Source organism: Streptomyces sp. NPDC002776 (assembly GCF_053592195.1).
The window spans coordinates 1-112,496 of record NZ_JBSFVG010000018.1 but is presented as its reverse complement, the minus strand read 5'-3'; the positions used below and the strand labels follow the sequence as shown (position 1 = coordinate 112,496).

Below are 112,496 nucleotides of genomic sequence, written 5' to 3'. Positions count from 1 at the left end.
GTCACGAAGCCGGTGCCGCTGTGCTTGACGTTCCAGTCCCGGGCGATCTTCACCGCGTAGTCCTCGTTGAGCACCGGGTAGAAGATCGGCTGCTCCGGCAGGCGCGGCGGCCAGGCCCGCCACTGCAGCTCTCGGACCAGGGCCAGCTCCTCCGGCCCGGTGGGGCGCCAGAGGGTCGTCGTCGCGGGCGGGCGGCTGTTCATCGGATCGGTCGCTTTCCTCGTGGCCGGAGATCATGACCGTAGCGGCGGAGGACGACGGGGCACCATCGAGTTTGCCGTAGGTACTTGCGAGCGATCAATAATTGCGCACGATGGCAATTTCACGGATGGCATATCCTGGGGACCAGTCACACCGGGACGGAGGAGCCAGGCCCCATGACCGCCACAGACCCCGCACTCACCGCCCTCGCCCAGGGCTGGTGCGCGCTCTCCCTGCTGCACGGGCGGATCGAGGCCCACATCGAGCGCGCCCTGCAGTCCGGGCACGACCTCAGCGTGCGGGAGTACTCGCTGCTCGACGTCCTGAGCCGGCAGCACTCCGGCGAGGGCGGCCACCTCCAGATGAAGCAGGTCGCCGACGCCGTCGTCCTCAGCCAGAGCGCCACCACCCGACTGGTGACCCGCCTGGAGGACCGCGGCCTGCTCTCCCGCTACCTCTGCCCCACCGACCGCCGCGGCATCTACACCGACGTCACGGAAGCGGGCCTGAAGCTGCTGGAGGAGGCCCGCCCCACGAACGAGTCCGCCCTGCGCGAGGCCCTCGACGAGGCGGCCCGGAACCCCGAACTCGCCCCCCTGGTCAAGGCCGTGGAGACCTTGCGCGTCCCCGCCTGACCACGTCAGCGCGTGAGCACCGACCGCGCCGCCGCCAGCGCCTGTTCCGCGTAGCCCCGGCCGAAGAGCACCGCGTGGACCAGCAGCGGGAAGAGCTGGTGCAGGGCGATCCGGGCGGGCCAGCCGTCGCTGAGCGGTGCGGCCTTTTGGTAGCCGTCCAGGATCCGGTCCAGGTGGGGGCAGCCGAAGAGATGGAGCATCGCCAGGTCCGTCTCGCGGTGACCTCCGTGGGCGGCCGGGTCGATCAGCCAGGCGTGCCCGTCGGCGCCCCACAGGACGTTGCCGTTCCACAGGTCGCCGTGCAGCCGGGCCGGAGGTTCGGCGGGGCCCGCCAGATCGGGCAGGCGGGCGCAGACCCGCTCGAACTCCACCGCCTCGCGGGCGTCCAGCGTGCCCCCGTCGACCGCCCGGCGCACATACGGCAGCACCCGGTGCTCGGCGTACCAGCGCGGCCAGTTCGTGCCGTCGACGTTCCCCATCGGGGCCAGGCCGATGTACGCGTCCCTCGGGCCGCCGGGCGGCGGCGCCCCGAACTCCGGGGCGCCCGCGGCGTGCAACGCGGCCAGCTCGCGGCCCAGTTGCTCCGCCGCCTCGGGGTTCGGGCGGCCCGCCGGGACGCGGTCCGTCACCAGCCACTCCTCGTCGTGCCCGTGCACGGTCGGCACCCGGACCGTACCGGACTCCCCCAGCCAGCGCAGCCCCGCCGCCTCGGCCCGGGTCGCGCCGGGCCCGCCGTCGCCGCGCTTGACCATCACCACCCGCCCGCCGTCGAGTGTGACTTCGGCCAGCGTGCCGGACAGGCGCCGTGCGCCGACCACGGCACCGCCGGTGAAGCGGGCCGCCACGGCAGCCGCTTGCTCCTGTGCATCCCTCATGACGGCAGCGTAAGCCGCTGCCCCGCTGGGCACGGGGCTCACCGAGCGGTCAGAGGGCGGCGAGCAGGTCGTCGAGCGGGGCGGGAACGCGGTCGGGGTCCAGGGCCTCGACGAGGACCCGGCCGTAGTGGATCTTGCGTCCCTTCTTCGTTCCGAAGAAGCGCCTCAACTGCTGCTGCGGGGCGCGGCCCTGCTGGGCGGGCTGGCGCAGGAAGGTCCGCAGGGGGCGCGCGTCGCCCTCCTCGTGGACGAGCTCCTCGATCCGGGGCACGCCCAGCGCGCGGATGAGCTCGTCCTCCAGGTCCGCCGCACAGACGAAGAAGTCCCGCTCCGCCGCGCCGGCCCGGGTGAAACCGCGGGCATAGTAGGGGCGTTCCGCCTCGTCGCACAGGCCCGTGAGGCGCAGGCCCAGGCCGGGTGGGCCGAGGAGTTGGGCGTAGCGCCCGACACTCATCGCGCCGCCGATCGACAGGACGCAGACGCCGTCGTCCGCCAGATCCCGGCCACGGCTCTCCGCCAGGGCGTCGACCGCCGCGACGTCGCTGAGCCCTTCGAGCAGGACGACCGTCCGGACGGTGTGCCGCGCGGCCAGCTCATGGGCGGGGCCGGCGGGGCCGCCCGCCGCCCACGCGGTGACCGCGTCCCGGAACGCCCCCATGTCCACCATGAGCCGAGTCTCGGCCAGTTCCGCCCCCGACGCGAGGGATTTACGGCCGTCCCGCCGAAGACGCGTCGAGCTACGGCAGTTTCACGAACGGCGACAGGAAGGACCGTGCTCCCGGGGTGTCCAGACGGTACGTCACATTCGTCGCGTAGCACGGGGTGTCACCCGTGATCGTGGTGGCCGCCAGGATCCTCTTCCCGCCCAGCGTCACGAAGTTGGGGCCGCCGGAGTCGCCGTAGCAGGCACCGCCGTTGCCCTGCGGTGCGGTCATGCCCAGGCGGACCCAGGAGGGGTTGAGGGCGTTGAAGGTGACGGGCGCCTTCATGCGCACGCCGCCGCCCGGGTGGGTGTGGCCGCCCGGTCCGCGCACGGCCTCCTGGGTGCCGTACCCGGCGACGAGCCAGTCGGCGGAATTGAGGTCCTGGGTGCCGAGCTGGTTCGCGGTGGGCAGGGTGGCGGGCGTGAAGCTCCAGCGGGCCGCCATCCTCGCCGCGGGCACCTCGACCACGGAGATGTCACGGGTGTCGGAGGCGGGGCCCGGGTAGCCGGGGTGATTGTGGGCGGTGCCCGCGACGGCGACGGCGTTCGCCTGCGCGGCCGGGTCGCCCGGGTACTTCGCCGCGGCCGCGTCGAGCCCGGACTGCACGTCCTGGTCCAGGGACACGTGGAAGCGCACGTTGTCCGGCCAGTCGGTGGTGCAGTGCGCCGCCGTCAGGAAGGTGTTCGCGTCGATCATGGTTCCGGAGCAGACCCAGTCGACCCGGTCGGGGGTGGTGGGGTCGTCGTCGTGGTCCCACGTCGCGACGAGCGCGCCGACCTCGGTGCGCTCGGGTGCGGGCGTCGCGTTGTAGGAGTTGATGGCCGAGGACGGCAGTGCGGTGGTGAGCACGGCCGCACAGGCCGCCGCGGTGACGGCGGTGGCACGGATCGCTGACAAAAGAACTACCCCTTCTGCAAGGTGGGCTCGGGTGTTCTCCTGTGGGAGGTGCGCCAAGTGAAGCGCCTGCGTGAGGCGGTGGCAAGGGGTGCACGGTGATCGCCGACCGGACCGAGACCCTGGCCGGCGCGGCGTCTAGGCGCAGCAGCCGCCCGTGTCGAGCCGGCAGAAGCAGGACGACTCGATCGGTACGTCCGCCAACGCGGCGGCGATCTTCAGCTGTTGGGCGACGATGCGGGCCTCGCCCTCCTTGCCCTGGCGGGTGAGGCATTCGTGGAGGCCGTGCAGCGCCCATACGTTGCCGGGGTGCTGGCACGCCCTCGGCAGGGTGCCGTCCAGGCCGAGGTCGGCCCGGTAGACCGCCTCCGCCTCGGCGATCCGGCCCTGTTCCAGGAGGAGGGCGCCGTAGGCGTGCCGGGTGGGCTGCATCCAGCCCCACGGTTCGTCGTAGGGGAGGTGGTCGTCGAGGTCGATCGAGCGTTCCAGGGCGGCGAAGGCGGCCTCGAACCGGCCCTTGCGGTACTCCAGTTCGCCTTCCAGCATGGCCGCGGCGATGGCGAGGATGTCGGCGCAGGTGTTGTTGAACAGCATGCGGGTCTCGGGCACCCTGGCCGCCGCCTCCTGGAACAGGCGCTGTTCCGTCTCGGCCTCGGGGATCCGGCCGGTGGCGGAGAGGGCGACGCCGCGGGCGTAGTGGAGCATGGCGGTCGTCATGCAGTACAGCCCGGGGTCGGCGGGCCTCGGCAGCCGGAGGATGTCGGACCAACGGCCGAAGCGGATCAGTACGTGGACCCGCATGGCGAGGAAGGCCTCCAGCCAGTCCGCCATGGGCGGGCTCTGCACCCGCAGCAGATCCTCCGGTACGGCGGCCTCCAACTGGTCGGCGGTCTCCAGCGCGACCCGGGACTGGCCGAGGAACATGGCTCCGTAGATCCGGAAGTGGTAGTTGTGCGCGCGGTACAGGGTGTAGAAGTTCATCGCCCCGGAGCGCCTGAGGACCTTCTCGTCGGCGAGGATCGCCGTGGTGTTGTCCGAGACGACCCGCCGGTAGTCCCCGCACAGCACCTCCAGGTGGGAGGGCATGTGGTGGAGGTGTCCGGCGTCGGGGACGAGTCCGCGCAGCCGGTCGGCGGCGGTCAGCGCGGCCTCGGGCGTCGGGGACATCTCCATGAGGTGGATGTACAGGTGCAGCACGCCCGGGTGCAGTCGGCCCTGGGGTGACTCCACGACCCGCTCCAGCACCTCCCTGGCCTCGGTGGTGCGGGCGCCTTCCGCGGGCTGTCCGGTGCGCAGGTCCCACAGGTGCCACGGCGTGAGGTTCATCAGCGCGTCGGCGTACAGAGCGGCGATGTCCGGGTCGTCCGGGGCGAGCTCGTGGACGGCGCGCATGGCGTCGGCGTAGGGGGCGTTCCACACCGAGCAGTCCTCGACCGCCTCGGCCTGGGGGTAGCGGGCGCGCAGGGCGCCGATCAGGGCCTGTTCGACGGGGGTGCAGCCGGCCGCCTTGGCGTGCGCCGACTCCACGGCGTGGTGGGTGCGTTCGACGGTGCGCAGCAGGTCCCGTTCGTCGAAGAACTCCCAGGGCTTGTTGTAGTTCGGGCCGAGGGCGTAGGCGATGCCCCAGTGGGCCATGGCGCAGTCGGGGTCGGCCTCGGCGGCCCTCCGGAAGCACTCGGCGGCTTCCTCGTGGTGGAAGGCGTACGTCCAGGTCAGCCCGCGGTCGAACCAGAGCTGCGCCGCGGGCGACGCGGTGGTGACGGTCCGGCCGTGCGGGCCGAGGTCGTAGTAGTCCACGAGTGTCTCCTGACGCCGACTCGGAATCAGGATTCTTGCGGAGTTCCCGGAACCCGCCCGGGAACTAACGCTTTTGTCTCACTCGTACGAGGGGCTCGGCGCCCCGCGCGAGGAGGGCGGCCCCGACCAGCGCGCCGACGGCGACGAGCGTGGTGCCCCGCATGCCGATGGCGTCCAGCAGCGGCCCGGCGAGGGCGGTGCCGAGGGCGCCGACGGCGAAGTACAGCACCAGGTAGGCGCCGCTGAGGCTGCCGGAGTTGGCGGGGTCGATGCCGATGACGAGGCTCTGGTTGGCGGCCTGCGCGACGAAGCAGCCCGCGTCGAACACCGCGAGGCCGACGGCGATGGCCGCGAGGTGGTCCGGGGCGAGGGCGATCAGCAGGGTGCCGCACGCCGCGACGGCCACGGCGCCGGTCATCACGGTGTGCGGGCCGTGACGGTCGACGAGGCGCCCGGTGAACGGCAGGACGGCGAACCCGAGCAGTCCGGCCAGGCCGAACAGGCCGATGGCGGTGGGGTCGAGGGAGTGCGGGGGCCGGGCCAGGGAGAGCGCGAGGCCGACCCACAGCAGGGTGAAGGCGAGGTACCACAGCCCTCCGGTGGCGACCGCCCGCCGCAGCCGCGCCTCGCGCAGCGGAAGCCGGGGCAGCATGGCCAGCGCGGAACGGTAGGAGTCACGGGCCCGGGGCCGTTCGCGGGGCAGGAGTGCCGCGGCCGTGGCCGCGCCGAGCAGGGCGAGGGCGGCGCAGGCCAGGAGCATCGCGCGCCAGCCGAGCAGATCGGTGAGGGCGCCGCCGACGAGTCGGCTGAGCAGGATGCCGGCGGACAGGCCGGTCGCCACGAGCGCGACGGCGGCGCCGCGGCGGCCGGGTGCGGCCAGGCGTCCCGCGATGACACTCGCCTGGGCGGCGACCGAGGCGGCGGCGCCGATGATCAGGTGGGCGGCCACCAGCACGGCCGCGTCGGCGGCGGTGGCGGCCAGGACGAGGCCGGCGGTCAGGGCGGTGAAGTGGGCGGCGACCAGGCGGTTCGGGGCGATGCGGTCGGCGAGGGGCAGCAGCAGGGCGAAGCCGGTCATCGAGCCGGCGAGGGCGGCGGACGGGACGAGGCTGATCGCGGAGAGCGGGACGTCCAGGTCGGCGGCGACGACGGTGAGGGCGGGCTGGAGGGTGTAGTTGTCGGCTATCGCCGTACCGGCCATGGCGGCGAGCAGGGCGGTGCCGCCCCGGCGAGGACTACGGTTCACGGCCGGGCGGTCCGGCTGAGGACTACGGCGTAACGGCAGGCGTCCGTGCCGGTGTTGGCGAAGACGCGGGGGGCGGGGTCGCCGAGTTCGATGATGTCCCCGGCGCCGAGTTCGTGGACGGTGTCGCCGTCCTGGAAGGTGAGCCGGCCCTCCAGAACCCACACGAGCTGCTGGAGGAAGGCGAAGGCGGCGGCCGGGTAGGGGACGCGGGCCCCCGGCGGCAGGTGGATCTCCGCGATCTCGGCGGGGAAGCGCGGGGAGGTGATCTGGCGGCGCCGGTAGCCGGTCTCCGGGTCGGTCCACTCGGCATCGTCGGCCCGCCGCCGTACGCCCATCGCCTGCGTCTCGGCCGGGGGCTCCTCGGCCTGCGCGAGCAGGGATGCGACGCTGATCCGGAACGCCGCCGACAGCTTGCCCAGGACGACGGCCGTGGGGTTGCTCTCGCCGCGCTCGATCCGGTTGATCATCGCCCGGGAGACCCCGGAGGCGTCCGCGAGCTGCGCCAGCGTCCACCGGCGGCGCTCGCGCTCCGCACGGATGCGGGTGGCGATGCGCTCCACCAGAGGATCTATCATATTGGACATGATTCCAGTATATGAGAAGCGAGGGGGTGTCACGGTCCGCGCGGCACGGCCCGAGGACACCGAGGCCGTCGTCGCGATCCGCAACCACGCCGTCGAGCACTCGACGGCCCTGTGGACGCAGGTCCCGCACTCCCCCGCCGAGGGCCGGGCCTGGTTCGCCGACCATCTCGACCGCGGCTCGGCCCTGGTGGCGGAGGTGGCCGGGGAGATCGCCGGATACGCCTCCTACGCCCCCTGGCGGGCCCTGGAGGGCTACCGCCACACGGTGGAGGACTCGGTCTACGTCCGCGACGGCCACCAGGGTCTGGGCATCGGCGGCTCCCTGCTCACCGCGCTCATCGCCACGGCGCGCGCGACGGGCCAGCACAGCATGATCGCCGCGATCGAGTCGGGCAACGGCACCTCCATCCGGCTGCACGAGCACCGCGGGTTCGTCCATGTCGGCACCCTGAAGGAGGCCGGGACGAAGTTCGGCCGCTGGTTCGACCTGACGCTGATGCAGCTGCGGCTCGGCGAGTAGTGGCCGGTCGTTCCGAGGGCGGCGCATGAGCCCGGGCGGGGCGGGAACACGGTGATCACCGCAGTCCGTACGCCACGAATCCGGAGAGTGCCATGAGTCTGCTGCGTGTAGCCGGACGTCCGATGCTTGCCTCGATGTTCGTCACCGGAGGTCTGGACTCCCTGCGCAACCCCAAGGACGTGGCCCCGGCCGCGGAGCCCGTCGTCCAGCCGATCACCGAACGGGTGGAGGTCCTGCCGGACCGCACGGAGCAGCTGGTGCGGCTCAACGGCGCCGTCCAGGTCGCCGCGGGCGTCATGCTCGGCATCGGCCGGATGCCCCGGATCGCCGCGCTCGCGATCGCGGCGACGCTCGTGCCGACCACGCTGGCCGGGCACCGCTTCTGGGAGGAGGACGACCCGGAGCGGCGGTCCCAGCAGCGCATCCATTTCCTGAAGAACATGTCGATGCTCGGCGGCCTGCTGATCGCCGCCGACGACACCGGCGGTTCCCCGTCCCTGGCCTGGCGCAGCCGCCACACCGCCAAGGGCCTGCGCCGCGACGCGCGCCTGGTCAGCCGCTCCATGCGCGCGACGGCCCGCCCGGCGGCGAGGGCGGCCAGCACCCGAGCCAAGCTCTCCCGCTGACGCCGCCCGGCGCTATGCAGGGCCAAGGTTCGGTCGGGCCGTACGACGGCCAAGGCTGACCGCCGCAGACCACGGCGGTGACCGGGCGTCGCCACCGCCAGTTCCGGCCTGCGGTCTTGCTGACCGCGGTCCCCACCTGACCGGCGCCGGCCGCCGCGGTCACCGCACGTCCGCCCGGGTTCGGGCACCCCGGTTCTTATCCGCCCGGCGCGCACCGCACAGGCGGGAGCGGCGCAGCGGGCCTCGTCCCCGAATGCCCGCTGTGCCGTGGAGTGTTGGGCCCGCGTCAGCCGCCCAGCGCCGCCAGCACCACCGACCTGGCCTCCTCCTGGACCTGGCGCAGGTGGTCCGCTCCGCGGAAGGACTCGCCGTAGATCTTGTAGACGTCCTCCGTGCCCGAAGGCCGCGCCGCGAACCAGGCGTTGGCGGTGCACACCTTGATGCCGCCGAGGGCGGCGCCGTTGCCCGGGGCCTCGGTCAGGACCGTCGTGACCGGGTCCCCGGCGAGGGTGTCGGCGGTGACCTGCTGCGGTGACAGCTTCGCGAGGAGCGCCTTCTCCTCGCGGGACGCGGGGGCGTCCACGCGCGCGTAGGCGGGCGAGCCGAAGCGTTCGGTGAGTTCGGCGTAGTGCCGCGACGGTGACTTGCCCGTGACCGCGGTGATCTCGGAGGCGAGCAGCGCCAGGATGATGCCGTCCTTGTCGGTGGTCCACACCGAGCCGTCCCGGCGCAGGAAGGACGCGCCCGCCGACTCCTCGCCGCCGAAGCCGAGGCCGCCGTCGGCCAGGCCGTCCACGAACCACTTGAATCCGACGGGGACTTCGACGAGCGGGCGGCCGACCTCCGCCGCGACCCGGTCGATCATGCTGGACGACACCAGCGTCTTGCCGATCCCGGCACCCGCCGGCCACCGCTCGCGGTGCGAGAAGAGGTAGGAGATCGCCACGGCCAGATAGTGGTTGGGGTTCATCAGACCGCCGTCGGGTGTGACGATGCCGTGCCGGTCGGCGTCGGCGTCGTTGCCGGTGGCGATGTCGTACCGGTCGCGCTGTTCGATGAGCGAGGCCATGGCGTACGGGGAGGAGCAGTCCATGCGGATCTTGCCGTCCCAGTCCAGCGTCATGAAGCGCCAGGTGGGGTCGGTGAGCGGATTGACCACCGTGAGGTCGAGCCGGTGCTGCTCGGCGATCCGGCCCCAGTAGGCCACCGAGGCGCCGCCCAGCGGGTCCGCGCCGATGCGTACGCCCGCGGTCCGGATCGCGTCCAGGTCCAGCACGTTCGGCAGGTCGGCCACGTAGGTGCCGAGGAAGTCGTAGCGGCCGGTGCCGGGCGCGGCCAGGGCGCGGGCGTACGGGATGCGCCGTACGTCCTTCAGGCCGCCGGTGATGATCTCGTTGGCACGGTCCTGGATCCAGGAGGTCGCGTCGGAGCCGGCCGGGCCGCCGCTCGGCGGGTTGTACTTGAAGCCGCCGTCGGCGGGCGGGTTGTGCGAGGGGGTGACCACCACGCCGTCGGCGAGGCCGGAGGTGCGGCCGCGGTTGTGGGCGAGGATGGCGTGCGAGACCGCCGGGGTGGGCGTGTAGCCGTCGGTCTGGTCGATGAGGACGGTGACGTCGTTGGCGGCGAACACCTCCAGCGCCGTGATCCGGGCGGGCTCGGACAGGGCGTGGGTGTCGGCGCCGAGGAAGAGGGGCCCGTCGGTGCCCTTCGCCGTGCGGTATTCGCAGATGGCCTGGCTGGTGGCGGCGATGTGGTCCTCGTTGAACGCCGCCGCGAGGGACGAGCCGCGGTGTCCCGAGGTGCCGAACGCCACCCGCTGGCCCGGCTCGGCCGGGTCGGGGTGCAGCGCGTAGTACGCCGTGACCAGGCGGGCCACATCGATGAGGTCCTCGGGCCCGGCGACCTGCCCTGCTCGCTCGTCCTGCATCTCCGGCTCCTCAGCACGCTTCGACCGTCGGTTACGGACCCCATTCTTCCCTGCTGGGCGCGGGGACGCGCACCGGGCCGCCGTTGTGGCGCGAGTCCGCAGGGTGCGACGATACGGGCCGCCGAGCGAAGGGATGCGCGACGTGCCGTACGAGGAGCAACGCCCGCCCGCCGCAGCGCTGTTCGACGCGCTGGGTGCCGACTACGAGAAGGCGTTCGCCCACGCCCCCGCCCATCTGTCCGCCCTGGAGTGGCTGCTCGAACGGCTGCCGCCCGCCGCCCGGACGCTGGACGTGGGCAGCGGCACCGGACGGCCGACCGCGGCCGCGCTCACCGCGGCGGGCCACTCGGTGCTGGGCGTCGACGTCTCCCCCGTCATGGTCGAACTCGCCGCCCGGCAGGTCCCCGGGGCCGAGTTCCGCTGCGCCGACATCCGTGAACTCCCCTTGGAGGAGGGCTCGTTCGACGGGGTGTGCGTGTTCTTCTCGCTGCTGCAGATGACCCGCGCGGAGCAGACGGCGGTGGTGGACCGGCTGGCCCGGGCTCTCAGGCCCGGTGGCCATCTGGTGCTGGCGACCGTGCCCGCGGACGTGGCGGACGTCGAGGTGGTCTTCATGGGCCGTCCGGTGCGCGCGACGAGCTTCGCGGAGGCGGACCTCGTCGCCGTGGTGGAGGCGGCGGGGCTGACGGTGCTGTCGCGGAACAGCACCGTCTTCACCCCGGACCACCCCGGAGCGGGGCCCGAGCCCCACCTGTTCCTGTACTGCCGTCGCTGACCTCAGCCGATCTCGGCCAGCAGGTCACCGCCCTCGACCTGCTGGATCCGGTTGACCGCGAGCCGGGAGACCGTGCCGTCCTTGGCGGCGGTGATCGACGCCTCCATCTTCATCGCCTCGATGGTCGCCACCGTCGCCCCGGCCGCCACCTGGTCGCCCTCGGCGACCGCGAGGGTCACCACGCCCGCGAACGGCGCCGCGACATGGCCGGGATTCGAGCGGTCGGCCTTCTCGGTGGCCGGGATGTCCGAGGCCACCGCCCGGTCGCGGACCTGGATGGGCCGCAACTGGCCGTTCAGGGAGGACATCACCGTCCGCATGCCGCGCTCGTCGGCGTCACCGACGGCCTGCAGCTCGATCAGCAGCCGCACCCCGGGTTCGAGGTCGATGGCGTACTCCTTGGCCTGGCGCAGGCCGTAGAAGAAGTCCTTGCTGTCCAGCACGCTGGTGTCGCCGTAGGACTGGCGGTGGGTCTCGAACTCCCGGGTCGGGCCGGGGAACAGCAGCCGGTTGAGGGTGGCGCGCCGGTCCTTGACCAGGCCCGCGCGGTCGTCGGCGGTGAGGCCCGCGGGCGGCTTGGCCTCGGCGCGGCCGCGCAGGGCCTTGCTGCGGAACGGCTCGGGCCAGCCGCCGGGCGGGGTGCCCAGCTCGCCGCGGAGGAAGCCGATGACGGAGTCGGGGATGTCGAACCGGTCGGGCTCCGCCTCGAAGTCTGCCGGGGAGACGCCCGCGCCCACCAGGTGCAGGGCCAGGTCGCCGACCACCTTCGAGGACGGGGTGACCTTCACCAGCCTGCCCAGCATCCGGTCGGCGGCGGCGTACATGGCCTCGATGTCCTCGAAGCGGTCGCCGAGGCCGAGCGCGATGGCCTGGGTGCGCAGGTTGGACAGCTGACCGCCGGGGATCTCGTGGTGGTAGACCCGGCCGGTCGGCGCGGGCAGGCCCGACTCGAAGGGGGCGTAGACCTTGCGGACGCTCTCCCAGTACGGCTCCAGGTCGCCGACGGCCTGGATGTCGAGGCCGGTCGGGCGGGCGGTGTGGTCGGTGGCGGCCACGATCGCCGACAGGGACGGCTGGGAGGTGCTGCCCGCCATGGACGCGACCGCCCCGTCCACGGCGTCCGCCCCGGCCTGGACCGCGGCGAGGTAGGTGGCGAGCTGGCCGCCGGCGGTGTCGTGGGTGTGCAGGTGCACCGGCAGGTCGAACTCCCGGCGCAGCGCGGTCACGAGGGTGGCGGCGGCCGGGGCCCGCAGCAGTCCGGCCATGTCCTTGACGGCCAGGATGTGGGCGCCCGCGTCGACGATCCGCTCGGCGAGGCGCAGGTAGTAGTCGAGGGTGTAGAGCCGCTCGTCCGGGTCGGACAGGTCGGCGGTGTAGCACAGGGCCACCTCCGCGACGGCGGTCCCGGTCTGGCGTACGGCGTCGATGGCGGGGCGCATCTGGTCGACGTCGTTGAGGGCGTCGAAGATGCGGAAGATGTCGATGCCGGTGGCGGCGGCCTCCTGCACGAAGGCGTCGGTGACCTCGGTCGGGTAGGGGGTGTAGCCCACGGTGTTGCGGCCGCGCAGCAGCATCTGCAGGCAGATGTTCGGGACGGCCTCGCGCAGGGCGGCCAGCCGCTCCCAGGGGTCCTCGGCGAGGAACCGCAGGGCGACGTCGTAGGTGGCGCCGCCCCAGCACTCCAGGGAGAGCAGCTCGGGCAGGGTGCGGGCGACGACCGGGGCGACGGCGAGCATGTCCTTCGTACGGACCCGGGTGGCGAGCAGGGACTGGTGGGCGTCGCGGAAGGTGGTGTCGGTGACGCCGAGGGTGGGCGCCTCACGCAGGTTCCGGGCGAAGCCCTCGGGGCCGAGTTCGACGAGCCGCTGCCGGGAGCCCGCGGGCGGCAGTCCCTCGGGTACGGGGGGCAGCTTGGCCATCGGGTCGGCGAGGTCGGGCCGCTCGCCGTGCGGCCGGTTCACGGTGACGTCGGCCAGGTAGGTCAGCAGCTTGGTGCCGCGGTCGGCGGAGTGGCGGGCGGTGAGCAGATGCGGGCGCTGCTCGATGAACGAGGTGGTGACCCGGCCGGCCTGGAAGTCCGGATCGTCCAGCACCGCCTGGAGGAACGGGATGTTGGTGGACACCCCGCGGATGCGGAACTCGGCGACGGCACGCCGGGCGCGGCCCACCGCGGCGGCGAAGTCCCGGCCCCGGCAGGTGAGCTTCACCAGCATGGAGTCGAAATGGGCGCTGATGTCCGTACCGGCGTGGGTGGTACCGCCGTCGAGGCGGATGCCGGAGCCGCCGGGTGAGCGGTAGGCGCTGATCCGGCCGGTGTCGGGGCGGAAGCCGTTGGCGGGGTCCTCGGTGGTGATGCGGCACTGCAGGGCGGCGCCGCGCAGGGTGACGGTCTCCTGGGAGAGCCCGAGGTCGGCGAGGCTCTCGCCGGCGGCGATGCGCAGCTGGGACTGGACCAGGTCGACGTCGGTGACCTCCTCGGTGACCGTGTGCTCGACCTGGATGCGCGGGTTCATCTCGATGAAGACGTGGTTGCCGTCGCGGTCGAGGAGGAACTCCACGGTGCCCGCGTTGCGGTAGCCGATCTGCCGGGCGAACCGGACGGCGTCGGCGCAGATCCGGTCGCGCAGGGCCGGGTCGAGGTTGGGGGCGGGCGCGAGTTCGATGACCTTCTGGTGGCGGCGCTGCACCGAGCAGTCCCGCTCGAAGAGGTGGATGACGTTGCCGTGGCCGTCGGCGAGGATCTGCACCTCGATGTGGCGGGGTTCGACGACGGCCTTCTCCAGGAACACCGTCGGGTCACCGAAGGCGGACGCCGCCTCGCGCGAGGCGGCCTCGATGGACTCCCTGAGCTGGGCGGGGTCCTCGACGCGGCGCATCCCGCGCCCGCCGCCGCCCGCGACGGCCTTGACGAACACCGGGAAGCCGACGTCCTCGGCGGCGCGGACGAGTTCGTCGATGTCGTTGGAGGGCGCGGAGGAGCGCAGCACGGGTACGCCGGCCTCGCGGGCGGCGGCCACCGCGCGGGCCTTGTTGCCGGTCAGCTCCAGGATGTCCGCGTCCGGTCCGACGAACGTGATGCCCGCCGCCGCGCAGGCCCGGGCCAGCTCGGGGTTCTCGGAGAGGAAGCCGTAGCCGGGGTAGACGGCGTCCGCGCCGGCGCGCCGGGCCGCGCCGACGATCTCGTCGACGGAGAGATAGGCGCGCACCGGATGTCCCGGTTCGCCGATCTCGTAGGCCTCGTCGGCCTTCAGCCGGTGCAGCGAGTTGCGGTCCTCGTGCGGGAAGACGGCGACGGTCCGCGCGCCCAGCTCGTAGCCCGCACGAAAGGCCCGAATCGCGATCTCGCCTCGGTTGGCGACCAGCACCTTGCGGAACATTCGTGATCCCTTCGCCTGCGGGTGAGGTGCACCATGGTGTCGGCCCCGTCGCGCCGACGCCATGTGAACCTGGCCACGGCGAGCCCTGACACCCCTAGTAGCCGAACACCTGGGTCCAGGTCCAGTCGTCCTCCACGAGGCCGATGCCCATGGTGGTGAGGGAACAGTTGAGGATGTTCTCGCGGTGGCCCTGCGAGTTCATCCACGCCGCCATCACGGCTGCCGGGGTGGTCTGGCCGCGGGCGATGTTCTCGGCTCCGGGCGACGGATGTCCCTGGGCGGCGGCCCGGTCGGCGAAGGTGCGGCCGTCGAGGCTGGTGTGGTCGAAGTACTGGTTCTGCGACATGTCCTCGCTGTGCAGCTGAGCGGCCCGGGCGAGGCGGCCGTCGTGCGTCACAGGCCCACAACCGGCTTTCGCACGCTCGTTGTTGACGAGGGCGAGGACCTGCGCGGAGGGTGTGCCCGCGGGTGCGGTGGCGGGGGTCGCCGACGGACGGGGCGGGGGCGTCGTCGCCTTCTGCGGCTGCGGCTGCGGCTTCGTGCGTGAGGCTGTCGGCGTGGGCTTCGGGGACTTGGTGCTGGGCTCGGGTGAGGGGGACTTGCTCGGCGACTGGGACGGGGAGGGGGAGGGGGCCGCCGAGGTGGTGGGGGGAGCCGAGGAGGGGGCCGGGGGTGTGTCGGCAGCGGACTGCACCTTGTCGCCCTCGCCGTCCGGCTGCAGGCTCAGGGTCGCGACGGTGCCTCCGGTGATCAGTACGGCGACCGCGGCGGCCACGCCGGTGATGCGGCGGCGCTGGGATATTCGTCTGCGTCGGCCGTGGCCGTGGCGCCCTCGGGAGGGGGCGGTGCGCACCGGCGCGAGTACGGCCGTGGGGTCACCCTCTGCGGCTGCGGTGCCGGACTCCGGGTGGGTGTGAGCGGAGGCGTGCTCTGCCGGGGCCCCGGTGTGGCCGCGATCCGGATACCCCGGCACACCCGGGACCGCGCCGTGCCCGAACTCCGGATACCCCGGCCCCCCGGAGGCCGCACCGTGACCGGCGTCCGGATACCCCGGCACACCCGAAGCAACACCGTGACCGACGTCCCCATGCCCCGCCACACCGGAGGCCGCGCCATGACCGGCGTCCGGATACCCCGGCACACCCGAAGCAACACCGTGACCGACGTCCCCATACCCCGCCACACCGGAGGCCGCACCGTGACCGAAGTCCCCATGCCCCGCCGCACCCGAAGCCGCACCATGACCGAAGTCCCCATACCCCGCCGCACCCGAAGCCGCAGCCGCGGTTTCGGTGGTCGCGAAGGCGGTCAGTGCGGCGAGGCCGGTGAGCGCGGCGGCGACGGGCACCAGTCCCAGGCCGACCAGCAACCCCTCGGCCGGGACCAGCCCGCTCTGGTGGCCCGAGCACGGCACGCAGTCCCGGGCGTGCCGGGCGATGCGCTTGCGCCACAGCGGTGACGGGCGGCCGTCCCAGTTGCCGATCACCTGGCCGAGGTGACCGCACGGCGGCGTCGCGGCGAGCGCCCGTACCACCAGGCGGGCGGTCTCCAGCTGAGCCTTCATCCGCTGCACCCGCACCGCCGTGTGCTGCTGGGACAGCTCGAGCGCCGCGGAGACCTCCGCCCGGCTCAGCTCGCCGACGGCCTCCAGCCACCACAGCGACAGCAGCATCCGGTCGTCGCCGTCCAGCCAGCGCGTGGCCTGCGCCACCTCGCGCCGCTGGCCGTCCAGACCGAGGCGCAGGATCGTCAGGTCCACGAAGTCCGCGCCGGGGTCGGCCACGTCGTAGGCGTCCTCCAGTTCCGAGCCCGCCAGTGCCGTCTGCTGCCGGTACTGGTAGGTGCGGATCTGGTTCATCGTGATGGCCACGAGCCAGGACCGGAAGCTGGCGGGGTGGTGCAGCGAGCCGAGCGCGCGCAGGGCGCGGAGCATGGTCTCCTGCACGACGTCGTCGACGTCGGCATGTCCGTTCAGCGCCCGGCCCACGATGTTGTAGACCAACGGCAGATACGCGCCGACCAGCTCGTCCTGCGCCCGGAGGTCACCCCGCCGAGCCGCCTCGACCACGGCGCACTCGTGCTCTCCCATCGCTGCCATGCCTGACCACCACATCCGTTTCGGTTGCCGCATTCTTTCGCCCGGTACAAGGGGAGACCTCCGGCAGGGGGGTGCCATAACAGAAACCCCAGCGGGAACAGAAACCCCGCCGCTGACCTGCGGCCGCCGAATCGGCTGCCCCTGCGTGGTTCGTAGCGATGCGCTCCGCGGTACGCGACCATACGGACGCCGACCCGACACGAAACGGACACGGTGACAGGAAGAAGGACAATCATGCCCGGCAGTGAGAGCGAGAACCCGGTAATCCCCTCCCCGAGTCCCACCTCGACTCGGCCCAGGACGAACCGGGACTGGTGGCCCAATCAGCTGGACCTCCAAGTTCTGCACCAGCACTCGTCCCGCTCCAATCCGATGGAGGAGGACTTCGACTACGCGAAGGAGTTCGCGACCCTCGACGTGGAGGCGCTGAAGCGGGACGTCCTCGAGGTGATGACGACGTCCCAGGACTGGTGGCCCGCCGACTACGGTCACTACGGGCCGCTCTTCATCCGGATGAGCTGGCACGCCGCGGGCACGTACCGGATCGCGGACGGCCGGGGCGGCGGCGGCAGCGGTGCGCAGCGCTTCGCCCCGCTCAACAGCTGGCCGGACAACGCGAGCCTGGACAAGGCGCGCCGCCTGCTGTGGCCGGTGAAGCAGAAGTACGGCCGGAAGATCTCCTGGGCCGATCTCCTCGTGTTCACCGGCAACTGCGCCATGGAATCGATGGGGTTCAAGACGTTCGGATTCGGTTTCGGACGCGAGGACATCTGGGAGCCGGAGGAGATCTTCTGGGGGCCCGAGGACACCTGGCTCGGCGATGAGCGCTACAGCGGCGACCGGGAACTCACCGGTCCTTTCGGTGCCGTGCAGATGGGCCTGATCTACGTCAATCCCGAGGGGCCCAGCGGCAACCCGGATCCGATGGCCGCCGCCCGGGACATCCGCGAGACGTTCGGGCGTATGGCGATGAACGACGAGGAGACGGTCGCGCTCATCGTCGGCGGCCACACCTTCGGCAAGTGCCATGGCGCGGTCGACGTCAGTTACATCGGCCCGGAGCCCGAGGCAGCCCCCATCGAGCAGCAGGGGCTCGGCTGGCGGAACACCTACGGCCGCGGCGTCGGCCCGCACGCGCTCACCAGCGGGCTGGAGGGCGCGTGGACCTCCGAGCCGACCAGGTGGGACAACGGATACCTCAACAACCTGTTCGGGTACGAGTGGGAGCTGACGACGAGCCCGGCCGGTGCGAAGCAGTGGACTCCCACGGATGCCGCGGCCAAGGACACCGTGCCCGACGCCCACGATCCGTCGAAGCGGCACGCGCCCATGATGCTGACGACGGACCTCGCGCTGAAGGTGGACCCGGTCTACGGGCCGATCGCGAAGAGCTTCCACGAGAACCCGGACAAGCTCGCGGAGGCGTTCGCCAAGGCGTGGTACAAGCTGCTGCACCGTGACATGGGTCCCCTGTCGCGTTACCTCGGCCCGTGGGTTCCCGAACCGCAGCTGTGGCAGGACCCGGTGCCCGAGGTCGACCACGAGCTGGTCGGGGACGAGGACATCGCCGCCCTCAAGGCCACGATCCTCGACTCGGGGCTGTCCGTGTCCCAGCTGGCCACCACCGCGTGGGCGGCGGCGGCGAGCTTCCGCGGCACCGACAAGCGCGGCGGGGCCAACGGCGCCCGGATCCGGCTGGCACCGCAGAAGGACTGGGAGGTCAACGACCTGCCCGAGGTCACCGATACGGTGGCGGCCCTGGAGCGGATCCAGCGGGACTTCAACGCCTCGCAGACCGGCGGTACGAAGGTGTCGCTCGCCGACCTGATCGTCCTGGGCGGCTGCGCGGCCGTCGAGCAAGCGGCGAGGAACGCCGGGCACCCGGTCACGGTCCCGTTCGCCCCCGGCCGCACGGACGCCTCCCAGGAGCAGACCGACGCGGAGACGTTCGCCATGCTGGAGCCCCAGGCGGACGGGTTCCGCAACTACCTGCGGGCGGGCGAGAAGCTGTCGCCGGAGACCCTCCTGCTGGACCGCGCCAACATGCTCACCCTGACCGCGCCCGAGATGACGGTGCTGATCGGCGGCATGCGGGCCCTGAACACCGGCTTCAAGCAGTCCCGGCACGGGGTCCTCACCAACCGGCCGGAGACCCTGACCAACGACTTCTTCATCAACCTGCTCGACATGAGCACGGAGTGGAAGGCGTCGGCCGCGGACGAGAACGTCTTCGAGGGCCGGGAGCGCGCCACGGGCGAGGTCAGGTGGACCGCCACGGCCGTCGACCTCGTCTTCGGTTCGCACTCCCAGCTCCGGGCCCTGTCGGAGGTGTACGGCTCCAGGGACGCGGAGGAGAAGTTCGTGCGTGACTTCGTGACGGCGTGGGACAAGGTGATGAACCTGGACCGGTTCGACCTGTCCTGAGCGGAGCGGGCCGCCGTACGACTCAACCCCAGGCCGCTACCGGCACGAAGGAGCTGTCCTGCCGGAACAGGTCCGTCCCGTCGGACCGTTCCACCCGCAGCTGATAGCCGTAGTGCCGCAGGTAGCGGCCCGGGTAGTTGTACGACTCGAAGCGCAGCGCGCCCGTCGCCGTGCCGGTGCGGGCGATGAACGTGGCGTCCCGGGCGAACGCCGCGGTGCCGTTGTCCGGGTCGAAGCGGGCGCGGAAGTCGTAGTGGCGCAGGTAGGCGCCGGAGGCGTCGCGGAAGGAGTAGCCGCCCGCGTCGGCGAGGCCCGCGGTGACCGTGAAGGTGGCCGCCTGCTTCTCGGCGGTGGTGCTGGAGGCGCTCACCACGGGGAGGTTGAGCAGGGCCGACTGCTGCTGCCAGTGGCGGGTGGGGTAGTTGGCGGACCGGAAGGAGCGGGTGGTGCCGCGGGCCAGGCTCGGACCGCCCGGCACGGTCTCCTTGACCACCGTGAAGTGCCGGGCCGTGCCGGAGATCGCGGGCAGTGCGGCCGGTGCCGACCAGGTGGCGAAGGTGTCGTGGCTGTCGCTGTAGTAGTACCTGCCGTCGCCGTAGCCGTCGAAGAACATGCGCCAGGCGCCGTTGTCGAGCTGGACCAGCGCCGGGCCCTCGCGGTAGCTGCCCCAGCCGGCCCAGTCGCCCGTGCGGGAGATCGTGTAGGGCCCGGCGAGGGAGGTCGCGGTGCCGTACTCGATGTACTTCGTGGTCTCGTTCTTGGTGAAGGCGTGGTAGGTCGAGCCGGTCCGCACCAGGAAGGTGTCGATGTGGTTGGCGCCGATGCCGGTCAGGGCGACCGGTGAACTCCACGCGGTCAGCGCGGAGTTGGTGGCCCTGAGCCGGTACGGCGTGAAGATCCACTCGTCGTTGGTCGTGGAGCAGGACACGATGACGTGCACGCTGCCGTCGCCGTCGACGAAGAACTCCGGTGCCCAGGCGCGGGAGAGGTTCGCGATCGGGACCGGATGGTCGTAGAGGAAGGTCCAGTTGACCCGGTCCGTGCTGCGCGCGAAGCCGATGGTGGTGCTGGTGTCCTGCCAGGTGCGGGTCGTGTAGGTGACGTAGTAGTAGCCGTCGGTGTGCCGGATGACGCTGGCGTCGCGGATGCGGCCGGCGGGCGGGGTGTAGGCGGCGGAGCGCAGCAGCCGGAAGTCGGTGGCGTCGTCGGACTGGTAGACGTTGACCGTGCCGTCGTTGCTGTTGAGGAACGGCACGATGGTGTAGCGGGTGGCGGAACCGCTCGGCGGCGCGGCGGCGGCGGCCGTGCCGAGCAGTCCGGGCGCCTCGGACAGCAGCAGGGCCGAGGCGGGCAGGGCGGTCATCGCCCGGAGCAGGGTGCGGCGGGACGGGGTGGGGCGTTGCGGGGTCATGGGCGGCTCTCCCTCTGACGCGTGGGGCACACACCGAGTTGTTCGACTTACCGAACTCGGTTCGGAAGATCGGTCAGAAGGTAGGGGTGGGACGAGAGTGCGTCAATGGTCCGCGCACCGCTCGACACAAGCCGAGGCAAAGGCCGCCCCAGAGGCTACTGTTCAGTAGACAAGGCCGTCACCGGAGGTGCCCCGTATGACGTTCGACCGTTCCGCAGGGCTCACCGAGTCCGCCCGTGCGCTGGCCGACGGGGAGGTGAACTCCCAAACCCTGGTCGAGCGGGCGCTCGCGCGCATCGAGGCGACACGGGGCTCCCTCAACGCCTTCCGGATCGTCCGCGCCGAGGCGGCGCTCGCCGAGGCGGACGCGGCGGACCGGGAACTCGCCTCGGGCGGACGGCGGCCGCTGCTCGGCGTGCCGGTCGCCGTCAAGGACGACATGGACGTCGCCGGGGAGCCCACCGCGTTCGGCTGCCAGGGGGAGTTCCCGCCGGTCGCCGAGGACGGCGAGGCGGTACGGCGGCTGCGCGCGGCCGGGGCCGTGATCGTCGGCAAGACCAACACCTGCGAACTGGGGCAGTGGCCGTTCACCGAGGGCCCGGCCTTCGGCGAGACCCGCAACCCGTGGAACACCGAGTACACGCCGGGCGGTTCCTCGGGCGGTTCGGCCGCCGCCGTCGCCGCCGGGCTGGTCCCCGCCGCGCTCGGCTCGGACGGCGCCGGATCGGTGCGGATCCCGGCGTCCTGGACCAACCTGGTCGGCATCAAGCCGCAGCGCGGCCGGATCTCGACCTGGCCGCGCGGCGAGTCCTTCCAGGGCATCACGGTCAACGGCACGCTGGCCCGTACGGTCGCCGACGCGGCCCTGCTGCTGGACGCGGCGAGCGGCAACCACGCCGGGGACCCCTGCCGTCCCCCGGCCATCGACGCCTCGGCGGCCGTGGGCCGCGACCCCGGACGACTGCGCATCGCCCTGGCCCTGAAGCCCCCGTTCACCGCGGTACCCGCCCGGCTCCGGCCCGAGGTGCGCGACAAGGTCGTCGAACTCGCCGAGAAACTGGCCGCGCTGGGACACATCGTCGAGGAGGCCGATCCGCCGTACGGACAGATCGGGCTGGCCTTCGTGCCGCGGGCCACCATGGGGATCGCCGAGTTCGTGAGCGAGTCGCCCTTTCCCGCGCTGCTGGACCGGCGCACCCTGGGCGCCGCCCGGCTGGGCCGGCTGCTCGGTGGGGCACCGCTGCGGGCGGCCCGGCGCGCCGAGGCGGTGCTGCACCGCCGTATCGGCACGTTCTTCGAGGCCTACGACGTGATGCTCGCGCCGACGACGGCCGCTCCCCCGCCGCGGATCGGCGCGCTGCTGGGGCTCGGCGGGCTCGCCACCGACCGCGCGATGATCGCCGCCTGTCCCTTCGCCTGGCCGTGGAACGTGCTGGGCTGGCCCGGCGTGAACGTCCCCGCGGGCTTCGTGGAAGGCGGTCTGCCGGTCGGCGCCCAACTGCTGGGACCGGCCCACAGCGAGCCCCTTCTGCTGTCGCTCGCCGCCCAGTTGGAGGCGGAACTGCGCTGGCACGAGGCATGGCCGCCGGGGCAGCTCGCCTCGGACATCCCGGCCGGATAGACCGGCGGGGTGCCCGGCGCCCGTTCGCCTCCGCGCAAGCCCTACCGTGATCCCCGTGACTGCGTCCACCGAAGAGAACATCCCCGGCCGCCAAGGCCCCTTCGCCACCGTCGAGGCCGACCCCCGCGAGGTGGGCCGGGTGCACACCGAGTACTCGCCCGCGCACGACGGCGACCCGGATCCCGGGGAGATCGTCTGGACCTGGGTGCCGTACGAGGAGAACGACGGCCGCGGCAAGGACCGGCCCGTGCTGGTGGTGGCCCGGGAGCCGGGCGGCACCGTCCTGGCCGTGCAGTTGTCCAGCAAGCGGCATGACGCGCACCGGGACTGGGTGGCGATCGGGCGCGGGCCCTGGGACCGGTCCGGGCGGGACTCCTGGGTCGCCGTGGACCGGGTGCTGCGGCTGCACGAGCGGGGCATGCGGCGCGAGGCGTGCGCATTGGACCGGATGCGGTTCAACGCGGTCCGCCACCGGCTGCGGGAACGCTACGGCTGGAGCTGAGGCTCCGGACACGGGAACGGGAACGGGAACGCTACGGCTGAAGCTGCGGCGCCGGGAACGCCCGTTCGAAGGCCGCTCGGGTCGTCGTCCGCGGGGTCCGGTCGAGGATGCCGAACACGACCCGCTCGAAGCGGCCCGCGAACCGTCCGCCCGGGCCCAGCAGCGCCCGGAACGCACCCGCCACCTGCCCCGGTTCGTTCTGGAACACTCCGCAGCCCCAGGCGCCGAGCACCAGCCGCCGGTAGCCGTGGACGGCGGCCACCTCCAGCACCCGCTCGGCGCGCACCGCGAGGGCCCCGGGGAGGTCAGCGGCGCGCTCCGGTGCCGTACGCCTGACGACTCCCGCGTTCGGCGCCGCGGAGGTGAGGAATCCGGCCGTGTACGGCGCGTCCAGCAGGCGTCCTCGGTCGTCGCGGAAGACGGGCACGCCGGGTGAGTGGATGACCCGGTCGGTGTAGAAGGGGTCGCGGTGGGCCCGGTGGTGGTCGTAGAACTCGCGGACCTCGATCAGGCAGGCGTAGAGCGCGGAGGCCCGGCACAGGGCCTCCTCCTGGGCCTGGGCGCCGTTGAGATAGCCGCCGCCGGGGTTGCGCGCCGAGGAGAAGTTCAGGACGGCCGTCCCGGGGCCGAGGCGGCGCGCCGCCTCCAGGCTGCTCTCACCCGTGACCTCGATGTGCGTGTCCACCGGGGAGGCCGGGGGCACCGGCACAGGGCCGGGCCCGTACCTGCGCGTGCCCTGCCTGGCGGCTTCCACCGCCGCGGCGATCGACACCTCACGGCCGTCGGACGCGGGGTAGGAACCCGCGGCCACGATCCGCTCCGTCTGCTGTGCGAGCTCCCGCAGGCGCGCGCTCATGGCGCCACCCCCGTGAGCGCCTTGAGCGCGCGCCGGGCGCACTCCCCCGTCGTGCTCATGTACGCATCGTGGGCGATGGGCCACGGGTGGTGCAACGGAGTTTTTCCGGCCCGCGAACGGGCCCCGAAACCGGCGGGAACCGGATGTGTCCGATCCGGAACATCCCGGGAGGCGCCCTTGTGCGGAGCCCGCTCAGCGTCTTGGGTGGGACGAGTGTGCCGTCCCGGCCCACCCGAAATGCCGGGCCGGTGGCATGGTGGAATATCAGGAGGATTCCGATATGCCAGATTCATCCGGCGGTTCGCCGCCGAGCGGCTGTACCAAGCCCCGGACCTCGGTGTCCGAGGCGGAGGTCGAGGCCCTCGTCCGCGGCATCTGCTTCAAGACCGGCCCGCCGCGCACCCTCGGGGTCGAGGTGGAATGGCTCGTCCATGAGCTGCGCAGCCCGCAGCTTCCCGTCACACCCGAACGACTGCGCGCGGCCTACGCCGCCCTGCGGACCGTGCCCCTGAGGTCGGCGCTCACCGTCGAGCCCGGCGGCCAGCTGGAGCTCAGCTCGCCGCCCGCCGCCTCCCTGATGGAGTGCATCGGTACCGTCTCCGCCGATCTTGACGCCGTCCGCGCGGCCCTGCGCGAGCACGGTCTCGGACTGGTCGGCATCGGCCAGGACCCCTGGCACGAACCCCGCCGCTATCTGCGCGAGCCCCGCTACGACGCCATGGAGGCCTGCCTGGACCGCAGAGGTCCGGCCGGGCGCGCCATGATGTGCACCTCGGCCTCCGTCCAGGTCTGCCTCGACGCCGGCCACGAGGAGCCGGGCCCGCTGGGTCACGTACGGCGCTGGTGGCTCGCCCATCAGCTCGGCGCGGTCCTGGTGGCGGCCTTCGCCAACTCCCCCCTCGCCGGGAACGAACCCACCGGCTGGCGCTCCACCCGGCAGATGCTGTGGATGGAGATCGGCGCGGGCCGGGCGGGCGCTCCCCCGCTGGACGAAGATCCGCGCGCCGCATGGGCCCGGCATGTGCTGGACGCGCCGGTGATGTGCGTACGCCAGGACAGCGGGCCGTGGGAGATCCCGGAGGAGCTCACCTTCCGGGAGTGGACCAGGTCGGCGGTGCCCAGACCGCCCACCCGGGAGGACCTCGGCTATCACCTGACGACCCTGTTCCCACCGGTCCGGCCGCGGGGCCATCTGGAGCTGCGCATGATCGACGCGCAGCCGGGCGAGGACGGCTGGATCGTCCCGCTCGCCGTGACGGCGGCCCTGTTCGACGACCCCGCGGCCGCGGAGACCGCCTACCGCGCGGTGAAGCCGCTGGCCGAGCGGGCGGTGCCGGTGCCCGCGCCGCACAACCCGCTGTGGACCGACGCGGCCCGGCACGCGATGAGCGACCCCGAACTGCACGAGGCCGCCGTCATCTGCTTCGCCGCCGCGCTGGAGGCGCTGCCCAGGATGGGCGCCACCCCCGAGGTCACGGAAGCCGTCGCGGCCTACCGGGACCGCTACATCGCCCGGGGCCGATGTCCCGCCGACGACCTGCTCGACCGCCTGCCCGGGAAGGACATCCGCACATGACCGACCCCGCCATCGATCCCGAGACGCTCCGGGAGCGGGCCGTGACCACGCTGGTCACCGCGCGGGACCGCACCACCCTGCTCACCAGTTGCGTCGAGGACCCCGACCTCACCGCGCAGCACTCCCCGCTGATGTCGCCGCTCGTGTGGGACCTGGCGCACATCGGCAACCAGGAGGAGCAGTGGCTGCTGCGGGCCGTGGCGGGCCGGGAGGCCATGCGCCCCGAGATCGACAGCCTCTACGACGCCTTCGAGCACCCCCGCTCCGAGCGCCCCACCCTGCCGCTGCTGCCGCCCGCCGAGGCCCGCCGGTACGCCGCCGACGTGCGCGGCCGGGTCCTGGACCTGCTGGAGAGCACCGCGTTCCACGGCACCCGGCTGACCGAGGCGGGCTTCGCCTTCGGGATGATCGCCCAGCACGAACAGCAGCACGACGAAACCATGCTGATCACCCATCAGCTGCGCAAGGGGCCGCAGGCCCTCACCGCCCCGGACCCGGAACCGGCCCCGCTGTTCACCGGTCCGGCCGAAGTCCTGGTCCCCGGCGGCCCGTTCACCATGGGTACCTCCACCGAGCCGTGGGCGCTGGACAACGAACGCCCCGCGCACCGGCGCGAGGTGGCACCCTTCTTCATCGACACCACGCCCGTCTCCAACGGCGCCTACCAGGCGTTCATCGAGGACGGCGGCTACGACAACGAGCGCTGGTGGGCCCCGGTGGGGTGGGCCCACATCCGGCAGCACGCCATCCAGGCACCGCTGTTCTGGCGGCGGGACGGCAAGCAGTGGCTCCGGCGCCGGTTCGGGGTCACCGAGGTCGTACCGTCCGACGAGCCGGTGCTGCACGTGTGCTGGTACGAGGCCGACGCCTACGCCCGCTGGGCCGGCCGCCGGCTGCCCACTGAGGCCGAGTGGGAGAAGGCCGCCCGCCACGACCCGGCCGGCGACCGCTCCGCCCGCTACCCCTGGGGCGACGCCGACCCGGCCCCCGAGCACGCCAACCTCGGCCAGCGCCATCTGCGTCCGGCGCCGGTCGGCAGCTACCCCGAGGGCGAATCACCTCTCGGCGTACGGCAGTTGATCGGCGATGTGTGGGAGTGGACGGCGAGCGACTTCCTGCCCTACCCCGGGTTCGTCGCCTTTCCGTACAAGGAGTACTCGGAGGTGTTCTTCGGGCCGGACCACAAGGTGCTGCGCGGCGGTTCGTTCGCCGTGGACGCGGTCGCCTGCCGGGGCACGTTCCGCAACTGGGACTACCCGATCCGCCGGCAGATCTTCGCCGGGTTCCGCACGGCCCGCTCGGAGGCGGTCTGATGTGCCGTCATGTGGCGTATCTGGGACCCGAGAAGCCGCTCGCCGACTGCCTGGTGCACCCTCCGCACGGCCTGTACCGCCAGTCCTGGGCCCCCGGACGGCAGCGGTACGGGACGGTCAACGCCGACGGTTTCGGCGTCGGCTGGTACGCGGCCGGTGATCCGGTGCCGGCCCGGTACCGGCGGGCCGGGCCGATCTGGGCGGACCTGTCCTTCGCCGATCTCGCCCGCGTCGTCAGGACGACGTCCCTGCTGGCCGCGGTGCGGGACGCGACGCTCTCCGGGGCGGACGCGGAGGCCGCGGCGGCGCCCTTCGCCTCCGGCACCTGGCTGTTCAGCCACAACGGCGCCGTCCCGGGCTGGCCCGGCTCCCTCGCACCGCTCGCCGGGACCCTGTCCGCGACGGACCTGCTGTCGCTGGAGGCCCGCAACGACTCGGCGTTCGTGTGGGCGCTGGTCCTGGCCCGGCTGCGCGCCGGGGACGGCGAGGCCCGGGCCCTGGCCGACACCGTCCGGGAGGTCGCCGAGGCGGCCCCGGACGCCCGGCTGAACCTGCTGCTGACCAGCGGCGACAGCATTACGGCAACCGCCTGGGGCGACACGCTGTGGTACCTCACCGCACCCGGCCGCGGCACGGTCGTGGCCTCCGAACCGTACGACGACGATCCGCTCTGGCACGAGGTCCCGGACCGCACGCTCCTCGTCGCGAGCCGCACGGACGTCACTCTCTCCCCGCTGAAGGAGCCGGGCGAGTCCTCGGCCCCCGCACCGTCGAAGGAGCCCCGCACGTGAGCCCGTTCCTTCTCACCCGCCAGCTGCCCGAGGACGCCACGGAGGCCGCCCTGCGCGCCGACGTCCTGCACGGCCTGACCCGCACCCCGAAGACACTCCCGCCGAAGTGGTTCTACGACGCCCACGGCAGCGAACTGTTCGAGCAGATCACGGAGTTGCCCGAGTACTACCCCACGCGTGCCGAACGGGAGATCCTGGTCGACCGCGCCGACGAGATCGCCGCGGCCACCCGCGCCCGCACCCTGGTCGAACTCGGCTCCGGCTCCTCGGAGAAGACCCGGTACCTCATCGACGCGCTCACCGACCTGCACACGTACGTCCCGGTCGACGTCAGCGAGAGCGCCCTCACCCAGGCCGGGCACGCCCTCATCGGGGAGCGGCCCGCCCTGGACGTGCACGCGCTGATCGCCGACTTCACCGGCGGGCTCACCCTGCCCGACACCCCGGGCCCCCGGCTGATGGCGTTCCTCGGCGGCACGATCGGCAACCTGCTGCCCGCCGAGCGGGCGGCCTTCCTCGCCCGGGTCCGCGCGCTGATGGCGCCGGGGGACGCCCTGCTGCTCGGCACGGACCTGGTCAAGGACGAGCAGGTGCTGGTCAGGGCGTATGACGACGCGGCCGGGGTGACGGCCGCGTTCAACAAGAACGTCCTGACCGTCGTCAACCGGGAACTGGGCGCCGACTTCGATCCCGGCGCCTTCGCGCACGTGGCGCTGTGGGACGCCGGCAACGAGTGGATCGAGATGCGGCTGCGGTCCCTGGCCGCGCAGACGGTGAAGGTGCCCGCCCTGGACCTCGCCGTCGACTTCGCGGCCGGCGAGGAGCTGCACACCGAGGTGTCGGCGAAGTTCCGCAAGGAGGGCGTGCGCGGCGAACTGTCCGCGTCGGGGCTGGAGCTGACCCACTGGTGGACGGACCGGGACGGCCGGTTCGCGCTGTCGCTGAGCGTGGCGCGGTGACGGACGGCTCGCGCGATGTCCCACCGTGGGGCACCGTGGAATGACGCGTGTGAGAGGAGCACCCACATGTCGAACCACACCTACCGGGTCACGGATATCGTCGGCACCTCGCCCGAGGGCGTGGACCAGGCCATTCGCAACGGTATCGAGCGGGCTTCGCAGACCGTGCGCAACCTGGACTGGTTCGAGGTGACCGAGGTACGCGGCCAGCTGAACGACGGGCAGATCGCGCACTGGCAGGTGACCATGAAGGTCGGCTTCCGCCTGGAGTAGACCGGCCGGCGGGCGTGCCGCCCCGGTCCGCTCAGGTCCGCCCCTCCCGCTCCTGCGCGGTCTTCAGCGCGGCGGAAGGGGCGGTCCAGCGCGCCCGTACGACGGTGAACCCGGCCTGTTCGGCGTCCGCGCACACCAGCTCGTCGTCGTCCACCAGGACCCGGATCCGACGGGTCCTGGCCAGGCGGCGGAGGATCTCCAGCTTGGTGCGCCGGGCGGGCCTGCGGTCGGTGTCGCGCCGCATGTACACACGGCCCTCGGGCAGTTGCTGGGCCGCGAGCCACTCCAGGGTGTCCGCACGGCAGCGTTCGGGCCGCCCGGTCAGATAGACGACCTCGCACTCCTCGGCGCTGTCCAGCACCAGCGCGATGCCCTCGGGGATCGGCGGGTCCGCGGGCGCGGCCGCGAAGAAGGCGTCCCAGTCACGGGGCCGGGACTCCAGGAACCGCTGCCGGTGGGCGGTGTCGGCGAGCGTGTTGTCGAGGTCGAACACGGCGAGCGGGCGCTTGCTGCTGTCGGTCACGCCGTCCACCCTACGCAGCGGCCGCCCGGTGACCGGGGCGGCCCCGGCAGGCGCCACACTTCTGTCATGCCTTTGACGCGCCGCACCTCCCTGACCGCTTCCGCCTGCACGCTCGTCGTCTGCCGGGGCTGCTGCTGCGGCAACGCCCGCAAGCACCCGGGCACCGATCACGAGGGGCAACTGGAGGTGCTGCGCGCCGCGGCCGCGGAGCACGGCTTCCGGATCCGTACGACCGACTGCCTGGGCCCCTGCGATCAGGCCAATGTCATCGTCGTCGGCCCCTCGGCGGCGGGCCGGCGTGCCGGAGGGCGGCCGACCTGGGTGGGGTTCGCCACGGATTACGACAGCACCGAGGAGATCGTGCGCTGGCTGGCGGCCGGCGGACCCGGTGTGGCCGAGCCGCCGGTCGCGCTGGAGCTGCAGTTCATCGACCCGCCGAAGGACGCGCGGGTCCGCTCCCGCCGCTGACCACCGGCTTCAGTTGTTAATGGGATCCATTTTCATGTAGCGTCCTCGACGTTCACCCACCGAGGAGGTTCGTCATGGCCGTCCCCAAGCGGAAGATGTCCCGCAGCAACACCCGCCACCGCCGAGCGCAGTGGAAGGCCGCCACCCCGACCCTGGTGCCGGTCACCGTCGACGGCGTCCGGCACCTGGTGCCGCAGCACCTGGTCAGGGCCTACGAGCGAGGGCTGCTGCACCCCGAGGGCTGAGCGGAGAAGCGCTCGCCCGGCGGGAAGGAATCCTGACGCCGGCCCGGTGTTGTACCCGGTATGAGTTCCGTGATCGCGCAGACCCGCTTCTCCGTCCTCGACCGCTCCCGCACCCGCGAGGGCCACTCGAACGGCGAGGCGCTGCGTGACACCATCGCCCTGGCGCGGGAGCTGGAAGGGCTCGGTTACCACAGGCTGTGGGTCTCGGAACACCACGGCGTCCCCGGCGTCGCCGGTTCCGCCCCGACCGTACTGGCCGCCGCGGTCGCCTCGGCCACCCGCACGATCCGGGTGGGGACCGGCGGGGTGATGCTGCCGAACCACCAGCCCCTCGTCGTCGCGGAACAGTTCGGGGTGCTGGAGTCCCTCTTCCCGGGCCGGATCGACATGGGCCTCGGCCGTTCCGTCGGCTTCACCGACGGGGTGCGCCGGGCGCTGGGCCGGGACAAGGACGACGCCGAGGACTTCACCGGGCAACTCGACGAACTGCTCGGCTGGTTCCGGGGCACGTCGCCCACCGGGGTGCACGCGCGTCCCGCCGAGGGGCTGACCGTGCCGCCGTTCGTGCTCGCGATGGGGGAAGGCGCCGCCATCGCGGCCCGCGCCGGGCTGCCCCTGGTCATCGGTGACCTCAGGAACCGCCCGAAGATGCAGCGCGGCATCGATCACTACCGCGCGAACTTCCGCCCCTCCCCCTGGGCCGCGGAACCCTACGTCGTCGTCTCCGGCACCATCGCCGTGGCCGCCACCCCCGAGAAGGCCCGGCGCCTGCTGATCCCGGAGGCCTGGTCGATGGCGTACTCCCGCACGCACGGCACCTTCCCGCCCCTGCCGCCCGCCGAACGCGTCGAGGCACTGACCATGACCGCCAAAGAGCGCGGCTTCTACGAGCAGGGCCTCACCGGCCACATCGCCGGCACCGAGGAGCAGGTCGCCGACGAGCTGGACATCCTGCTGAAGGAGACGGGCGCCCAGGAAATCCTGGTCACCACCAGCACCTACGACCGCCCGTCCCTGCTGGACTCCTACCGCCGCCTCGCCGGGATCAGGGGAGCTTCCGGGTGACCGATGCCGCCTCGGCGTCGTGGACCCGCGGACGACTCTTCGGGCCGGTCCCGTAGAATTGCGGAGTTTGTCCCCTCGATCCACGGAGTCCCCTCCATGCCCGAGCCTCACGACCCGTACGTCCGTGTCCGGGGCGCCCGTGAGCACAACCTCAAGGGCGTGGACGTCGACATCCCGCGGGACGTGCTGGCCGTGTTCACCGGCGTCTCCGGTTCGGGGAAGTCCTCGCTCGCCTTCGGCACGATCTACGCCGAGGCGCAGCGCCGCTACTTCGAGTCGGTGGCGCCGTACGCGCGCAGGCTGATCCATCAGGTGGGGGCGCCGAAGGTCGGGGAGATCACCGGACTGCCGCCCGCGGTCTCCCTGCAGCAGCGCCGCTCGGCGCCCACCTCCCGCTCCTCGGTCGGCACGGTCACCAACCTCTCCAACTCGCTGCGCATGCTCTTCTCCCGCGCCGGCGACTACCCGCCGGGCGCCGAACGGCTCGACTCCGACGCCTTCTCCCCCAACACGGCGGCCGGGGCCTGCCCCGAGTGCCACGGCCTCGGCCAAGTCCACCGTACGACGGAGGAGTTGCTGGTCCCCGACCCCTCGCTGTCGATCCGGGACGGTGCCGTCGCCGCCTGGCCGGGCGCCTGGCAGGGCAAGAACCTGCGGGACATCCTGGACGCGCTCGGCCACGACGTGGACCTGCCCTGGCGGGAGCTGCCGGCCGAGCAGCGGGAGTGGATCCTGTTCACCGACGAGCAGCCGGTCGTCACGGTGCATCCGGTGCGGGACGCCGAACGGATCCAACGGCCGTACCAGGGCACGTACATGAGCGCCCGGCGGTACGTCATGAAGACGTTCTCCGACTCCAAGAGCGCGACTTTGCGTGCCAAGGCGGAGCGCTTCCTGGTCAGTGCGCCCTGTCCGGCCTGCGGCGGCAGCAGGCTGCGCCCGGAGGCCCTCGCGGTGACCTTCGCCGGCCGGACGATCGCCGAACTCGCGGCGCTGCCCCTGGTCGAGCTCGCCGGGATCCCGCACGGCACCTCCGAGACCGCCCGCGTCCTCACCGAGGACCTCGCCTCCCGGATCGCCCCGGTCCTGGAGCTGGGCCTCGGCTACCTCAGCCTCGACCGCGCCACCCCCACCCTCTCCGCGGGCGAGCTCCAGCGCCTGCGCCTCGCCACCCAACTGCGCTCCGGACTCTTCGGCGTCGTCTACGTCCTCGACGAGCCGTCCGCCGGACTGCACCCGGCGGACACGGAGGCGCTGCTGACGGTGCTGGCACGGCTGAAGGCCGCCGGGAACTCGGTGTTCGTGGTGGAGCACCAGCTGGACGTGATGCGCGGCGCCGACTGGCTGGTGGACGTGGGCCCGCGCGCGGGCGAGCACGGCGGGCAGGTGCTCCACAGCGGACCGCCGGAGCGGCTCGCCGCGGTCGAGGAGTCGGCGACGGCCCGTTTCCTCTTCGACCGCGCCCCTACCCCCGTACGCGAAGTGCGCACCCCCACGGGGCAGTTGAAGGTCGGCCCGGTCACCCGGCACAATCTGCGCGCGGTGACGGCCGAGTTCCCGCTCGGGGCGTTCACCGCGGTCACCGGGGTCTCCGGGTCCGGGAAGTCCACCCTGATCGGGGAGATCACGGAGGACCTCGCGGGCGTCGGGCGTCTGGTCTGCGTCGATCAGAAGCCCATCGGGCGCACCCCGCGCTCCAACCTTGCCACCTACACGGGCCTGTTCGACGTCGTGCGGAAGGCGTTCGCGGCCACGGACCAGGCGCGGCAGCGGGGTTACGGTGTCGGCCGGTTCTCCTTCAACGTCGCCGGCGGGCGCTGCGAGACCTGTCAGGGCGAGGGGTTCGTCAGCGTCGAGCTGTTGTTCCTGCCGAGCACGTACGCGGCGTGCCCCGACTGCGGGGGCGCGCGCTACCGTCCCGAGACGCTGGAAGTGACGTACCGGGGGCGGAACATCGCGCAGGTGCTGGACCTCACCGTGGAGGCGGCGGCGGACTTCTTCGCGGACACCCCGTCCGTCGCCCGCAGCCTCGGCACGCTGCTCGACGTCGGCCTCGGCTATCTGCGGCTCGGGCAGCCCGCGACCGAGCTGTCCGGCGGCGAGGCCCAGCGGATCAAGCTGGCGAGCGAACTCCAGCGCGGCCGGCGCGGGCACACCCTGTACCTCCTCGACGAGCCGACGACCGGACTCCACCCGGCCGACGTCGAGGTACTGATGCGGCAGCTGCACGGCCTGGTCGACGCCGGGCACACCGTGGTCGTCGTCGAGCACGACATGGCGGTGGTGGCGGGCGCGGACTGGGTGATCGACCTCGGCCCCGGCGGCGGTGACGCGGGCGGCCGCATCGTGGCGACGGGGCCGCCGGCGGAGGTGGCACGGACGGAGGGGAGCGCCACGGCGGGGTATCTGGCCCGCGCGATGGCCGCTTCCTAGCCGATCAGGCTCCTAGAGCAGGCTGAGGGCCCGCATCGCGTCGCGTTCGATGCGGGCGAGCTCGTGGAGGATGGTTCCGGCCTGCTCGAGGTTCTCCACGTCGCCCGATTCCCCCGCTGTCGCGACGAGCCCGGCCACCTGGGTCCAGAGGGTGGCGGCCTCGGAGTACAGACGGTGCCCGGTGCGCAGGTGGCTGTTGTCGATCAGCTGGGCGGACTCGGCGAGGAAGTCCCGGTAGAGATTGCGGAACAGGGCGCCGCCGGTGCCGGCCTTCTCCATGAGGACGGCCGCCCGGGGCAGGTCCTCCTGCGGATTCGCGCTGCGCCGCAGCCACTTCGGTACTTCTTTGGCCGCTTTCTCGATGCCCCGGTCGCCCAGGTTCGCAATCGGTGGGTTCAGGAAGGCGTGGGCGCACTTCTTGATCGCGGGGATGATCCGGTCCTGCGGTGACGGCGCGTTGCCGGGCGCCGTGATGGTGAAGGAGCGGTGCCTGGCGGTCATGGGGCCGCGCTCGGCTCTGGCCCTGGCCAGCCCGGCGAGCCCGGTCGAGACGGCTCCGCCCTGCGCGGCGGTGTCCACCAGGTAGGCGTCCTGTTCGTCGTAGCCGTACATGGCCACGACATGCCCGCCGAAGTGCACCTTGGTGCTGAAGTAGTCCAGGTGGTAGCTGTCGAGCTGCAGGCCGACCGGCCGGCCGGCGTCGAGGGGTCCCGCCACGTCCTGCCACGCCTTGCGTGCCGATGTGGTCTCCCTGACCTGCAGTTCGAGCCCGAGTTCGGCGGCCAGGTTCCTCGTGAGTTCGAACGGCTTGACGCGGCCTCCCAGGAAGGGAAAGCCCATGGCTTTGCTGTCCCAGTAGAGGAAGGACAGCCCGGAGCCGAGGCCGAACAGCGCGGGCTCGGACAAGTCGAGTCCTGCATGCCGCAGCAACACGCCCAGCGCCGTCGTCTCGCAGTGCTGCATACCGCGGACGTCGATGTCCTTCACCATCGTCATGCCGCTCATTCTTACTGTCCCTCTCATTCTTACTGTCCCGCACGCCCCCTCGGCCCCCGCGACCGCTCCGCCGCCGGCGCCGCGTGCGCCCAGGAGAGTTCTCCTCCGGCCGGTCGCGGCTGGGCCGCCCGTGCCAGGGAACGGCGGTCGGGGTGGGTGCCCGCCGGGATCTCGGGGCGGATCTCGACCTCGGCGACCAGGCGGCGGGCCATGACCACCCGCCACAGCGAGGAGAGCAGGGAGTCCTCCCCGACGAAGGCGGGCGCGGTGCTCGCCGGACCGCCGTCGAACCGGTAGCTCAGCCGCACCGGCTGCACCGCCACACCGGCGTCCAGCGCGGCCTGGAACACCGCCCGGCGGAAGGGGCCCTGCGCCCGGCCGCACCAGGTGCTGCCCTCCGGGAAGGCGACCACCGCGGCACCGGAGCGCAGGGTCCCGGCGATCCGGGCGACCGTGTCCGGCAGCGCGCGCAGCCGGTCCCGCTCGATGAACAGGGCGCCGCTGCGCGCGGTGAGCCCGCCCGCCACCGGCCAGCGCCGGATCTCCGCCTTGGCCAGCATCCGGGCCGGGCGCACCGCCGCGAGCAGCGGGATGTCCAGCCACGAGATGTGGTTGGCGACCAGCAGCAGACCTCCCTGGGGCGCCGCCGCACCGGTGATGCGCACGCGTACCCCACTGGCCCGGACCACGGCCCGGCTCCACCACCGGATCAGCGGGTCCCGGCGGGTGGCGGGGACGGCCCCGAACACCGGCAGCAGGGCGATACCCACGGCCAGCGTGACCAGCAGTGCCCCGAGCCGCAGGGTCGCGCGCGGCACGTCGGCCAGGGAGCGGGCGGAGGCGACGCAGACCTGCGGGGAGCAGGGCGCGGTCGGCAGCCAGGCGCTCGACGGCACGACCGGGCGGGGCACGGCCGCCGCCACCCGGCGCTCACTCCGCGGGGGCAGGACCCGCACCCCCACCGGCACCGTGCGCAGCATGGTCATCAGGCCGGGACGAGCGAGAGGAAGTGCTTCAGATAGCGCGCGTTGACCCGGCGCATCGACAGCAGCACGTACAGGTCGGCGACCCCGAAGTCCGGGTCGTGCGCGGGCTCCGCGCAGACCCAGGCACCGAGGCGGAGGTAGCCGCGCAGCAGCGGGGGCAGTTCGGTACGGCCCTCGGGGCGGGCCACGCCCTCGGCGTTCCAGGGCAGCAGCGGACGGACCCGGTACTCCTCGGGCGCCAGGTGCTTGTCCCGCACCCGGTCCCAGGTGCCGGCCGCGAGGGCGCCGCCGTCGGCGAGCGGGACGGAGCAGCAGCCGGCCAGCCACTCGTGGCCGTTGTCCACCATGTAGCGGGCTATCCCGGCCCAGATCAGGCCGATGACCGCGCCGTCGCGGTGGTCGGGGTGGACACAGGAGCGCCCCACCTCGACCAGGCCCGGCCGGATCGGGTCGAGGGGCGCGAGGTCGAACTCGCCCTCCGAGTAGAGCCCTCCGGCGACCGCGGCGCGGTCCGGAGGCAGCAGCCGGTAGGTGCCCACGACCTGGTCGGTGAACGTGTCCCGGACCAGCAGGTGGTCGCAGTACGCGTCGAAGGCGTCGATGTCGTGCCCCGGCTGCGGGGTGGACAGCAGGGCGCCCATCTCCCCGGCGAAGACGTTGTGCCGCAGCCGCTGGGCGGCCCGCACGTCGTCCTCGGTGCGGGCGACGCTGACGGTGTAGCGGGTGGGGGCCGCCGGCTGCGGGGGGCGGTCGAGCGTGGAAACGCCGGTCATGGCTGACTCCTGGTCACGGGCCGGGGACGGTTGAGCGGCCGAACCAGTTCTTCCGACACCGGGCGTCCGGGGCGTGACCGGCGTCAGGAGCGGGGATGTGAGGTTGTTGAACGGAACGCTCGGGCCGCCGTCACCGGGGCGGCGCGCACCCCTCCAGCCAGTACCGCGTCTCCGCGGCGTCGAGCACCCGCTCCAGGACGAGGTCGCCCTTCATGTGCGGGAAGAACCGGCCCGAGGGCCAGCTGCGCTCGTAGGGCGGCGGGTCGAGGACCAGCAGGCGTACGCCGTCGACGACCGGGATGTCGGCGGGCGTGCCCTCGTTCCACACCCACTCCCCGCCGGGCGCCACCAGGTTGAACGATCCCACGGTGTGCACCTGCCCCGGCGCGTCCCGGCAGACCGCCGCCTCCTGCGGGGAGGGGGCCCGGCCGGGCACATGGCCGCCGCCGACGAGGACGTCCGCGAGCAGGGTGTGCAGCTGGAAGTTGTCGCCGATCCCGCTCATCCGCAGCCGGTAGCCGGTGCCGGTGGGGCGGTGCAGCACGACCAGCGGCTCGTCGTCGAGGACGAGCAGGGCGTACGTCAGGCACTTGAACTCGTGGCCCGACGCCTCCGCCACGGTCCGCACCGCCCGCAGCAGCCGGGCGCGCAGCGAGCCGTCCAGCGCGGTGCGCACGGCGGGGTGGTTGAGCATGGCGAGGGACGCCATCTCCCACTGGGGCATCGACAGCCAGGCCAGGGCAGGCTCCCACCCGGCGCGTTCGAAGAGCGCCGGGTCCGCCTCGCCGGGCTCCGGATCGGGGAAGTCCCCGCCGCCGGTCTCCGCCCAGCGCTCGCAGAACTCCCCCACCGCGGCCAGCGTCTCGGCCAGCTCCACGAAGACGTACGGCGCGCAGGGCGCCGGGTCGGCGCCGCGCTCCACGCAGGCGCCGACGATGACGGCTATGGTGGCGCGCGGCCCCGGGGGCACCTCGGGCAGCAGCGCGGCCAGCCGCGGGGCGGCCTGGGCGGCCTCCTGCGGTGCCGCGTCCTGAAAGCTCCGGTACAGCTCGTGGAACGCGTCTTCCGCCCGGTCCGGTTCCTGTGCGCGCACGGCGGCCTCGAAACGGCCGACGGCCTCAACCAGCCACTCCCGCTGGTGACTTCCCATGATCATACGGGCAGCGTAGCGAGCCCGGTCAGGCGAAACGGGGCCGGGGAGCACCCTCCCGGCCCCGCTCGTCCGCACCTGTCGGCGAACGTTCACCTGGCCCGCGGCGCTACCGCTTGCCCACCTTGCGGGTGGCCCGCAGCCACTCCTTGTTCATGCTGGTGATGGAGACCAGTGGGATGCCCTTGGGGCAGGCCGTGGCGCACTCGCCGGCCAGCGTGCAGCCGCCGAACCCCTCGTCGTCCATCTGGGCCACCATGTCCAGCACCCGGGTCTCCCGCTCGGGAGCGCCCTGGGGCAGCACGTTCAGGTGGTTGACCTTGGCCGAGGTGAACAGCATCGCCGCGCCGTTCGGACAGGCGGCGACGCACGCCCCGCAGCCGATGCACTCGGCGTGCTCGAAGGCGAAGTCGGCGTCCGGCTTGGGCACCGGAGTCGCGTGCGCCTCGGGCGCCGCCCCGGTCGGCGCGGTGATGTAACCGCCGGCCTGGATGATCCGGTCGAACGCCGACCGGTCCACCACCAGGTCCTTGATCACCGGGAACGCGGATGCCCGCCACGGCTCGATGTCGATCGTGTCGCCGTCCTGGAAGGACCGCATGTGCAGCTGACACGTGGTGGTCCGCTCGGGGCCGTGCGCGTCGCCGTTGATGACCAGGGAACAGGCGCCGCAGATGCCCTCACGGCAGTCGTGGTCGAAGGCGACCGGGTCCTCGCCGCGCAGGATGAGCTCTTCGTTGAGCGTGTCGAGCATCTCCAGGAACGACATGTCCTTGGAGATCCCGTCCACCTCGTACGTGGACATGGCGCCGTCGGCGTCGGCGTTCTTCTGCCGCCAGACGCGCAGGGTGAGCTTCATGCGTAGCTCCGCTGAGTGGGGTGGACGTACTCGAAGACCAGGTCTTCCTTGTGCAGGGCCGGCGCCTCGCCGGTCCCGGTGAACTCCCAGGCGGCCGCGTAGGAGAACTCGTCGTCACGGCGCTCGGCCTCGCCGTCGGGGGTCTGGGACTCCTCACGGAAGTGGCCGCCGCAGGACTCGGCGCGGTGCAGCGCGTCGAGGCACATCAGCTCGGCGAGCTCCAGGTAGTCGACGACGCGGTTGGCCTTCTCCAGCGACTGGTTGAACTCCTCGCCGGTGCCGGGCACCTTGATCCGCCGCCAGAACTCCTCGCGGATCTGCGGGATGCGCTCCAGCGCCTTGCGCAGCCCGGAGTCGGTGCGGGCCATGCCACAGAACTCCCACATCAGTTCGCCGACTTCGCGGTGGAAGGAGTCGGGGGTGCGGTCGCCGTTCACCGAGAGCAGGAGGTTGATCCGGTCCTCGGTCTCGGCCAGCACGTCCTGGACGACGGGGTGGTCGGTGGTGACCGCTTCCTGGTGCGGGTTCCTGGCCAGGTAGTCGTTGATGGTCGCCGGCAGCACGAAGTAGCCGTCGGCCAGGCCCTGCATCAGCGCGGAGGCGCCGAGGCGGTTGGCGCCGTGGTCGGAGAAGTTGGCCTCGCCGATCGCGAACAGGCCGGGGACGGTGGTCTGCAGGTCGTAGTCGACCCACAGTCCGCCCATCGTGTAGTGCACGGCGGGGTAGATCCGCATCGGCACCTGGTACGGATCCTCGTCGGTGATCCGCTGGTACATGTCGAAGAGGTTGCCGTACTTGGCCTCGACGGCCTTGCGGCCCATGCGCTTGATGGCGTCGGCGAAGTCGAGGTAGACGCCCTGCCCGCCCGGTCCCACTCCGCGGCCCTCGTCGCAGACGTTCTTCGCGGCGCGGGAGGCGATGTCACGGGGCACGAGGTTGCCGAAGGAGGGGTAGATGCGCTCCAGGTAGTAGTCGCGCTCGTCCTCGGGGATCTTGTTCGCGGGGCGGTCGTCGCCCTTGGCCTTCGGCACCCAGATCCGGCCGTCGTTGCGCAGCGACTCGCTCATCAGCGTCAGCTTGGACTGGTGGTCGCCGGTGCGCGGGATGCAGGTCGGGTGGATCTGGGTGAAGCAGGGGTTGGCGAAGTAAGCGCCGCGCCGGTGGGCCCGCCAGATCGCGGTGGCGTTGGAGTTCATGGCGTTCGTCGACAGGTAGAAGACGTTGCCGTAACCGCCGCTGGCGAGGACGACGGCGTCGGCGAAGTACGTGTCGATCTTGCCGGTGACGAGGTCCCGGGCGACGATGCCGCGGGCCCGGCCGTCCACCACGATCAGGTCGAGCATCTCGGTGCGCGGGTGCATCTCGATGTTCCCGGCGGCGATCTGCCGGCTGAGGGCCTGGTAGGCGCCGAGGAGGAGCTGCTGGCCCGTCTGGCCGCGGGCGTAGAAGGTCCGGGAGACCTGGACGCCGCCGAAGGAGCGGGTGTCGAGGAGGCCGCCGTACTCGCGGGCGAAGGGCACGCCCTGGGCGACGCACTGGTCGATGATCTCCACCGAGATCTGCGCGAGGCGGTGGACGTTGGACTCCCGCGCCCGGAAGTCGCCGCCCTTGACGGTGTCGTAGAACAGCCGGTGGACGGAGTCGCCGTCGTTGCGGTAGTTCTTCGCGGCGTTGATGCCGCCCTGCGCGGCGATGGAGTGGGCGCGGCGCGGGGAGTCCTGGTAGCAGAACTGGACGACGTGGTAGCCCTGTTCGGCGAGCGTGGCGCCGGCCGAGCCGCCGGCCAGACCGGTGCCGACGACGATCACCGTGTGCTTGCGCCGGTTGGCGGGGTTGACCAGCTTGGCCTCGAAACGGCGCTTGTCCCAGCGCTCGTTGACCGGGCCCTTGGGCGCCTTGCTGTCGACGACCGGCTCGCCGGTCTGGTAGTCGGTGTAGGTCATCTCAGCTCACCACTCCGGTCATGACGCCCACGGGCACGGCGAGGAAGCCGCAGGTGAGCACAAGCGCGAGAACGTTTGCTACGGCCTTCAGGGCGCGGTCGCGGGTGCGGCTGCCGGCGCCCAGGGTCTGGGCGGCGCTCCAGAAGCCGTGCCGGATGTGCAGGCCGACGGCGAGCACCGCCACGATGTAGATGACGTTGCCGTACCAGGTGGAGAAGGTGTCCACGACGTTCTGGTACGGGCGCCCCTCCTCGAATCCGCCCGAGTGCACGGTGCCGGTCGTCAGGTCGAGGATGTGCCAGACGATGAACAGGGCGAGGATGATCCCGCCCCAGCGCATGGTGCGGGTGGCGTAGCTCGCCCGTGGCTTCTTGTGCACGTACTTGCTGGGCCGCGCCTTGATGTCGCGGCGGCTGAGCTGGTACGCGGAGACGCCGTGCGCGATCACGGCGACCACCAGCACGACGCGGACGAGCCAGAGCGTCCACTCGTAGTGCATGAAGGGCTCGCCGACCGTGCGCAGCCAGTGCGCGTACTCGTTGAACTCCCCGGCCCCGAAGAAGATCTTCAGGTTTCCCATCATGTGGACGACCAGATACGACAGCATGATCAGCCCGCTGACCGCCATGACGGTCTTCTTGCCGACGGAGCTGTCCCACACCGTGCGTGCCATGGACGGTCGTCGGTCCGTCCGCGTTGCCAGAGCCATGTCACCAGACGGTACGGGGCGGGTGACCGATCGGTCCAAGACATCATCCGGCTCGTTTCCATAGCCAACGGCTATCGTGGGTGCCATGCAGTTCCAGCAGCTCCAGTACTTCGTGGCGGTCGCCGAGACCCGGCACTTCACCCGGGCCGCCGACCTGGTCCACGTGGCGCAGCCGTCCCTGTCCCAGCAGATCAAGGCCCTGGAGCGGGAGCTGGGCGCGGACCTGTTCCTGCGGGCCCGGGGCAACATCACGCTCACCGACGCGGGCGAGGCCCTGCTGCCGCTGGCCCGGCGCATCCTGGCCGACGCGGATACAGCGCGGCTCGAGGTCCAGGAGCTGGTGCAGTTGCGCAGCGGTCGGGTCCGGCTCGGCGCGACCCCGAGCCTGTGCACCGGTCTGCTCCCCGACGTCCTGCGCGCCTTCCACGACCGCTACCCCGGCATCCGCCTGCTGATCGAGGAAGGCGGCTCCCACGACCTGGTACGCGAGCTCGCCCGCGGCGCGCTGGACCTGGCGTTGGTGGTCCTCCCGCTGCCGACCCCGTCACCGGCCCTGGCGACGGTGGAGCTGCTGCGCGAGGACCTGGTCGTGGTCTCCTCCCCGGACGCCCCGAAGCCCGGCCGGGGCAAGCGCGCGATCAGCGTCGCCGACCTGGAGGGCGAACGCCTGGTGATGTTCCGCCACGGCTACGACCTGCGCGAACTCACCGTCGCGGCCTGTCGCGCGGAGGGCTTCGAACCGGACTTCGCGGTGGAGGGCGGCGAGATGGACGCGGTCCTGGGCTTCGCGCGGGCGGGGCTGGGCGTGGCGGTGGTCCCGCGGATGGTGGCGGCGCGGGCGGGGCGGGGCCTACGGGTCACCCCGCTGGCCCGTCCCGGCCTGCACCGCACGATCGCGCTGGCCCACCGCAGCGATGTGGCTCCGCCTCGGGCCGCGCGGGAGTTGCAGCGGATGTTGCTGGAGCGGTGACGTCCCGGGGGGCGTCTGCTCGGTGGATCGCCGTTGCGGGATGCCGATCGTCTGTGGTTGCTCGCGCAGTTCCCCGCGCCCCTTGGGGGTTTTCCCAAGGGGCGGTCGGGAAGCTCAACCCGTCGCGTCGACCAGCGCCAGCTCGTGCAGGCGCTCCGGGGGGCCCGGGCGGGCGTAGTACCAGCCCTGGGCCGTGTCGCAGCCGAGTATGCGCAGCTGTTCGGCCTGGGCGCCGGTCTCGACGCCCTCCACCGTCACCGTGAGGTCCAGGCTGTGGGCGAGGGAAACGATCCCTTCGACGATCTTGAGGTCGACGGGGTCCGCCGGGAACTGCTGCATGCTCTGGGTGAAGGAGCGGTCCAGCTTCAGCACGCTCACCGGCAGCCGGCGCAGGTTGGCGAGGTTGGAGTAGCCGGTGCCGAAGTCGTCCAGGGCGATGTCGACGCCCATCTCGGCCAGCCGGCGCAGCGGCTTGAGCAGGTCGTCGTCTGCGCCGATCAGCGCCGACTCGGTGACCTCCAGGCACAGCGCGTCGGGGTCGACGCCCGTGCGCTCCAGGATGTCCACCGTGTCCTGCACCAGGCCGGGGTGGGTGAGCTGGCACGGGGAGAGGTTGACGTTGATGCGCAGCGGGCCCGCGTCCGAGTGCCGGTCGCGCCACTCCCGGGCCTGGCGCACCGACTGCTCCAGCACCCAGCGGCCGAGCGGAACGATCAGTCCCGTGTGCTCGGCGAGCGGGATGAACCGGTCGGGACCGAGGACGCCGTGCTGCGGGTGCAGCCAGCGCACCAGGGCCTCGGCGCCGCGGACGCTGCCGTCGCCGAGGTGCACCAACGGCTGGTACTCGATGAAGAACTCGCCCCGGTCCAGGGCGGTCGGCAGCGATGTCGTGAGTCCGTGCCGGGTGATGGCGCGGGCGTCGGCCTCGGGATCGGCCAGCTCGTAGCGGTTGCCCCCCGCCGATTTCGCCCGGTACATCGTGATGTCGGCGCTGCGCAGCACCTCCGCCGGGCTGCGCTCGCCCGCCGCTCCCTCCACGATGCCGATGCTGCCGCGCACGGTCAGCTCCCGGCCGTCGACGCTGATCGGGGCGACCAGCGCGTTCATGATCCGGGCGGCCAGCTCGTCGACCTCGCGGGCGGTGTCCGGTCCCGTGGTCAGCGCCACGAACTCGTCGCCGCCGAGCCGGGCGACCATCTCACCGGGCGCGGTCGCGCAGGCCTGGAGCCGGTCGGCGACCTCCACCAGCAGCCGGTCGCCGGCCGCGTGGCCGAGGCTGTCGTTGATGGTCTTGAAGCCGTCCAGGTCGAGGTAGCACAGCCCGAACCGCTGGCCCTCCCCCGCACCGAGGGCCTTCTCCAGGCGCTCGAAGAACAGCGTGCGGTTGGGCAGCCCGGTGAGCGCGTCGTGCGTGGCCTCGTAGCGCAGCCGGAGGTTGAGCAGCCGGCGCTCGGTGGTGTCCTCCATCAGGGCGAGCTGGTACTCGGGGTTGCCGTCGGCGTCGCGCAGCAGGGAGACGGTCAGATTGGTCCACAGGACCGTGCCGTCGGGACGGTAGAACGCCTTCTCCACGTGGTAGTGCTCGCGCTCGCCGCGCACCAGCTCCTCGTAGAGCTTCCAGACCTGCGGCGCGTCCTCGGGATGCGTCCAGTCCATGACGTTGCGGGCCCGCACCATCTGCTCGGCGCCGCCGAACATACGCACCAGGGCGCCATTGACCTGCAGTATGTTGCCCCCGAGGTCGGCGATGCCGATCCCTATGGCGGCGCCCTCGAACACCGCCCGGAAGCGGGCCTCACTGGCGTGCAGGGCCTGCGCCACCACGCCCTGCGCCTTCAGGGCGGCCACGGAGATCGCCTCCTGCTCGGCCAGCGTCCGCTCGCGCAGCGCCTGGGCGTACCCGGCGGCCATGGCGTGCTGGAGCCGCGCGGAGCGGGCCCGCAGGTCCTCCCGGGGGCCGTCGCCGCCGCAGTACAGCACCAGATAGGCCTCGACGCAGTCGAGACTGCGGCTGAGCGCCTCGGGGTCGGTACAGTGCGCGCCCACCAGGGCGGCGCCCACCGCCCGGCCCTCCTCGGCGTCGAAGGTCCTGGCCCTGAGCGCCACGCTCAACCGGCGGGCGAGCGGCAGCAGCTGCTCCTCGAACTCCGGGCGGGTCGACGACGTCGAGGTCACCGGGAACACCGCCCGGCTCCAGATGGTCGCGAACCGGCGCAGTCTGTCCTCCGGCCCGTCCGGCTCCGCGCTCACGCCGTACGCCCCACGCCCGCGAAACCGGAGAAGGCCCAGGGGTCCTCATCCTCCGGTGCGGTGTCCGGCCGCCACCGCGGCATCGACACCAGTCCGGGTTCCACCATGTCGTACCCCTCGAAGAACCGCGCGATCTCCTCGCGCGAGCGCATGATCAGCGGGTTGCGAATGTCCTTGTATACGCCCACCGTGCCCTCGGCCCGCTCCGCGGGAAGCGGGATTCCCTCGTACGAGGCATGCGTGAGGATCAGCAGGCTGCCGGGCGCGAGCGCGTCGCGCAGCTCGGCCACCGCTGAGTACGGGTCGTCCGCGTCTTCCACGAAGTGCAGTATGGCAACGAGCAGCAGGGCCACCGGACGGTTCAGGTCGATCAGCCGCTCGACCTGAGGGCTCGCCAGAATCTCCCGGGGCTTGCGCAGATCGGCCGCGACGACGTCGGTGTGCTCGTCGCCGTCCAGGACCGCCTGGCTGTGCGCGACGGCCACCGGGTCGTGGTCGACGTAGACCACGTGCGCGCCGGGGCTGGCCGCCTGGGCCACCTCGTGGACGTTGCCGAAGGTCGGGATGCCCGAGCCGATGTCGAGGAACTGGGTGATCCCCTCGCTGGCCGCGTAACGCACGGCGCGGCGCATGAACGCCCGGTTCGCCTGCATGATCTTGGGGAGGCCCGGCATGAACCCCATGGCCTTGCGCGCGGCTTCCCGGTCGACCTCGAAGTTGTGCGAACCGCCCAGGTAGTAGTCGTAGATTCGCGAGACGCTCGGCACCGAGATGTCGATGCTCCGTGGTGCCCAGGCGGGACGCTCCATCTATCTCTCCAAGGCTCAGGCGATCCGGTGTTCGAGCTGAGGCTACTGATCGCCCGCCAAAGGAGCGAGCGGAAACGGAAATTGACCATCCGTTCCCGGTCACTGCCTGCGGCACGTGCCGAATTCGCCCGCACCACGACCCACGGGTCCACCCCCTCCGTGCGGTGCGGAGGGGGTGGACCCGTGGGCGCGCGCCGGCCGTTCGTCCGCATCTCTCGCCTGCGAAGTACCCGCCTTCTACTTCTTTTCCGGCGCGCCGACCGGCTTTCCGTCGGGGGCCACGGCGTACCAGGTGCCGCCGACGCCCTGACCGTTGGTGTCACCGGGAGCCTTGTCACCGGCGAAGGTGTAGATCGGCCAGCAGTCGACCGTCTGCTGCTTGGCGCCGTCGGGCCGGGTGAAGCTCATCAGGCCCTTCTTCTCCACGCCCTTGGTGTCGTTGTTCGCCACCGGCGCCACCACCGGCCACTTCTCCAGGCAGGCGCCGGTGCAGGCGGAGACCGGCTCCGGCCAGGCCTCGTCCTTCATGAAGCGGTAGACCGTCATGCCGTTCTTGTCGACGACGATCTCGCCGAGGCCGGGGTCCTTGCGGGTGGACAGGCCGGGAGAATCGGCCAGTTGGGCCTTCTTGCCGTCGGGGGCCAGCGCGTACCACGTGCCGCCCACGCCCTGCCCCTTGGTGTCGCCCGCGTTGACGTCCTTGGCGTAGCGGTACGCCGGCCAGCCGCCGATCGTCAGCTGCTTGGTTCCGTCGGGCCGGGTGACCTCGCCGAGCTGGGACTTGTCGACACCGGCGCCGGCGCCGGCGTCGTCCGCGGGAACCGGAGGCCAGGTCGTGGCGCAGTCGCCCTCGCAGTTCGTCTTGGGCGGTTCGGCGGTGTCCTTGTCGAAGCGGTAGAGGGTGAGCCCGGCGCTGTCGGTCAGCACCTGGCCGAGCTCCTCGTCGGTGGAGACGGCCAGCTCACCGGCGGGGGTCGTCTGGGTCGCGGCACCCTGCGCACCGGCCCCGGCGGTGCCGGACTCGGCGGCGTCGCCCAGGCCGGTCCCCGCGGTTCCGTAGTCTCCGGCCGCCGCTGTCGCACCGACGTTCTGGCTGCTCGCCGGCGGGGTGGTCTCCTGACCGCACGCCGTCGTCAGCGCCAGTGCTGCCACGGCGCTCACCACGAGCGAAGCGCTCCGCCACGAGGTCTTCATCGTCAACTCCCCATATATGTACGGGTGTTGCAGCGCCCTGCTGCGCCGCCGCACGACACTGGGTACGCACGGGAACCCCGGCTGTGTTCAACCGGGGCGCGATTTTCTTTCCGGAACCTGTGACACCGGCCGCCCTCGCACGGGTGATCGGGTCGGCGGACGGGCGAGCGGGCCATCCATCAAACGGCCCGCCGCTCCCGTCCTCCCTTCGGGGCATTCCCCTGCGAAGAAAGGTTTCTGGGCGTCGGCCGGGCCGCAAGATCCTGTGTCGTGCATGCACCCGAAACGACCCAATCCGCCCTCGCCGCCCGGATATTGGCCCTGCTGGCGCTGAGCTGGCTGCTCGTGGGGGCGCCGGCCGGTCCCGCGGCGGCCGACGCCTGCGCCTACGCCTCGACCGGACCGGGCGGCACCGAGGCGGTGGCGGTCGCCGGGAGCGCCGCCTGGCCCACTCCCCCGGCGTGCCCCCCACCGCCGCCGCCTCCCCCTCCGCCCCCTCCTCCCCCGACGCCCTGCCCGACCCCCACGCCCACGTCCGCGCCGCCCAAGCCGACCCCCACCCCGGAACCCCCGCCGAAGCCCACCCCGAAGCCGCCCGAGCCCATCCCCGCACCCACCCCGCCACCAGCACCGAAGCCCCCACCGCCCCCAGCGCCCGCAGCCCTCCTCCCGCAACCGCCCCCGCCCACCAGCCCCACCCCACAGCCCGAGCCGAAGCCGACTCCGACGCCGTCGGCCACGCCCGCCCCGGGTCCCTCCGCGGCCCCGGTGCACTATCCGCGCCACCGCCCCACCGCCCAGCGGCCGCCCACCCGCAGCGCCACCGCCCCGCTCACCTTCGTCCTGCTCATCGCCGCGCCCGCGATCGTCGCCGTCGCCGCGCTGCGCCCGCGCTGATCCTGGAGGCACCCCTTGCCGGAATGGCTTGTTCTCACCCTCGCGATGCTGGCCGCCTGCGTCGTGGTGGTCGCCATCACCTTCGTCCGCCATCGCACGGCGGCGGAGGACGAGGACCCCTCCGAGACGCCGGACGTCATCGAGTACATGACGATGTGGATCGGCGTGGTCTACGCCATCGTCCTGGGCCTGGCCATCGCCGGGGTGTGGGAGGGGCGCAGCGCGGCGCAGGACCACGTCCAGTCGGAGGCGATCGCCCTGCACGAGATCTCCGAGCGGGTCCGGGTGTACCCACCGGAGGTGCGTGACCGTATTCGGGAGGATGTCAACGCCTATGTCGGACACGTCGTCACCACCGAGTGGCAGGCGATGGCCGACCACGGCGAGGTCACCGAGCGCGGCACCCAGCTCCTCCAGCGGGTCCGCGAGGACGTCACCGACTACGAGCCGCGCACCGACTTCGAGGCCCAGGCCTACCAGCCGATCGTGGACCAGGTCGCCGCCGCGGACCAGGCGCGCAACGCCCGGGCCAACTCGACCGGGGAGACCATGCCGGGGGTGGTGTGGTTCGGGCTGATCGCCGGGGCCGTCGTGACCATCGGGATGATCCTCGCCCTGCAGATCCGGCGGACCCCGCGTGAGCTGATCCTCGCCGTGCTGTTCTCGGCGCTGATCGCCTTCCTGCTCTTCCTCATCTGGGACTTCGACGCGCCCTACAGCCGTGGCATCACGGCATCCGCTGAGCCGTTCCTGAACCTCTTCCCCGACGCCAAGGGCTGAGGGGAACGCACCCGGGGGACGAAGGCGCCACGCCGCCACCGTCCCCCGGCCGCAGGAACGGCTGTCCCCCGAGCGGCCCACACGCTTGCCCCATTTGTACGACTGCGTTCGCGCGGGTGTGCGCACCTTCCTAGCGTTTCGATCATCGAGGTGCATTTCTGGCGCAAGCGGAAAAGGTCCGCAGCTGCTCCTCGGGGACCCGGAGGAACCACCATGCGCGCGATACGCGTCGCTTCGGCCGCGCTGCTGGGCGTGACCGCCCTGACCCTCACCGCGCCGGCCGCCCTGGCCGCGGACGAGGAGAACATCACGCCGTTCGGCTTCAGCGTCCTGCCCTCCACGATCGCCGCGGGCGGGCAGGTCGCACTCAGACTCGAACGGGACGGCGGCTGCAGAGGACCGGCGACGGTCACCTCGGCGGTCTTCGACACGGTCACCATCCGCCCGCATCAGTCCCAGGCGACAGCGGTCGTGGACTGGGACGCCAGGCCGGGCGCGACGTACAAGGTCACGTTCTCCTGCGACAACATCAGCGGCTCGACGGATCTGACCATCGCCGGCGGCCGCACGCCCACCCACCGCCCCTCGCCCCAGCCGCACCCGCACCCGCACCCGCACCCGCAAAAGGGCGTCCACGCGGGCGAGGGCGGCACCTTCGCCGGGTTCGACCTCCAGGAGATCGGGCTCGGTGCCGCGCTCATCGCGGGCTCCATCGGGGCGGCGTACCACCTCTCCCGCAAGCGCACCTCGGAGGACGGCGGCTGACGCCGGCAGCGCGCACAGGCCTTCGCCCCGGTTCCCCCCGCAAGGGGGGCCGGGGCGAAGGCCTTCACTGACGTGCGATCCCCGAACGGCTGCGGATCAGATCCCCTTCTCGGACCTGCGGCGCATCCAGAACAGTCCGCCACCGACCACGGCGGCGGCCACCAGACCGCCACCGATGGCGATGTCGGTCGGCGTGGCCCCGGACGAGGAGCTGCCGCCGATGCCGCCGCGCACGCCACCGATGACGGTGAACGCGGCCGGACGGGTCAGGGTCCTGCCGGAGCAGGTGACGGTGATGTCGTAGGTGCCCGGGCTCGCGTGGCTGTTGATCGTCGCGGTGCCCTTCGAGGTCTCGTTGGCGCCATGGATGGGCGACAGCCGGGTCGAGGGGAAGGCGTTGGAGGTCGCGGTGCCGCCGTCCCGGCAGCCGTCGACGGTGATGGTCATCTGGCCCCCGCGGGCGATGACACTGGGCAGGGCGACGATGTTGCTCGGCTGGTCCCAGGCGACGGCCGCGGGGGCGGCGAGCCCGAGGGCGGCGACCGCCGCCGCTGACACCGCCAGGGCACGAGAGTTGCGCATCTGATCCTCCGCGGAAGACGCCCCGGGAACCGTCCCCGGTCGATCGGCGAGAAAGCGCCTCCCAGACAGACCCTCAGATGCCGATCAGGAGGCCGCATTTCGGGAATGGTCCGTCCTGGTGAGAGGACACGCCGGGAGAAAAGCGCACAATCGGATATTGTCGCAGGTCACGGCCGGTCAGAAAATTCCTTTCGACGGCAACTCGGATGGCGCACCACCGGATGCCGAAAGGAGTCGGGGCCACCCGTTCGCAGCCGCACCCGTCGCCGGTTTCCCGCTCGGGACTTAGCGTTCTCGTATGCGCGAATGACGGGGCGACGGCCGCGTCGAGAGGGGTAACGAATGTCTGGGTCCGAGCTGGCCGAAGAGGAGGAGCAGCGGAAGAAGCGTGCTCCTTGGGGCGTGATAGCGCTTGTTCTGCTGACCGGCCTCGCGCTCATTCGGAATGGTTCGGGGGAATTCGACGTCGGCCCTCCGCAGCCCGCGTCGGCCGCCGCCGCCGACAGCCGGGTGCAGGGCGCCACCACCTTCGGGGGCGCCCCCGCCCCGCTGCCGTACGCCGTGCCCGACCGGGTCCGGATCCCCGCGATCCAGGTCGACGCGCCGATGCTGGCCGTGGGTCTGGACGCCGAGGGCTGGGTGGACGCCCCGCCGCCGGAGGACCCGAACCTGGCGGGCTGGTTCACCGGCGCCGTCTCGCCCGGCGAGAAGGGCACCGCGGTCGTCGTGGGCCATGTCGACAACAGCCAGGGGCCCGCCGTCTTCTACGGGCTCGGCGCCCTGAAGAAGGGAAATCGCGTCGAGGTGGCGCGCAAGGACGGAAAGACGGCCGTGTTCGAGATCTACGGCATCGAGGTGTTCGAGAAGAACAACTTCCCCGGCGACCGGGTCTACGGCTCCAAGGGCGCCGCGGAATTGCGGGTCATCACCTGCGGCGGCGGTTTCTCCAAGCAGAACGGCTACGACGGCAATGTGGTGGCCTTCGCCCGCCTGGTCGAGGTCCGCTGAGCGTTCCCCGGCCGGGCGGGCGGGAGCCCGTCAGGCGTACTGCCGCCGGGGGACGGTGACGTGATAGCCGGCGTCCAGCAGGTCGGGCAGATAGTCCCGCAGGGCGTGGACGCTCTGGGAGCGGTCGCCCCCGGCGTCGTGCGAGAGCACCACGACGCCGGGGGCGGCGCCGTTCTCCACCCGGCCGACGATGGTCCGGGTGCCGGGGGTGGTCCAGTCGAGGGTGTCGACCGTCCAGGCCAGCGGCTCCATGCCCAGTTCGGCGCCGAGCTGGAAGGCGGCGCGGTTCCAGGCGCCGTAGGGGGCGCGGAACCACTGGGGGCGTTCGCCCCAGGCCTCCTCGACGATGTCGCAGGTACGTTCCATCTGGGAGCGGATCTGACCGCGGGTCAGCCGGGTCAGCAGCGGGTGGGACCAGGTGTGGTTGCCCACGACATGGCCCTCCTCGGCCATCCGGGCCAGCAGATCGGGGCGGGCGGCGGCCATCTCTCCGCACACGAAGAACATCGCCCGCACCTGGTACTCCGCGAGGGTGTCCAGGATGGCGGGTGTGTAGCGCGGGTCGGGGCCGTCGTCGAAGGTCAGCACCATGGTCCGGCCGCGGCCGGAGACCCGCAGCAGCGGGGTACGGCGGACCAGGGTGCGGCGGGGCGCCGCCCGGGGCGGGCCGTAGCCGGTCAGGGGCTGGAGTCGGTAGGAGGAGGGCTTGAGGGCGCTGCGCGCCTGGGGGCCCGCGGCCGGGGCGGCGGAGGGCCTGACCGGTTCGGTGTCCCCGCCCAGGGCGAACAGCCCGGCGGTGCCGGCCGCCCCGACGGCGGTGACGCCGGCGAGCAGGGCCCGGCGGCGGGTGAGCAGCCGGGTGAGCAACGGATCCTTCTGCATGACTCATCAGTCGCCCGGCCGGGCACCGGCGCACCACGACGACACCTCAGCGGCGGCACGATTCCACCCGCCCGGCCCATGACGGACCGTCAGCGGCGGCGCATCAGGGGGAACCGGGGGGAACGGGAAGGCCTCCCGAATGGTCAGGCCGCCCCGGCGCGCGGCCGCTGCCCTGCTGGTGCGCGGCTGCCGCTCTGCCGATGCCGGACGCGGACCTGTGCGGACAGGTCCGCGTCCGGCTCGACGCGCCCGGCCTGGTCCCCTCCGGCGAGGCCGAACGCCGTCGGCGCGCGGCACCGCGGTGCACGCGGGGCGCGGGCCGTCGTTCGGGTGCCCGTTTTCGCGGAGTTTGCGCAGGGGCGTACGCGGTGGTGCGGGACGGGGTGAACGGGACGCGAGCGGCGGGGGCTTCGCCGAGGGGACGGAGCCGGGCGGCCTCCGCGGGGGCGGCGGCGTTCTCGCCGGTCGAGCCTCCCCTCGGGGGCCGGCCCGCGGGGAGGACGAACGCCGTCGGCGCGCGGCACCGCGGTGCTCGCGGGGCGCGGGCCGTCATCCTCTCCCCGGGGACCGGCCCGTGGGCTCCGATAGCCTCGGCGCGTGACGGAACAGCACACGCACCGGTTCGAGCGGGGCACGGACGGACCCAAGGTCATCCTGGTCGGGGTGGACGGCTCCGACTCCTCCCTGCGGGCGGCGGCGTACGCCGGTGGCCTCGCCCGGCGTCAGCACGCTCTGCTCGCCGTGGTGTATGTCCAGCCGGTGATGGCGGCGGGGGCGGCCCTCGGGGCGCCGGTCGCCGAGGTGACCGACGAGATCGCCGAGGATCTGGTGGCGCAGATCCGGGACGCGACGGAGCGCACGAGGGGGATATTCGATGTGCGCTGGGAGTTCCACACCTTCCGCGGCGACCCCTACAACGGCCTGGTGAAGGCGGCCGACGACCTCAAGGCGGACGCCGTGGTGGTGGGCGCCTCGGAGCAGGCGGGGCACCGGATCGTCGGCTCGGTCGCGATCCGGCTGGTGAAGGCGGGGCGCTGGCCGGTGACTGTGGTGCCGTGACCGGCCCGGCCGGGGTCTCACGGGGCGTCAGAGGGAGCGCAGGAACTCCAGCACCACGCGGTTGAAGGCGTCCGGCCGCTCCATGGAGAGGTAGTGGCCGACGCCTTCGACCGTCTCCGCCCGCCCGTGCGGGACCTCGCGGACGAGACGTTCGGCGGCGTCGATCATGTCGGCCGGTTCGAGGGTGCCGTTGAGCGCGAGCACGGGTACGTCGATCGTGGCCAGCCGGGACCAGGAGTCGGTCACCCGCACGTGCCAGTCCTTCTCCCCCGGCGTGTGCTTCATGATCGTGTGCAGGGCCATCTCCCTGAGCCGGCGCAGGATCTCCGGGTCGATGTCCGCGGCGCTACGGTGTTCGCCGGGCACGACCCGCAGGAAGGCCGCGAGCCAGCCCTCGATGTCACCGGCGCCCAGGGTGCGCGCGAACTCGGCCTGGATCTCGCGGGTCCACGGGTCCGTGTACTGGTGATCGCCGGTCGCGGCACCGCACGTGACCACGGCGCGGACCAGTTCGGGGTGTTCCAGCACCGTGTCCGTGGCGATCACCCCGCCCATCGACACGCCGACCAGGACCGCGGGCCCCGCGTCGAGGTGGCGCAGCAGTCCGGCGAGGTCGTCGGCCCAGCGGAACGGCGCGCTCGCGTTGGCCGAGAAGCCGTGGCCGCGTGCGTCCGGCGCGATCACGCGGTACTCGGCGGCGAGCGCCGGTATCTGGTCCGCCCAGTAGCGGTGGTCGACGAACCCGCAGTGCAGGAGGACCACCGGATCCCCCGCGCCGGTGTCCAGGTAGGCGAGGTCACCGTCGGCGGACGGGAAGAAGCGAAGCTCCGAGGCAGCAGTCATGACAACCAAGGTGTCATTCTCTGGATGGTTTGACAACCTGGTTGTCATGATGGGGCGGTGCATGATGTCCGGGTGAACGACAACGACGCCCCGCTTCCCCCCGACGCCCTCGGCCACCATGTCTCCGAGGTGTTCGACCTGATCGGCGCGGTCTACCGCCGCGGGCTGCGGAAGGTCGAGCAGGGCGAACAGGTCGAGGGGGTCTCCGTCGGTGTGCGATCCGTCCTGGGGCTGCTGCGCCGGCACGAGGCCATGACGGTGCCCCAGATGGGCCGACTGATGACGCTGTCCCGGCAGTTCGTGCAGCGGATGGTCAACGACGCGGTGGCCGAGGGCTGGGCGGAGGTCACGCCCAACCCGGCGCACCAGCGCTCCTCGCTGATCCGGATCACGGCCGCGGGCGAGGCGGTGATCGACGCGATCCTCGCCCGCGAGCACGCCCTGAACCGGCAGGTCGGCGGCGATCTGACCGACGCCGAACTGCGGGCGTGCAAGCGGGTGCTGAAGGAGATGCTCAAGACCTTCGACCACGTCGACATGGACTGAGTGCCGCCCCCGGCGCAGGGGCCGACCCCGAGGGCATCGGGCCTACTCCCCCATCACCAGCCCGTCCTCGGCCGCGCCCCGGCTGAACACCACGTCCCGGATCCGGTCCCGCACACCCGTGACGTCGGCGCCCTGTCCGAGCGCCTGGTTGAGGTCGACCACCCGGCCGGCGTCGACGTCGAACAGCTGGGGCACGAATTCGGCCTTGGTCACCTCCCAGCGCCCGCCGGGGCGCTTCGGCGGGGCGAAGGTGAAGCGGCCGAGCGTGGACTGGTTGCCGCGCGGGTCGGGGCTGCCCGCGTGGTTGAACATCTGGCCGGCGATCTGGTCGCCCATGCCGTAGATCACCCAGGTTCCGTTCACCTTCTCGTAGGCCTGCGGGACGTGCGCGTGGGTGCCGAGGATGAGGTCGACGGCGGGGCGGTCGCCGGTGCGGGCCGCGGTGAGCGAGCGGGCCAGGGTCAGCTGCTGCCGGTCGGGTTCGTCCTGCCATTCGGTGCCCCAGTGCAGCGATACGACGACCACGTCGGCGCCCGCCCGGCGGGCGGCCCGGGCGTCGGCGAGGATCCGGCCCTCGTCGATCAGGTTGACCGCCCAGGGCTGTCCGGGCGGGAGGGGATAGCCGTTGGTGTCGTAGGTGTAGGCGAGGTGCGCCACCTGCGCCGGGCCGGCGCGCAGCACGGTGACCGTGCGCGCCTCGGCCTCCGCGCGGGCGGATCCGGCATGCCGTACGCCGGCCCGGTCGAGGGCGTCCAGGGTGCGGCGGATGCCGTCGGCGCCGTCGTCGAGGCTGTGGTTGGAGGCGGTCGAGCAGCCGTCGTAGCCGGTGGCGGCGAGGCCCGCGGCGACTTCCGGCGGGGACTTGAAGGCGGGGTAGCCGGTGTAGTTCCCGTTCTCGCCGTAGACCGTCTCCATATGGCACAGGGCCAGGTCGGCGCGGGTCACGAGGGGTTTCACCCCGGCGAACATGGGGCGGAAGTCGTAGCCCCGGCCGCCCGCGTCGAACCGGGCGCGGTCGATGATCGAGCTGTGCGGCAGGACGTCGCCGGAGGCGACGAGAGTGAAGCCACCGGAGCCGGTGGCGGAGGGGGCGGGACGCCCCGGGGCCTCATGGCGGTCGGCCTGGCAGGCCGCGCCCGCGGCCAGGACCACGGTGAGGGCCAGGGCCACCTGTCTACTGCGTGCGATCATCTCTCACCCCGATGTAGTCGTATTTACCCATCAATAGGTAAGAATCAGCACACATCGGTACCTGGTTCCGACACGCCTCTTAGCCCGTCCGGCCCTGCGCCGGTGATGGCCGAGACCGTTCGTCGAACCGTTCGTCGACGCGATCGACCGTCCGTCGCAGACCCTTGTGCGCGGCCTGTCCTCGACGGGCGCCCTGCGATGCCATACGGCCATGACGGCCGGAACCACTCTGATGAACGGGACGACCGCCGAGCACGAGCTCGCCGCACTCCAGCGCGAGCACGGCCGGCCCCTCTTCGCGCTGCTGCTCAGGCTCTGCGACGGAGACCGGCAGCGCGCCGAGGATCTGGTGCAGGAGACCCTGGTCCGCGCCTGGCAGCATCCCGAGGCCCTGCGCGCCGACGACTTCGACTCCGTACGGCCCTGGCTGCTGACCGTCGGCCGGCGGCTCGCCATCGACGCGCGGCGGGCCCGGCAGGCGCGGCCACCCGAGGTCGGCGACGCGATCCTGGAGAACGCCCGGGTCTGCGCCGACCACGCGGAACGAGCGGCCGCCGCCCTCGATGTGCGGGAGGCTGTGAAGACACTCACTCCGGAGCACCGTGAAGTCCTGGTGCTGGTGTACTTCCAGGGGGCCAGTGTGGCGGAAGCCGCGCAGACCCTCGGCATCCCGCCCGGTACCGTGAAGTCCCGCGCGTACTACGCGCTGCGCGCCCTGCGCCGGGTGCTTCCCGGATACGCGGCCGACCTGCGGTGAAACCCAAGGCCGGGTCAAACCTCCGTAAAGCGCCTTGCCGTGGACCATGGTTGAGTAATCGGCTGTCTTCATCCGTGTTCCGGACCGGAAGCCCGGTTCGGGCGACGCGTACGCACCGGAGGAAGGCAGGAAGGGATGCAGCACAGAGGCCAAGAGAGCACCGACGGCACCGACGGCGGTGAACTGACCGTTCCCATGGCGTGGTTGTACGCCGAGTACATCGCCGACGAACTGCTGCGGACCGGCGATCTGATGCCGCCGACGTCCTTCGAGTTCCGCGCCGGCCGGGACGCGCTGGCGCTGACGATCTTCCTGTCCGACGCCGGGGGTGAGCTCTCGGGCATCCGCGTCGTCTCCCAGCTCGACACCTGGCTGTCGCTGACGGCGTACGACCAGCCGTGGCAGGACTGGGTGCGCGAGCGCATGGCGAGGAGGGCCGCCGAGGCGATCGAGTCCGGCGCGCCCGCTCCCGATCTGGACCTCGCCGAGGCGGCGTGGCGCTGGCTGGAGGAGACCGAACTGCTCGCACCGGACCTGAACGCGGTGCCGGGCGGCGGCGCCCCCGGGGGCGAGGACGAGGGCCCCAAGGTGTGGACGCCGGCCTGGCAGCTGGGGCTGCCGCTCGGGCACTTGGCGATCCACCTGTTCTAGGCGCGGCCGAGCGGCCGAAGCCCCGTGGAAAATTTTCCGGGACGGGACCAATCCGCCGCCCCGGCCGCTCCGAAACCCTTGGTCGGGATTCTGTGCGGTGCTTGAGTGATTCGGCTGTCCGGTGCGTACGGGTGGGAGCAAGGAGTAACCCACCCCGCACCCAACGGCACGAGGATTCCGCATGAGGTCCCTGGAGAGGCATCGCGACGTCGCCGCGTACGCGCTCGGCGTGCTGGACGAGGCGGACGCCTTCCGCTTCGAGGATCACCTCATGGAGTGCCCCAGCTGCGCGGCACACGTGACGGAATTCGGCCCCGCGACACGGCAGTTGATGCTGTACCGCAGGGCGACTCCGCGCTCCGTGCACCCGATGGCCGGCCCGGGCCCCCGGCTGCTGGACCGGCTGCTGGGCGAGGTGGCGGGACGCCACCGCACCGGCCGCAGGCGCCTGCTGTCCGGCCTGGCCGCGTCGGCGGCGGTGGCGCTGGCCGCGCCGGGGGTCGCGATGACGGCGGCGGACGGGGGCTCGACGGCACGACGGGTCTCGGCCACCGACGAACGCTCCGGGGTGTGGGCACAGGTGACGGCCGAGAGCGAGCCCTGGGGCACCCAGGTCGAGCTGAAGGTCAAGGACGGGGCGGGCCCCCGCGCCTGCCGGCTGATCGCCGTCGGCCGCGACGGCTCGGCGCAGGTGATCACCAGCTGGAGCGTGGCCCGCCACGACGCCCGCGAGAACACGATGATGGGCGCCGCCGCCTTCCGGACGCACGAGATCGCCCACTACGAGGTCCGCACCTCGGACGGGGAGCATCTGGTGACCCTGCCCTCCCGGTGACCCCGTTGCCTCCGTCGGCGGGCGGGCCCGGCACCCCGGTGTGACACTGCTGGGGACACACCCGAGAGCCCAGGTCCCGACGAGGGGAGCGCAGGTGGGGACGCCCGACGCCGACGACGGTCCGCTGGAGGAGTTCCTCGCCGACCCGGCCAACGCCGCGCTCGAACTGGCCACCGCCGTGGCCCGCTGCTCCAAGGCCCTGGGCCTGCAGCAGTCCGTGGTCTACCTCGCCGACCTCCAGCAGCATCAGCTCGTCCCGCTCACCGACGTGGCCGAGGCACTGGAGATCGACACCACCCTCGCCGGCTGGACGTACCGCACGCAGTCCCTGCGCGTGGAGGAGTCCGAGAACCGCGGCCTGACGGCCTGGTTCCCCCTGCTGGACGGCGCCGAGCGGCTCGGCGTCCTCGCGGTGCACGCCCCGTCCCTCACCTCGCGGACCCTGCGCCGCGGCCGGGCCCTGGCCGCCCTGCTGGCCATGATGATCACGTCCAAGCGGTTGTACAAGGACTCCTTCGTACGGCGCACCCGCTCCGAGCCGATGCAGCTGCCCGCGGAGATGCTCCGCGCCTTCCTGCCGCCGCGCACGATCGGCACCGCGCACGTCGTGTCCACCGGGGTGCTGGAACCGGCCTACGAGATCGGCGGCGACGCCTTCGACCACTCGCTGACCGAGACGACCCTGCACATCGCGGTGCTGGACGCCATGGGGCACAACCTCGCCTCCGGGCTCACCACCGCGGTGTCGCTCGCCGCCTTCCGCAACGCGCGGCGCACCGGCGCGGATCTGCCGGACCTGGTGTCGTGCGTGGACGACGCGCTGGCGGAGTGGCTGCCGGACCAGTTCTGCACCGGCATCCTCGCCCAGCTCGACCTGGAGAGCGGGATGCTGCGATGGAGCAACTGCGGCCACCCCATGCCCCTGTTGATCCGCGATCGGCGGCTGATCGTGGACGCCATGGAGCGCGACCCCGAGCCGCCGATGGGCCTGCCGGGCCGGTTCTCGACGCGGCCGCGGCAGACCCATGAGCTCGCCCTGGAACCCGGCGACCGGGTGCTCATGTACACCGACGGGGTCATCGAGGCACGGACCGAGGACGGCGGCGAGTTCGGCCTGGAGCGGTTCGCCGACTACGTCATCCGGGCCACCTCGGCCGGCGAGCTGGCGCCGGAGACGCTGCGCCGTCTCATCCACTCGATCACCGACACCCCCAGCAACCGGCTGCGGGACGACGCGACCATCGTGATGTTCGAGTGGTGGCCCCGCACCAAGTGACGGCCAGCGCGGACTACTTGAGGAGCCGGGACAGCCGCCGGTCGGCGAGGACGTGCCCGCCGGTCTGGCAGGTCGGGCAGTACTGGAGCGAGGAGTCGCTGAAGGACACCTCGCGGACGGTGTCGCCGCAGACCGGGCAGGGCTCGCCGGTGCGGCCGTGGACGCGCAGCCCGCTCTTCTTCTCCGCCTTCAGCCGGCCCGCCGCCAGGCCCCGGGAACGCTCCACCGCCTCGGTCAGCGTGGTGCGCAGGGCCCGGTAGAGGGTGCCCGTCTCCGCCGGGGTCAGCTTCGCGGCCAGTTTGAAGGGGGACATCCTCGCCGCGTGCAGGATCTCGTCGCTGTAGGCGTTGCCGACGCCGGCGATCAGGCTCTGGTCCCGCAGGGCGCCCTTGAGCTGACGGCGCTCGTCCTTCAGGAGGGCCGCCAGGCGGGGCTCGTCGAAGTCGTCGGCCAGCGGGTCCGGGCCGAGGCGGGCGATGCCCGGGACGTCCTGCGGGTCCTGGACGACGTAGACCGCCAGGCGTTTCTGGGTGCCCGCCTCGGTCAGGTCGAAGCCCTCGCCGGTCTCCAGCGCGACCCTGAGGGCCAGCGGGCCCTTGCCGGGCCGGGGCGGGCCGTCGGGGAGGCGGTCCTTCCAGTGGAGCCAGCCGGCGCGGGCGAGATGGGTGATCAGGTGGGGGCCGTCCGCCGTCTCGAGGTCCAGGAACTTGCCGTACCGGCGCACCGCGCAGACCTCGTGCCCCTCGACGGCGGCCAGGGGTGGGTCGTACGTCTTCAGCACGCTGATCGCCACGGGCAGCACCCGGACGATCTCGTGGCCGACCAGGCGCTCGGTGAGGAAGTCCTTGAGCGCTTCCACCTCGGGGAGTTCCGGCATACGTCCAGAGTGCCACCGGGGACGGCTCAGTTCCGCCCGGGCACCACGAACTCGCACCACACGCACTTGCCGCCGCCGCGGGCCTCCACTCCCCAGACGTCCGTGAGCAGCTCCACCAGGAGCAGGCCGCGGCCGGACACCCCGTCGTCGCCCGCCTCCCGGCGCCGGGGCAGGGCGCTGGAGGAGTCCTCGACCTCCACCCGCAGCCGGCGGTCGGCGCCGGTGAGCACCCGCAACGTGACGATCGCGGCCCCCTCGGTGTGCATGAGGGCGTTGGTGATCAGCTCGTCTGCGACCAGCTCGATCTCGTCGTCCCGCTCGCCGGAGCCCCAGGCCCGCACGGCGGCGCGGATCATGTGGCGGGCCTGGGTGAGCGCCTCGGGGTCGCCCGGCGCCACGTGCTGCTGCAGCCGCCCGCCGGTCTGCGGGGCGTCCAGGCCACGGCGCCGCAGCAGAAGCAGGGCGACATCGTCGTCGCCGCCGCGCTCCTCGGCCACCTCGATCAGCCGGTCGGCGAGTTTGCGCACGTCGTCCGGGCCGTCGGCGACCAGGGCGGTGAGCGTCTGCATGCCTTCGTCGAGGTCCAGGCCGGGCTGTTCCACCAGACCGTCGGTGCACAGCAGCAGGGTGTGCCCGGGGTCGAGTTCCAGGGTGCGCACCGGGTACTCCAGGCTCCCGAACTCGGCCGACAGACCGAGCGGCAGGCCGCCGTCCACGGCCACCCGCCGGCAGGTGCCGTCGGGCTGCCGGACGAGCGGGTCGATATGGCCGGCCCGCACCACCTGCACCACCCCGGTGGACAGGTCGGCCTCGGCGTACAAGCAGGTCGCGAACCGGTCGGTGTCCAGTTCGTGCAGGAAGACCGAGGCGCGGGCCATCACGGTCGCGGGGGTGTGCCCCTCGGCCGCGTAGGCCCGCAGCACGATGCGGAGCTGGCCCATGACGGCGGCGGCATGGGTGTCATGGCCCTGGACGTCGCCGATGACCGCGCCGACCCGGCCGCCCGGCAGCGGGATCAGGTCGTACCAGTCGCCGCCGATGTCCCGGCCGAGGGTGCCCGCCGCGGTGCCGGCCCGGTAGCGGACGGCGACATCGGCGCCGGGGACGCTCGGGATGGTGCGCGGCAGCATGGCCTGCTGGAGGCCGGTGGCCAGGTCCTTCTCCTGCTCGTAGAACATGGCCCGCTGCAGGCTCTGCGCGATGCTGCTGCCGAGGGCGACCAGGACGTTGCGGTCCTCGGGCGAGAAGCCGCGCCGGTCGCTGTAGAGCAGGCCCATGGCGCCGATCGGCCGGGCCTGGGCGATCAGCGGCAGATAGGCGGCCGAGGTGATGTCCAGGCCGGTGATGTGCTGCCACAGCCGGGGATAGCCGTCCGCGAACTCCTGCGGTGACTCGATGAACCGCGGGGTGAGGGTCCGCACCACCTCGCTCATCGGGTACGGCTCGTCGAGGCGGGTGACGCTGGTGCCGGGGACGAAGCTGCCCGCCGGGCCCTCGGCGATCAGCCGGATCCGGCCTGCCTCGACCAGGCCCATGACCAGGCTGGTGGCGCCCAGATGGGTGAGGCCGTGGGTGTCCTTCAGTACGTCGATGACGTCCTGGACCGTGCGGGCGTGCGCCAGCGCGGCGGTGGTCAGCTCGACGACGTTGGTCTGCTGCCGGCGCGCCTCGTCCGCCTCGGCCCGGTCCCGGCGTGCGGCACTCTCGGCCAGTTCGTCGGTGGCGTCCCGGACGATGCCGATGATGCGGCGCGGGCGGCCGGTCCCGTCGCGCCGGATGTAGCCCTGGGTGTGGGTCCAGCGCAGGCTGCCGTCGCGGCGGCGCAGGCGGAAGTAGGCGCCGTAGTTCTCGCTGCCGTCCTTGATGGCCTGGGCGACCATGGTGTCGAGGCGGTGCCCCTCGGCCGGAGGGACCCGGACGCCGAGGCTCTCGGGGCGGCCGTCGTACTCGTCGGGGCGCAGGTCGAAGACCTCGTGGGCCTGGGCGTCCATGTGGAACAGACCGCTGTCCAGGTCCCAGTCGAAGCTGCCCATGCGGTTGAGCGCCAGGATCGGATCCGGGTGGGCGGGCCAGTCGTCCGGGAGTGACAGGGCGCTCGCTCCCCGATCAACCATGCGCCCACCTTGCCAGGAATTGTCCGATTCTTCGACCGGGAAGGGCGGACTCGGGGAGCGAGCCGTCAACTGGTGAAGACATCCGTCGGGCTGCCGAAGATGCTGCCGGAGGCGGACCGCTCCCCGGGCGCGTCGGGGATCAGCCCGCCGGCGTCGGGCACGTCGGGCGTGTCCGGCACGGTTCCCGGGCCGATCTCGTCCGAGGCGTCGAGGGAGAGCTCCGGCTCGTCGGGCATCGAGGGCTCGGTCCCGGTGTCCTCGTCCGAGGGCGCCGGCGGGCGCTGCGGCTCGGTCGGCGGCGGGGTGGCCGTGACGGTGACACTGGGGCAGTCCGTCGGAGTCGGCGGTTCCGCGGGGGCGTCCTCGGTGGCGCCGGGGGTGACGGTGACGGTGGGGGTCGCGCAGTCGGCCGGTGTGCTCTCCAGCGGTCCCTCGGGCGCTCCGTCGGGGACTCCCTCAGGCGTTGCCTCGGGCGTGGTGGAGCCGGTGCGCTCGTCGAACGGCTCGGCGCTCTCGTCGTCCGGGGCGAGGCTGTCGTCGGGGCTCGGGGTGCCGGGCGTCGAGGTGCCGGGCGTCAGCGGTTGCGGCCGCGGTACGGGGCGGTCGTGCCGCACGTCGTGGCCGACCCGGCGTTCGATCCAGGTGTTGCTGACGACGTCGATGATCGTGATGTCGGCGATCACCTGGGGTGCCGGAGTCACCACGACGACCTGGGCCGGACGGAAACCCGCCCACGCGGGGCCGCTGACGGCGGGGCTGCCCTGGGTCGCCGCGGGCGGCTTCAGCGGGTTGCCGCAGGCGCAGCGCACCCTGGGCACGCCCCGGTCGTCGACGAGGACGGCGGTGCCGGCCTGGAGGACGGATTGGTAGGTGGTCGTCCGTCCGGCGCGGTACCCGTGGTTGGTGACCCGAGTGTCGGCGCGCAGCACGACGGGGGCGAGGCCGCGCAGGTACTGCGGAATCCCGGCTTCGGAGATGCCGGCAGCCCCGGCGAAGGCGCGCGCCTTGCCCTGGTCGGCGGTGAGATAGCCGATCTGCCGGTTCACATCACAGCTGCCGACGCGCTCGGTGCCGCTGTACAGGCCGGGTGTGGACCCGGAGTAGGAGCGCACGCCGTCGGAGGTCGGGGTGGACTGCGGCGTTCGGGTGACGGGCGGCGGGGTAGCCGTCGAGGTGGCCGTGGAGTCCGTGAAGGGATCGGGTCCCGGTGCCGCCACCGGCTGGAGGAAGACCTCCCCGCTCGCCGCCGTGCCCTTGTCGCTCTCCGAGCCACAGCCGGTGACCAGCAGCGCCGCGGCGAGCGCGCCGGCCGTGACCAGGGTTCCTGTGGGGGTTCGCACCGCACTCTCCCGCCTCTTATCGGGCAGTTCGCCACTCATTGTCTGCTTCACCCGCATGGGTTACGCAACCGGAGGGGTGATGCACGCAGAGTGACCGAACGGCGGAGGCTGGCAGCACAACGGATCGAAGGAGCGCAGGCCGTGGAGTGGTTCACCGCACCCGAGTACTGGCTGAGCCGGCTGGTCTTCCAGCGGGCGCTGGCCGGCGTGTACCTCGTCGCGTTCCTGACGGCGGCGCTCCAGTTCCGCGCGCTGATCGGCGAGCGCGGCCTACTGCCGGTGCCCGCTCACGTGGCGCGGGTGCCGTTCCGGGCGGCACCGAGCCTGTTCCACTTCCGCTACACCGACCGGCTGTTCGCGGTGTGCGCCTGGTCGGGCTGCGCGGTGTCGGCGGCGCTGCTCGCCGGAGTGGACGGGCTGCTGCCGCTGTGGGGCGCCATGCTGCTGTGGCTGGTGCCCTGGGTGCTGTACCTGTCGATCGTCAACGTGGGGCAGACCTGGTACTCCTTCGGCTGGGAGTCCCTGCTGCTGGAGGTGGGTTTCCTCGCCGTCCTCCTCGGCAACGACGAGGTGGCCCCGCCGATCGTGGTGCTGTTCCTGCTGCGCTGGGTCCTGTTCCGCGTCGAGTTCGGGGCGGGTCTGATCAAGATGCGGGGCGACGAGTGCTGGCGGAAGCTGACCTGTCTCGACCACCACCACGAGACCCAGCCGATGCCCGGCCCGCTGAGCTGGTTCTTCCACCGTCTCCCGCGACCGCTGCACCGCGTGGAGGTGGCCGCCAACCACGTCACCCAACTCGTGGTGCCGTTCCTGCTGTTCACCCCCCAGCCGGTCGCCACGGCCGCCGCGGCCCTGATGATCCTCACCCAGCTGTGGCTGGTGCTGTCGGGGAACTTCTCCTGGCTGAACTGGATCACCATCGTGCTGGCGCTGTCCGCGCTCGCGCTTCCCGACACCTCCCCATCGGCGGTGCCGGACGCCCCCGCCTGGTACCAGGTCGTGGTCCTCGCCGTCTCCGCCCTGCTCCTCGCCCTCAGCTACCGCCCGGTCCGCAACATGCTCTCCCGCCGCCAGGTCATGAACCGCTCCTTCGACCCCCTCCACCTGGTCAACACCTACGGCGCGTTCGGCAGCGTCAGCCGGGTCCGCTACGAGGTCGTGATCGAGGGTACGGACGAGGACGTACCGCGCGAGGACTCCGACTGGCGGGAGTACGAGTTCAAGGGCAAGCCCGGCGATCCCCGGCACTGGCCGCGGCAGTTCGCGCCGTACCACCTCCGGCTGGACTGGATGATGTGGTTCGCCGCGCTCTCCCCCGCCTACGCGGGCGCCTGGTTCGGCACCCTGGTGGAGCGCCTCCTGGAGAACGACCCGGCCACCCTGAAACTGCTGCGCCGCTCCCCCTTCCCGCCCGACGCGCCGCCCCGCTACATCCGCGCCCGCCTGTTCCGCTACCGCTTCACGACGTGGCGCGAGCTGCGGGAGACGGGCGCGTGCTGGGACCGGACGTATGTGCGGGAGTATCTGCCGCCGACCCGGCTGGCGGGGGTGTCTCACAGGTCGTAGACGCGGCGGGCGGTGCCGCCGAAGATATCGTCCCCTTCGGCCAAGTTCCGGGTGAGGGCGAGCACTTCACCGTAGGGGGCGAGTGGGGTGCACACCGGCCAGTCCGAGCCGAACATCAGCCGGTGCGGCCCGAAGGCATCGAGCACGGTGTGGGCGTACGGGCGCAGGTCGTCCACCGTCCAGGAGGCGGGGTCGGCCTCGGTGAGCAGGCCGGAGAGCTTGCAGACCGTGTTGGGCAGCGCGGCCAGGGCGCGCAGGTCGGTGGCCCAGGGTTCGAGGGCGCCGGAGGCGACGGGCGGCTTGCCCGCGTGGTCCAGGACGAAGGTGAGTCCGGGCAGGGCGGCGGCCGCCTCGGCGCAGGCGGGGAGCTGAGAGGGCAGCACCACGAGGTCGTACACCAGCCCGGCCTCGGCGACGGCGGCCAGGCCGCGGCGTACGTCCGCCCGCAGCAGCCACCGCGGGTCCGGCTCGCCCTGCACCTGGTGGCGGATGCCCTTGAGGTACCGGCCGCCGGGGAGTGCGCGCAGACGGGCGAGTTCCTCGGCCACGCCGGGGCCGGTCAGGTCGGTCCAGCCGACCACCCCGGTGACGAGGTCGTGCCCGGCGGCCAGGGCCAGCAGCTCCGGGGTCTCCTCCGGCACGGTGACGGTCTGGACGAGGACCACTTGCTCCACGCCTGCCGCGCGGGCCCGAGGCGCCAGCTCCGTGACGGTGAAGTCACGTCGGAGCAGGCTGCCCGGCGCGATCCAGCCCTGGTCGCGGACGGACAGCTCCCAGACATGGACATGCGCGTCCACGACCGTCACGGCAGCTCCCCCACCCCGCCCAGCAGGCCCATGTCCCGCAGTTCCTGCCAGAAGGAGGCGGGCACCTCGGTAGCGAAGTGGTCGGCGCAGTCGTGCACTTCGGCTGCCGAACGGGCGCCGACGAGCACGCTGGTGACCGCCGGGTGGGCCGCGCAGAAGGCCAGGGCCGCGGCGCGCAGGGTGATGCCGTGGCGCTCGGCCGTCTCCTTCATGCGCAGGGCGCGGTCCACCAACTCCTGCGGCGCGCGGGCGTAGTTGTACGTCGCTCCCGGCCGCGGATCCGCCAGCAGACCGGAGTTGAAGGGCCCGCCGATCACCACCGACGTGCCCCGTGCTGCGGCGGCGGGCAGGAGGTCGGCGAGGGCGCTCTGGTCGAGCAGGGTGTAGCGGCCGGCGCAGAGGACCACGTCCACGTCGGTGTCGCGGACGAAGCGGGTGAGCATCTCCGCCTGGTTCATCCCTACGCCGATCGCGCCGACCACGCCCTCGGAGCGCAGCTTCTCCAGCGCCGGATATCCCTCGCGGAAGGCCTCTTCGGCGTGGTCGTCGGGGTCGTGGAGGTAGACCAGGTCCACCCGGTCCAGGCCCAGCCGTTCCAGGCTGGAGTCCAGGGTGCGGCGGATGCCGTCGGCGGTGAAGTCCCACACCCTGCGGTGGGCGGCGGGGACGGCGAAGCCGTGGGCCAGGTCGTCGCCGTCCCCGTCCGACGGTTGCAGGCGGCGGCCCACCTTCGTCGAGATCGTGTACTCCTCGCGCGGCCGCTCGCGCAGGGCGGCGCCCAGGCGGCGCTCGGACAGGCCGAGGCCGTAGTGCGGGGCGGTGTCGAAGTAGCGGATGCCGCGGTCCCAGGCGGCGCCGACCGCCTCGTACGCCTGCTCGTCGCTGATCGGGGTGTAGAGGTTGCCGAGGGCTCCGGCGCCGAAGCCGAGCCGGGTCACGGGGTCACCGGCCGCAGGCGCAGGCCCTGCATGCCGCCGTCCACGGCGAGGGCGGTGCCGGTGGTGGCGCCGGACAGCGGGCTGGCCAAGTAGGCGATGGCGCCCGCCACTTCCTCGGCCGTCACCAGGCGTCCGGTGGGCTGGCGGGCCTCCAGTGCGGCGCGCTCGGAAGCGGGGTCGGGGGCCTGGGAGAGCAGCCGGCCGATCCAGGGGGTGTCCGCCGTACCGGGGTTGACGCAGTTGACGCGGATGCCCTCGCGGACGTGGTCGGCGGCCATGGCGAGGGTGAGGGCGTGCACGGCGCCCTTGGTGGCGCTGTACAGCGCGCGCTGGGGCAGGCCCGCCGTGGCGGCGATCGAGCAGGTGTTGACGATCGCCGCGTGCCGCGACTCGCGCAGCCGCGGCAGGGCGGCGCGGGCCGTGCGGACCATGCCGACGACGTTGACGTCCAGGACGCGGTGCCACTCGGCGTCGTCGTTGTCCTCGACGGTCCCCTGGGCGCCGATGCCCGCGTTGTTGACCAGCACGTCGAGGCCGCCGAGGTCGGCCACGGCGGCGGCGACAGCGGCCCGCACCTCGGCGTCGTCGGTGACGTCGGCGCGGTACGCGAGCAGCGGCTCCTCCACCGGGGCCGGGTCCAGGTCGAGGACGGCGACCCGGGCGCCGCGCGCGGCGAACAGGTGCGCCGTGGCCCGTCCGATGCCGGAGGCGCCCCCGGTCACCAGCGCCTTGAGTCCCGCGAAGTCGTTCATGCGGCGTGCCCCTTCTCCTCGTCGAGGGCGGTGGTCCAGTAGAAGCCGTCCGGGAAGGTGTACCGGGCGAGGGACTCGGGGCGCATGGCCGCCGAGAAGCCCGGAGCGGTGGGTGCCGCGTAGTGGCCCTCGCGGATCACCACGGGGTCGAGGAAGTGGTCGTGCAGATGGTCGACGTACTCGATGACCCGGTTCTCGGTGGTCCCGGTGACCGCGACGTAGTCGAACATCGACAGGTGCTGGACGAGTTCGCACAGTCCGACCCCGCCGGCGTGCGGGCAGACCGGCACGCCGAACTTGGCGGCCAGCAGCAGGATGGCGAGGTTCTCGTTGACACCGCCGACGCGGGCCGCGTCGAGCTGGACGATGTCGACGGCGCCGGCCTGGAGCAGCTGCTTGAACACGACCCGGTTGTGGGCGTGTTCGCCGGTGGCGACCTTCACCGGGGCGACCGCCTCGCGGATCGCCGCGTGGCCGAGGATGTCGTCGGGGCTGGTGGGCTCCTCGATCCAGTACGGGCCGAACTCGGTGAGGGCACGGGTCCAGCGGATCGCCTCGGCCACGTCCCAGCGCTGGTTGGCGTCGAGCGCCAGGCGGATCCCGGGGCCGATGGCCGAGCGGGCGACGCGGCAGCGCCGGATGTCGTCGGCCAGGTCGGCGCCGACCTTGAGCTTGATCTGGCGGAACCCGTCGGCGACGGCCTCGGTGGCGAGCCGGGTCAGCTTCGCGTCGTCGTAGCCGAGCCAGCCGGGGGAGGTGGTGTAGGCGGGGTAGCCCGTGCTCCGGAGTTCCGCCGAGCGCTCGTCGGCGCCGTCCCGGCCCCGGCGCAGAAGTTCCAGGGCCTCCTCGGGCGTGAGGGCGTCGGTGAGGTACCGGAAGTCGATCTGGCGGACGATCCACTCGGGTTCGGCGTCGGCCAGGAGCCGCCACAGCGGCTTGGCGGCGCGCTTGGCGGCCAGGTCCCACACGGCGTTGACGACCGCCCCGATCGCCATGTGCATCACGCCCTTCTCGGGTCCCAGCCACCGCAGTTGGCTGTCGCCGGTCAGGTCGCGGCTCAACGTCCCCGGATCCGCGCACAGTTCCTCGACGGACCGTCCGGTCACCTGACCGCGCAGGGCGTCGATCGCGGCGACCTGGACCTCGTTGCCCCGCCCGATGGTGAAGGCGAAGCCGTGCCCCTCGTGCCCGTCGGCGGCGTCGGTGCGCAGGACGACGTAGGCCGCCGAGTAGTCGGGGTCCGGGTTCATCGCGTCGGAGCCGTCGAGCTCCCGGGAGGTGGGGAAACGGATGTCGTAGGTGTCCACCGCGGTGATGCGATTCATACGACCATTCTCCGCCCACAGGCCCCCGAGGGGGCGGATTTCGCGGAATTCTGTCTCAGAGGTCCGATCAATCGGCGGGGAGGACGCGCACCTGGGCGGCCGGGAGCTTCTTCCACCAGTGGCCGTAGCGGCTGTAGACGCGCGGCTCGCGTGCCGCCAGCAGCGCCGGCAAGGACGCGGCCTCCCGGGCCAGTTCCTCCCACACCCCGGGCGGCAGCTCGTGGAAGGCCGTGGCCTCGATGCCGCCCTCCACCGGGCGCCAGACGCCCGCCACCTGGCCGTCGACCAGGAGCGTCGGCAGCACATCGCCGTTGACGCGGATCACCAGCGGGCGACAGGCGGGCGGGATCACCCGGGCGCGATCGGCGTACGCGAGCAGCACGCTGTCCCACATCGCCATCAGCCGGGGCGGCGCCGGGGTGTCCCCGGGCGGGCGCGGGGCGCCCGGGACGTCGTGGAGGACCGTGCCGTCGGGGCCTTCCAGCTCCTCCAGGGATCCGGCGAGCGCGCGCAGGGCGGTGCGGACGCGGGCCCGCTGCACCGTGGCGAACTGGGCCAGGTCGGCGATCGAGGCGGGCCCGAAGGAGGCGAGGTAGCGCAGGGCGAGGGCCTGCAACGCCTCCTCGGGCCCGCCCTCGGCCCGGCCCTCCGGCCCCGCGACGTACGCCGGCGACGTACCGAAGGACCACGGTCCCCCGGTCACCGCGTGCACGAGCGGGGTGAAGGACCGCAGCCCCCACCACGCCCCCTCCTTCCGCTCCTCGCCGACCCGTTCCCCGAGCCACGCCGTCATCTCGCCGTTCGACCGCGGCTCGGCCGCGAACTCCATCAGCCCCGGCTCCAGTTCGGCGGCGTCGGCCGGGGTGAGCCCGGCGGCGGCGAAGCGGTACCCGAGCCGGGAGGCGTGCAGCGTCGGCCGCATCGCCTCCCGGAGCATCCGGTAGTCCTCGTGGTGGACGGCGTGCAGGGTGATCCGCAGCAGGGTCGCCTTCAGGAGGGTGCGGTCGGCGAAGGCTGCGTCCAGATCGGCCGGCGCGAAGCCGGCGAGCCGGTTCCACAGCGCGAGATACGGCGACGCCGGCTGCTGCGCCTGCACCGCCAGGATCCGCCGTACGGCCTCGGCCACCCCCAGCGGCTCGCGGCGCAGCAGCAGTTGGCGGCCGAGGGTGGCCCGGTTCAGTTCCCGCGCGCTGATCTTCACAGCACGGATTCTGCCCTCCGGAACCGCAACGTCACCAGCTCGAACGGCCGCAGCCGTACGGCGACACGGTTGCCGTCCCGCTCGACGGCACCGTCCGCGAGCGGGCGCTCCAGCAGGTCCGTGGCGGTGACGTCCGCGACCTCGAAACCGGCGGTGAGGGTCGCGCGGGAGCGGCCTCCGTGCGCTTCGTGGAAGCGGACGACCACATCGCCGCTGCCGTCGTCGGCAAGCTTGACCGCGGTGACGACGACGGCGTCCCGGTCGACGCCGACCAGTGGGACGACCTCCCCGGCGCCGGTGCGGCGCCGCTCGGGCAGGTTGATCCGCCAGCCCTCGCGGACGGCGTCCCCGATGGCCGCGCCCGGCACCAGGGCGTGCCGGAAGCGGTGGACGCCCTGGTCGGTCTCGGGGTCGGGGAAGCGCGGGGCGCGCAGCAGGGAGACGCGCACCGTGGTGGTCGTCCCGCGGTCGCCGCCGGTACGGACCGTGCGGGTCACGTCATGCCCGTACGTCGAGTCGTTGACGATCGCCACGCCCCAGCCCGGCTCCTCCAGGTGCACGAACCGGTGGTTGCACGCCTCGAACTTCGCCGCCTCCCAGGAGGTGTTGGTGTGGGTGGGCCGGTGGACGTGCCCGAACTGGGTCTCGGCGGCGTACCGTTCGGCGTGCACGTCGAGCGGGAAGGCGAGCTTCAGGAACTTCTCCGTCTCGTGCCAGTCGACCTCCGTGTCCACGAGCAGCCGCCGCTCCCCCGGCGCGAGGGAGAGCACCTGCGTGACGCGGGAGCCGCCGAAGGACCGTACGATCCGCACCGCGTGCCCGTCGGGGACGATCTTGTCCACCTCGGTGAGATCGGTGACCGTGTTCCGGTAGAACTCGTCGACGTCCCAGGCGTCCCACATGTTGGGGAAGTCCGGGTGGAGCTGGAGGAGGTTCGCGGCGCTGCCCGGTGCGATCGTCTCGCGGTCGGCGTCGAGGTCGTAGGCGGAGACGACCAGCCCGCGCGCGTCGATCCCGACGCGCAGCAGGCCGTTGTCGAGGACGTGCCCGCCGCCGGGCCCCGAGGTGAGCCGGGTCCGGCCCTCGTCGGCCGGGGTTCCCGCGCCGCCCGCCGGGACGCCGTCGCGGGGGTGCGGGGCGGCGTTGAAGGCGAGCGGGGTCGAGCCCTCCCCGGCCAGGGCGCCCTGGGCGGCGTCGATGATCCCGTTCAGCTCCGCGGCGAGGCGCTCGTAGGTCGCCCGTGCCTCCCGGTGCACCCACGCGATGGACGAACCGGGCAGGATGTCGTGGAACTGGTGGAGCAGCACCGTCTTCCAGATACGGTCCAACTCCTCGTACGGATAAGGTAATCCGGTGCGTACCGCGGCCGTCGCGGCCCACAGTTCGGCCTCGCGCAGGAGGTGTTCGCTGCGCCGGTTGCCCTGCTTGGTCCGCGCCTGGCTGGTGAGGGTGGCGCGGTGGAGTTCCAGGTAGAGCTCGCCGACCCAGACCGGCGGGTTCGGGTACTCGGCCTGCGCCTTGGTGAAGAACTCCGCCGGGGTCTCCCACACCACCGTCGCCGAGCCTTCGAGGTCGCGCAGGCGGGCCGCCTTGGCGATCATCTCGCGGGTGGTGCCGCCGCCTCCGTCGCCCCAGCCGGTGGGCGCGAGGGAGTGCCGGGCGACGCCCTTCTCCCGGAAGTTACGGGCGGCGTGGGCGATCTCGGCGCCGTTCATGGAGCAGTTGTAGGTGTCGACGGGCGGGAAGTGCGTGAAGATCCGGGTGCCGTCGATGCCCTCCCAGCTGAAGGTGTGGTGCGGGAAGGGGTTCGTCCGCGACCAGGAGATCTTCTGCGTCAGCAGCCACTTGGAGCCCGCCGCCCTGATGATCTGCGGCAGGCCCGCGGCGAAGCCGAAGGTGTCGGGCAGCCACGCCTCGTCGTTCTCGATGCCGAACTCGTCGAGGAAGAAGCGCTTGCCGTGCACGAACTGCCGGGCCATCGCCTCCGAGCCCGGCATGTTCGTGTCCGACTCCACCCACATCCCACCGGCCGGCACGAACCGCCCGTCCGCCACCGCCTTCTTCACCCGCGCCCACACCTCGGGCCGGTGCTCCTTCACCCATGCCCACTGCTGTGCCTGGGACATGGCGAACACGAACTCCGGCTCGTCCTCCAGCAGCGCGGTCATGTTGGCGGTGGTGCGGGCCACTTTGCGGACCGTCTCGCGCAGCGGCCACAGCCACGCCGAGTCGATGTGCGCGTGGCCGACGGCGCTGATGCGGTGGGCGGAGGGCACGGCCGGTTCGGACAGCACCGTCTCCAGACGTGCCCGCGCCTGCGCCGCCGTGCCGTTGACGTCCTGGAGGTCGATCGCGTCCAGCGCCCGGTCCACCGCCCGCAGGATCTCCCAGCGCCGCGGGGAGTCCACGGGCAGCGCGGCCATCAGCTCACCGAGCACCTCCAGATCGAGCACCAGCTCCCACACCGTCTCGTCGAGGACCGCGAGATCCATCCGGGCGAGCGTGTACTGGGGTGCGCTGCCCGCGGTGTGCTGGTCGCCCAACGGCGTGGGCACGAAGGGGTGGTAGCCGAGGACGACCGGGTTGGAGGCGGCCTCGACGTGCAGCCGCACCTCCTCACCGCCCTCGACGGGCGCGCCGATCCGTACCCACTGATTGCGCGGGTTGAGTCCTTTCACCGGGCTGCCGTCGGGCCGGTAGACCAGGCCCTCGCACTGGAAGCCGGGCATGTTCTCGTCGAAGCCCAGGTCGAGCAGGGCCTCGACGGTCCGCCCGGCCCACGCCTCGGGGACGGTGCCGGTGACCCGGAACCAGCTGGTGCCCCACGGAGCACCCCAGCTCGCGCCCACCTCGATCGGCTCGGGCTCGGCCGCGAGTCCCTCGGCGACCGGCACGGGCTCACCGGGCGCGTGCCACACCGCCACCTGGAGGGGTACGGACTCGGGGTACACGGCGGGACGGATGCGCTCGTCGAGGACGCGCTTGAGGCGGCCTTCGACCAGGCTGCGGTCGTCATGCATACGGGGTCTCCGTAGGTCGTCCGGGCGGGGTTCCGAGCGGGAGACGGCCACCGGGAGCGGGTGACCGTCTCAGGGGCTGACCTGGTGTACAGCTCCCCTGCCGCACCCGCTTCGAACCGGCCCCGGGGAAACCGCTCCCCGCCGGCGCCCCGCAGGGGGACAATGGCGGCATGCGGCTGCGGGGACTGGCCTGTGCCGCCGCCGGGCTGTCGCTGCTGCTGGCGGCGGGCTGCACCGGCGGCGCGGACGAGGACGCGCGCCCGACGGCGTCCGCGAGCGCAAGCCCGCGTACGACCTCCGCCGCCCCGGCACCCTCCCCCTCCCCCGTGGACCCCGTCTCCCTCCAGGCCCTGATCCAGCGCGAGCACCGCGGCTCCGGCCTGCGCCTGGGGACCGTCCTGGCGCGCACCGCCGCCTACACCTCGTACGCCGTGACGTACGAGAGCGACGGTCTGACGATCTCGGGGCTGATGAACATCCCGGCGGGCAAGGGCCCCTTCCCGGCGCTGGTGCTCGCGCACGGCTACATCGACCCGGCCGTCTACACCACCGGCCGGGGCCTGGCCCGCGAACAGGACCTGCTCGCCCGCGAGGGGTACGTCGTCCTGCACACCGACTACCGCAATCACGCCCGCTCCGACGACGACCCCGACAACGACGTGAACCTGCGCCTCGGTTACACCTCGGACGTCATCGGCGCGGTACTGGCACTGCGCGGCTCCGGCCGGCCGGAGATCGACGGGGACCGGATCGGGCTGCTCGGGCGCTCGATGGGCGGCGGGGTTGTGTACAACACGCTCGTGGTGACGCCCGGTCTGGTCGACGCGGCGGTGGTCTTCGCGCCGGTGAGCGGCCGGCCGCAGGACAACCTGGAGCGGTTCCAGCGCGGCGAGGGCGACCCGATCGCCGCCGAGATCGACGCGGCGCACGGCACGCCCGAGGAGAACCCGCGGTTCTGGCGGAACGTCTCGCCGCTGACCTTCGCACACCGGGCGACGGAGCCGCTGCTGATCCACCACGGCACCGCCGACGACACCTGCCCGCTCGCCTGGTCGAAGCGGACGGTGGCGGCGTTCGAGGCGGCCGGGAAGGACGTGGAGCTGCGCCGGTACCGGGGCGAGGGGCACACCTTCGGACCGCGGTGGCCGGACTCGATGGAGGCGACGACGGCGTTCTTCGAGCGGCACCTGCGCTGAGCGGCGCCGGGCCGCGCTCTCGACGCCGGGGCGCTCGGCGGGCAGAGTTCTCTCCGACGTACCCGCGAGTAATCCTCCTGCGCAGCACCCGAAGGAGCCCCCTGTGAGCAGCTGGGTCGGCCGGACCGCCGTCGAGATCGCCGCCGCCGTACGGGAGAAGCGGACCACGCCCCGGGAGGTGGTCGCCGAGCACCTCGACCGGATCGCGCGCCTGGACGGCCGGATCGGCGCCTTCCGCACGGTGCGCGCGGAGGCGGCGCTCGCCGAGGCCGACGCCGTGGGCGCCCGCGGTGACCTGGCCGAACTGCCGCTGGCGGGCGTGCCCGTGGCGGTCAAGGACAACCTCGCGGTCTGCGGCGAGTCACTGCGCGTCGGCTCCGCGGCGACATCGCGGGCACCGGCCGCCGACGACCATGTCACGGTGGCCCGGCTGCGGGCGGCGGGGGCGGTGGTCGTCGGGCTGACGAACGTGCCGGAGCTGTGCGTCTTCGGCACCACGGACGGGGTGCACGGCATCTCCCGCAATCCGTGGGACACCTCGCGCTCGGCGGGCGGTTCGTCGGGCGGCAGCGCGGCCGCGGTCGCCGCGGGCCTGGTGCCGGTCGCCCTCGGCAACGACGGCATGGGCTCCCTGCGCATCCCGGCGGCCAACTGCGGCCTGGTGACCCTGAAGCCCGGCCGCGGAGTGGTGCCGGCGGGCATCGGTGAGGGCGACTGGTTCGGCATGTCGGAGAACGGGCCCCTCGCGACGACGGTCGAGGACGCGCGCCTGCTGCTGGCGGTGATGGCCGACGGGGAGCTCCCGCCCGCCTCGACGCGGGGCGGACGGCGCGTCGCGGTGTCGCTGCGCAGCCCGATCGCGGGAGTCGCGGTGAGCGCCCCGTACCGGGCGGCGGCGCGCGAGGCGGCGGGCGTGCTGATGAAGGCGGGCCACCAGGTGCGCCGGGCGGATCCCCCGTACCCGATGACGCTCGGGCTCACCGCGCTCGCCCACTGGACGGCGGGCACGTCGGTCGACGCCCGGGGCCTGGACCCGCGGTCGCTGACCCGCCGCACGAAGGTGCACGCGGCGATCGGCAGGCGCTTCGCGGGTCAGGCCCGCAAGGGCACGGCCCGGGAGGAGTTGCGCCGGGTCCTCGACCCGTTCTTCGAGCGCTACGACATCCTGCTCACCCCCGCCCTGGCCCGCCGCTCTCCCGAGGCCGCGCCCTGGCACGAGCGGGGCTGGCTGCGCAACATCGTGGCGAACACCGCCTGCTCCCCCTTCACCCCGCCCTGGAACCTCACCGCCTGGCCGGCCATGAGCATCCCCGTCGGCGCCCTGCCCTCGGGCGCCCCGTGCGCCGTACAGCTGGTGGGCCGCCCGGGCGCGGAGACCGATCTGCTGGAACTGGCGGCCCAGTTGGAGCGCCTGCGGCCGTGGCGGCGGACCGCGCCGCTGGACCGAGCCGGGTCTTCTACAGGGCTCGGTACATGATGTGCAGGCCCACCAGCCCGTGCCGCGGATGCTCGAACGCGTCCGGGACCGTGCCGAGGATCGTGAAGCCGAGGGACAGCCACAGCGCGACGGCGGGGTTGGTCTCGACGACGGCGTTGAAGACCATGCCCCGGTAGCCGTGCGCCTTGGCGGCGGTCAGGACGTGCTCGGCGAGGAGGCGGCCGATGCCGCGGCCCGTGTGCGCGGGGTCCACCATGAAGCCCGCGTTGGCGATCCGGGCGGCGGGGCCACCGTAGTTGGGGGTGAGGTACGCGGAGGCGACGATGGCGCCGGTCTCGTCCTCGACGACGTACACCTGTTTCGCCGGGTTCGTCCACAGGACCCGGGCCGCCTCCTCGGAGGTGCCCGGGTCCCAGGCGTAGGTCTCGCCGGCGGAGACGATGCGATGCCAGAAAGGCCAGATCCGCGGCCAGTCCTCGGCCGCGGCTTCTCTGATCAGCATGGGCGCCAGTCTCGCACGCCCATGCGATCGTCGATCGCGAAGGCTTCTCGGGCCTTCAGTCCACGCTCGGCAGGATGTGGGGCTCGGCGAGGTCGTCCTCGTAACCCGCGAGGCGGATCGGGGCCGACCGGGCCCACACGTCCAGGCTGCCGAGTTCGCCGGGCCGACGGCCCGCGCGTTCGGGGCGATCCTTGGGGCGTTGTTCGCGCTTCGTCTTCTCCGGTGTCACCGCGCACTCCTTATGTGTCGGGTCACCCTCGGGACCACTGCGCCGGGCCGATCCGCCCGTCGCCGGTAGCCCGCTCGGGTGTGAGTCGAAAGACCGTTCGGACGCGGTGGCGCCGGTTCTTCGTACGGAGCAGACCGTTGTGAACCGGCTGTCCCGGGACGGACCGTGGGTGTGGGTGGGACCCATTTCTGCTGTCCGTCCGCTACAGAGTAACCAAATGAGCGGGTACCCGCTCGATGGGGCTGAAAACTCGGGGTTACTGTCTGAAGACGTCCTGTTTCCTCCCCTGTTGGTTCACCCCTGCGTGGGACCGAGGCGAACGGGTGCCCTGCACGGGCCGTTGGGATGCCGTTGGGATGCCCTCCCCGTCGCACGTATCGCGCCGCCGCCGCACGCCGCGCAGTTCAGGTCCCGTTGGCCGAATCGCAAGCCACCCATGGTCTGCTGGCGGACGGCAACGGCTGTCCGGCGGGAGGACTGGCGCATGGAGCTGCGCAGTGTCGAGGAGCTGATGGATCTGCTGTACGCCTGCCGGGGCGCATGGGTTGCCCCCGGTCGCGTCGGCGCCGCCGGAACCGATCTGCACCAGCACGCGCTGCGCACCGCCGCGCTGCTGCGCCGGTGCCGCCCCGCCGACAAGGAACTCCAGGCGGCCGGGCTGGTCCAGGCGATCGGCCCGCTGCTCGGGCCCGGCGACCGGGCCGCCGACGCCGTACGCCCCCTGCTCGGCGAGCGGGTGGCCCGGCTGGTCCGCGCCCAGGGCCCCGGTGCCGACCCCGCCGACGACGACCTGCTCCGGCTGCGCCAGGCGGCCGAGGAGAGCCGCACCGCCGGTTTCGACGCCGGGGTCCTGGAGGACTGGCGCACCGTCCTGGAACTGCTCGCCGCCCGGAACTCCCGCCTCGGGGCTGTCGACTGACGATCCGTCATGAGACGGTACGGCGATGATGCCGCCGTACGGACTCCAGGGCAGGGCCGCCGTGGTCACCGGTGCCACCCGCGGCATCGGTCTCGCCGTCGCCCGCGCGCTCACGGAAGCGGGCGCGCGGGTATGCGTGACGGCGAGGGACGCGCAGGACGTGCGGCGCACGGCGGCGGAGCTGGGCGGTGCGGGGCTGCCGGGTGACGTGGCCGACCCGGCGCATCCGCGGGCGCTGGCGGACTTCTGCGTACGGGAACTGGGCCGCCTCGACATCGTGGTCAACAACGCCGCGACGAACCGGCCCTACGGCCCGCTCATGGACGTCGACCCGCTCGCCTGGCGCACGGCGTTCACGGTGAACGTGGAAGCCCCGCTGCGGCTGGTCCAGCACGCCTGGCGCGCCTGGATGCGCGACCACGGCGGCACGGTCGTCAACATCTGCACGGAGGGCGCCGGACACGTGGGCCCGCACATCGGCGCCTACGGCACCAGCAAGGCCGCCCTCCTGCACCTCACCCGCCAGCTCGCGGGCGAACTGGCCCCGAGGGTGCGCGTCAACTCCGTCTCCCCGGGCCTGATCCGCACCGACATGGCCCGCTTCGTCTGGGAGCACGCGGAACCGCAGCTGGCCGCGGCCCTCCCGCTCGCCCGCATCGGCTCCCCGCGGGACGTGGCCCGAGCCGTCGTCTGGCTGGCCTCGGACGCGGCCGAATGGGTGACCGGCGCCGACCTCCTGGTGGACGGCGGCACCCGGGTCCGGGCGGCGTCCGCGTCAGCGACCGGCTCGCCCCTCCAGGACCGTCTGCGCGACCAGGCGCCGACGGGACCGTGACGGCGGCCCGTGGCGAGCCCGGTCACCCGGTGGGATCATCGACCCCGAAGCCCTCCGGCCGGCCGCGCTGTCACCACTTGCCGGGCGCGTAGTCCTTCAGGAAGACGCCGTACACGTCCTCGCCCGCCTCGCCGCGCACCACCGGGTCGTAGACCCGGGCCGCGCCGTCGACCAGGTCCAGGGGGGCGTGGAAGCCCTCCTCGGCGAGGCGGAGCTTGTCGTAGTGGGGGCGCTCGTCGGTGATCCAGCCGGTGTCGACCGAGGTCATCAGGATGCCGTCCGACTGGAACATCTCCTGGGCGCTGGTCCGGGTCACCATGTTCATCGCGGCCTTGGCGGCGTTGGTGTTCGGGTGCCCCGCGCCCTTGTAGCCGCGGCCGAACACGCCCTCCATCGCCGAGACGTTGACGACGTACGCGCGGCCCGAGGACGCCTTGCGGGCCGCCTGTGCCATCACCGGGCGGAGCTTGCTGATCAGGATGAACGGCGCCGTGTAGTTGCACAGCTGGGTCTCCAGCAGCTCCACCGGGGAGATCTGCTCGATGGTCTGTACCCAGGTGTTGGTGTCGACGACGTCGGGGAGCAGACCGCCCGCGTCGATGGCGGTGCCGTCGCGGTGCCGCTCCACGCTGGCGTGGCCCGCGACCAGGGCGAGGTCGGCCACCTGCTGCGCGTCGAGCCCGGAGATCCCGGCGGGCAGCGCGGCCAGGCCGTCCACCGCGCCGGAGTTGAAGGCGCCGATGACGTGGTGGGCGGGCAGCTCACCGGCGGGCAGCGGCGCCGACTCGCCGTCCACCAGCGCGGCGTAGGCCGAGGGCAGGCGCCGTACCGTCTGGGTCGCGTTGTTGATCAGGATGTCCAGCGGGCCCTGCTCGCTCATCCGGTCGGCCAGGGCGACGGCCTGGGCCGGGTCGCGCAGGTCGATGCCGACGACCTCCAGGCGGTGGATCCAGTCCGCGGAGTCGTCCATGGCCTTGAAGCGGCGGATGGCGTCCTTCGGGAACCGCGTGGTGATCGTGGTGTGCGCGCCGTCGCGCAGCAGTCGCAGCGCGATGTACATGCCGATCTTGGCGCGGCCGCCGGTGAGCAGCGCCCGCTTGCCGGTGAGGTCCGCGCGGACGTCGCGCTTGGTGCGGTTCAGCGCGGCGCAGTCCGGACAGAGCTGGTGGTAGAAGTAGTCGACTTCCACGTACCGCGTCTTGCAGGTGTAGCAGGAGCGCGGGCGCTGGAGTATCCCGGCGATCCGCCCCTCCTCGGTGGGCGACGACGGCAGCAGCCCCTCGGTCTCGTCGTCGATGCGCTGCGCGGAGCCGGTCGCCGTGGCCTCGGTGACCGCCCTGTCGTGGGCGGTCTTGGCGGCCCGGCGCTCCTGGCGGCGGCGCTGCTTGACCGTGCGGTAGACGCCCGCGGTGGCCCGGCGCACGGCGACGGCGTCGGGGTGGTCGACCTCCAGCTTGTCGAGCTCCTCCAGCACGCTGAGGCAGACGGCCAGCCGCTCGGGGTCGATGCCGGGGCCGTACACGACCTCTTCCGTGGTCGCCGGACCGTCCTCTGTCACCGTCATCGCCGCTGCCGCTTCCCTGCTCACCCGTGCGGCGCTCCGACCGCGTCCGCTTTCGAACGGGGAATTCTACGGAGCGCCGGGCGTCACTACCAAAAACCGGGACGGTCAAGGGTCACAGGCCGTGATCAGCGTCTCCACCTCGTCCGACAGCGCCGCCGCCAGCCGGTCCAGATCCGGTACGGCCACCGCGTCGGCGACCAGGCCGTAGTGGACCGCGCCGCGGTACGTCGAGACCGCCACCGCGAGGGACTGGCCGCGGGCTAGCGGCGCGTAAGGGAAGACGGCGGTGACCGGGTTGCCGCCGAGTCTCAGGCCGAGGCCGGGCAGCGGGACGCTGGTGACCAGGAGGTCGAACCAGAGCCGGGCGGCCTGGCCGACCAGGGGGCCGGCGAGGCGGTGGCCGAGTGGCGGGACGTGGTCGGCGAGCAGGGCCACCGCGCCCGCGCCGCGGTTCGGGCCCGCGTCCTTGTTGCGGTCCATGGCGGCGCGGACCGTGCCGAGGCGGCGCAGCGGGTCGGGGTCGTCGACGGGCAGCCGCACGAGGTATCCGGAGAGCCGGTTGCCCTGCGGGTGCGCGGTGCGCGGGCGGCGCCTGGAGACGGGGATCAGGGCGCGGGGCGCGACGCCCTCGCTGCCGTCGCCGCGTTCGTCCAGCCAGCGGCGCAGGGCGCCGGCGACGACCGCGATCAGTACGTCGTTGACGGTGCCGCCGACGGCCTTGCGCACCCGGTGCACATCGTCGAGGTCGACGACGACTCCGGCGGTACGTCGGGTGCCGCTGGGCTCGGCGGTGAGCGCGGCCGTGGAGCGCGCGGCCAGCGTGGCGTCCAGGGTCGACACGGCGAGGGAGGCGCCGATGTCCAGGGCGCGGCCCACGTCGGACAGGGCGCCCCGGACCAGTCCGGGCAGCCCCCGCAGGTCCGGGAGCAGGCCACGCGGGGGCTCGGCCGGGCGGGGCCGTGGCTCGGGCAGGTCCATGGGGTCGAGCACGGCCGCGGCGAGGGTCAGCGCGCGCAGTCCGTCGGCGAGGGCGTGGTGGAACTTGAACAGCACGGCGAAGGACTCGCCGTCGGCGCCGGGCAGCACATGGGCCTCCCAGGGCGGCCGGCCGCGCTCCAGCGGGCGCTCCATGAGGCGTCCGGCGACCGCCTGGAAGTCGTCGGCCGGGGCGTGCAGCCGCACATGGTCCAGGGGGTCGAAGCCGGGGACCGGCTCCCGGGTGGCGGCGCCGAAGGCGAGCGGCTGCCATACGTCCCGGATGCGCATCCGCAGCCCGGGGACGGCGGCGGCGCGGGCCGCGAGGAGGTCGGCGGCGTGCGCCCCGGCCGTGGGCGACCGCGCGGAGAAGACACCCAGGGCACCGAGGTGCATCGGGTGCCGTGCGGACTCGATGTTCCAGAACGCCAGGTCGAGAGGGGCCAGCAGGTCGGAAGTCAAGGGCTTGCCTCGCGTCGACGACGGGGTGGACCAGCAGTCAATCGTCCTCGAGCGATTACGGTCAAGTGCGATCAAGCTACGCACAGTTAACAGCAGATTAAGTCCAACCCGTTGGCGGAGCGCGAGGTCAGGTCACCCGCTGCCCCTTCCCCAGCGCGATGACCCCGCCCTTGGAGACCGTGTACAGCTCCGCGTCCCGCTCCGGATTGACGCCGATCGTCGCCCCCGGCGGCACCTCCACGTTCTTGTCCAGGACCGCCCCCCGCACCACCGCGCCCCGGCCTATGTGGACGTTGTCGTGCAGCACCGACCCCTGGACCACCGCCCCGGGGTCCACCACCACACCCGGCGAGAGCACGGACCGCGTGACCTGCCCCCGGATCAGACAGCCCGCGCTGATGATCGACTCCCCGGCGATGCCGCCCGCGTTGAAACGGGCCGGGGAGAGCTGGCCCGAGTGGGTGTAGATGGGCCACTGCCGGTTGTAGAGGTTGAAGGCGGGCCGCTCGGCGATCAGGTCCATATGGGCGTCGTAGTACGCGTCCAGCGTGCCGACGTCCCGCCAGTACCCCTGGTCCCGGGTCGTCTCGCCGGGGACGTGGTTGGCGCTGAAGTCGTACAGCTGCGCCTCGCCCCGCTCGGTGAGCTGGGGCAGGATCGAGCCGCCCATGTCGTGCACGGACCGGTCGTCCTCGGCGTCCCGCTGGAGCGCCTCGATCAGGGCCTTGGTGGTGAAGATGTAGTTGCCCATCGAGGCGAACACGCACTCGGGGTCGTCCGGCAGGCCGGGCGGGTCGGCGGGCTTCTCCAGGAAGCGCTCCACCGTCTGCCCGTCGGAGCCGGGGCTGATCACCCCGAACGAGGCGGACTCGCCGCGCGGGACGCGTATCCCGGCCACGGTCACCCCCGCGCCGGACTCGATGTGCTGGGCCAGCATCTGCCGCGGGTCCATGCGGTACACGTGGTCGGCGCCGAACACCGCGACGTACTCGGGCCGTTCGTCGTAGATCAGGTTCAGGGACTGCAGGATCGCGTCCGCGCTGCCCAGGAACCAGCGGGGGCCCAGGCGCTGCTGGGCCGGGACCGGGGTGACGTAGTTGCCGAGCAGACTGGACATCCGCCAGGTGGTGGTGATGTGCCGGTCCAGCGAGTGCGACTTGTACTGCGTGAGCACGCAGACGCGCAGGATGTCGCCGTTGACCAGATTGGACAGGACGAAGTCGACGAGCCGGTAGGTGCCGCCGAACGTGACCGCTGGTTTCGCGCGGTCCGCCGTCAGGGGCATCAGGCGTTTGCCTTCTCCGCCCGCCAGCACGATGCCGAGCACCGAAGGTCCGCCACGACGCATGGGCCGCTCCCCTCAAGCAGATTGACCCCAGCCTGCCCCCACTCGAGGTGTCCTACGCCTGTTCGAGGATCTCCTCGTAGAGCCGGACCGTGCGCCGCGCCACCGCGTCCCAGCCGAACTCCCCCACCGCGCGCTCCCGTCCGGCCTCGCCCATCGCCCGGGCGCCCTCCGGATCCGCGAGCACGGAGTCCAGGGCCCGCGTGAGGCCCGCCTCGAAGCCGTCGTCCACCGGCACCAGCAGTCCCGTCTTGCCGTCGTCGACGACCTCGGGGATCCCGCCGGTCCGCGAGGCCACCACCGCGGTCCCGCAGGCCATCGCCTCCAGGTTGACGATGCCGAGGGGTTCGTACACCGAGGGGCAGGCGAACACGGCGGCGTGCGTGAGGAGTTGGATCACCTCGGGGCGCGGCAGCATCTGCGGGATCCAGTGCACGCCCGCGCGCACCCGGCTCAGCTCCTCGAAGAGCTCGCGGAACTCCCGGTCGATCTCCGGGGTGTCGGGGGCGCCCGCGCACAGCACGACCTGCGCGGCCGGGTCGATGTCCCGTACCGCGCGCAGCAGATGGGGCACGCCCTTCTGGCGGGTGATCCGGCCGACGAACAGGACGTACGGGCGGCCCCGGTCGATGCCGATCCGGTCCAGCACGTCGGTGCCGTGGTCGGGGCGGTACAGGTCGGTGTCGATGCCGTTGTGCACGACGCGCACCCGCGCGGGGTCCAGCCCCGGGTAGCAGGCGAGGATGTCCTCGCGCATCGCGCCCGACACGGCGATCACCGCGTCCGCGGTCTCGATCGCGGTGCGCTCCGCCCAGCTGGACAAGGCGTACCCGCCACCGAGCTGCTCGGCCTTCCAGGGCCGCAGCGGCTCCAGGGAGTGGGCGGTCATCACATGCGGGATGCCGTACAGCAGCTTGGCCAGATGGCCGCCGAGGTTGGCGTACCAGGTGTGCGAGTGGACCAGTTCGCTGCCTTCCAGGGCGGCGGCCATCGCGAGGTCCACGGAGAAGGTGCGCAGCGCGTCGTTGGCGGTGTCGAGGGCGGACCAGGGGCGGTGGCGCAGCACGCCCTCGGCGCGGCCCTCGCCCCAGGAGTGCACCTCCAGGTCGACCAGGGACGTCAACTCCCGGGCGAGGAACTCCACATGGACACCGGCGCCGCCGTACACATCCGGCGGGTACTCCCGGGTCAACAGTCCCACTCGCACCAGCATCCCCCTGTCTCGGCCGGTCCCCCATGGTCACCCAGATGCGGCGCGCGCGGAAGAGCTCAGCGGGCGGGGACTCGGCTGCCTCGCGAGGGGGAAAAGTCATAGAATTGCCGTAAAGATCAGATGATGTCCAGCCCTAGGGTCGAGGTCCACGAGGAGCGGTGGCACCAAGGGCGGCCGTAGACGTCTCGGGGTGCACCCCCCACCCTCAGGAGGACGGAGGGCGTTTTGTACTCCATCGGCAGTAGGAGTCATTGCCTGCTCAGGGACGACGACGGGAAGAACTTTTAACGGCATCGTGTTGGCTATGGAAGCCGACAGCTGGCCGCGCGGGACGACGAGCCCCCGCCTCACGCAGAGGAGCCGCTCATGAGTGCCCTCGCGTTGTCCGTGCTCCTGTCCCTCGTCTCCGCCGTCGCCTACGCGGGCGGAGCGATCGTGCAGGAGCGCGTCGCGGTGTCCACGCCCGGACAGCACTACGCGCCGCTGCGCCGGCCGGTCTGGTGGGCCGCCGTGGCGCTGAACGGCCTGGGCGGGCTGCTGCACGTGGCGGCCCTCGCCTACGGACCGCTGAGCGTGGTCCAGCCGCTGGGAGCGCTCACCATCGTGTTCGCGCTGCCGATGGCGGCCCTGTTCGTCGGCCGCAAGGCCGGGGCGACCGCCTGGCGCGGCGCGATCATGGCGACCGTCGGTCTCGCCGGTCTGCTCTCCCTGGTCGGCGCCTCCGAGTCGCAGTCCCTCGACACCGCGCAGCGCACCGGCGTGGCCCTGGTCACCGCGGGCGCCGTCGCGACCCTGATGATCGCGGGCCGGGCGGCCCACCGGCACCCGGTGGTGCGCAGCGTACTGCTCGCGACCGCGTCCGGTATCGCCTTCGGCATGTCCTCGGTGTTCACGAAGATCGTCGCCGTCGACTGGGACGGCGGGGTGACGGCGGGCGACCTGCCGTCCCTGGCCACCATCGGTGTCTTCGCCACCGCCGGTCTGCTGCTGTCCCAGGCCGCCTACCGCGGCGCCGGACTCGCGGCCCCGCTGGCGGTGCTGACGGTCGTGAACCCGGTGATCGCGGCCGCGGTCGGCATCACGATGTTCGGCGAAACCTTCCGCTACGGCACCACCGGCACCGCGCTCGCGCTGAGCTGCGGTGTGGTCGCGACGGGTGGCCTGATCCTGCTGACGACGGAGCGCATTCAACGCGCTCCGGCACCCGCGCGGCCGGTCCCGGAACTCCCCGCGACACCGGCGCCGGCGCCCTCGCCCGCCTCCACCGAGGAGCTGGTCCTCGCTTCCGCCTCCGCGGAGGAGCTGGTTCTCGTGCTCCCCGCGCAGCAGGAGACGACGCCGAGCGCCGCCTCACCGCACCTCTACGGGCCGTTCTACGGCGGCCCCTACGTCCCGATGCCGGTCCTGGACCGGCACCGGACGCGCGTCAGATCCTGACGCCGCCTGCCCGCAGGTAGGCCACCGGGTCGATGTCCGACCCGAAGCCGGGCCCCGTCCGCACCTCGAAGTGCAGATGCGGGCCCGAGCTGTTGCCCGTGGAACCGGCACGGCCGATGCGCTGGCCGGCGCCGACCTGCTGGCCGCTGCGCACGGAGATCGCCGACAGATGGGCGTACTGGGTGTAGCGGCCGTCGGCGTGCCGGACCACCACCTGGTAGCCGAAGGAGCCCTCCCAGCCCGCACCGACCACCTTGCCGTCGGCCACGGACCGCACGGTCGTACCGGTGGCGACGGGGAAGTCGACGCCGGTGTGGTAGCCCTTCGACCAGGAGGTGCCCGCCTTGTGGTAGGGCGTGCCGGTGGGCGCGCTCACCGGGGAGACCATGGTCTTCTTGGAGGTCTTCGCGGGCGTGGACTTCTCGGAAGTCTTCTGTTTCGGCAGGGGCTTGGCGGCCGCCGGAGTCGTCTTCGCGGCGGACCCGCCGCCGAGGGCGAGCCGCTGCCCGGGCATGATCAGGTCCGGATCCGCCCCCACGGTCCTGCGGTTGGCGTCGTACAGCCCCCGCCAGCCGCCCCGGACGTCCTGCTCGTCGGCGATCGTGGAGAGGGTGTCGCCGCGCACCACCGTGTACATCTGGGCCTTGCCGGCCCGGGACTGCGGTGTGGTCTGCGGCTTGACGTCCGGTACCGAGGTTTTCAGCTCGGGGCTCTCCCCGCCCCGGGTGAGCCCGGCCCGTACCGAGCACACCGGCCAGGCGCCGGGGCCCTGTCCGTCCAGGACCTTCTCCGCGACGGCTATCTGCTCGTCCTTGGTGGCCAGGTCGGCCCGCGGGGCGTACCGGGTGCCGCCGTACTGCTCCCAGGTGGACTGGGCGAACTGGAGGCCGCCGTAGTAGCCGTTGCCGGTGTTGATGTTCCAGTTGTTGGTCGACTCGCACGCGGCGACCTTGTCCCAGGTCTCCACGTCCGCCGCCTGCGCGGTTCCGGTGCCGATGAGCGGGATCGCCATCCCGGCGCTGCCCGCCGTCACGGTGAGCGAGGCTCGGTTGATCCTGTTCGGCTGATACCGGCGGTGCCGGCCGCGTGCGGCCATAACGGTGCCCCCTCGACATGCGTCAGGAGGGCCAAAAGTAAGCGCCCGTAACAGGCCATGACAAGACAGCAATCGGCCGCGATGTGGCTCAAGAAGCAAGGGCGGGGCTCCGGTTGCGCAACGGCTGAGGCGGGCGGGCCCTTCCGTGCGTATCAGCCTGCGGAACATCGAGCCACCCGGGAGTGCGGCCGGAGTACCGGCACGTCAAGATGGTCCCTGCGGCAATACTGGCGGCCACGAACCGGCCACGACCGGCCACGACCGGCACCATCGGTACCGGATTCCTTAGGAGCCAACGGAATGAGCAATTCAGCCCAGATCGGCGTCACGGGTCTCGCGGTCATGGGACGCAATCTCGCCCGCAACTTCGCCCGCAACGGCTACACGGTCGCGGTGCACAACCGGACGTCGGCGCGTACCCACGCGCTGGTGGAGGAGTTCGGCGGTGAGGGCGAGTTCATCGCGGCCGAGACCGCCAAGGACTTCGTGGCGGCGCTGGAGCGGCCCCGCCGCCTGGTCGTCATGGTGAAGGCCGGTGAGCCCACCGACGCGGTGATCCAGGAGTTCGCCCCGCTCCTGGAGCCCGGCGACATGATCATCGACGGCGGCAACGCGCACTTCGCCGACACCCGGCGCCGTGAGCGGGAACTGCGCGAGCAGGGCATCCACTTCGTCGGCATGGGCGTCTCCGGCGGCGAGGAGGGCGCGCTCAACGGCCCGAGCATCATGCCGGGCGGCCCGAAGGAGTCGTACGACTCGCTCGGCCCGATGCTGGAGAAGATCTCCGCGAAGGCGACGGACGGGGCGCCCTGCGTGACGCACGTGGGTCCGGACGGCGCCGGGCACTTCGTGAAGATGGTGCACAACGGCATCGAGTACGCCGACATGCAGCTGATCGGTGAGGCGTACCAGCTGCTGCGCGATGTCGCGGGCTACTCCCCCGCGCAGATCGCGGAGATCTTCCGGACGTGGAACACCGGCCGTCTCGACTCCTACCTGATCGAGATCACGGCCGAGGTGCTGGCCCACGTGGACGAGGCCACGGGCAAGCCGTTCGTGGACGTCGTGGTGGACCAGGCGGAGCAGAAGGGCACGGGGCGGTGGACCGTGCAGATCGCGCTGGACCTGGGCGTCCCGGTGTCGGGTATCGCCGAGGCCGTCTTCGCGCGTTCCCTGTCCGGCCACGCGGAGCTGCGGGCCGCTTCGCGGGAGCTGGCGGGACCGAAGGCGGCGCCGCTCGGTGAAGCCGAGGCGGCCACCTTCGCCGACCGCGTCGAGCAGGCGCTGTACGCCTCGAAGATCGTGTCCTACACGCAGGGCTTCCACGAGATGGACGCGGCGCGCGCCGAGTACGACTGGGACATCGATCTCGGTGCCGTCTCCGCGATCTGGCGCGGCGGGTGCATCATCCGGGCCGCGTTCCTGGACCGGATCCGCGCGGCCTACGACGCCCGGGCGGATCTGCCGAGCCTGCTGGCGGACGAGACGTTCGCCGGCGAGATCGCGTCCGCTCAGGACGACTGGCGTGAGGTGATCGTGGCGGCGACCCGGCAAGGCGTACCGACTCCGGGCTTCTCCGCGGCCCTCGCGTACTACGACGCGCTGCGCGCCGAGCGGTTGCCCGCGGCGCTGACGCAGGGGCAGCGGGACTTCTTCGGGGCGCACACGTACCGGAGGGTGGACCGGGAGGGGTCGTTCCACACGCTGTGGGGCGGGGACCGGTCGGAGGTGACCGGGTAGGAGGGCTTGCGCGGGTGGGCGGGGGCCTGTTGCGCCCTGCGCCCCTCGGTACGTGGGCGCTCGCCGCGTTCTACTGCCGAGCCGTCTGCCTCACGACAGCGGCGGGCCCGCTCCGGGTTCGGGACCGGGCGGGGAGACCGCTTGGCGGGATCGGGCGGGCGCGGCCAGTTGCCAGCAGCCGTGCCCCTCGGTACGACTGCGCTCGCCGCGTTCTTCTGCTAGCCACCTGACTGACGACAGCGGCGGGCCCGGCCCGGGTTCGGGACCGGGCGGGGAGACCGCTTGGCGGGGCTCATGGAGGGACGCGGGGCCGATCGCGCTCCGCGTCCCTCCGTACGACTGTGCTCGCCGCGTTCTTCTACCGAGCCCCTTGCCTCACGACAGCGGCGGGCCCGGTTCCGGGTTCGGGACCGGCTCCGGGCCCGGTGGGACCGGGGCCGGTTCCGGGTTCGGGACCGGCTCCGGGCCCGGTGGGACCGGGGACGGACTCGGGTCCGGGACCGGCTGCGGGCCCGGCGGTGAGGGCGGGGGCGTGGGGACGGGGCCCGGCGCCGGACGCGGGTCCGGGGTCGGCGGGGGACCCGGCGTCGGCGCGGGGGCCGGGTCCGGGGTCGGGGCGGGGCCCGGGGTCGGGTCCGGGTGGACCGGGTCCGGGTACGGGTTGGTCATCGTGTCCTCCAGCCTTGGATGAAGCGGCGGCTCCTAGGACTACTGCCCCGCGTACCCCGGCTCGCCCGTGCAGTCACCCGCCTGGGCCCCGGCAGCCAGGCCCGGACGCGGGCTGGAGAGCACGGGGACGGCGGTCGTGGTCAGCCGCTGCGCCGGGGCCATCGAGGCCTGGGCCAGGACGATCGCGTCGGCGTCGGTGACCTCGTCGGCGGCGGAGGCGACCAGCGTCGCGTACGCGTGCGCGTCGCCCGCCTCGAACCGCGCCCAGGCCCCCTCGACGAGCCGGGTCCGCACCTCGACCGGGCGTCCGGCGCGCTCGGCCTCCTCCCGGATCAGGTCCGCCGTCGGGCCGAGCGTGCTCTCCAGGGCGGCGAGGACAACGACGCGGGTGCCGGTCGCGACCGCGGCTGCCGCCATCGGACGGTCGACGCGCAGCACGGGTACGCCGACGTCGGCCGCCTCGGCCACGCCGCCGATGGTCGAGCAGGTGCACAGCACGGCACGCGCGCCCTCTGCGACGGCACGGCGCAGGATCGCGGCCACGTCCTCCGCGACCGCGTCGGGGCCCTCCGCGCGGGCCCGTTCCAGCAGCCGCTCGTCGACGACGTGCCGCAGCTCCAGCCCCGGGTGGGCCTCGTCGCGCAGGACGTCGAAGACGGGGACGTGGACGGGCGAGGTGTGCAGGAGGGTGAGGGCCATCAGAAGCGGCCGGGGTGCGCCACGACCCATTCCTTCGCCGCGCGCAGCAGCTCGGGGTCGGCGGCGGGGGCCTCGTCGGGGTGGCGCTCCGCCCACTTGACGACGTACGGGCACAGCGGGGCGACGACCGTGCCCTCGTGCTCGGCGACGGCGTACAGCTCGCGGGCGAGGGAGCCGGCGATGCCCTTGCCCTCATGGGCGGGCTCGACGACGGTGTGAACCGGGACCAGGGCGCGCCCGGGGGCATCGAGGACGAAGTACTCGATCCGGCCGACCACTTCGCCGCCCGCGACCGCCTCCAGGCGGCCCGCCGCCCGGTCGTCACGGATCTCGATCTCGATCTCGCTCGCGGGCACGCTCCTGGTCCGTCCGGTCCGTCTGCTCCGCTCAGGCCGGTACGGCCTGCGGGCTGCGCTGCTGGTCCGAGCCCGGCACCGGCTCCGACGGGTCGGCGCCGAGAGCCACGATCCGGTTGTCGCGGTCCACGTGCACGACCCGCGGCTGGAGCGCGCGCGCCTCGGCGTCGGTGACCTGAGCGTAACTGATGATGATCACCAGATCCCCGGGGTGCACGAGATGGGCGGCGGCACCGTTGATCCCGATCACCCCGGAGCCGCGCTCGCCCTCGATGACGTACGTCTCCAGCCGGGCGCCGTTGGTGATGTCGACGATGTGCACCAGCTCGCCGGGCAGCAGATCGGCGGCGTCGAGCAGCTCCGCGTCGATGGTCACCGATCCCACGTAGTGCAGGTCGGCCTGGGTGACGGTGGCTCGGTGGATCTTGGACTTGAACATGGTTCGCAGCATGAACAGCTCCCAATTGGTCTGCTCCCTGCCCGCTCAGCGGGTCAAGGGCGGTCTTCGGAGACTACAACGACCGCCACGTCCGGTCAGCTGTCCCCCGGTGTCTCCAGGCTCACACTGACAACCGTTTCCGGCCCGGAGAGCCGATCAGCCCTGGTGTAATCGTTGGGGACGACCGAGGATCAAGCAGCTGTGGAGCGACATCCTGGAGCAGGCCGAGCTACTGGAGTCGGGGGAGGGAAAGGCGAGTACGCACTTCCTCGGTTCGGTTGTGCTCGCCCCGTCGCCGCAGAACGATGCGACCTTTCCCCGTTGGCTCGTCTTCGACGGCCAGCAGCGGATGACCACGCTGTCCCTGGCTTTGGCCGCCATCCGCGATCATGTCGCGGGAACCAAGCCGAATGAGGCCCAGCGCATCGACGAGCAATACCTGATCAACAAATGGAACAGCGGCAACGAACATCTCCGTCTGTTGCCGACGCAGGCGGACCGTCCGCAGTTCGCCGCACACATCCGCGGCCCCCTCGCCGACCAGGACACCGGTAGTGGCGTCGCCGGCGCATACGCCTTCTTCCGCAAGAAGCTCGTCGAGGCGAGACGCGCACCGAACGGTTCTTCCGCCAGCTCGCGGCAGACGACTCATCGAGACCGTCGAAGCTGTCCACGCGCTCTTCGCCCACTGGGAGGGACTGGGCGGCTGGATTGGCCACGGCGCGGGACACGTCACCACGAGCGCGTACCTCATGCTCGGCGAGTACATGGCCGCACGGGAGCCGCACCGACCGCGCGCTGAACTCCTTACCCGTCTCAACGCCCTGGACGGCGTCGACCTCCCAGAGGGCCAGTTGGAGCTGCGCCCCAACATCCGCTGTCCCTGCTCGAGAAGGACCGCAACCGGGAGCTGCTTGCCGAGACGCTCGAGGTGGGGTGAGTGAAGGGGCGCCTGACGGCAAGGTGCCCTTGCCGTGCTTACAGTGCGGCGGCGTCAGGCATTCTCGTCATGGATCCGCGCACCCAGATCCTCCGCCCATTCCAGCGCCCACGTCTTGAGCTCTCCGATCTGCCGGGAGGTGAGCCCGTACGCGGCGTAGTCCTCGTCCTCGTACCAGTCCGCACCGATGAGCCGGTCGCGGAGGTCCTCGAGGTCGAACTCGTCGTGAGCCCGGCGGCGGCCGAGGGTTTCCAGCTCGGCGGTGGACCGGATACGGGATGCGGCCTGGACGTCGATGAGGTCGCGGACGGTGCCTCGGTCGGCAAGGGCGCGGACTTTGGTGCCGATCACGTCGTCGAGGGAGAGGACGGGGCCGTAGGGGGTCTGGGCCGGGGGCGCCCAGAACGCCTCCTTGAGGACATCGACCTCACACTCCTCGCCGGTGTCCGGATCGGTGACGAGGAACCGGCCGCTGAGCGGGTCGGTCTGGACATGCGTCGTCCGCCATCCGCGCGCGACGAGGCCGGTGGCGAGGGACGCGACGATCTCGTCCATCGAGGCGGGGTTTTCGGTGGCGACGTCGAGGTCGCGGCTGAAGCGTTCGACCAGACCATGGGCCTGTACGGCGTAGCCACCGGTGAGGACCAGAGGATAGGGGGAGCCGACGTCGAGAATGTCGGCAAGCAGACGTTCGTGAAGCGCGGTGAGCTTCACGCGGTGGTCACATCGGTCGGTGCCGTGCGCGGCAGCTCCGGGAAGGACTGCTCCCAGACCTCGCGGATGTAAGGGCTGACCAGGCGTCGCAGCACGGGCCACTGCTCTGCCAGCAACCGGTGATGGAGGAAGGCTGCCAGATCCTCGCGGAGGCCCTCGGCGAGGACGGTCCGGTAGAGCGTCATGCGGGACTTCGGGCGGTCGAGACTGTAGCTCGTCCGTCCGGACCAGACGATGTGGAGCGGCAGGTCGACGGTGCCTTCGACCGGGCCGACCAGCTCATGCAGTCGCTCGGGCAGCCGACTGCGGTAGCGGTCCCGCAGCACCTCGGCGCGGGCGGCGGTGGTCGTCGCATCCATGCATCCAGTATCGCTGGTGCGAGGCAGCTGCGGGACTCCTCTGCCGTATGCCTGGGCGCCCGACTCCTCGCCACGGCGTACAACGGCCTTTCCTCCACCGGCAGTTGTCGCGTCCGCAGTATTGACGCCAGATGAAACAACTCAATAGTTTCAGTATCATCGACTCACAGGGGGCGCTCCCTACGGAATGGGTGGCCGTGATTCCCCCGGGAGGGCTCGCCCATGGGCCGCTACAGCCGGCTCCGCCGGATCCGGCAGCTGGATCCGCAGCAGGACTTCGAGCAGATCTACCGGTGGATCATCCACTACGAGTTCCCCCGCGACTATCTCCACGGGACGTCGATCGCGTTCCTGCGCGACTACGGCGTCCCGCGCATATCCCGACTCCTGGACCGCACACAGGAGTTCGAGCGGTCCGGCCAGAAGCGCTACGACGACACGGTGCTGATCACGTACGAGATGGTCCGTGAGGGGACGGACTCGGAGCACGGGCGGGCAGCCGCCCGCCATCTGAATCGCATCCACGGGCGCTACCCCATTCCCAACGAGGACTTCCTCTACGTCCTGGCCACCACCGTGGTGGGGCCGAAGCGGTGGATCGACCGGTTCGGCTGGCGGCGCCTGTGCGAGCAGGAGACCGAGAGTCTGGCGCTGATGGGCCGGCGGATGGGCGAGATGATGGGCATCTCCGGCGTCCCCGGCACCTATGCCGAGTTCGAGCGGCTCCACGACGACTACGAGCGGGAGATGTTCTCCTACCACCCGGCCAACCGCAGGGTCGCCGCGGCCACCCTGCGGGTCCTGGCCTCCTGGTACCCGGCCCCGGTGCGGCGGCTGGCCTCCCGGGTCCCGCTCGCCGTCCTGGACGAACCGCTGCTGAAAGCCCTCGGCTTTGCGCCGGAACCGCGCTGGCTGCGGGTCGCGGTCCACCGTGCGTTCCGCAGCCGGGCCGCGGTGATCCGGCTGCTGCCCGCACGGCCCGAGTGGTTCCCACGCAAGCCCAAGGCGCGCACGTACCCGTTCGGCTGGACCCTGGACGATCTCGGCCCGCACTGGGCACACTCCCGCCCGCAGACCCCGCACCAGGACGAGACCCCGGCGGAAGGGGCCTCCGCCAAGGGGGAGCGATCGGCGGACGGGCCCTGCGCCCCGGCGCAAACACGGACGGACCGGCCCTCCGCCCCGGCGCAGAAACCGGGGGAAGGAGCCTCCACTCCGGGGCAAACACCGACGGACCGTCCCTCCACCCCGGCACAGAAACCGACGGACGGGCCCTCCACCCAGGTGCAAACCCCGCCAGGAGAAACCTCCGTCCCGGCGCAGAACCCCAGAGGTCGAGCCTCCACCCCGGCACAAGCACCGACGGACCGCCCCTCCGCACAGGCGCAAGCCCCCACGGAAAAGCCCTCCACCCCGGCACAGAACCCCATGGACCGAGCCCCCACCCCGGCGCAGAAACCGACGGACGGGCCCTCCACCCAGCCACCGAACCCCGGGAAAGGAGCCCCCGCCCCGGCGCAGAAGCCCGCAGCGGAGCCCTCCGCCCAAGCAGCGGAGCCCTCCGCCCAAGCAGCGCAGCCCTCCGCCCAAGCAGCGCAGCCCTCCACCCCCGCAGCGCAGCCCTCCACCCCCGCAGCGCAGCCCTCCACCCCCGCGGCCCAGCCCTACACCCCCGCGGCACAGCCCTCCACTCCCGCGGCGCAGCCGTCCGCCCCGCATGCCTCCCGTCAGGAGAGTCGATGACCGACACCACCCCGGCCGCCGCCGCACCACCCCTCGCCACCTTCGTCACCCACTCCCCCGCCACCGGCAAGCCGCTCGCCGAGCACCCGGTGCACGGGCCGGAAGAGGTGTCCCGGGCCGTGTCGCGGGCCCGGAGCGCCCAGGCCGGGTGGGCGGCGCTCCCCGCGTCCCGGCGGCGTGAGCAGTTGCTGCGCTGGAAGAAGGCCCTCGCCACCGACCTGGACACCGTGGCCCGCACCATCGCCGAGGAGACCGGCAAGCCGCCCGGTGACGCCGCGCTGGAGGTCGTCCTCACGCTGGAGCACCTGGGCTGGGCCGCACGCCACGCCGGGCGGGTACTGCGTCGGCGGAAGGTGAGTACCGGAGTGTTCGCCGCGCACCAGCGGGCCTCGCTGGTGTACCGGCCGCTGGGCGTGGTCGGCGTGATCGGCCCCTGGAACTACCCGCTGTACACCCCCATGGGCTCCATCGGTTACGCCCTGGCCGCGGGCAACGCCGTGGTCTTCAAGCCGTCCGAACTGACCCCGGGCACCGGGGTCCTGCTGGCCGAGCTCTTCGACGCCGCCGTGCCCGGGCATGCCGGGCTGCTCTCCACCGTCACCGGCGCCGCGCCCACCGGGGACGCCCTGGCCCGGTCCGGGGTCGACAAGCTGGCGTTCACCGGTTCGCCGGGGACGGCCCGCAAGGTGATGGCGGTGTGCGCGCGGACGCTGACGCCGTTCCTCGCCGAGTGCGGCGGGAAGGACGCGGTGATCGTCACCGCGGACGCGGACCTGGACGCGGCCGCCGACGCGATCGTGTGGGGCGCGCTGAGCAACGCGGGCCAGACCTGTGCGGGGGTGGAGCGGGTCTACGCGGTGCGGGAGATCCACGCGGCTCTGTGCGAGCGGGTGGTCGAGCGGGCCGGGGCGGTCCGCCCTGGTGCCGAGGCGGACGCTTCCTACGGCCCGATGACGCTCCCGGGCCAGGCCGCCGTCGTGGAGCGGCATGTGACCAGCGCGCTCTCGGCGGGGGGCCGGGCCCTGCTGGGCGGACCGGAGTCGGTGCGCGCTCCGTACGTCGCGCCGGTCGTGCTGACCGACGTACCGGAGGACGCGGCGGCGATGACGGAGGAGACCTTCGGGCCGGTCGTGGCGATCAACCCGGTGGCCGACGTGGACGAGGCGGTGGCCCGCGCCAACGCCTCGCGTTACGCCTTGGGCGCCGCGGTGTTCTGCCGCGACAGACGCGCCGGTGCCGCGATCGCCGCGCGCCTGCGCGCCGGGGCGGTGTCGGTGAACTCGGTGCTCGGCTTCGCCGCCGTACCGGCGCTGCCGTTCGGGGGTGCGCAGGACTCCGGCTTCGGGCGGATCCACGGCGAAGAGGGGCTGCGCGCCTTCACCTCCGTGCAGTCGACGACCGTGCAGCGGTTCACCCCGCCGATCGCGCTGACCACCTTCGCCGTCCCGGCCGCCACACGGGAGCGCGCGGTGCGGCTGGCACGGGCCCTGCACCGGCGCCGCTGAACGGCGGGCCCTCGCGGCCGGCCGCTCAGGCGTCCAGCAGCGGGGCCAGGTAGCGGCGGGCGAAAGCCCGGGCCTGGCCCTCGTCCTCCATCTCGATGCAGCTGGCGGGGTTGAGCAGGAAGGACACGGCCACCCGCACCATCAGCTCGGCGACCGGGCGCGGGTCCTCGTCGGGGCGGCCCTCGACCTGTTGCGCCCGGCGCAGATGGACCGTCAGGTACTCGACGGTGGCGGAGAGCGAGGAGCTGCCCTGCACGGTCAGATAGGGCAGCACCAGCTCGGGTTCGAGGCGCAGCAGGCCGCCGAAGAGGGGATGGGCGCGCGTGTGGCGCAGGGCGACCACGAAGCCCTCGACGACCCGTTCCCTCATGGTCGGCAGCGCGGCCACCGCGGCGTCGAGACGCTGGAAGAACCGGCTGAGCTCGCGCAGCAGGGTCTCCTCGACCAGCTTGTCCTTGGTCTGGAAGCGCCGGTACACGGTGACCCGGGAGACGCCGGCCCGCTTCGCGACGTCGTCCACGGAGGAGCGGCGCAGACCGAGAAGGGTGAACTGCTCCAGTGCTGCGTCGAGGATCCGCTGCGCCGTGCGGTCCTCCGGCTCTGGCTGGGCGAGGGCCCGCGCGAGCCACGAGTCGTTCGTGTCAGTTCTCATGGTGCTCCTCACGATACCGGCGAACGACTCCCTCAGCTCCTATGAAACAACTATCGTATCTCTGTAACATCGCTGCGTGCCCGATCTGACCGAGCCGCCGACCGGCGCCGGATCCCGGAGGACCTGATGGGCAGTCGACTCACCGAGGAACAAGCCGCCTTCGCCGCGGCCGTGCGCGATTTCGCCAAGCGCGAGTGCGGCACCCGGGAACAGCGCGACGCGCTGACCGGCGGCGGCCGCGAGGCCCACCACCCCGGGCTGTACGACAGGCTCGCCGACCTGGGCTGGCTCGGGGTGTGCCTGCCCGAGGAGTACGGGGGCTCCGGCGGCGGGGTGGCCGACGCCTGCCTCTTCCTGGAGGAGACCTCGTACGGGATGGTCCCGTGCGGGGGGTTCATCACCACCGTCATCACCGCGAAGGTGTACGAGCGGTTCGGCACCGAGCGGCAGCGGCAGGAGGTGCTGCCCGGCGCCGTACGCGGGGACGTCCTCGCCATCGCCATGTCGGAGCCAGGGGCCGGGTCGGACGTCGGCGCGCTGCGCTGCCGGGCCCGGCGGGAGAAGGACGGCACCTGGGTGATCGACGGTCAGAAGACCTGGATCTCCAACGCGCACTGCGCGCGGAGCATCCTGTTGGTGGCCCGTACCGGCGAGGACAAGCACGGCGGTCTCACCATGTTCCATCTGCCCGCCGACACCCCGGGCGTGGAGGTGCGGGGCATCGAGACCATGCGCGGCCGGGAGGTCAACGACGTCTTCCTCACCGGCGTGCGGCTGCCCGCGGACGCCGTCGTCGGCCAAGTGGACCACGGCTGGCGGCAGTTGATGGCCGGCCTGAACCACGAACGGCTCTTCCTCGCCGCGAACATGCTGGGCCTGGCACGCCGCGCCTTCGACGACGCCGTCTCCTACATCGGTGAACGCGAGCAGTTCGGCCGGCCCGTCGGCTCCTTCCAGGCGCTCCGGCACCGGGTCGCCGATCTCGCCACCGAGATCGAGTGCGTACGGCTGCTGGTGCGCGAGGTGGCCCTGGACTGCGACGCGCGGCCAGAGAGGCTGTTCCCGCGCGAGGCGTCCATGGCGAAGCTGAAGGCCACCGAGATCGCCAAGCGGACCGCCCTGGAGGGCATGCAGATGATGGGCGGCTATGGCTACACCACGGAGTTCGACATGGAGCGCCACCTGCGCGCCGCGGTCGTCTCCACGGTCTACGGCGGGACCAGCGAGATCCAGCGGGACGTCATCGGCAAGACCTACGGCCTGTGAGCCGTCCCGGCACGGCGGCCGCCCGCCCCCGGACGGGGTGGGCGGTCGCCGTGGGACGACGTCCCGGGGTCAGTCCTTGTAGAGCGCGGACAGTTCGTCGGCGTACTTGTCCCGGATGATCCGCCGCCGCATCTTCAGCGACGGCGTCAGCTCGCCGCTCGCCGGACCCCACTCCTCGGCCAGCAGCTCGTACCGCTTGACCTGCTCGGTGCGGTTGAGCCGGGTGTTGGCGGCGGCCACCGCACGGTCCACCTCGGCCCGCACGGCGGGGTGTCGCACCAGCCCGGCCAGGCCCCCCTCCGCCTCGACGCCGTGGGCCGCGGCCCAGGCGGGGGCGGCCTCCGCGTCGAGCACCAACAGGGCGACGAGGTAGGAGCGGTTGTCGCCGTGCACCATGGCCTGGCCGATCAGCGGGTGTTCCTTGAGAGCGTTCTCCACCAGAGCCGGTGAGACGTTCTTGCCGGTGGAGGTGATGATCATCTCCTTCTTCCGGTCGGTGAGCCAGAGGTAGCCGTCCGCATCGATGCGGCCGATGTCACCGGTGGCCAGCCAGCCGTCGGCGTCCAGGGCGGACCGCGCCGAGCCGTCCGGCTGGAGGTAGCCGGAGAAGACGGACGGGCCCCGCACCAGGATCTCGCCGTCCTCGGCGACGCGGATCTCCACGCTCTCCACCGGCCGTCCCACCGAGCCGAGCCGGAAGCCCGTCTTCGGGCTGTTGCTGGTGGCCACGCCGGTGGTCTCGGTCAGCCCCCAGGCGTCCATGATGACGATGCCGAACCCGGCCCAGAACCGCACCACTTCGGCCGACATCGGCGCCGACGCGCTGGCCGTCCAGGTCACCCGGTCCAGACCGCCCGCGGCCAGCATGGGCAGCAGGACGTCCTTGCGGGCGCGCAGGTAGCGCTCCTCCAGCTCGGCGGGCGGCTCCTCTCCGCGTTCGCGGTACCCGACGTGCTCCCGGGCGACCTCGAACGCCCGCTCTATGACGGCCAGTTGGTCGGCCGGCATCAGCGAGAGGACGGCCCGCACGGCGGCGGACAGTTTCTCCCAGATCCGCGGTACGCCGAAGAACTGCCTGGGACGCACCTTGCGCACCACCTCACCCACGCGCGTCGGGTCGGCGCAGAGGTAGACGTGCGAGGCGCGGTGGCAGGGCAGGTAGATGCCGAGCATCCGCTCGGCGATGTGGGCGAAGGGGAGATAGCAGATGTGCTCGGCGTGCGGGGGCAGCTCCACCACGGCGTCCAGCGCGAGGGCGTTGGCCATCACCACGCGGTGGGTGAGGACGACGCCCTTGGGCTCGCCGGTGGTGCCCGAGGTGTAGACGACGGTCAGGGGATCCTCGGGGCGGGCGGCGTCCAGTTCCGCGGCGAACCCCTGCGGCACCGGCTCGCGGAGCAGGTCCGCGTACGCGGTGTGACCGTTCTCGGCACCCGGCTCGGCCACCACCAGTCGCTCCAGCGGGGTTTCGCCGTCGGACAGCAGCGGCTCCCACACCGCCGCCTGGGCCGCTCCTTCCACGACGGCGAGGCGGGCACGGCAGTTGCGGGCGATGTGCTGGATCTGCTCGGGGGCGGCGGTGCCGTAGACGCTGACCGGGATCGCGCCGAGGCGGACCAACGCCAGGTCGGACAGCCAGTGTTCGGGCCGGTTGGACATCATCATCAGCACGTGGTCGCCGCGGCCCACCCCCAGGGCCCGGTAGCCGGCGGCGAGGCACCGGGTGTGCTCGTCGACCTCCGCCCAGCGATACGTCGTCCACTCGCCGTCCGAGTCCGGCGGCTGCCAGGAAAGGGCGGGGAGCTGGGGGTACTCCCGTGCGTTCCGGGCCAGCAACTGCGGCAGGGTCCGGTCGGCCGGGTCGTCCGGCAGGTCACCGGTGATGCGGGGGGCCGATGTCATCGGGGCCTCCTTGAGGTCGGAGAGGGAACTGCTGGGGAGACCGGGGCGGGGGGAAGCCCTTGCGGGCGGGCCCCGTAGGGCCGGGCGGGCGGATCAGGAGTCGGTGATCGTGTCGCCCCGCCCGGTCTCGCGCAGGAAGGGGCCGATGACGCGGGAAGTGAGGAAGCCGCGGGAGTCGTTGACCACGATGGGCGTCCTGCGGATCCGCCGCACGGTCACAGCCAGCTCCTCACGCGTTCGATCAGCCGGGCGGGATCGGGTCCGACGGGGGTGACGTTGAGCATGGTCACGCCCGCCGCGCGGAAGACCTCGACGCGGTCGCGGACGTAGCCCTCGGGGCCGGCCAGGCACAGCCGCTCCAGGAGTTCGGCCGGTACGGCGGCTTCCGCGTCCTTCTTGCGGCCCGCGAGGTAGTGCTCCTGGACAGCCGCCGCGGCGGCCTCGTAGCCGTAGGCGCAGACCAGGTCGAAGTAGAAGTTGCGGCCGGGCGCGCCCATGCCGCCGACGTAGAGGGCGACGGTGGGGCGCATCAGGTCGCGCGCGGCCTCGGCGTCGTCGCCGATGGCCAGCGGGCCGCCCGCCACGACCGACAGCGGGCCGAGCGCGGGGTCGCGCCTGGCGGTGCCCTCGGTCAGGGCGTTGCCCCAGACCTTGTCGGCGTGTTCGGGGACGTAGAGGAAGGGCAGCCAGCCGTCGGCGATCTCGGCGGTCATCCGGACGTTGGCCGGGCCCAGCGCCGCGACGTAGACGGGGATCGTGTCGCGGACCGGGTGGTTGAGCAGCTTCAGCGGTTTGCCGAGGGTGCCTCCCCGCTCGGGTGGCAGGGGCAGGTCGGTGATGCCGTGGTGCTCGATGACCTCGCGCCGCCAGATCCGCCGGGACAGCTCGATCACCTCGCGGGTGCGGCCCAGGGGGCGGTCGTACCGGCGGCCGTGCCAGCCCTCGACGACCTGGGGTCCGGAGGCGCCGACGCCGAGGAGGGCGCGGCCGCCGGTGAGGGCGTCGAGGCCGGCGGCGGTCTGGGCGATCAGCGCGGGGGTGCGGGAGTAGACGTTGAGGATGGCCGAGCCGATCCGCATCCGCTCGGTCTTCGCGGCGAGGTAGCCGAGGATCGTCGGGGAGTCGAAGCCGTAGGCCTCGGCGACCCAGACGGCATCCAGACCGGCGGACTCCAGGAGGGCTGCCCGGTCCGCGGCGGCCCGTGGTTCAGCGGCGTACGTCAGGGGTGTGGACAGTTCCATCAGCGGTGGTCCTTCAGGAGTTCGGGCACGTCCCGGTCGCGGGCCACGTCGGGGGTGTGCGCGCCGGGCACGGCCGGCGGGAGCCGGAGGGTGCCGGGGGTGGCGGAGAAGCGGGGGGCGGGGGCGGGCTGGGTGCTGCCGTAGGCCTCGGTGCAGGTGCCGCGGCCGGCCAGGCGCCGGTGGCCGGCCGCCTCGTGCAGCGAGAGCACGGGGGCGACGCAGGCGTCGGTGCCTTCGAGGGCCGCGGTCCACTCGGTCCGGGTGGCCATCTTGAACCGGGCGGTGAACTCGGCGCGCAGGGCGGGCCGGTTGTGCGGGTCGGCGCGGTCCGGGAGGTCCTCGGTGTCCAGGCCCAGCAGGGAGACGAAGACCGCGTGGAACTGTGGTTCCAGAGCGCCGACCGCCATCCAGCCGGCGTCGGCGGTCTCGTGGACGCCGTAGTAGGGGCAGCCGCCGTCGAGCAGGGTGCGGCCGCGGGCGTCCCGCCAGATGCCCTCGGCGAGCATGCCCCAGAACATGGTGGTGAGGTGTGCGGTGCCGTCCACGATCGCGGCGTCCACCACCTGGCCGCGGCCGGTGGCGCGGGCGGTGAGCAGCGCGGCGAGGACGCCGGTGGTCAGATGGAGGGAGCCGCCCGCGTAGTCGCCGAGCAGGTTCACCGGAGGGACGGGTTGGCCGTCCGGGGTGCCGATCATGGACAGGGCGCCGGCGGTGGCGATGCAGCCGATGTCGTGTCCGGCGAGGGAGGCGAGAGGTCCGCGCCTGCCCCAGCCGTACATCCGGCCGTAGACCAGCGCGAGGATGACGGCCAGGCACTCCTCGGGGCCGACCCCGAGCCGCTCGGCGACACCGGGGCGGTCGCCCTCCACGAGGATGTCGGCGCGCGCGGCCAACGCCTGTACCGCGCGGGGCCCTTCGGATGACTTGAGGTCGATCACCACGGAGCGCTTGTTGCGGTTGGTCACGTCGTGGGCGGGGTCCCCGCCGAGCGGCGAGGCGCCGGGGCGGTCCACCCGCACCACGTTCGCGCCCAGATCCGCCAGCACCATCGCGGCGAACGGACCGGGGCCGATGCCCGCCGGCTCGACCACGCGCACGCCGTCCAGCGGGCCCGTCACCTCGCGGCCGGGTCGGTCGGTGGAGTGCCGGCTCATGGGTTCCCTTCTCGGGGCGGGGCGGGCTCACCGCCCTCCAGCCGGAGACTTACTGAGCGTTCGCTAAAACGTAGAAGTGCCGTGCCGGTCGGTCAACTACCCGTGCCGGACTTGTTTTTGTGGGCATGGGCCGGGAAAGTTGCCTCGGAACGACCGCGGATGCCACCCCTGGCTGATCGATCGCTAAGCAGGTGGAAGGAGGGGCGTCGAACTCACGGTCGTACGATGTCGCCGGTCGCCGCCCGTCCCGAGGAGAGCCGTTGAACACCGCGCCGAGCCAGGACTCCACCCCACCGGCGGAGCACTGGCGCTCCTACGCGCCCCTGGACCTGCACCCGATCCTGATGCGCGCCATGGAGGCCTTCAACGAGCACGGCTACCACGGCACTTCGGTCCGCGACATCGCCGGACGGGTCGGCGTCACCGTGCCCGCGCTGTACTACCACTACGAGAACAAGCAGGCGCTGCTGGCCACGCTGCTGGAGACGTCCATCAAGGACGTCCTGGACCGCTGCCGGGCCGCGGCCGGGGAGGCCGGGGACGATCCGCTGGCGCGCTTTTGCGGCATGGTCGAGTCGATCGTGCTGTACATGGCCCACCGTCAGCAACTGGCCTTCCTGGACACGGAGATCCGCAGCCTGGAGCCCGAGAACCGGGCGCGCTACGTCGCCCTGCGCGACTATCTGGAGCACATGCTGCTGGACACGGTCGAGACCGGCCACGCCCAGGGCGTGTTCACCACGCCGATCCCGGCCGACGCGGTGCGTTCGGTGCTCGTGATGTGCCAGGGGGTCGCCAACTGGTTCCGGGCGGACGGCCCGCTCACGGCGGAGGAGGTCGCCGAGCGCCACGTGCTGCTGAGCCTCGGCACCGTCGGCCACCCCGGCGCGGTCACCGGTCACCCTCCGCTGCCGCATCCGCGGCGCTCCGCGCTCCGGGGTGCCGCCGCACACACCCCGGCCCCATCCTGACGTCCCCCTTCCAGGGTGACGCTCCGACGAGAGGACACCCCGCATGGACGCGATCGAGGCCCGCGCCCGGTTCCAGGAGCTAAGGGAGCGGAACGACCTGGTCGATCCCGCCGAACTGGACGACATCTGGGCGGCGTTGGCCACCGTCCGCCCCGAGGACATGCTCGGCGAGTGGCGGGGCGGTGAGTTCGACACCGGGCATCCCCTCAACGGCATGCTGGTGAAGGCCGGCTGGTACGGCAAGACGTTCACCACCGTGCACGACGTCAAGCCGCTGATCTGCCGGGACGCTTCGGGTCAGCTGTATTCCGACCAGGAGCTCGGCCAGGGCGAGGCGAGCCTGTGGACCGTGGAGTTCCGGGGCGAGACGACGGCCACCATGATCTATGACGGCCGGCCGGTCCTGGACCACTTCAAGTGGGTCGACGACACCACCTTGATGGGGGTCATGAACGGCAAGGGGATCCCCGCGGAGGGTCCCTTCTACTACTTCTTCCTCGAACGCGTCGCCGCCCCCGGCGCCCCGCACGGCGGCGCGGGCTCCGAAGAGGGCGTGTGAGACGCGTTCGGGCCGCGGTCACCGAGGCGCCCGGTGCGCCGTTCACCGTGCGGGAAGCAGAACTTGACGACCCGCGACCACGTGAGGTGCTGGTGGCGATGACCGCCGTCGGCATCTGCCACACCGACCTGAGGATGCGGGACACCTGGCCACGGCAGCTCACCCCCATGGTCTTCGGCCACGAGGGAGCCGGACGGATCGAGGCGGTGGGCGCGGAGGTGACCGGCCTCGCCCCCGGAGACCGGGTCTGCCTCACCTTCGCCAGCTGCGGCGCCTGCGAGCAGTGCGTGACGGGGCACCCGGCCTACTGCCACGCCGCGCGGGCGCTGAACTTCTCCGGTGGCCGCGCCGACGGCACCACTCCGCTCTCCCTCGACGCCAGACCGCTGCACGCCGGTTTCTTCGGCCAGTCCAGCTTCGCCACGCATGCCGTCGTGCACGAACGCGGTGTGGTCAAGGTGGACTCCGGCCTGCCCGCCGCGGTCGCCGCGCCGCTGGGGTGCAGCGTCCAGACGGGCGCGGGCACCGTGCTCAACCGCCTGCGCCCCGAACCGGGCTCCTCGCTGGTCGTCCTGGGCGCGGGCGGGGTCGGGCTGAGCGCGCTGATGGCCGCGGTGGTCGCGGGCTGCGACCCGGTGGTGGCCGTCGACCCGGTCGCCTCCCGCCGCGCCCTGGCCACCGCACTCGGTGCCACGGCGGCGCTGGCCCCCGGGGACGGTCTGGTGGGGGCGCTGCGTGACCTCACCGGCGGGGGCGCCCACCACGTCGTCGAGACCACCGGCCGTCCGGAGATGGCCCGCCGGGCCGTCGGGGCGCTGCGCCCGCGCGGCGACCTCGCCCTTCTCGGCATGGGCGGTGAGGTGACGTTCGACGTGATGGGCCTGCTCGCCAAGGGCATCCGCGTCCACGGTGTGATCGAGGGGGACTCCGACCCCGGCCGCTTCGTCCCCGAGCTGATCGCCCTGCACGGGCGGGGTCTGCTGCCGGTCGACAAGCTGGTCACCACGTTCCCGTTCGAGGACATCGGCGCGGCCGTGACCGGCATGCGGGACGGCACCGTCGTCAAGCCGGTCCTCACCTTCGGCTGAACCTTCTGCTGACCGGCCACTCCGGCACCGGGAACGGCGCTGCCGGACGGCGTGTCCCCCGCCGAACCGCCCACGGCCCGCTTCTGACGGCCTGTGATTGACTGATCCGCATGGCCCCCGCCTCCCCGTCCGCCCGTTCGGCCGCGACCGCCGATCCGGCCGCGGCCACGCGGCCTCGCAACCGCAGGCAGCTCATCGTCGACGCGGCCGGGCGGGTCTTCAGCGAGCGCGGCTACCACAAGGCGTCCATGGAAGAGGTCGCCGCCGGGGTGGGCATCACCGCGGCCGCTCTGTACCGGCACTTCCCGAACAAGTACGCGCTGTTCGCCGAGTGCGCCCACGTCATGGTCGACCGGCTGGTCACGGCGCTCGACGAGGTGCCCTCCGGGGCGGCCCTGAGGGATGTGCTCGCCGCGCTCACCCGGGTCACCGTGGCTCATCGCGCGTCGGGCGGCGTGTACCGATGGGAGGCCAGGTACCTCGACGGCGAGGACCGCCGGCGTCTCGGAGTGAAGTTCGCCCATCTCGTCGAGCGGGTCGACGCGGCGGTACGGCGCGAACACCCCCTGCCCGACGAGCGCCTGCGGGCCATGGCGGCCCTCGGCGCGATCGGGTCCATCACCATGCACCACATCTCCATCGCCCAACGCCGGGCCGAGGACCTGCTGCTGGCGTCCGCCCTCAGGGTGGCCGCGACCGATCCGGTGGCGGGCGGGCCGGGCGCGCACCCGGTGGAGCTGCCCGCCCGGCCGGTGGCGCGCACCCGACGGGCGGAGATCCTCGCGGCCGCCATCCCGCTGTTCGCCCGGGACGGCTTCGCGAACGTCACCAACGGACGGATCGCGGAGGTGGTGGGGCTGACCCCGTCCGCGCTCTACCGCCACTACCCCGGCAAGATCGACATCCTGGCGGCGGCATGCCTGCAGGCGGCGGGACTGCTGGCACAGGGGGTGGAGCGGAGTCTGCAGGGGGTGACCGACCCGCACGACGCCCTCGTGGCGCTGGCCGCGACGTACGTGGCCTACAGCTTCGAGTACACCGAGCTGAACAGCGTCGCCGAGGCCGAGCTCGCCGGCTTGCCGGACGACCTGCGGCGGCCGGTGGTCCTGGCGCAACGGGAGCACATCGCCGTCTGGGAGCAGCAGTTGCGGCTGGCCCGGCCGGAGCTGGACCCGCGCCAGGCCAGGGTGCTGGTGCACGCGGGATTCGGCGTGGTCGTCGAGGCGGGGCGCAGGCTGCGGTGGCAGGACAGCCCTGACCATCGTGAGGCCGTGACCGCGCTGGTCGTGGGCGCACTGGGTCTTTGAGGCAGCCCCCCTGCCCCGCCCCGGTCCGGCTGTCGCGGGGCGGGTACAGGTGGGGCGGACCGGCGGCTCAGGCCGCCCTGTTTCCGGTCGGGATGGTGATGGGGGTGGTGGCCCCGGAGGAGCCCTTGTTGAGGAACAGCATGGCCAGGGCGCGCACGAACTGGTCGAACAGGTAGAAGGTGCCGGGCATGACGGGCGACAGCCCTTCCCGGAACAGGATGAACGCCGGCCATCCGGTGCGGACCAGGGCCGCCGCCGCGTAGTCGCGCTTCAGTCCCAGCCAGTCGCCGACCTCGTCACTGAGGACATAGCGCACGAACTCGTTCAGGAACCCCCGGGTGACGCCGAGGTCGATCTGTGCGGTCAGGCCCAGGAGCTCCTCGGCCAGCTCGATGCCCTCGGTCGACGGGCTGAGGATCGGGGTGAGCACCCGCGCCGACTGCGCCTCGGCCTCCGCCCAGGTCCGCGGGATGTGCTCGTCCGGTACACCGAGCAGGTGGACGGCGACCTGCCACGAGTGCAGGAACGCCTCCCGGTCCGCGGCCGGGAACGGGATCTTCCAGTCGACCAGCTTGCGGTAGACGTAGGTGCCCAGGCTGTGGAAGGTGACCAGGATGTCGGCGGCGCTGATCGGGATGGTCTCGTCGGCCACCGCCCGCCAGTGCGGCGACTGCGGCAGCAGGTGACGCACCGCGGCGTGCACCACACGCGTCTTGTTCGCGGTGACCACGAACTGTCCCGTCGGCGTGAAGGCCCCCAGCTCGGACAGGTCGTAGCCGAACGTGAACGTCTTGGCCGCGCGGTCCTGCATGTCGGCACCGCCCGCGGACCAGTAGACGCTCTTGGCCTCGCGCGGGATGACGGTGCTCATGATGCCGCTGCCGAGCCCGTACAGCATGAAGAGGTAGGTGTCCCGGCGCCGGTTGAAGTCGGCGGCACGGGCGAGCTTGACGGGGTCGGCCCATGAGGGCAGCCGGTTGACCTGCCGCAGGTAGGCGGCGAATTCGGCCGGCAGGCCGCTGGGCAGCGGGTCGTTGTTGTTCACCCACGACGCCCACGCGGTGTTGATCGCCGGCACGTGTCCGTTCGTGAGCATCGAGGCCATCAGGGGGTCCGCCGCGTCGTCCCAGATCCACTCGGGACCGGTGCCCGCGGCGGCGCCGGTCGCCGAGCCGGTCGACGCCCACGCCTGCACGGGGTGCGCCACACCCACCAGACCGAGTGCCACCCCGAGCGACAGAGCCTTTCGCCTGCTGAGGTTTTCCATTGACTTACCTGCTTCCCTCAAGGGCCAGATGGTTCCAGGTACGCTCGCAGACTTGCCATTTGTGTGATCCAGGGCGTGCTGGGATCCCGACGCACACGTGTGATTTTCGATTAACATAGCGAGGTACGTTGCCGTCGGCAATGGTGGTGGCCGAAGGCGCGTCCCTACGATGGCCGCATGATCGACGACGTGAGCGGACGTGCCTATCGCACGCAGCGGTGGGCCGCCAGAGCAGCACTGGCTGCGGCCGGACTCGCTGTGGCCGTGCCGCTCTGGTACGGCCGCCTCGGGGGCCTGCTGCTGCTCCTGGGCGGCGCGGTCGGGCTGGTCGTCACCGCGGCCGCCGTGTGGTGGACGGTGAGTCTGCGGGGGCCGGTGCGATGGGTGGCCGCGCTGGTGGCCCTGGCCGTTCCCGCGTTCGTCATCACCCTGTTCGCCGCCACCGTCTTCTGGGCGCTGCCCCTGTCGATACTGCTCTGGGGCGTCGCCGTCTGGTGCGGCCGGTACGCGCTGCGCGGCGCCGGCGACTACCGGGTCAAGGAGCGCCGGTGCCCGCCGCCGAAGCGGCCGTTCCTGATCATGAACCCGCGCTCCGGCGGCGGGAAGGTCGTCCGGTACGGCCTGCGGGAGCGGGCCGAACGGCTCGGCGCCCGGGTCGTCGTCCTCGATCCCGAGCGGCCGCAGGACGTGACCGCGCTGGCCCGGGCCGCCGTCGCCGAGGGTGCCGATCTGCTCGGGGCCGCGGGCGGCGACGGCACCCAGGCACTGGTCGCGGCCGTGGCCGCCGAGCACGGCATCCCGTTCCTGGTGCTCAGCGCCGGTACCCGCAACCATTTCGCGCTGGACCTGGGCCTGGACCGCGACGACCCGGCCGCCGGTCTGGACGCGCTGACCGACGGCGTCGAGCTCCGGGTGGACCTCGGCTTCGCCGGTGACCGGCCGTTCGTGAACAACGCCTCCTTCGGCGCCTACGCGGCGATCGTGCAGAGCCCCTCGTACCGCGACGACAAGCTCGGCACCAGTCTGGAGCTGCTGCCCGGCCTGCTCACCGGCCGGGAGGGGACCCGGCTCACCGTCCTCGCGGGGGAGGTCGCCCTCAAGGACCCGCAGGCCGTGCTGGTGAGCAACAACCCCTACCGGACCGGCGATCCCTTCGGGTTCGGACGCCGCGACCGGCTCGACACGGGAGTGCTCGGCCTGCTCGCCATACGGGTGGAGAGCGCGGCGGAGGCCGCCGCGCTGGTCCTCGACCCGGCCCCGGCCGCGCTCACCGTCCACACCGCCCTCGAGGTCGTCGTGGAGTCCGACGGGCCCGAGGTGGAGGTGGGCCTCGACGGCGAGGCGCTGGTGCTGCCCTCACCGGTCCGCTGCCGCGTCGCGGCCGGCGCGCTCGCGGTCCGGGTGCCGCGCAAACGGCCGGGGCTCGCCGGGCACCAACCCCGGCTCGACTGGCGGCGGTTGCGCAAACTGGCCGCGACGGTCGGCCGTACGGCCGCGCCCGGCCGCCGTCCCTGACCGGTCCGGTCAGTCCGTCGCCGTGGGCCGCCGCGAGAGGCGGGTGGCCTCGGCGAGGTCGGCCAGGGGGCGCAGCCGGTAGGTGTAGGCGTAGTCGCGGTTCGCGAACAGCTTGTACTCGTCGTGCGTGTGCGCGCCCCAGCTGTTGTCGCCGCCCACCCCCATCTGGCGGTGGCTCACCCGGAGCACGACCTCCTCCCTCGGGGTCAGCTGGTAGTCGTGACGTGCGCCGACCGACAGGTCCTCCGGGGTGAAGTGCGAGGCGTTGACCTCCAGCAGGGGTTCACCGCAGACGAGCAGCCCGGTGCCGTCGGGGCCGGTGAGGGCGATCCAGCGGACGTCGGTCCGGTTGCCGTTCTCCTGGGGGCGGATGTAGGGCTCCCACTGGCCGGAGACGGTGCCGGACCAGAGGCCGACGTCGGTTCCGTTGTTGCGGTCCCAGTGGTTCTCCTCGGGGCCGCGGCCGAAGTAGTCCAGCTGCTCCAGCCGGCCGGGCAGGAAGAGCAGGTTGCCGACCTCCGGGATGTACGGCAGCGAGGCCGCGCCGGGGCGCAGGGTGGTGTCGACCTTGATCTCGGCGTTGCCGAAGACGGTGTAGGTGGTGGTGTACGCCGACTCCGTGGTCGTGGGCAGGGTGCCGCTGACCTTGATCTCGACGGCCCTGTCCCGCAGCCCGCGCACGGTGACGTCCGTGACCTTGCGGCCGGTGCCGGCGTCCCGCCAGGTCTGGTTGCGGGTGTGCTGGCCGTTGCCACGGTCGTTGTCGGTGGGCGCCCGCCAGAAGTTCGGGACGGGGCCGGAGGTGATGAGTTCGGCGCCCGCGGCCCGGTACGAGGTGAGGACGCCGCTCTTCTTGTCGACGGTGACCGAGAAGCCGTCGCCGGTGACGGTCACCTCGCCGGCACCGTCCTGGTAGGCCAGTGCCGTGACGCTGTCCAGCGGCACCGGCGTCACGGCCGGGCTGCCCGCGTCGACCGGAAGCTGCTGCCTGGCGACCTCGAAGCCGGCCTTGGCCCACTTCGTCGTCTCCTTCGTGGTGAACGACAGCTCCAGGAAGTACTCGGCGCCCGGTGCCGGTTCGCCCACCGTGAACGGCACGGTGATGTCCTTGGCGGACAGCGGCGCCACGTCCAGCTGGGCGCGGGTCAGCTTCCCGCGCCCGAGCACCTTCCCGTCGGCGAGGAGTTCCCAGGTGCCGTCGAGTTCCCGCAGGTTCGTGAACAGGTACTCGTTGGTGAGGGTGACCGCGGCGCCAGGAGTGAGCCGGTCGCCGGAGGCGGGGGCCGCGTTGACCGCCTGGTAGATCCGCTTGACCTCGGCGGCCTTGCCGGTGTGTCCGCGGTCGGCGGTGACGACGCCGTCGGCGACGAAGTTGAAGTCGTTGGGGTTGTCGCCCCAGTCGCCGCCGTACGCGAAGAAGGTCTTCTCCTTCGGCCGCTTCTCGGTGAAACCGGCCGTCGCCGCGTCGAACCAGAACCGCACCCCCTCGTCACCGGGACCGCGGCGGTCCGGGGCGCCGAGTTCGCCCGCGCTCAGGGCGCGGGCGTGGACGCGGGCCCGCCGGATGGTGCCGCTGAACTCGCGGTGGGGGTTGTCCACGTCGGTGGCGAGCGCCAGGGGGGCGGTGTTCCGGGCGGGCCGCTGGGTGGTGGTGCGGGTGGCCCTGACCTGTCCGTCGACGTAGAGGGTGAGGCTGCCCGCCTCCGCGTCGAAGACGCCCGCGACATGGTGCTCGGTGCCGGTCCAGCCGTCGGGCAGCGCCCAGGTCACGGTGATCCACTGGCCGCCGCCGTGGATGAAGAACTCCAGGTTCTTGTTGTTCTGCTTCAGCGCGTACTGGGTGTCGCCCTTGGCGATGATCGGCTGGTGGTAGCCGAGGACGCGCGGGGTGATCCACGCCTCCAGCGTCAGCGAGCCGGTGAGGTCGAGGCTCGCGTCGCGGGCGAAGACGGTGCCGCCGGAGAGGCCCTTGGCGCGATCGAAGGTGCCGCTGGGCGCGAGGATCTCGCCGCGCAGGCCGCCCGGCCCCGTCTCGGTCAGCTGCTTGCGGGTCGGGGTGGGCCAGTTCAGCGACTGGTCGGCGAAGTCCCAGATCCAGCCGCCCTGGAGGACGGGGTAGCGGCGGATCAGGTCCCAGTACTTCTTGAAGTTGCCGTTGGAGTTACCCATCGCGTGGGAGTACTCGATCATGACGTACGGCCGGGTGTCGCCGGTGTTCTTCGCCCGGGACTCGACGGTGGCGGGGGTGTCGTACATCTCCGAGCGGATGTCGCTGATCGTCGGGCGGTCGTCGCCCTCGTACTGGACGACGCGGGTGGGGTCGTAGGACTTGATCCAGTCGCGCATGGCGACGAACGTGCTGCCGCCGCCCGCCTCGTTGCCGAGCGACCAGATGACGACGGAGGCGTGGTTCTTGTCGCGGTGGACCATGTTCTTCGCGCGGTCGACGCACGCCACGGTCCAGTCGGCGTGGTCGCGGGGGTACCGGCTGCTGATGCCGTGGGTCTCCAGGTTGGTCTCGTCGACCAGGTAGAGGCCGTATTCGTCCGCGAGTTCGTACCACACGGGGTTGTTGGGGTAGTGCGAGGTGCGGACGGAGTTCATGTTCAGCCGCTTGATGAGCGTGATGTCCTCGATCAGGTCCGCCCGGTTCAGGGCGATGCCGCGGTCGGGGTGCATCTCGTGCCGGTTGGTGCCGCGCAGGGAGACGGGCTTGCCGTTGATCCGCATCAGGCCGTCCTTCAGCGCGAACTCGCGCAGGCCGACACGGTGCGACAGGGTCTCGATCACCCGGCCGGACGGGTCCCGCAGGCTGAGGACGGCGGTGTAGAGGTACGGGTGCTCGGCGGACCAGAGCTGCGGCGCGGGGACGGCCTTGTCGGCCCGTACGGTCACGTCCTCGCCGACGGCGTCGACGTCGGCGCCTTGGTGCAGGGGGCGGGTCCAGACGGCGTGTCCGGCGGCGTCGTACAGCTGGGTCTCGACCGTGTAGCGTCCGGCGCCCCCGGCCGCGTAGGCACGCACGCTCGCGGTGACCGAGAGGGCGGCTGCCCGGTAGCCGTCGCTGAGCGGGGTGTCCAGCTTGAAGTCGCGCAGGTGCACGACGGGGGTCGAGTACAGGTAGACCGAGCGGAAGATGCCGCTCAGCCGGATCATGTCCTGGTCCTCCAGCCAGTCGCCGTCGGAGTAGCGGTAGACCTCCACCGCGATCCGGTTGGTCCCGGGCTTGAGGTACTCGGTGATGTCGTACTCGGCGGGGGTGAAGGAGTCCTCCTTGTAGCCCGCCAACTCGCCGTTGATCCATACGTAGTGGGCGGATTTCACGCCCTCGAAGTGCAGGAAGGTCCGCCGCCCCGACCAGTCCTCGGGGACGGTGAAGGTACGTCGGTACTGGCCGACGGGGTTGTAGCGGGTGGGGGCGTTCGGCGGCTGGGGGTCCTCGCCGAGGCCGTTGGGACCCCAGTACGGGTAGGTGATGTTGACGTAGATCGGGAAGTCGTAGCCGTGCAGCTGCCAGACGGAGGGGACCGGGATGGTGTCCCAGTCCTGGTCGTCGAGGTCGGTGCGGTGGAAGTCGGGGTCGCGGTCGTCGGGGCGGTCGGCGTAGGCGAACTTCCAGGTGCCGTCGAGGCTCAGGCGGTACGGCGAGCGGGTGCGGTCGGCCGCCAGGGCCTGCTGGACGTCCGCGTACGGCATCAGCGTGGTGTGCGGCGGCTCGGCGCCGACCTGGAAGAGGCCGATGTTGCCGTTCCACTCCGGTGCACCGGCCGCGGCCCCGGCCTCGTCGGCCGCGTGCGCCCCCGCCGATGACGTGCCGGACAGGGCGAACGCACCAAGCACGGCCGCCCCGCCCTCCAGGAGTCGGCGGCGGCTGACGGCCACGCCCCGGGGGCGGGGCGGGCGGCCTGCGAAGGGCTCGGAGGGATGCGGCATGACCAGGGCCTTCCTCGGGACGACAGTGCGGCGCTGCACAGCTTGAGGGAGCGTCAGGTCCTGTTGGATCCTGTGGGCAAACCGAACGCACCTTAGGCTTCGCGCCCAAGTGAAGCAAGGATGTTGTCGTTCTTTGTGTGTTCCTGAGCGGCGAGTTGGCCGACGTCGGCTGTTTGCTCGAACTGCGTCCGGTACAGCTCGGCGTAACGTCCTTCCGCCGCCAGCAACTCGTCGTGCGTGCCCTGTTCCACGATCCGGCCGTCCTCGACCACCAGGATCCGGTCGGCCGCCCGCACGGTCGACAGCCGGTGCGCGATGACAATCGCGGTCCTGCCCTGAAGTGCCTCGGTGAGGGCCTCCTGGACGGCGGCCTCGGAGGTGTTGTCGAGGTGGGCGGTGGCCTCGTCGAGGATGACGACACGCTGCCGGGCCAGCAGCAGCCGGGCGATGGTCATGCGCTGGCGCTCGCCGCCGGAGAGCCGGTAGCCGCGCTCGCCGACCACCGTGTCCAAGCCGTCGGGCAGGGCGCGGACGAGGCCGTCGAGGCGGGAGCGGCGCAGGGCGTCCCACAGTTCCTCGTCGGTCGCGGCGGGGCGGGCCAGCAGCAGATTGGCGCGAACCGTGTCGTGGAAGAGATGGCCGTCCTGGGTGACCATGCCGAGGGTCTCGCGCAGCGAACGGGCGCTCACCTCACGGACGTCCACGCCGCCGAGGCGTACGGCGCCGCCGTCGACGTCGTACAGCCGCGGCAGCAGGCTCGCGATCGTCGACTTGCCGGCGCCGGAGGAGCCGACGAGCGCGATCGTCTGTCCCGGCTCGGCCCGGAAGGAGATGCCGCGCAGCACCTCGGCGCCGCCGCGGGCATCGAGCGCGGCGACCTCCTCCAGGGAGGCGAGGGAGACCTTGTCGGCGGACGGGTAGCCGAAGCGGACGTCGCTGAACTCCACGGAGACCGGGCCCTCGGGGATCTCGCGGGCGTCGGGGCTGTCCTGGATGAGGGGTTCGAGGTCGAGCACCTCGAAGACGCGCTCGAAGCTGACGAGGGCGCTCATCACCTCGACGCGCGCTCCGGCGAGGGCGGTCAGCGGCGCGTACAGCCGGGTCAGCAGCAGGGCCAGCGAGACGACGGCGCCTGCTTCGAGGCTGCCGCGCAGGGCGAAGAAGCCGCCGAGGCCGTAGACCAGGGCGAGGGCGAGGGCGGAGACCAGGGTGAGGGCCGTGATGAACGCCGACTGGGCGGTGGCGGTGCGGATCCCGATGTCGGCGACGCGGCGGGCGCGGGCGGCGAACTCCTCGGACTCCTGCTCGGGGCGGCCGAAGAGCTTGACGAGGGTGGCGCCGGGGGCCGAGAAGCGCTCGGTCATCCGGGTGCCCATCGCCGCGTTGAGGGTGGCCGCCTCGCGCTGCATCCGGGCCATCCGGCGGCCCATGCGGCGGGCCGGGATCACGAACACCGGGAGCAGCACCAGCGCGAGCAGGGTGATCTGCCAGGACAGGGTGAGCATCACGACGAGGGTGAGCAGCAGCGTGACGAGGTTGCTCACCACGCCGGACAGGGTGTTGCTGAAGGCGCGCTGGGCGCCGATGACGTCATTGTTGAGACGGGAGACGAGGGCTCCCGTACGGGTGCGGGTGAAGAACGCGACCGGCATCCGCTGCACATGGTCGAAGACGGCCGTGCGCAGATCGAGGATGAGTCCCTCCCCGAGCGTCGCCGACAGGCGCCGGGAGACGATCCCGAGCGCCGCCTCCAGGACCGCGATCAGGGCGATCAGCAGGGCGAGGCGTACGACCGCGCCCTCGTCGCTTCCTAATGCTGTTGTCAAGCTGCCGTAGTCGCTGGGGGTGTCACTTCGTAACACCGTCGGTCACGGATCAGAGCCCACAGGACGTTGAC

At 72.4% G+C, this 112,496-nt stretch carries 97 protein-coding genes and 2 pseudogenes (1 of these 99 running past the window's edge); 43 read left to right on the top strand and 56 right to left on the bottom strand.

What is annotated here, in order from left to right; translation table 11 throughout:
- Nucleotides 1–203, bottom strand: the 5' portion of a protein-coding gene (locus ACWD11_RS29545) for a hypothetical protein (protein ID WP_451286628.1). 211 nt of this gene lie to the left of the window's left edge; the window shows 203 of its 414 coding nt (coding positions 1–203); it begins with the start codon at nt 201–203; its stop codon lies beyond the left edge, outside the window.
- Between the two features lie 174 nt (nt 204–377).
- Between ACWD11_RS29545 and ACWD11_RS29540 the strand changes: the two genes are divergently transcribed.
- Nucleotides 378–836 (top strand): MarR family winged helix-turn-helix transcriptional regulator, encoded by a 459-nt coding sequence (locus ACWD11_RS29540; protein WP_389418912.1) that lies wholly within the window; start codon nt 378–380, stop codon nt 834–836.
- Nucleotides 837–841: 5 nt separating this feature from the next.
- Here the strand turns inward: ACWD11_RS29540 and ACWD11_RS29535 are convergent, their stop codons facing one another.
- From ACWD11_RS29535 to ACWD11_RS29510, 6 genes are all read right to left on the bottom strand, one after another.
- Nucleotides 842–1,711 carry a fructosamine kinase family protein gene (locus ACWD11_RS29535; protein ID WP_389418913.1) on the bottom strand — a complete coding sequence of 290 codons (870 nt, stop codon included), beginning with the start codon at nt 1,709–1,711 and terminating at the stop codon, nt 842–844.
- Between the two features lie 49 nt (nt 1,712–1,760).
- Complete coding sequence (locus tag ACWD11_RS29530; RefSeq protein WP_451286626.1) at nt 1,761–2,378, bottom strand: TOPRIM nucleotidyl transferase/hydrolase domain-containing protein; 618 nt, start codon at nt 2,376–2,378, stop codon at nt 1,761–1,763.
- Nucleotides 2,379–2,448: 70 nt separating this feature from the next.
- On the bottom strand, nt 2,449–3,312 hold the full coding sequence (locus ACWD11_RS29525) for a trypsin-like serine protease (protein WP_451286624.1): 864 nt from the start codon (nt 3,310–3,312) through the stop codon (nt 2,449–2,451).
- A 135-nt stretch (nt 3,313–3,447) separates the two neighbouring features.
- Nucleotides 3,448–5,106 (bottom strand): hypothetical protein, encoded by a 1,659-nt coding sequence (locus tag ACWD11_RS29520; RefSeq protein WP_451286622.1) that lies wholly within the window; start codon nt 5,104–5,106, stop codon nt 3,448–3,450.
- A gap of 64 nt (nt 5,107–5,170) precedes the next feature.
- A complete protein-coding gene (locus tag ACWD11_RS29515) occupies nt 5,171–6,352 on the bottom strand; it encodes an MFS transporter (protein WP_451286620.1) in 1,182 nt (393 codons plus the stop codon).
- Nucleotides 6,349–6,927 carry a helix-turn-helix domain-containing protein gene (locus ACWD11_RS29510; RefSeq protein WP_389419212.1) on the bottom strand — a complete coding sequence of 193 codons (579 nt, stop codon included), beginning with the start codon at nt 6,925–6,927 and terminating at the stop codon, nt 6,349–6,351. Before ACWD11_RS29510 ends, ACWD11_RS29515 begins: the two co-directional genes overlap by 4 nt.
- A gap of 7 nt (nt 6,928–6,934) precedes the next feature.
- On the opposite strand from ACWD11_RS29510, the gene ACWD11_RS29505 reads away from it, so the two are divergent.
- Nucleotides 6,935–7,456, top strand: coding sequence for a GNAT family N-acetyltransferase (locus ACWD11_RS29505; protein WP_389418918.1), 522 nt, complete (start codon nt 6,935–6,937; stop codon nt 7,454–7,456).
- A gap of 92 nt (nt 7,457–7,548) precedes the next feature.
- Complete coding sequence (locus tag ACWD11_RS29500; RefSeq protein WP_389418919.1) at nt 7,549–8,082, top strand: DoxX family protein; 534 nt, start codon at nt 7,549–7,551, stop codon at nt 8,080–8,082.
- 286 nt (nt 8,083–8,368) lie between these two features.
- Here the strand turns inward: ACWD11_RS29500 and pgm are convergent, their stop codons facing one another.
- Nucleotides 8,369–10,009 carry a phosphoglucomutase (alpha-D-glucose-1,6-bisphosphate-dependent) gene (gene pgm, locus ACWD11_RS29495; protein WP_389418920.1) on the bottom strand — a complete coding sequence of 547 codons (1,641 nt, stop codon included), beginning with the start codon at nt 10,007–10,009 and terminating at the stop codon, nt 8,369–8,371.
- A 133-nt stretch (nt 10,010–10,142) separates the two neighbouring features.
- On the opposite strand from pgm, the gene ACWD11_RS29490 reads away from it, so the two are divergent.
- Nucleotides 10,143–10,784 (top strand): class I SAM-dependent methyltransferase, encoded by a 642-nt coding sequence (locus ACWD11_RS29490; protein WP_451286617.1) that lies wholly within the window; start codon nt 10,143–10,145, stop codon nt 10,782–10,784.
- A gap of 2 nt (nt 10,785–10,786) precedes the next feature.
- Here ACWD11_RS29490 and ACWD11_RS29485 read toward each other — a convergent pair whose 3' ends face one another.
- Together ACWD11_RS29485 and ACWD11_RS29480 are read right to left on the bottom strand one after the other, a co-directional pair.
- On the bottom strand, nt 10,787–14,161 hold the full coding sequence (locus tag ACWD11_RS29485) for a pyruvate carboxylase (RefSeq protein ID WP_451286616.1): 3,375 nt from the start codon (nt 14,159–14,161) through the stop codon (nt 10,787–10,789).
- Between the two features lie 94 nt (nt 14,162–14,255).
- Nucleotides 14,256–16,259: a sigma-70 family RNA polymerase sigma factor gene (locus ACWD11_RS29480; RefSeq protein ID WP_451286614.1), complete on the bottom strand. Its 2,004-nt coding sequence runs from the start codon at nt 16,257–16,259 to the stop codon at nt 14,256–14,258.
- A 234-nt stretch (nt 16,260–16,493) separates the two neighbouring features.
- Between ACWD11_RS29480 and katG the strand changes: the two genes are divergently transcribed.
- Nucleotides 16,494–18,683 (top strand): catalase/peroxidase HPI, encoded by a 2,190-nt coding sequence (katG, locus tag ACWD11_RS29475; protein WP_389418924.1) that lies wholly within the window; start codon nt 16,494–16,496, stop codon nt 18,681–18,683.
- Between the two features lie 22 nt (nt 18,684–18,705).
- Here the strand turns inward: katG and ACWD11_RS29470 are convergent, their stop codons facing one another.
- The gene (locus ACWD11_RS29470) at nt 18,706–20,094 is read right to left on the bottom strand and encodes a glycoside hydrolase family 43 protein (RefSeq protein ID WP_451286612.1); all 1,389 of its coding nucleotides are present in this window, start codon (nt 20,092–20,094) and stop codon (nt 18,706–18,708) included.
- 196 nt (nt 20,095–20,290) lie between these two features.
- Here ACWD11_RS29470 and ACWD11_RS29465 point away from each other — a divergent pair, with 196 nt between their 5' ends.
- Complete coding sequence (locus ACWD11_RS29465) at nt 20,291–21,715, top strand: amidase (protein WP_451286610.1); 1,425 nt, start codon at nt 20,291–20,293, stop codon at nt 21,713–21,715.
- 55 nt (nt 21,716–21,770) lie between these two features.
- A complete protein-coding gene (locus ACWD11_RS29460) occupies nt 21,771–22,217 on the top strand; it encodes a type II toxin-antitoxin system PemK/MazF family toxin (protein ID WP_389418927.1) in 447 nt (148 codons plus the stop codon).
- Between the two features lie 31 nt (nt 22,218–22,248).
- On the opposite strand, the gene ACWD11_RS29455 is transcribed toward ACWD11_RS29460, so the two are convergent.
- Nucleotides 22,249–23,073, bottom strand: coding sequence for a TIGR02452 family protein (locus ACWD11_RS29455; protein WP_451286608.1), 825 nt, complete (start codon nt 23,071–23,073; stop codon nt 22,249–22,251).
- A 280-nt stretch (nt 23,074–23,353) separates the two neighbouring features.
- Here ACWD11_RS29455 and egtA point away from each other — a divergent pair, with 280 nt between their 5' ends.
- From egtA to ACWD11_RS29430, 5 genes are all read left to right on the top strand, one after another.
- Complete coding sequence (gene egtA / locus ACWD11_RS29450; protein WP_451286606.1) at nt 23,354–24,649, top strand: ergothioneine biosynthesis glutamate--cysteine ligase EgtA; 1,296 nt, start codon at nt 23,354–23,356, stop codon at nt 24,647–24,649.
- A complete protein-coding gene (egtB, locus tag ACWD11_RS29445; RefSeq protein ID WP_389418930.1) occupies nt 24,646–25,962 on the top strand; it encodes an ergothioneine biosynthesis protein EgtB in 1,317 nt (438 codons plus the stop codon). Before egtA ends, egtB begins: the two co-directional genes overlap by 4 nt.
- On the top strand, nt 25,962–26,753 hold the full coding sequence (egtC, locus tag ACWD11_RS29440) for an ergothioneine biosynthesis protein EgtC (RefSeq protein ID WP_451286604.1): 792 nt from the start codon (nt 25,962–25,964) through the stop codon (nt 26,751–26,753). Before egtB ends, egtC begins: the two co-directional genes overlap by 1 nt.
- The gene (gene egtD, locus ACWD11_RS29435) at nt 26,750–27,712 is read left to right on the top strand and encodes an L-histidine N(alpha)-methyltransferase (RefSeq protein WP_389418932.1); all 963 of its coding nucleotides are present in this window, start codon (nt 26,750–26,752) and stop codon (nt 27,710–27,712) included. The genes egtC and egtD overlap by 4 nt, the downstream gene beginning before the upstream one ends.
- Before the next feature lie 66 nt (nt 27,713–27,778).
- Nucleotides 27,779–27,985: a dodecin gene (locus tag ACWD11_RS29430; RefSeq protein ID WP_389418933.1), complete on the top strand. Its 207-nt coding sequence runs from the start codon at nt 27,779–27,781 to the stop codon at nt 27,983–27,985.
- Between the two features lie 31 nt (nt 27,986–28,016).
- Here the strand turns inward: ACWD11_RS29430 and ACWD11_RS29425 are convergent, their stop codons facing one another.
- Complete coding sequence (locus tag ACWD11_RS29425; RefSeq protein WP_389418934.1) at nt 28,017–28,508, bottom strand: phosphatase domain-containing protein; 492 nt, start codon at nt 28,506–28,508, stop codon at nt 28,017–28,019.
- A gap of 66 nt (nt 28,509–28,574) precedes the next feature.
- Between ACWD11_RS29425 and ACWD11_RS29420 the strand changes: the two genes are divergently transcribed.
- The 4 genes from ACWD11_RS29420 to ACWD11_RS29405 all read left to right on the top strand — a co-directional run bounded on the left by ACWD11_RS29420 (nt 28,575) and on the right by ACWD11_RS29405 (nt 32,719).
- The gene (locus tag ACWD11_RS29420; RefSeq protein WP_389418935.1) at nt 28,575–28,976 is read left to right on the top strand and encodes a (2Fe-2S) ferredoxin domain-containing protein; all 402 of its coding nucleotides are present in this window, start codon (nt 28,575–28,577) and stop codon (nt 28,974–28,976) included.
- Nucleotides 28,977–29,050: 74 nt separating this feature from the next.
- A complete protein-coding gene (gene rpmF / locus ACWD11_RS29415) occupies nt 29,051–29,221 on the top strand; it encodes a 50S ribosomal protein L32 (RefSeq protein WP_389418936.1) in 171 nt (56 codons plus the stop codon).
- Nucleotides 29,222–29,281: 60 nt separating this feature from the next.
- Entirely contained in the window at nt 29,282–30,286 is a 1,005-nt protein-coding gene (locus tag ACWD11_RS29410) for an LLM class flavin-dependent oxidoreductase (RefSeq protein ID WP_389418937.1), read from the top strand.
- A 96-nt stretch (nt 30,287–30,382) separates the two neighbouring features.
- Nucleotides 30,383–32,719 carry an ATP-binding cassette domain-containing protein gene (locus tag ACWD11_RS29405; RefSeq protein ID WP_389418938.1) on the top strand — a complete coding sequence of 779 codons (2,337 nt, stop codon included), beginning with the start codon at nt 30,383–30,385 and terminating at the stop codon, nt 32,717–32,719.
- A gap of 12 nt (nt 32,720–32,731) precedes the next feature.
- On the opposite strand, the gene ACWD11_RS29400 is transcribed toward ACWD11_RS29405, so the two are convergent.
- The 7 genes from ACWD11_RS29400 to ACWD11_RS29370 all read right to left on the bottom strand — a co-directional run bounded on the left by ACWD11_RS29400 (nt 32,732) and on the right by ACWD11_RS29370 (nt 40,099).
- Entirely contained in the window at nt 32,732–33,715 is a 984-nt protein-coding gene (locus ACWD11_RS29400) for a BtrH N-terminal domain-containing protein (protein ID WP_451286600.1), read from the bottom strand.
- Between the two features lie 29 nt (nt 33,716–33,744).
- Nucleotides 33,745–34,701: a lysophospholipid acyltransferase family protein gene (locus ACWD11_RS29395; protein ID WP_451286598.1), complete on the bottom strand. Its 957-nt coding sequence runs from the start codon at nt 34,699–34,701 to the stop codon at nt 33,745–33,747.
- Nucleotides 34,701–35,474, bottom strand: coding sequence for a GNAT family N-acetyltransferase (locus tag ACWD11_RS29390; protein WP_389418941.1), 774 nt, complete (start codon nt 35,472–35,474; stop codon nt 34,701–34,703). The genes ACWD11_RS29395 and ACWD11_RS29390 overlap by 1 nt, the downstream gene beginning before the upstream one ends.
- Nucleotides 35,475–35,604: 130 nt before the next feature.
- A complete protein-coding gene (locus ACWD11_RS29385; RefSeq protein ID WP_451286596.1) occupies nt 35,605–36,630 on the bottom strand; it encodes a hypothetical protein in 1,026 nt (341 codons plus the stop codon).
- Nucleotides 36,631–36,733: 103 nt separating this feature from the next.
- Nucleotides 36,734–37,483: a succinate dehydrogenase/fumarate reductase iron-sulfur subunit gene (locus tag ACWD11_RS29380; protein ID WP_389418943.1), complete on the bottom strand. Its 750-nt coding sequence runs from the start codon at nt 37,481–37,483 to the stop codon at nt 36,734–36,736.
- Complete coding sequence (locus ACWD11_RS29375) at nt 37,480–39,426, bottom strand: fumarate reductase/succinate dehydrogenase flavoprotein subunit (protein WP_389418944.1); 1,947 nt, start codon at nt 39,424–39,426, stop codon at nt 37,480–37,482. The genes ACWD11_RS29380 and ACWD11_RS29375 overlap by 4 nt, the downstream gene beginning before the upstream one ends.
- A 1-nt stretch (nt 39,427) precedes the next feature.
- Entirely contained in the window at nt 39,428–40,099 is a 672-nt protein-coding gene (locus tag ACWD11_RS29370; RefSeq protein ID WP_389419213.1) for a succinate dehydrogenase, read from the bottom strand.
- A 121-nt stretch (nt 40,100–40,220) separates the two neighbouring features.
- On the opposite strand from ACWD11_RS29370, the gene ACWD11_RS29365 reads away from it, so the two are divergent.
- The gene (locus ACWD11_RS29365) at nt 40,221–41,105 is read left to right on the top strand and encodes a LysR family transcriptional regulator (RefSeq protein ID WP_250077382.1); all 885 of its coding nucleotides are present in this window, start codon (nt 40,221–40,223) and stop codon (nt 41,103–41,105) included.
- 114 nt (nt 41,106–41,219) lie between these two features.
- Here the strand turns inward: ACWD11_RS29365 and ACWD11_RS29360 are convergent, their stop codons facing one another.
- The 3 genes from ACWD11_RS29360 to ACWD11_RS29350 all read right to left on the bottom strand — a co-directional run bounded on the left by ACWD11_RS29360 (nt 41,220) and on the right by ACWD11_RS29350 (nt 45,358).
- Complete coding sequence (locus tag ACWD11_RS29360) at nt 41,220–43,355, bottom strand: putative bifunctional diguanylate cyclase/phosphodiesterase (RefSeq protein WP_389418945.1); 2,136 nt, start codon at nt 43,353–43,355, stop codon at nt 41,220–41,222.
- Nucleotides 43,352–44,164 (bottom strand): SAM-dependent methyltransferase, encoded by an 813-nt coding sequence (locus ACWD11_RS29355; protein WP_451286593.1) that lies wholly within the window; start codon nt 44,162–44,164, stop codon nt 43,352–43,354. Before ACWD11_RS29355 ends, ACWD11_RS29360 begins: the two co-directional genes overlap by 4 nt.
- Nucleotides 44,165–44,401: 237 nt before the next feature.
- Nucleotides 44,402–45,358, bottom strand: a complete 957-nt coding sequence (locus tag ACWD11_RS29350) for an SCO0930 family lipoprotein (protein ID WP_389418947.1) — start codon at nt 45,356–45,358, stop codon at nt 44,402–44,404.
- 270 nt (nt 45,359–45,628) lie between these two features.
- On the opposite strand from ACWD11_RS29350, the gene ACWD11_RS29345 reads away from it, so the two are divergent.
- From ACWD11_RS29345 to ACWD11_RS29335, 3 genes are all read left to right on the top strand, one after another.
- Nucleotides 45,629–46,255 (top strand): hypothetical protein, encoded by a 627-nt coding sequence (locus ACWD11_RS29345; RefSeq protein WP_451286591.1) that lies wholly within the window; start codon nt 45,629–45,631, stop codon nt 46,253–46,255.
- Nucleotides 46,256–46,270: 15 nt separating this feature from the next.
- Nucleotides 46,271–47,035, top strand: a complete 765-nt coding sequence (locus ACWD11_RS29340) for a bestrophin-like domain (RefSeq protein ID WP_389418949.1) — start codon at nt 46,271–46,273, stop codon at nt 47,033–47,035.
- Nucleotides 47,036–47,248: 213 nt separating this feature from the next.
- A complete protein-coding gene (locus ACWD11_RS29335) occupies nt 47,249–47,800 on the top strand; it encodes a hypothetical protein (RefSeq protein ID WP_451286589.1) in 552 nt (183 codons plus the stop codon).
- Nucleotides 47,801–47,896: 96 nt separating this feature from the next.
- Here ACWD11_RS29335 and ACWD11_RS29330 read toward each other — a convergent pair whose 3' ends face one another.
- A complete protein-coding gene (locus tag ACWD11_RS29330; RefSeq protein WP_389418951.1) occupies nt 47,897–48,382 on the bottom strand; it encodes a hypothetical protein in 486 nt (161 codons plus the stop codon).
- A 342-nt stretch (nt 48,383–48,724) separates the two neighbouring features.
- Here ACWD11_RS29330 and ACWD11_RS29325 point away from each other — a divergent pair, with 342 nt between their 5' ends.
- The gene (locus ACWD11_RS29325; RefSeq protein ID WP_451286587.1) at nt 48,725–49,390 is read left to right on the top strand and encodes a class F sortase; all 666 of its coding nucleotides are present in this window, start codon (nt 48,725–48,727) and stop codon (nt 49,388–49,390) included.
- Between the two features lie 30 nt (nt 49,391–49,420).
- Here the strand turns inward: ACWD11_RS29325 and ACWD11_RS29320 are convergent, their stop codons facing one another.
- A complete protein-coding gene (locus ACWD11_RS29320) occupies nt 49,421–50,272 on the bottom strand; it encodes a polysaccharide deacetylase family protein (protein ID WP_451286585.1) in 852 nt (283 codons plus the stop codon).
- A gap of 597 nt (nt 50,273–50,869) precedes the next feature.
- Between ACWD11_RS29320 and ACWD11_RS29315 the strand changes: the two genes are divergently transcribed.
- Entirely contained in the window at nt 50,870–51,331 is a 462-nt protein-coding gene (locus ACWD11_RS29315) for a universal stress protein (protein WP_389418954.1), read from the top strand.
- A gap of 27 nt (nt 51,332–51,358) precedes the next feature.
- Here the strand turns inward: ACWD11_RS29315 and ACWD11_RS29310 are convergent, their stop codons facing one another.
- Nucleotides 51,359–52,174 carry an alpha/beta fold hydrolase gene (locus ACWD11_RS29310; RefSeq protein WP_451286583.1) on the bottom strand — a complete coding sequence of 272 codons (816 nt, stop codon included), beginning with the start codon at nt 52,172–52,174 and terminating at the stop codon, nt 51,359–51,361.
- Nucleotides 52,175–52,246: 72 nt separating this feature from the next.
- Here ACWD11_RS29310 and ACWD11_RS29305 point away from each other — a divergent pair, with 72 nt between their 5' ends.
- Nucleotides 52,247–52,720 (top strand): MarR family winged helix-turn-helix transcriptional regulator, encoded by a 474-nt coding sequence (locus ACWD11_RS29305; protein ID WP_451286581.1) that lies wholly within the window; start codon nt 52,247–52,249, stop codon nt 52,718–52,720.
- A 42-nt stretch (nt 52,721–52,762) separates the two neighbouring features.
- On the opposite strand, the gene ACWD11_RS29300 is transcribed toward ACWD11_RS29305, so the two are convergent.
- Nucleotides 52,763–53,911, bottom strand: coding sequence for a CapA family protein (locus ACWD11_RS29300; RefSeq protein ID WP_451286579.1), 1,149 nt, complete (start codon nt 53,909–53,911; stop codon nt 52,763–52,765).
- A 211-nt stretch (nt 53,912–54,122) separates the two neighbouring features.
- On the opposite strand from ACWD11_RS29300, the gene ACWD11_RS29295 reads away from it, so the two are divergent.
- The 4 genes from ACWD11_RS29295 to ACWD11_RS29280 all read left to right on the top strand — a co-directional run bounded on the left by ACWD11_RS29295 (nt 54,123) and on the right by ACWD11_RS29280 (nt 57,430).
- The gene (locus tag ACWD11_RS29295) at nt 54,123–54,668 is read left to right on the top strand and encodes a sigma-70 family RNA polymerase sigma factor (RefSeq protein ID WP_351980407.1); all 546 of its coding nucleotides are present in this window, start codon (nt 54,123–54,125) and stop codon (nt 54,666–54,668) included.
- A 135-nt stretch (nt 54,669–54,803) separates the two neighbouring features.
- On the top strand, nt 54,804–55,319 hold the full coding sequence (locus ACWD11_RS29290; protein ID WP_389418959.1) for a hypothetical protein: 516 nt from the start codon (nt 54,804–54,806) through the stop codon (nt 55,317–55,319).
- 181 nt (nt 55,320–55,500) lie between these two features.
- Complete coding sequence (locus ACWD11_RS29285; protein ID WP_451286577.1) at nt 55,501–56,154, top strand: zf-HC2 domain-containing protein; 654 nt, start codon at nt 55,501–55,503, stop codon at nt 56,152–56,154.
- Between the two features lie 94 nt (nt 56,155–56,248).
- Entirely contained in the window at nt 56,249–57,430 is a 1,182-nt protein-coding gene (locus tag ACWD11_RS29280) for a PP2C family protein-serine/threonine phosphatase (protein ID WP_451286575.1), read from the top strand.
- A gap of 13 nt (nt 57,431–57,443) precedes the next feature.
- On the opposite strand, the gene ACWD11_RS29275 is transcribed toward ACWD11_RS29280, so the two are convergent.
- The 3 genes from ACWD11_RS29275 to ACWD11_RS29265 form a co-directional block, all read right to left on the bottom strand.
- Entirely contained in the window at nt 57,444–58,307 is an 864-nt protein-coding gene (locus ACWD11_RS29275; RefSeq protein ID WP_389418962.1) for an Fpg/Nei family DNA glycosylase, read from the bottom strand.
- A 26-nt stretch (nt 58,308–58,333) separates the two neighbouring features.
- Complete coding sequence (locus ACWD11_RS29270; RefSeq protein WP_389418963.1) at nt 58,334–60,421, bottom strand: SpoIIE family protein phosphatase; 2,088 nt, start codon at nt 60,419–60,421, stop codon at nt 58,334–58,336.
- Between the two features lie 65 nt (nt 60,422–60,486).
- Nucleotides 60,487–61,761 carry a DUF6777 domain-containing protein gene (locus tag ACWD11_RS29265; protein ID WP_451286573.1) on the bottom strand — a complete coding sequence of 425 codons (1,275 nt, stop codon included), beginning with the start codon at nt 61,759–61,761 and terminating at the stop codon, nt 60,487–60,489.
- Nucleotides 61,762–61,902: 141 nt separating this feature from the next.
- Here ACWD11_RS29265 and ACWD11_RS29260 point away from each other — a divergent pair, with 141 nt between their 5' ends.
- Nucleotides 61,903–63,327, top strand: coding sequence for a lipase maturation factor family protein (locus tag ACWD11_RS29260; RefSeq protein ID WP_451286571.1), 1,425 nt, complete (start codon nt 61,903–61,905; stop codon nt 63,325–63,327).
- Here the strand turns inward: ACWD11_RS29260 and ACWD11_RS29255 are convergent.
- From ACWD11_RS29255 to ACWD11_RS29230, 6 genes are all read right to left on the bottom strand, one after another.
- Nucleotides 63,315–64,133, bottom strand: a complete 819-nt coding sequence (locus ACWD11_RS29255; protein ID WP_389418966.1) for an amidohydrolase family protein — start codon at nt 64,131–64,133, stop codon at nt 63,315–63,317. The two genes, ACWD11_RS29260 and ACWD11_RS29255, sit on opposite strands and share 13 nt — an antisense overlap.
- On the bottom strand, nt 64,130–65,071 hold the full coding sequence (locus ACWD11_RS29250; protein WP_451286569.1) for an aldo/keto reductase: 942 nt from the start codon (nt 65,069–65,071) through the stop codon (nt 64,130–64,132). Before ACWD11_RS29250 ends, ACWD11_RS29255 begins: the two co-directional genes overlap by 4 nt.
- Nucleotides 65,068–65,823: an SDR family NAD(P)-dependent oxidoreductase gene (locus ACWD11_RS29245; RefSeq protein WP_451286567.1), complete on the bottom strand. Its 756-nt coding sequence runs from the start codon at nt 65,821–65,823 to the stop codon at nt 65,068–65,070. Before ACWD11_RS29245 ends, ACWD11_RS29250 begins: the two co-directional genes overlap by 4 nt.
- Nucleotides 65,820–67,148, bottom strand: coding sequence for an L-fuconate dehydratase (locus ACWD11_RS29240; RefSeq protein ID WP_451286566.1), 1,329 nt, complete (start codon nt 67,146–67,148; stop codon nt 65,820–65,822). Before ACWD11_RS29240 ends, ACWD11_RS29245 begins: the two co-directional genes overlap by 4 nt.
- Before the next feature lie 67 nt (nt 67,149–67,215).
- Nucleotides 67,216–68,349, bottom strand: a complete 1,134-nt coding sequence (locus ACWD11_RS29235) for a winged helix DNA-binding domain-containing protein (protein ID WP_451286564.1) — start codon at nt 68,347–68,349, stop codon at nt 67,216–67,218.
- Nucleotides 68,346–71,369 carry an alpha-mannosidase gene (locus ACWD11_RS29230; protein ID WP_451286562.1) on the bottom strand — a complete coding sequence of 1,008 codons (3,024 nt, stop codon included), beginning with the start codon at nt 71,367–71,369 and terminating at the stop codon, nt 68,346–68,348. Before ACWD11_RS29230 ends, ACWD11_RS29235 begins: the two co-directional genes overlap by 4 nt.
- Nucleotides 71,370–71,539: 170 nt before the next feature.
- Between ACWD11_RS29230 and ACWD11_RS29225 the strand changes: the two genes are divergently transcribed.
- Both ACWD11_RS29225 and ACWD11_RS29220 read left to right on the top strand, forming a co-directional pair.
- Nucleotides 71,540–72,565, top strand: a complete 1,026-nt coding sequence (locus ACWD11_RS29225; protein WP_451286560.1) for an alpha/beta hydrolase family protein — start codon at nt 71,540–71,542, stop codon at nt 72,563–72,565.
- 103 nt (nt 72,566–72,668) lie between these two features.
- On the top strand, nt 72,669–74,042 hold the full coding sequence (locus ACWD11_RS29220) for an amidase (protein ID WP_389418973.1): 1,374 nt from the start codon (nt 72,669–72,671) through the stop codon (nt 74,040–74,042).
- On the opposite strand, the gene ACWD11_RS29215 is transcribed toward ACWD11_RS29220, so the two are convergent.
- Both ACWD11_RS29215 and ACWD11_RS29210 read right to left on the bottom strand, forming a co-directional pair.
- Nucleotides 74,023–74,505 (bottom strand): N-acetyltransferase family protein, encoded by a 483-nt coding sequence (locus tag ACWD11_RS29215; RefSeq protein WP_451286558.1) that lies wholly within the window; start codon nt 74,503–74,505, stop codon nt 74,023–74,025. The genes ACWD11_RS29220 and ACWD11_RS29215 overlap by 20 nt on opposite strands.
- Before the next feature lie 55 nt (nt 74,506–74,560).
- A complete protein-coding gene (locus ACWD11_RS29210; RefSeq protein WP_389418975.1) occupies nt 74,561–74,734 on the bottom strand; it encodes a hypothetical protein in 174 nt (57 codons plus the stop codon).
- Between the two features lie 484 nt (nt 74,735–75,218).
- Here ACWD11_RS29210 and ACWD11_RS29205 point away from each other — a divergent pair, with 484 nt between their 5' ends.
- Together ACWD11_RS29205 and ACWD11_RS29200 are read left to right on the top strand one after the other, a co-directional pair.
- A complete protein-coding gene (locus ACWD11_RS29205) occupies nt 75,219–75,653 on the top strand; it encodes a hypothetical protein (RefSeq protein ID WP_451286556.1) in 435 nt (144 codons plus the stop codon).
- 25 nt (nt 75,654–75,678) lie between these two features.
- Complete coding sequence (locus tag ACWD11_RS29200) at nt 75,679–76,488, top strand: SDR family oxidoreductase (RefSeq protein ID WP_451286554.1); 810 nt, start codon at nt 75,679–75,681, stop codon at nt 76,486–76,488.
- Between the two features lie 70 nt (nt 76,489–76,558).
- Here the strand turns inward: ACWD11_RS29200 and ACWD11_RS29195 are convergent, their stop codons facing one another.
- The 4 genes from ACWD11_RS29195 to glgA all read right to left on the bottom strand — a co-directional run bounded on the left by ACWD11_RS29195 (nt 76,559) and on the right by glgA (nt 82,041).
- The gene (locus ACWD11_RS29195; RefSeq protein WP_389418977.1) at nt 76,559–78,052 is read right to left on the bottom strand and encodes an SDR family NAD(P)-dependent oxidoreductase; all 1,494 of its coding nucleotides are present in this window, start codon (nt 78,050–78,052) and stop codon (nt 76,559–76,561) included.
- Between the two features lie 105 nt (nt 78,053–78,157).
- Nucleotides 78,158–79,489 (bottom strand): wax ester/triacylglycerol synthase family O-acyltransferase, encoded by a 1,332-nt coding sequence (locus ACWD11_RS29190; RefSeq protein WP_389418978.1) that lies wholly within the window; start codon nt 79,487–79,489, stop codon nt 78,158–78,160.
- Nucleotides 79,490–79,616: 127 nt separating this feature from the next.
- The gene (gene glgC, locus ACWD11_RS29185) at nt 79,617–80,837 is read right to left on the bottom strand and encodes a glucose-1-phosphate adenylyltransferase (RefSeq protein WP_389418979.1); all 1,221 of its coding nucleotides are present in this window, start codon (nt 80,835–80,837) and stop codon (nt 79,617–79,619) included.
- Nucleotides 80,838–80,889: 52 nt separating this feature from the next.
- Nucleotides 80,890–82,041 carry a glycogen synthase gene (gene glgA, locus ACWD11_RS29180; RefSeq protein WP_389418980.1) on the bottom strand — a complete coding sequence of 384 codons (1,152 nt, stop codon included), beginning with the start codon at nt 82,039–82,041 and terminating at the stop codon, nt 80,890–80,892.
- Between the two features lie 372 nt (nt 82,042–82,413).
- Between glgA and ACWD11_RS29175 the strand changes: the two genes are divergently transcribed.
- A complete protein-coding gene (locus tag ACWD11_RS29175; RefSeq protein WP_389418981.1) occupies nt 82,414–83,484 on the top strand; it encodes a DMT family transporter in 1,071 nt (356 codons plus the stop codon).
- Here the strand turns inward: ACWD11_RS29175 and ACWD11_RS29170 are convergent.
- Complete coding sequence (locus tag ACWD11_RS29170) at nt 83,474–84,580, bottom strand: transglycosylase family protein (RefSeq protein WP_451286551.1); 1,107 nt, start codon at nt 84,578–84,580, stop codon at nt 83,474–83,476. The two genes, ACWD11_RS29175 and ACWD11_RS29170, sit on opposite strands and share 11 nt — an antisense overlap.
- 300 nt (nt 84,581–84,880) lie before the next feature.
- Between ACWD11_RS29170 and gndA the strand changes: the two genes are divergently transcribed.
- Nucleotides 84,881–86,320 carry an NADP-dependent phosphogluconate dehydrogenase gene (gene gndA, locus ACWD11_RS29165; RefSeq protein ID WP_451286549.1) on the top strand — a complete coding sequence of 480 codons (1,440 nt, stop codon included), beginning with the start codon at nt 84,881–84,883 and terminating at the stop codon, nt 86,318–86,320.
- A 708-nt stretch (nt 86,321–87,028) separates the two neighbouring features.
- Here gndA and ACWD11_RS29160 read toward each other — a convergent pair.
- From ACWD11_RS29160 to panD, 3 genes are read right to left on the bottom strand one after another with little or no spacing between them, the layout of a single operon-like run.
- Nucleotides 87,029–87,688, bottom strand: coding sequence for an aspartate/glutamate racemase family protein (locus ACWD11_RS29160; RefSeq protein ID WP_451286547.1), 660 nt, complete (start codon nt 87,686–87,688; stop codon nt 87,029–87,031).
- A complete protein-coding gene (locus tag ACWD11_RS29155; RefSeq protein WP_451286545.1) occupies nt 87,688–88,044 on the bottom strand; it encodes a GNAT family N-acetyltransferase in 357 nt (118 codons plus the stop codon). Before ACWD11_RS29155 ends, ACWD11_RS29160 begins: the two co-directional genes overlap by 1 nt.
- 31 nt (nt 88,045–88,075) lie before the next feature.
- Entirely contained in the window at nt 88,076–88,495 is a 420-nt protein-coding gene (gene panD, locus ACWD11_RS29150) for an aspartate 1-decarboxylase (protein ID WP_389418986.1), read from the bottom strand.
- Between the two features lie 172 nt (nt 88,496–88,667).
- On the opposite strand from panD, the pseudogene ACWD11_RS29145 reads away from it, so the two are divergent.
- Nucleotides 88,668–89,285: pseudogene (locus ACWD11_RS29145) on the top strand (DUF262 domain-containing protein); the annotation flags it as partial.
- A gap of 192 nt (nt 89,286–89,477) precedes the next feature.
- On the opposite strand, the gene ACWD11_RS29140 reads toward ACWD11_RS29145, so the two are convergent.
- Together ACWD11_RS29140 and ACWD11_RS29135 are read right to left on the bottom strand one after the other, a co-directional pair.
- Entirely contained in the window at nt 89,478–90,137 is a 660-nt protein-coding gene (locus ACWD11_RS29140) for a nucleotidyl transferase AbiEii/AbiGii toxin family protein (RefSeq protein WP_451286543.1), read from the bottom strand.
- Nucleotides 90,134–90,496: a hypothetical protein gene (locus ACWD11_RS29135; protein ID WP_451286541.1), complete on the bottom strand. Its 363-nt coding sequence runs from the start codon at nt 90,494–90,496 to the stop codon at nt 90,134–90,136. Before ACWD11_RS29135 ends, ACWD11_RS29140 begins: the two co-directional genes overlap by 4 nt.
- 222 nt (nt 90,497–90,718) lie before the next feature.
- On the opposite strand from ACWD11_RS29135, the pseudogene ACWD11_RS29130 reads away from it, so the two are divergent.
- Together ACWD11_RS29130 and ACWD11_RS29125 are read left to right on the top strand one after the other, a co-directional pair.
- Nucleotides 90,719–91,597, top strand: a pseudogene (locus ACWD11_RS29130) (oxygenase MpaB family protein); the annotation flags it as partial.
- Between the two features lie 638 nt (nt 91,598–92,235).
- Nucleotides 92,236–93,744: an aldehyde dehydrogenase family protein gene (locus ACWD11_RS29125; RefSeq protein ID WP_451286539.1), complete on the top strand. Its 1,509-nt coding sequence runs from the start codon at nt 92,236–92,238 to the stop codon at nt 93,742–93,744.
- 25 nt (nt 93,745–93,769) lie between these two features.
- On the opposite strand, the gene ACWD11_RS29120 is transcribed toward ACWD11_RS29125, so the two are convergent.
- Nucleotides 93,770–94,396, bottom strand: a complete 627-nt coding sequence (locus ACWD11_RS29120) for a TetR/AcrR family transcriptional regulator (protein WP_451286537.1) — start codon at nt 94,394–94,396, stop codon at nt 93,770–93,772.
- Nucleotides 94,397–94,522: 126 nt separating this feature from the next.
- Between ACWD11_RS29120 and ACWD11_RS29115 the strand changes: the two genes are divergently transcribed.
- The gene (locus tag ACWD11_RS29115; protein WP_451286535.1) at nt 94,523–95,662 is read left to right on the top strand and encodes an acyl-CoA dehydrogenase family protein; all 1,140 of its coding nucleotides are present in this window, start codon (nt 94,523–94,525) and stop codon (nt 95,660–95,662) included.
- Nucleotides 95,663–95,731: 69 nt separating this feature from the next.
- Here ACWD11_RS29115 and ACWD11_RS29110 read toward each other — a convergent pair whose 3' ends face one another.
- The 4 genes from ACWD11_RS29110 to ACWD11_RS29095 all read right to left on the bottom strand — a co-directional run bounded on the left by ACWD11_RS29110 (nt 95,732) and on the right by ACWD11_RS29095 (nt 99,959).
- Nucleotides 95,732–97,564 (bottom strand): AMP-dependent synthetase/ligase, encoded by a 1,833-nt coding sequence (locus tag ACWD11_RS29110; RefSeq protein ID WP_451286533.1) that lies wholly within the window; start codon nt 97,562–97,564, stop codon nt 95,732–95,734.
- Nucleotides 97,565–97,657: 93 nt separating this feature from the next.
- Nucleotides 97,658–97,783, bottom strand: a complete 126-nt coding sequence (locus ACWD11_RS29105) for a hypothetical protein (protein ID WP_389419227.1) — start codon at nt 97,781–97,783, stop codon at nt 97,658–97,660.
- Nucleotides 97,780–98,805 (bottom strand): LLM class F420-dependent oxidoreductase, encoded by a 1,026-nt coding sequence (locus ACWD11_RS29100; protein WP_451286531.1) that lies wholly within the window; start codon nt 98,803–98,805, stop codon nt 97,780–97,782. Before ACWD11_RS29100 ends, ACWD11_RS29105 begins: the two co-directional genes overlap by 4 nt.
- Nucleotides 98,805–99,959, bottom strand: coding sequence for a CaiB/BaiF CoA transferase family protein (locus ACWD11_RS29095; protein WP_451286529.1), 1,155 nt, complete (start codon nt 99,957–99,959; stop codon nt 98,805–98,807). The genes ACWD11_RS29100 and ACWD11_RS29095 overlap by 1 nt, the downstream gene beginning before the upstream one ends.
- Before the next feature lie 260 nt (nt 99,960–100,219).
- On the opposite strand from ACWD11_RS29095, the gene ACWD11_RS29090 reads away from it, so the two are divergent.
- From ACWD11_RS29090 to ACWD11_RS29075, 4 genes are all read left to right on the top strand, one after another.
- Complete coding sequence (locus tag ACWD11_RS29090; RefSeq protein ID WP_451286527.1) at nt 100,220–100,930, top strand: TetR/AcrR family transcriptional regulator; 711 nt, start codon at nt 100,220–100,222, stop codon at nt 100,928–100,930.
- Between the two features lie 43 nt (nt 100,931–100,973).
- The gene (locus tag ACWD11_RS29085; protein ID WP_451286525.1) at nt 100,974–101,489 is read left to right on the top strand and encodes a DUF4334 domain-containing protein; all 516 of its coding nucleotides are present in this window, start codon (nt 100,974–100,976) and stop codon (nt 101,487–101,489) included.
- The gene (locus ACWD11_RS29080) at nt 101,486–102,577 is read left to right on the top strand and encodes an NAD(P)-dependent alcohol dehydrogenase (protein ID WP_451286523.1); all 1,092 of its coding nucleotides are present in this window, start codon (nt 101,486–101,488) and stop codon (nt 102,575–102,577) included. The genes ACWD11_RS29085 and ACWD11_RS29080 overlap by 4 nt, the downstream gene beginning before the upstream one ends.
- A gap of 110 nt (nt 102,578–102,687) precedes the next feature.
- Complete coding sequence (locus ACWD11_RS29075) at nt 102,688–103,884, top strand: TetR/AcrR family transcriptional regulator (protein WP_389418996.1); 1,197 nt, start codon at nt 102,688–102,690, stop codon at nt 103,882–103,884.
- 67 nt (nt 103,885–103,951) lie between these two features.
- Here ACWD11_RS29075 and ACWD11_RS29070 read toward each other — a convergent pair whose 3' ends face one another.
- Nucleotides 103,952–105,151: an oxygenase MpaB family protein gene (locus ACWD11_RS29070; protein WP_451286521.1), complete on the bottom strand. Its 1,200-nt coding sequence runs from the start codon at nt 105,149–105,151 to the stop codon at nt 103,952–103,954.
- Nucleotides 105,152–105,328: 177 nt separating this feature from the next.
- Here ACWD11_RS29070 and ACWD11_RS29065 point away from each other — a divergent pair, with 177 nt between their 5' ends.
- The gene (locus tag ACWD11_RS29065) at nt 105,329–106,666 is read left to right on the top strand and encodes a diacylglycerol/lipid kinase family protein (RefSeq protein WP_389418998.1); all 1,338 of its coding nucleotides are present in this window, start codon (nt 105,329–105,331) and stop codon (nt 106,664–106,666) included.
- A gap of 9 nt (nt 106,667–106,675) precedes the next feature.
- Here the strand turns inward: ACWD11_RS29065 and ACWD11_RS29060 are convergent, their stop codons facing one another.
- Together ACWD11_RS29060 and ACWD11_RS29055 are read right to left on the bottom strand one after the other, a co-directional pair.
- Nucleotides 106,676–110,599, bottom strand: coding sequence for a glycoside hydrolase family 2 TIM barrel-domain containing protein (locus ACWD11_RS29060; protein WP_451286519.1), 3,924 nt, complete (start codon nt 110,597–110,599; stop codon nt 106,676–106,678).
- A 92-nt stretch (nt 110,600–110,691) separates the two neighbouring features.
- Nucleotides 110,692–112,425, bottom strand: a complete 1,734-nt coding sequence (locus ACWD11_RS29055; protein WP_451286517.1) for an ABC transporter ATP-binding protein — start codon at nt 112,423–112,425, stop codon at nt 110,692–110,694.
- Nucleotides 112,426–112,496 lie beyond the last annotated feature (71 nt).

Excerpts from the sequence above, each read along its gene's own strand:
- ACWD11_RS29540 (WP_389418912.1), top strand. The coding sequence starts at position 378 with ATGACCGCCACAGACCCCGCACTCACCGCCCTCGCCCAGGGCTGGTGC.
- ACWD11_RS29535 (WP_389418913.1), bottom strand. The coding sequence starts at position 1,711 with ATGAGGGATGCACAGGAGCAAGCGGCTGCCGTGGCGGCCCGCTTCACC.
- ACWD11_RS29530 (WP_451286626.1), bottom strand. The coding sequence starts at position 2,378 with ATGGTGGACATGGGGGCGTTCCGGGACGCGGTCACCGCGTGGGCGGCG.
- ACWD11_RS29510 (WP_389419212.1), bottom strand. The coding sequence starts at position 6,927 with ATGATAGATCCTCTGGTGGAGCGCATCGCCACCCGCATCCGTGCGGAG.
- ACWD11_RS29505 (WP_389418918.1), top strand. The coding sequence starts at position 6,935 with ATGATTCCAGTATATGAGAAGCGAGGGGGTGTCACGGTCCGCGCGGCA.
- ACWD11_RS29500 (WP_389418919.1), top strand. The coding sequence starts at position 7,549 with ATGAGTCTGCTGCGTGTAGCCGGACGTCCGATGCTTGCCTCGATGTTC.
- pgm (WP_389418920.1), bottom strand. The coding sequence starts at position 10,009 with ATGCAGGACGAGCGAGCAGGGCAGGTCGCCGGGCCCGAGGACCTCATC.
- ACWD11_RS29490 (WP_451286617.1), top strand. The coding sequence starts at position 10,143 with ATGCGCGACGTGCCGTACGAGGAGCAACGCCCGCCCGCCGCAGCGCTG.
- ACWD11_RS29485 (WP_451286616.1), bottom strand. The coding sequence starts at position 14,161 with ATGTTCCGCAAGGTGCTGGTCGCCAACCGAGGCGAGATCGCGATTCGG.
- ACWD11_RS29480 (WP_451286614.1), bottom strand. The coding sequence starts at position 16,259 with ATGGCAGCGATGGGAGAGCACGAGTGCGCCGTGGTCGAGGCGGCTCGG.
- katG (WP_389418924.1), top strand. The coding sequence starts at position 16,494 with ATGCCCGGCAGTGAGAGCGAGAACCCGGTAATCCCCTCCCCGAGTCCC.
- ACWD11_RS29470 (WP_451286612.1), bottom strand. The coding sequence starts at position 20,094 with ATGACCCCGCAACGCCCCACCCCGTCCCGCCGCACCCTGCTCCGGGCG.
- ACWD11_RS29465 (WP_451286610.1), top strand. The coding sequence starts at position 20,291 with ATGACGTTCGACCGTTCCGCAGGGCTCACCGAGTCCGCCCGTGCGCTG.
- ACWD11_RS29455 (WP_451286608.1), bottom strand. The coding sequence starts at position 23,073 with ATGAGCGCGCGCCTGCGGGAGCTCGCACAGCAGACGGAGCGGATCGTG.
- egtA (WP_451286606.1), top strand. The coding sequence starts at position 23,354 with ATGCCAGATTCATCCGGCGGTTCGCCGCCGAGCGGCTGTACCAAGCCC.
- egtB (WP_389418930.1), top strand. The coding sequence starts at position 24,646 with ATGACCGACCCCGCCATCGATCCCGAGACGCTCCGGGAGCGGGCCGTG.
- egtC (WP_451286604.1), top strand. The coding sequence starts at position 25,962 with ATGTGCCGTCATGTGGCGTATCTGGGACCCGAGAAGCCGCTCGCCGAC.
- ACWD11_RS29430 (WP_389418933.1), top strand. The coding sequence starts at position 27,779 with ATGTCGAACCACACCTACCGGGTCACGGATATCGTCGGCACCTCGCCC.
- ACWD11_RS29420 (WP_389418935.1), top strand. The coding sequence starts at position 28,575 with ATGCCTTTGACGCGCCGCACCTCCCTGACCGCTTCCGCCTGCACGCTC.
- rpmF (WP_389418936.1), top strand. The coding sequence starts at position 29,051 with ATGGCCGTCCCCAAGCGGAAGATGTCCCGCAGCAACACCCGCCACCGC.
- ACWD11_RS29410 (WP_389418937.1), top strand. The coding sequence starts at position 29,282 with ATGAGTTCCGTGATCGCGCAGACCCGCTTCTCCGTCCTCGACCGCTCC.
- ACWD11_RS29405 (WP_389418938.1), top strand. The coding sequence starts at position 30,383 with ATGCCCGAGCCTCACGACCCGTACGTCCGTGTCCGGGGCGCCCGTGAG.
- ACWD11_RS29400 (WP_451286600.1), bottom strand. The coding sequence starts at position 33,715 with ATGACGATGGTGAAGGACATCGACGTCCGCGGTATGCAGCACTGCGAG.
- ACWD11_RS29395 (WP_451286598.1), bottom strand. The coding sequence starts at position 34,701 with ATGACCATGCTGCGCACGGTGCCGGTGGGGGTGCGGGTCCTGCCCCCG.
- ACWD11_RS29390 (WP_389418941.1), bottom strand. The coding sequence starts at position 35,474 with ATGACCGGCGTTTCCACGCTCGACCGCCCCCCGCAGCCGGCGGCCCCC.
- ACWD11_RS29385 (WP_451286596.1), bottom strand. The coding sequence starts at position 36,630 with ATGATCATGGGAAGTCACCAGCGGGAGTGGCTGGTTGAGGCCGTCGGC.
- ACWD11_RS29380 (WP_389418943.1), bottom strand. The coding sequence starts at position 37,483 with ATGAAGCTCACCCTGCGCGTCTGGCGGCAGAAGAACGCCGACGCCGAC.
- ACWD11_RS29375 (WP_389418944.1), bottom strand. The coding sequence starts at position 39,426 with ATGACCTACACCGACTACCAGACCGGCGAGCCGGTCGTCGACAGCAAG.
- ACWD11_RS29370 (WP_389419213.1), bottom strand. The coding sequence starts at position 40,099 with ATGGCACGCACGGTGTGGGACAGCTCCGTCGGCAAGAAGACCGTCATG.
- ACWD11_RS29365 (WP_250077382.1), top strand. The coding sequence starts at position 40,221 with ATGCAGTTCCAGCAGCTCCAGTACTTCGTGGCGGTCGCCGAGACCCGG.
- ACWD11_RS29355 (WP_451286593.1), bottom strand. The coding sequence starts at position 44,164 with ATGGAGCGTCCCGCCTGGGCACCACGGAGCATCGACATCTCGGTGCCG.
- ACWD11_RS29350 (WP_389418947.1), bottom strand. The coding sequence starts at position 45,358 with ATGAAGACCTCGTGGCGGAGCGCTTCGCTCGTGGTGAGCGCCGTGGCA.
- ACWD11_RS29335 (WP_451286589.1), top strand. The coding sequence starts at position 47,249 with ATGCGCGCGATACGCGTCGCTTCGGCCGCGCTGCTGGGCGTGACCGCC.
- ACWD11_RS29330 (WP_389418951.1), bottom strand. The coding sequence starts at position 48,382 with ATGCGCAACTCTCGTGCCCTGGCGGTGTCAGCGGCGGCGGTCGCCGCC.
- ACWD11_RS29325 (WP_451286587.1), top strand. The coding sequence starts at position 48,725 with ATGTCTGGGTCCGAGCTGGCCGAAGAGGAGGAGCAGCGGAAGAAGCGT.
- ACWD11_RS29320 (WP_451286585.1), bottom strand. The coding sequence starts at position 50,272 with ATGCAGAAGGATCCGTTGCTCACCCGGCTGCTCACCCGCCGCCGGGCC.
- ACWD11_RS29310 (WP_451286583.1), bottom strand. The coding sequence starts at position 52,174 with ATGACTGCTGCCTCGGAGCTTCGCTTCTTCCCGTCCGCCGACGGTGAC.
- ACWD11_RS29300 (WP_451286579.1), bottom strand. The coding sequence starts at position 53,911 with ATGATCGCACGCAGTAGACAGGTGGCCCTGGCCCTCACCGTGGTCCTG.
- ACWD11_RS29295 (WP_351980407.1), top strand. The coding sequence starts at position 54,123 with ATGACGGCCGGAACCACTCTGATGAACGGGACGACCGCCGAGCACGAG.
- ACWD11_RS29290 (WP_389418959.1), top strand. The coding sequence starts at position 54,804 with ATGCAGCACAGAGGCCAAGAGAGCACCGACGGCACCGACGGCGGTGAA.
- ACWD11_RS29285 (WP_451286577.1), top strand. The coding sequence starts at position 55,501 with ATGAGGTCCCTGGAGAGGCATCGCGACGTCGCCGCGTACGCGCTCGGC.
- ACWD11_RS29275 (WP_389418962.1), bottom strand. The coding sequence starts at position 58,307 with ATGCCGGAACTCCCCGAGGTGGAAGCGCTCAAGGACTTCCTCACCGAG.
- ACWD11_RS29270 (WP_389418963.1), bottom strand. The coding sequence starts at position 60,421 with ATGGTTGATCGGGGAGCGAGCGCCCTGTCACTCCCGGACGACTGGCCC.
- ACWD11_RS29245 (WP_451286567.1), bottom strand. The coding sequence starts at position 65,823 with ATGAACGACTTCGCGGGACTCAAGGCGCTGGTGACCGGGGGCGCCTCC.
- ACWD11_RS29240 (WP_451286566.1), bottom strand. The coding sequence starts at position 67,148 with ATGAATCGCATCACCGCGGTGGACACCTACGACATCCGTTTCCCCACC.
- ACWD11_RS29230 (WP_451286562.1), bottom strand. The coding sequence starts at position 71,369 with ATGCATGACGACCGCAGCCTGGTCGAAGGCCGCCTCAAGCGCGTCCTC.
- ACWD11_RS29225 (WP_451286560.1), top strand. The coding sequence starts at position 71,540 with ATGCGGCTGCGGGGACTGGCCTGTGCCGCCGCCGGGCTGTCGCTGCTG.
- ACWD11_RS29215 (WP_451286558.1), bottom strand. The coding sequence starts at position 74,505 with ATGCTGATCAGAGAAGCCGCGGCCGAGGACTGGCCGCGGATCTGGCCT.
- ACWD11_RS29205 (WP_451286556.1), top strand. The coding sequence starts at position 75,219 with ATGGAGCTGCGCAGTGTCGAGGAGCTGATGGATCTGCTGTACGCCTGC.
- ACWD11_RS29200 (WP_451286554.1), top strand. The coding sequence starts at position 75,679 with ATGATGCCGCCGTACGGACTCCAGGGCAGGGCCGCCGTGGTCACCGGT.
- ACWD11_RS29195 (WP_389418977.1), bottom strand. The coding sequence starts at position 78,052 with ATGACGGTGACAGAGGACGGTCCGGCGACCACGGAAGAGGTCGTGTAC.
- glgC (WP_389418979.1), bottom strand. The coding sequence starts at position 80,837 with ATGCGTCGTGGCGGACCTTCGGTGCTCGGCATCGTGCTGGCGGGCGGA.
- ACWD11_RS29175 (WP_389418981.1), top strand. The coding sequence starts at position 82,414 with ATGAGTGCCCTCGCGTTGTCCGTGCTCCTGTCCCTCGTCTCCGCCGTC.
- ACWD11_RS29170 (WP_451286551.1), bottom strand. The coding sequence starts at position 84,580 with ATGGCCGCACGCGGCCGGCACCGCCGGTATCAGCCGAACAGGATCAAC.
- gndA (WP_451286549.1), top strand. The coding sequence starts at position 84,881 with ATGAGCAATTCAGCCCAGATCGGCGTCACGGGTCTCGCGGTCATGGGA.
- ACWD11_RS29160 (WP_451286547.1), bottom strand. The coding sequence starts at position 87,688 with ATGGCCCTCACCCTCCTGCACACCTCGCCCGTCCACGTCCCCGTCTTC.
- panD (WP_389418986.1), bottom strand. The coding sequence starts at position 88,495 with ATGCTGCGAACCATGTTCAAGTCCAAGATCCACCGAGCCACCGTCACC.
- ACWD11_RS29135 (WP_451286541.1), bottom strand. The coding sequence starts at position 90,496 with ATGGATGCGACGACCACCGCCGCCCGCGCCGAGGTGCTGCGGGACCGC.
- ACWD11_RS29125 (WP_451286539.1), top strand. The coding sequence starts at position 92,236 with ATGACCGACACCACCCCGGCCGCCGCCGCACCACCCCTCGCCACCTTC.
- ACWD11_RS29120 (WP_451286537.1), bottom strand. The coding sequence starts at position 94,396 with ATGAGAACTGACACGAACGACTCGTGGCTCGCGCGGGCCCTCGCCCAG.
- ACWD11_RS29115 (WP_451286535.1), top strand. The coding sequence starts at position 94,523 with ATGGGCAGTCGACTCACCGAGGAACAAGCCGCCTTCGCCGCGGCCGTG.
- ACWD11_RS29110 (WP_451286533.1), bottom strand. The coding sequence starts at position 97,564 with ATGACATCGGCCCCCCGCATCACCGGTGACCTGCCGGACGACCCGGCC.
- ACWD11_RS29100 (WP_451286531.1), bottom strand. The coding sequence starts at position 98,805 with ATGGAACTGTCCACACCCCTGACGTACGCCGCTGAACCACGGGCCGCC.
- ACWD11_RS29095 (WP_451286529.1), bottom strand. The coding sequence starts at position 99,959 with ATGAGCCGGCACTCCACCGACCGACCCGGCCGCGAGGTGACGGGCCCG.
- ACWD11_RS29085 (WP_451286525.1), top strand. The coding sequence starts at position 100,974 with ATGGACGCGATCGAGGCCCGCGCCCGGTTCCAGGAGCTAAGGGAGCGG.
- ACWD11_RS29075 (WP_389418996.1), top strand. The coding sequence starts at position 102,688 with ATGGCCCCCGCCTCCCCGTCCGCCCGTTCGGCCGCGACCGCCGATCCG.
- ACWD11_RS29070 (WP_451286521.1), bottom strand. The coding sequence starts at position 105,151 with ATGGAAAACCTCAGCAGGCGAAAGGCTCTGTCGCTCGGGGTGGCACTC.
- ACWD11_RS29065 (WP_389418998.1), top strand. The coding sequence starts at position 105,329 with ATGATCGACGACGTGAGCGGACGTGCCTATCGCACGCAGCGGTGGGCC.
- ACWD11_RS29060 (WP_451286519.1), bottom strand. The coding sequence starts at position 110,599 with ATGCCGCATCCCTCCGAGCCCTTCGCAGGCCGCCCGCCCCGCCCCCGG.